Consider the following 114,965-nt stretch of genomic DNA (forward strand, 5'->3'; position numbering starts at 1 on the left):
CCCACAGGTCCAGCAGCGCCTGCTGCGCGGCGTTGACGTCCTGGTATTCGTCGACCACGAAGTGGCGGTATTGGCCGCGCACGGTCGCCGCGATGTCGTCACGCTCGGCCAGCACGCCGGCCATCAGCAGGATCACGTCCTCGAAGTCGATGACGTCGCGTGCGGACTTGACCTCCTCGTAGGTCTCCCAGAGACGCGCCATCGCGGTGAGGTCGAGCTCCGCCGGGGACCGGCCGGCCTTTGCCGCCGCGGCGCGGTAGGTCTCCGGCGTCAGCATCGAGACCTTGGCCCACTCGATCTCGGCGGCGAGGTCGCGGATCACGACGCGGTCCAGCTGCAGGCGCAGTCGCGCGCCGGCCTCGCCGACCACGGGGGCCTTGTGCTTCAGGATCTGTGGCAGCGGACCGCCGATCGCCTGCGGCCAGAAATACCGCAGCTGACGCAGCGCCGCCGCGTGGAAGGTGCGCGCCTGGACCGTCGGCAGGCCGAGGCCGCGCAGCCGGGTGCGCATCTCCCCCGCAGCCCGCGCCGTGAACGTCACGGCGAGCACCCGGTCGGGCCGGTAGGCGCCGGAGTGCGCGCCATAGGCGATGCGGTGGGTGATCGCCCGGGTCTTGCCGGTGCCGGCACCGGCGAGCACACACATGGGCCCGAGCGGGTTGCTCGCGACCTGTCGTTGCTCGGGGTCGAGGCCGTCCAGGACGTCGTCGGCGATCGTCATGACGACCGCTGCCGCAACAGGGAGCCGTCATCGGGCTGGTCGATCGGCCCGCCATACCAGTGCTCGATCAGGTGCCGTGCGATCGACAGCCGCGCAGACAGGCGCACCTCACCGCCGGCGACGGCGGCGGCCAGCTCCGGACGGGTGAACCACCGGGCGGCGGCGATCTCCTCCGGGTCGAGCGTGAGCTCGGTGCTCGTCGCGCGGCAGGTGTAACCGACCATCAGCGAGGCCGGGAACGGCCATGACTGATCGCCGAGGAACTGCGCGTCGACGACGGACACCCCGACCTCCTCCATGACTTCGCGAGCGACGGCGGTCTCGAGCGACTCGCCGGGCTCCACGAAACCAGCCAGCACCGACATACCGTTGCCGGCGAAGTTCCGGCCCCGTGCCAGCAGGAGCCGGTCGTCGGCGTCGATCACCGACATGATCACCGCCGGGTCGGTGCGCGGATAGTGGTCGCGGCCGCAGCCATCGCAGTGCCGGGCCCAACCGGCCTCGGTGACGCGCGTCGCACTGCCGCATTTGGGGCAGAAGCCGTGCACCGCGTGCCAGCGGCCGATGCCGGTGGCGGTCAACGCGATCGGTATGTCGTCCGTGTGCAGCCGCATACCGAGATGCCGCAGGCCCTCCGCCGGGACCTCGTCGTCGTCGTCCCGCAGCACGGCCAGCACCTCGCGATCGCCGATCTGGCCGAGGTAGACCACGAGTTCGTCGACGTCTGCCGGCTCCGGGGCGCGGTAGTGGAGCCGGTTGCCGTCACCGGTGTTGGGCAGCCTGTCGCCATACACATCCAGGACGGCGGTGGACGGCCGGCTCAGGAGTGAGGAGATCAGTGCGGGGTCGCGACGCCGCGCGGAGCGGCGGTCGAGGGCGGAACTGTCGAGGACCAGATCGAAACCAGTTTGCGAAGCTGCGGGCACGCCATCCAGGTTATGCGCTCGCTTCGGCTTACCGTGGGGCCGTGCTCCGCAGTCCGTTGACCCTCGCCGCCCTCGCCACCGCCGCCGTCCCACATTTCCGCCCGGTGACGGTCCAAGGGACCGCGACCGCACAGGACGATCGCTTCCAGGTCGCGTATGTGACCACTGCCGACGGCGCGGAGTGGGTCGTGCGCGCCGGGCGGAGCACCGCGGCCGGTGCCCAGATGGAGCAGTCCGACGGCCTGCTGCGCCTGTTGGCCACCCGGGTGCCCTTCGCGGTGCCACGGATCGAGGGCGTTGCCACCTCCGACGACGGCACGGTCGTGTCCGTCCAGACCCGCCTGCCCGGCAATCCGCTGGTATGGCGGGAGCTGCAACCCGGCTCGGCCATGGCACGCAGCATCGGCCAGGCGCTGGCCGCGCTCCACGACACCGATCCGCGCGCCGTGGAGGAGGCGGGGTTGCCGACATACGACGCCGATGCCTATCGCGCCCGGCGGCTGGCGACCCTCGACCGGGCCGCGGCCACCGGGTACGTGCCCTCCGGGCTGCTGTCCCGGTGGGAGCGCGCGCTCGAGGAGATCGGGCTGTGGAAGTTCGCGACATGCACAGTGCACGGACCGCTCGAGGGATCCCATGTGCTGGTCGATGACGGCAGGGTCGTGGCGATGACCGGCTGGGAGCAGGCGGGTGTGTCCGACCCCGCCGCCGATTTCGCGGTCCTGTCGGTGCTGGCCGAACCCGCCGCGTTCGACACCGTGCTCGAGGCCTACGCCGGTGCCCGGCGCGACTCGATCGATCCCCACCTCGAACGCCGCGTGCACCTGGCGGCGGAGTTGCAGCGGGTCAACGCGCTCATGGACGCCGTCACCAGCAACGACGGCGACCTGATCGCGCGGCGCACGGCCGCACTGAGCCGACTGGACGAGGCGATGCGCGATGACGACTCGCTGCTGCCGCCTGCACCCGGCCGCCGCAAGCTACCGGAGCCGGCCGCGCAGTCGCCGGTCCCCGCCGTCGACCCCGACGACATCGAGGTCGTCGAGTTCGAGGACGCCGGGTCCGACGACGAGACGGTCGAGATCCCGGTCGCCCCGCGCGAGAAGGTTGCCGAGGAGCCGGTAGCGGACGATGCAGCCGACAAACCGGCCGACGAACCGGCCGAGGTTCCGGCCGACGAGGAGCCCGAGCCGTCGAGTTATCCGATCGACGCGGATGCGGAGTCAACCACGGATGCCGCGGCCGGGGAGGATGACGGGAAGCCCTCGTCCTCCTGACCGAGCATCAGCCCGGGATCTGTTGCAGCAGAGCGGAGATCGCGTCGTCATCGGGCAGCTCCGGCCACACCGTGTCACCGGTCGCGGCGTAGTAGAACGCCGCGTCGACCTGGTCTGTCGACACGTCACGGAGTCGTGCGAACGCCAGCCGGTATGCCGCGAGCTGCAACACCCGCGCGCGCATGGCGGCCCCGGACGGCCGGGCGCCGGTCTTCCAGTCGACGATGACGTAACCGCCGCCATCACGGGCGAAGACCGCGTCGATGCGGCCGCGCACCGAGATGCCGTCGATCCACGTCTCGACGGAGACCTCGATCTCCTCCGGGGAGCGGGCCGCCCAATCCGAGGCCAGGAATCGTTCCTTGAGCACCTCCAGGTCGGCGCCGTCGTCGGCATCCTCATCGGCGGCACCGGGCAGCGCCAGGACATCGACCAGCGCCGCCTGTGCGTAGTGCTGCTCGATCCAGGCGTGGAACGCCGTGCCACGACGCGCTGCCAGTGCCGGCGGCGACGGCATCGGGCGCCGGAGCCGACGGGTGAACTCCTCGGGATCGTCGGCCAGGGACACGACGGCGGACGCCGACAGGTGCCGCGGCAGCAGGACCGCTCCGATGCCGCGTGTGCGGGAGCGGTCGCGCTCCCGCAGCAGGAGCTCGATCTCCTGCTCCCGGTCGTCCAGCGGGAGCAGTTCCTGGGTCACTCCCGCGCTCAGCGCGTCCGAGACCCGTGCCACGCCATCGGCCAGGTCCGCCCGTCTGGCGGCCATCGGGTCGGTCGGCCAGCTGAGGGCTGAGTCCGCGTCGCCGCGGGGGTCCGCGACCTTGGTCTCCCCCGGCCTCGGCTCGGGCATCGGCTCCCATGCCTGTTGCTGCACGAGCCCCGCGTCGACGAGCTCACTCAGGTAGCGCGAGGTGATCCGCGGTGTGCTTGCCGCTGCCCACACCGAGGCAGTCAGCAGCAGCTCGGAGCGGGCCCGCGTGAAGGCGACGTAGGCGAGGCGGCGTTCCTCGTCGAGGCTGTGTTCGCCTGCAGCCGCTTTGAATTCGTTGATCGCGTCCCGCAGCTCCCGCGCGTCGGTCGCCTCCGCCCAGCGCAGCTGCGGCAGGCCGTCGGCATCGCCGCGCAGGTCGAACGGCAGTCCGTCGAGCCCGCCGATCCACTCCGAGGCGTTGATGGCCCAGGTCGCCGGATCACCGGGGACACCCTTCGCGCTGATCTTCCAGCCGCCGTAGTCGGCGCTCCACCCCACCACACCCGAATGGGCCGGGAAGGTGCCCTCGACCAGGCCCGGCACCGCGACGATGTCCCACTCCAGGCCCTTGGCCGCGTGGACGGTCAGCACCTGCACCGCACGTGGCTCCGCCTCGAGGTAGGGCCGGTCGAGGCCGCGCTCCTCACGCTCGGCGGCAGCCAGCCAGGCCAGGAATCCACCCAGTGTCGGACGATCCGAGGATGCAGCGAATCCCGCTGCCACTTCTGCAAATCCGTCGAGGTGCACCCGCGCGGTGTCGGGGGTCTGACCGGGCCGTGCGAGCACTTCGATGTCGAGCGCGAGCGCTCGCTCGGCTTCCACCACCAGCTCGCTCAGCGGCAACCCGGTCATCGATCGCAACCGCCGGATCTCGTCACGCAGGCCGGCGAGCCGCTCCAGTGCGAGCAGGCTGAGCCGTTGGCCGGCGGGGCCCTGCCAGTCGGGGTCGGGCAACTCGTCGAGGGCTTCGATGATCGAGGGCCGGTCACGGGTCTCGGCGGAGATGTCCTGCCGGGTCCGTCCGTCGCCGGCGTCCTCCGCCGGTTTCGGACGGTCGCGGCGTTCCAGCGTGCGCGCCCACTCCCCCAAGCCGTCGAGATCGGCCGCACCGAGGCGCATCAAGGGACCTGTCAACAAGCGCATCAACTGGTCACCGCGCGTCGGATCCTGTACTGCCCACAGCAAACTCACGATGTCGGCGACCTCGGGTGTGGTCAGCAGGCCACCGACACCGACGACCTCGACCGGAAGGTTGCGGTCGCGCAGCGCCTCGACCACCGCGGTGAACTGCGAGCGCTTGCGACACAGCACCGCCGCCGTGCGTTTGGTCCACTCCCCGTCGGGTCGGGTGTGCCGCTCGTCGATCCACTCCGCGATGTATGCCGCCTCCGCCTCCTGGTCGATCAAGCGGGCTGCGGTGACTGCGCCGTCTCCGGCACCGGGCCGGGGTTGCAGGGTCGCCACCGGCACGGCACTGGCCTCGCGCAGGGGCGATGCGGCGCGGTTCGCAGCGGCGAGGATGCTGCTGTCGTTGCGCCAACTACGTGACAACTGAAGGACTTTCGCCGGTCCACTGGTGTCGGCGAACAGCTGCGGGAACGAACCGAGGGTCGTCGCGCTGGCACCGCGCCACCCGTAGATCGACTGGTGCGGGTCGCCGACGGCGGTCACCCGCACGTCCTCCCCGGGTGCGTCATCGATGCCGGCATACAGCGACCGGAGCAGCACCATCTGCGCCTCGCTGGTGTCCTGGAACTCGTCCAGCAACACGGCACGGAAGCGCCCGCGCTCCAGTGCGCTGAGCGCCGGGAAGGTGCGCGCCAGCTCGGCGGCGAGCGCCATCTGGTCGGCGAAGTCGAGCGCCGACCGCTGTCGTTTGAGTTGCAGGTAGCGCTGCACGATCGGCACCACCTGCCGACGGGCGGTCAGCGCGGCAGCGACCTTCTTCATGTCGCCTCCGGTCACCTTCGTGGTGCCGACGGCCGGCAATTGCGCTGTGTCGGTGAGGTATTGGTCGAGGTAGGCGATGAGGTCATCGACACCGACGAGGTGCTCCGCGAGCTCCCCGGCGAGGCTGACGACGGCCGTGGTGACGTTGCCCTCGGTGAAGGTCACCTCGTCCATCGGCCCGTCGTAACCGAGCACCGCCTCGGAGGCGAGCTGCCAGGCGGCTGCCTCGGACAGCAGGCGTGACTCCGGCTCGATGCCCAGCCGAAGTCCGTGCTCGCCGACCAACCGTCCCGCGTAGGAGTGGTAGGTCTGCACGGTCGGCAGCTCGGCCAGCGCCTGCGTGCCGTCGTCGGTGGTCGGCAGCCAAATGCCCTCGCGACGCAGTCGCCGCAGTCGCAGGCCGATGCGCTCGGCCAGCTGCCCGGCGGCCTTACGGGTGAAGGTCAGGCCGAGCACCTGATCGGGCTCGACGTGGCCGTTGGCGACCAGCCACACGACGCGCGCCGCCATCGTCTCGGTCTTGCCCGAACCCGCGCCGGCCACCACGAGCAACGGTGCGTCCGGCGGCGCCTCGGTCACCGCGACCTGCTCCTCGGTGGGCGGCGGAAGGCCCAATGACTGAGCGAGACCGATTGCGGAATAACGCTTTTCGGCGGTCACAGCCGGCCTCCCTCGGGCTGCAAGGGGCAGCTGTTCAGCACCGGACACGTCCGGCACCGCTTGTTGACCTGCGCGTTGAACGTCGCGCCCGACATCCCGTCGGCGGTCTCGGCGAGCAGGTCGTAGGCCCAGCGCGGGTCCTCCTGCTCGGCCAGCGGCGCCTGCACCTGCGTGTCCGCGCTCTTGCCGCCCGCCTTGCCGACCTGCACCAACGCGGCGCCGCCGGAGATATTGCCTTCCTTGAAGCCACCTTCGGCGACCGCCACCTGGTAGGCGCCCAACTGCGGGTTCGCCGGCAGATCGGCGGCAGACGGCTTCGATGCGCCCGTCTTGAGGTCGATGATCCGCAGCTCCCCCGCACGTCGCTCGAGCCGGTCGACCCGCCCGGCCAGGCGGGCCCGGCCGACGAGCACCGAGAAGTCGATCTCGACGCCCACCGGCTCCCAGCCCTGCGCCTTCGCCTCGTCGAGGTAGCCGACCAGTCGCTGCAGCATCTGGTGCGCCGTCACGCGCTTCTGCGCCGAGACCCAGGTGTCGCCGAGCCCGAGGCGGGCCCACCGCTCGTCGAGTGCTGCGGCCATGGCGTCAGGGTCGGAGTCGCCGAACTCCTGGGCGACCTCGTGCACCAGCGTGCCGAGCGCCGCCGCGCCGACGTCCGGGCCGTCCCCACCCGCGGTCGTCAGCAGCCAATTGAGCGAGCAGTTGCCGAAGCTCTCGACCCGTGACGGCGACACCTGCACCAGCTGGTCGGGCGCGCGCAGCGGACGGTCGTCGGTGAGCTCGCGCAACGCCCACCACTCGCGCGGGTCGGCACCGCGGACCCCGGCCCCGGCGAGCTTGGCGAGTTGCCCGGCCGCCCGGGAGCGGATGTCGTCGTCACCGACCGCGAGCTCGCGGCGCAGCTCGGCCACCACCGCCGACAGCGTCGTCGGTCGGGCGACCTCGGTGAAGTCGCGCAGCGCGTCGGGATCATCGGCGACGTCGAGCGGGTCCACGACGTCCAGGTATGCCGAGGGTTGTTCGTCCTCGTTGCGCACCGCGGTCACCAGCAGGCGCTCGCCGGCACGAGTGACCGCGACCAGGAACTGCCGGGTCTCGTCATACCGCACGGCCGTCTGGGCGGCCCGCCACGAGTCGCCGCGTGCGGCGAGCACATCGACCAGCCGCTCGGAGCCGAGCAACGATCCACGCAGTCGCAGGTCCGGCCAGACGCCCTCCTGCACGCCGGCGACCACGACGAACTGCCACTCGCGGCCCGCGGCGGCCTGCGGGGTCAGCAGCGCGACGGTCTCGTCGGTCGGCGCCGAGGCAACCAGCCGGTCACCCGGCACGTCCTGCCCGCGCACGTGCTCCAGGAAGTCCAGCGGCGCGGCGCCGGGGAGACGGTCGACATACGCGGCGGCATCGGAGAAGAGCGCGACGATCGCATCCAGGCGGCTGTCGGCCCGGCCCCCCTCGCGGCCGCCGGCGAGCGCCTTGGCCTGCCACTCGGCTGCCAGGCCGGCTGCCTCCCACATCGCCCACAGCACCGTCTCGGCGGTCGCCCCGGCAGCGACCGCCGCCTCCCGCCCCGCTCGTATGACGCCCGCGACCCGCACCGCCGGAGCCGCGACCGGACCCAGCAACTCCAGCCACGGCAACCCGACGACCGACGCCGCGAGCAATTCGTCGGACGATCGCGAACCGTCCGAGCCCAGCTCCTCGGCGCGCAGCGCGCGACGCAGCCGCCGCAGCGCGACCGCGTCCGCGCCGCCCAGCGGGGAGGTCAGCACATCGGCCGCGAGCTCCGGACTGATCGGATCGGGGTCGCCGGCCAGCAGCTTGCCGACGGTCTCCAGCAACGCCAGGAACGGTCGCACCGCGGGCTCGTCACGCAGCGGCACCACGGTCGGCGGCGAATTGACCGGCACGCCGGCGGTGCCGAGTGCCCGGCGCAGCGACCCGGCCCGGCCCTGCCCACGCACGATGACCGCCATCTGCGACCACGCCAGCCCGTCGAGCAGGTGTGCCCGGCGCAACTGTGCCGCGATGTGCGCGGCCTCCTGCGGCGCCGATCGCAGCAATGCGACATCGAGTCGTCCACCCGGTCGCGAGGTCACCCTGCGGTGCTCGGCGCCGGCGACCGCGCCGATGCGCTCGGCCACCCGCTCGGCGGCCTCCCGCAGCACGGCGGGTTGCCGATGGCCGGCCGACAGGATCGTGTGGTCGACCGTGCCGAAGTGGTCACCGAGCGCCCCGAACATCAGCGGGTCGGCGCCGCGGAAGCTCTGCACGGCGGCGTCGGGGTCGCCGATCAGGACCACCCGGGTGTCCGGTGCGACGACCAGCCGCAGCAGCCGCGCGGCGGCTCGGGTGATCTCCTGCGCGTCGTCGACCACCACCAGCCGGATGGCGCGCTGGACCCGGTCACGCGCGTCGAGGTCGGCCTCCAGCAGGTCGGCGGCGGCGCTGAGGATCCACGCCGGGTCGAAGGCACCGGGGCGCGACAGCGCGGTCACCTGGTCGTATTCGTCGAGCACCCGCGCGGCCGCCCCCCACTCGGGATGGTCGTGCCGACGGCCGAGCTCGGCCAGCTCGTCGGCGGTCAGTCCCCACTCCACGGCGCGCATCAGCAGGTCACGCAGTTCGTTGCGAAAACCCCTGGTGGGCAACGCATTATGGACGAACTCCGGCCACTGCGGCGGTATGCCGTCGCCGGCCTCGTGCCCGGCCAGCAACTCACGCAGCACGACGTCCTGCTCCGGGCCGCTGAGCAACCGCGGCGCGGGCTCACCCTGCAGCGCCGCAGCCTGGCGCAGGATGCCGAATCCGAGTGCCTGATGTGTCCTGGCCAGCGGCTCGGTGGACGTGCGCTGCAGGCGCGCGGTCACCCGGTCGCGCAGGTCAGCGGCCGCGAGCCGGGTCGGCGCCAGCAGCAGGCACGCGTCCGGGCGTATGCCGCGCTCCACCGCCGCCACGACACACTCGACCGCGAGAGTCGTCTTGCCGGTGCCGGGCGCACCCAGCACGACCTGCGCTCGCTCGGTGCTGTCGCACACCGCCTGTTGCACATCGTCCAGCACCGGCGGTCGCACCGCCAGGTCCGGCGATCGTCGTAGCTCCAGCACGCGACTCATCCCATCACGCGCGACCGACATACCGGCGACCCCACCACGATTGACCGGCACACATCCGGATCGAGCGGCACACGTGATTGACCCGTTTTCGTGTGCCTCTCAATGCGTTGGTGTGCCGCTCGATCAGGGGCGGGGTCGGTCCAGGGTGAAACGCGCGCGGCGCAGGTCGACCCGGTCCAGGAAGGTGCCCTTGAGCGGCGTGCCCTCCTCGCGGTAGCGCGCGAGCGCCTCGTCCTCGTGCCCCTGCGGTGGGCGACCGTCGGCGCGCAGCACCCGCCACCACGGGACCATCGAGCCGTACTCCGACATCACCGCACCGACCTGCCGCGGGCCGGCGCCGACGACCTTGCCGATGTCGCCATACGTGACGACCTTTCCCACCGGGATGTCGTCGACCACTTCGAGCACCGCGTCGGCGAGGTCCGGGAGTTCGTGGACGGTCATCTCAGTAGCGAGGCAGGGACGGGTCGACCTCGTCGATCCAGGCATGGAGGCCGCCGGCCAGCGAGCGTGCTCGCACACCGGTGGCAGCGGCGACCAGTCGCACGGCTTCCGCCGAGCGAATACCGCTGAGGCAGTAGAAGATCGCGTCCTCGTCAAGGTCGGCGACGGCGTCCAGCGCACTGCCGTCGCGCAGACCCTCCACCTGCACATGTATGTCGCCGCCGGGCAGCGTCACGATGTCGCGTTCGGCCGAACTACGCACGTCGACCAGCAGCGGTGCCCGGCCCGCCTCGATCAGGTCGGCCAGCTCGCGCGCACCGATCGTCGGCACCGGCTCCGGGACGGGAAGACCGCAGGACACGTCTTCGTCACGCAGCACGGTGATGCTCGGATGGTCGCCGCAGACCGCGCACTCCGGGTCACGCACGACCGGCACGGTCGCCCAGGTCCCGGCCAGTGCGTCGTGCACCTGGATCCGGCCGGCCAGCGGCTCGCCGACGCCGAGGATGAGCTTGACCGTCTCGGTGGCCTGGATCGATCCCATGACGCCGGGAAGCGACCCCACGACGCCCGCCTCGGCACACGAAGGGATCATCCCGGGCGGTGGTGCGGTGGGGAAAATGCAGCGGTAGCAAGGGGATTCGTCATACCCCCAGACGGTGACCTGCCCGTCGAACCGGTTGATCGACGACCACACCAGCGGCAGTCCGAGCAGCACGCAGGCGTCGTTGACCAGGTATCGCGTGGCGAAGTTGTCGGTCGCGTCGACGATCACGTCGTGATCGGCGAAGAGCTCGAGTGCGTTGTCCGCCGTCAACCGCTGCTCGACGCCGACGACCTCGATGTCCGGATTGAGCTCGCCGGCCGCACGAACCGCCGAGTCGACCTTGGCCACACCGACGTCCGCGGTGCGGTGGATCACCTGCCGGTGCAGGTTGCTCAGCTCGACGGTGTCGTCGTCGATGACGGTCAGCCGGCCGATGCCCGCACCGGCGAGATAGGAGACGACCGGGGCGGCCAAACCTCCTGCGCCGACCACGAGGACGCGGGCGGCGGCCAGCTTGCGCTGACCGGCCACACCGACCTCGGGCAGCAAGGTATGCCGCGAATATCGCTCGGCCTGGTTGCTGTTGCTCGGCGTACTGGCGCGTAACCTTTGTGGGCAAGTCACGTTGCCAAGCCTAGTCTCGATCTAGTATGCCGAGCGGAAGCGTCTTGGCGGGCGATGAAGTTGATTCTGAACAAGCACAGCGAGCTTGGACTGCGTTGACATGGCGGCAGCTTGCTGCCGCTCTTGCCGGCGCAGAATGAGCCTCGCTGATCAGAAAGGAACCTGGAGTGAGTGTTGCGGACGCGGGAGCCCGCGGAGGACGACTGCCACGCTCGGCTCGACGAGCACAACTGCTGGAGGCTGCGCAGTCTGTTTTCGCCGAGTCCGGCTACCACGCGGCTGCGATGGATGAGATCGCCGATCGGGCACACGTCAGCAAACCTGTTCTCTACCAACACTTTCCGGGCAAGCTCGACCTCTACCTCGCACTGATCGAGCAACACACCGCGGAGCTGCCCGAGTTGGTGCGCGCCGCGATGGCGTCGACCCAGGACAACCAGGAACGCGTCGCCGCCGCCGTGCGCACCTTCTTCTCGTTCGTCGAGCGCGAGGATGCCGCGTTCCGGCTGGTCTTCGAATCCGACCTGCTCGGCGAGCCCGAGGTCGCCGGCCGTGTCGACAGGATGAGCGCCGAGTGCGCCGATGCCGTTGCCAAGGTCATCCAGGAGGACACCGACCTGCCCCCGGAGAAGTCGCTGCTGCTCGGCGTGGCAACCGTCGGTATGTCGCAGACCGTCGCGCGCTCGTGGATGCACCAGCAGACGGTGCCGCGCGAGGAGGCCGAGGGCCTGGTCGCGAGTCTCGTATGGCGTGGCCTGGCCGGCTTCCCGCTGCACCCCGAGGCGTCCGAGGTCGACTGACACTCTGAGCTCCACGGCCCGTCGCAGTGCGGTCGGGCGTCCGACGTAGAGTGACGCCAATTGGTGAACCGCCCCACTCGATGTCTACTACAAGGAGCCTGAACGTGGAGATCCGGATCGGTGTGCAGCACGTCGCACGCGAGGTCGTCCTGGAGTCCGAGCAGACGCCGGACGAGGTCCAGAAGCTGGTGGAGACTGCTCTCGAGAAGGGCACCCCGCTGGTCCTGACCGATGAGCGTGGCCACCACGTGGTCGTGCCGGGAAATGCCCTGGGCTACATCGACATCGGCAGCGAGACGCGCGGCCGCGTCGGTTTCGGAGGCTGACGAAGCGCGCAGCGCAGGTTGGCGGCGCAGCGAGGTACGAGCGAAGTCGCCGGCCGGAGCGGAGCGCGAGGAAGCCGACAATCAAATTCGGAGGCTGAATCTTTGGTCGCACTCCTCACGGACCGGGCCTCAGCCGCCGCTCGCGAGCTCGCTGTCGGCTGAGTCCGATCCGGACGTCGTCGCGACGCGAAGCGCGCAGCGCAGAGATTGTTCGTGCAGGACGGGCCGGTCATCCACTGGGATGACCGGCCCGTTGCTTGTGCTGCAGCTCGCGAATCAGACGTCCGCGATGGCCTCCAGCGGTTTGGTGCGCGCTGCACGGACGGCCGGCCACAGGGCGGCCAGCACACCGCAGACACCGGCGGCGACCAGCGTGAACAGCACCGTGCCCCAGGGCACGACCGGCTCGATGCCGGTGAGCCATTCGCGGAAGGTCCGCACGAGGCACCAGCCGATGATCACGCCGAGCACCATGCCGAGCAGCGCCCCGAAGATCGAGATCAGCACCGACTCGAGGTAGATCGTGCGCCGGACCTGCTTGCGCAGCATCCCGACCGCACGGAGCATCCCGATCTCCCGCTTGCGTTCGACGACGGACAGCGCCAGCGTGTTGATGATGCCGAGGACGGCGATGATCAGGGCCAGGCCGAGCATGCCGTAGAGCACCACGAGCATCTGGTTGATCTGCTGCGCGGAGGAGTTGGCGAACTCTTCCTTGGTCTGCACCTTGACGGTCAGGTAGCTGCCCGTGATGTCCTCGAGCTTCTGCTGCACGGCCGAGCGGTCGGCACCGTCCTTGAGCAGGATGAGGTCGACGAAGTCGGCCCGCATGCTGGGCGGCGTCAGTTTCTTGTATGCCGCGCTGCCCATCTGCCACGGGTCCAGCAGAGCCGAACTCTTGTAGATGCCGACGACCTGCACGGTGGCGTCCTTGCCGAAGCGCCCGTTGAAGGTGACCTTGTCCCCGACGGACCAGTGGTACTTCTTGGCCGCCTTGTCGGAGGCGACCAGGCCGTTGGGCGGCAGGTTCGCGGTGCCCTTGATCATCTTGAAGTGTGCGGCCTTGGTCATGTCGCCACCGGGCGAGTTGCCGCCGACCTCCTTGCCGTTCAGGGTCGCGCTGACGCCGTGGATCGCCACGACACTCGCCACCCCGTCGACCTTGCGGATCTCGTCGCTGACCGTCGGTGGCAGGGCGCCGGTGTTGCCGGTGCCGATCGCCAGGAGCGGTGCCTTCACCTCGTCGTTGACCGCGCGGTCGATAGTGCCCTTGAACGACGCGCCGAGCGTGCCGATGATCGCCACCAGCATCAGGCCGAGGGTCAACGCGAAGGCCGTCGCGGCCGTCCGGCGCGGGTTTCGTATGGCGTTGGTGCGCGCCAGCTGTCCGAGCTTGCCGAACGGCTTCGCGAGCACCACACCGAGTGCGCCGACCACCGGCCGCGCGAGCGCGGGCGCACCGCACACGACCGCGACGATCGTCAGGACGGCACCGAGGCCGACCATCAGCGCCGCGTTGCCACCCTTGCCGCTGGCGCCGATCGCGAGTGCGACGACCGCCAGGACGGCGAGCACCGCGGCGATCAACGTGCGCACCCGCAGCGACGCGGACCCGTCGGTCTGGCTCTCCCGCATGGCCTCGACCGGCGCGACCCGTGACGCACGACGTGCCGGCGCCAACGCGCTGATCGTCGTGACGACCACGCCCACCACCAGGCAGGCGATGATCGCAGCGGGGCCGACCACGAGCGAGCCACTGGGCAGCCCGGTGCCGGTGCTGGACAACACTGCCTGCAACCCGGCTGCCAGTCCGGTCCCGACTGCGAGACCGATGACGGAACCGATGAAGCCGACCACGACCGCTTCGAGCATCACCGAACGCATCACCTGACCGCGCCCGGCACCGATCGCGCGAAGCAACGCCAGCTCGCGCACCCGCTGGGCGACGATCATCGAGAACGTGTTGTAGATGATGAACGTCCCGACGATCAGGCCGATCGCGGCGAACGCCAGCAGGATGTAGTTGAAGATCTGCAGGAACGAGTTGATCGCGTCCTTGTTCTCCTGACGGACCTCGTCACCGGTCTGCACCTTGTAACCGGGGAACGCCTTGGTGATCCGCTGTTTCAGGGTTTCGGCGGAGACCCCCTTGGCCGCGCCGAGCTGCACGGACGACGCGTGCGCACCGTCGGTGAAGAGCTTCTTGGCCGTCGCGGCGTCGAAGTCCATCTCCGTGTAGCCGGACGTGTCACCGGCCATGTCCACCAGGCCGACGATCTTCACGGTGAACGGCTTGGCGTTGCCCGCGGAGACCAGCACCCGCGTCGTGTCACCGACCTTCAGATGGCCGCGCTTGGCAGCGCTCTGGTTGAGCACCGCCTCGTGCGGACCGCGCGGCGCCCTCCCACCGGGGAGGATCGTCGCGCCGTCCGGGTCGAGCGCCTTGTCCTTCGGCACCCAGGTGGAACCCATCGACGGAGCACCACCGGTCGGCAGCGCCTTGCCGTCGGAACCGGCGATCGTCATCACCGCTTGGTAGCCGGGCACGACCTGCGAGACACCGAGCGTGTCCTTGTCGCGCTGGATCTGCTGGACGACGGAGTCCGGCACACCCAGGCTCTCGACGGCGCCATACGCGTTGGTGTCGGTGGTCTTGGGGCTGATCTGGGTGTCGACGCCGATGGCGACCTTGTCGAAGATCCCGTTGAAGGAGTTGCTCATCGTCGAGGTGAAGATGAGCGCACCGGCGATGAACGACGTGCCGAGCACGACCGACAGCACCGTGAGGGCGAGCCGCAACTTGTGCGCCGCGAGATTTCGCAAGGAGACCTTGCGCATGGTGGATGCCATCGCGCTCATTCCCCGTCCGGCAGCGCGCCCGCTGCGGACGCCGGCGACTGCTCCGCCAACCGGGCCGGGGCGTGCTCGTCGAGGTGCTTCATGTATTCGTAGATGTCGTCGGTCGACAGTCCGCGCTGGTCGTTCACGATCTGGCCGTCGGCCAGGAAGATCACCCGGTCGGCGTATGACGCAGCGCGCGGGTCGTGGGTCACGATGACCACGGTCTGACCGAAGTCGTCGACCGTCGCGCGCAGGATCGACAGCACCTCGGCCGACGAGCGGGAGTCCAGGTTGCCGGTCGGCTCGTCGCCGAAGATGATCTGCGGGCGGGCGACCAGGGCACGCGCACAGGCGACACGCTGCACCTGACCGCCGGACAACTCGCTGGGCCGGTGGCCGAGCCGATCGGCGAGCCCGAGACGTTCGACGACCGCCTGCATCCAGTCCTTGTCGACCTTCTTGCCCGCGATGTCCAGGGGCAGCGTGATGTTCTCCCGCGCGGTCAGCGTCGGCACCAGGTTGAACGACTGGAAGACGAAGCCGACCAGGTCACGACGCAGCTTGGTCATCTGCTTGTCGTTCAGGCCGTGCAGCGGGATCGGCCCGATCTGCACGTTGCCCGAACTCGCCGTGTCGAGCCCGGCGAGGCAGTGCATCAGCGTCGACTTGCCGGAGCCGGACGGCCCCATGATCGCCGTGAACTCCCCCGCTGCGAACTCGACCGAGACCTCACGCAACGCGTGCACGACGGTCTCGCCCTTGCCGTACGTCTTCGCCAGCTTGTATGCCGCCGCAGCCGGCGGCGCCTGCGCCTCGAGCGCCACCTCTGGGGCGGCTGCTGGGTTGGCCATGTGGTTCCTCCCGAGATCCTGAATGTGCTGCAGTGTGGCTGCAGTGTCGACTGCAGTGCCGGTAACGACTATTCCCCCGAGCACGATCCGACCGCTATGCGGTTCAACCCTGATCGGCCCCGGGTAGACCCTGACCGATCACGGCTCCCGGCGGCAACCGGGTTTCCACGTCACCCCACCGCCATACGAGCCTTGCACCCACCGGCGACGGCCACCAGACATTTACCGAACGGATACACGGCGCGCCCACATGAACCATTGCAGCTTCACTCAGGGTGTAGCACAGTCAACATTCAGGGTCCGTCTCCCGACAGGACCGCGACCAGAAGGAGTGAAGCACATGATCGGCGCAATCATCGGGGCCATCATCCTCGGAGCCATCATCGGCGTACTCGCCCGGCTGATCCTGCCTGGCAAGCAGAACCTGTCCATGTTGATGACGATCGGGATCGGCATCCTGTCTTCGTTCATCGCCAGCCTGATCGTCAGCTTGATCGGCTACCACAACAACGACGGCATCGCCTGGATCCCGCTGATCGTCGGCGTCATCGTGGCCTGCATCGCGATCACGATCTACGGCAACATGCAGGGCAAGAAGCAGCTCGCCCGCTGACGCTCATCCGCACCAAGGCAAGTGCCCCGCAACCTGGTCAGGTTGCGGGGCACTTCGTGTGTATGACGCCACCGCGCCCCTACGCGGACAGGCCGAGTGCTTCCATCCGCGCGGTGTGCGCGTCGGTCAGCCGGGTGAACATGTGCATCCAGTCCCCCAGGTCGAGCCCGTAACCGGAACCATCATCGACGAGCAGACCCATCAGGTCGTCGTTGTCGGCCGCGACACGCTGCGCCTGGGACAGTGCCTCGCCGATCAGCCGGCGGCCGAAAAGGGCCAGCCGCCCGGCGACCTTGTCGTCGGCGGCGATCGCCCGCCGCAACTCCCCTGCGGCGAACTCCACCTGACCGGCGTCCTCCAGAGCTTCACGCATGAGGTGCTGCGACTGCGGGTCGACCAGCTCGGACACCTCGCGGTAGAAGTCGTTCGCGATCGAGTTGCCGGCGTAGACCTTCATCAACGCCTCGACCCAGTCGGTGGGTGTCGCGCGACGGTGCCAGTCGTCGACCGCCCGGATGAACGGCGCCATCGCCTGGTGCGGGTCGGCGTCGAGCTCCTCGAGCCTCTCGGCAAGGCGCTCGTAGTGCGCGAACTCCTGGGTCGCGACCTTCGCCAGGGTCGCCTTGTCGCGCGACGACGGCGCGAAACCCGCCTCCTGGGCGATGGTGAGGAACCCGACCAGCTCGCCATACGCCAGCACCCCGAGGAGGGCGACGACACCGCGCCGGTAGGCCGGCTCCGCGAGATCCTGCTCGGCCCGCACAGGCCTCTTACGGGTGTCATCGGTCATGCCCAGATCGTAGCTGGCGGGGTATGGCGCCCCGGCAAGGTACAATTGCCCAGGACGGGCCGCACCTGCGCGCCCGTCACGTACGAGCACAACCGGTTCACCCAGGTGCCCGGTCGGTCACGAAGACACATCTGCGGGGTTCGCCCGCTACCCGAAAAATTCCGATCGGCTCCGCTACACCGCGCGATGCGATGCTCGCGCCGACGCGATCCCCTCCAGGGTCATCGTGCGGCGCTGGAGGCGACGCAAGCCGATCACAGGAAGATTCCATCACCCGTCATGACCGACGAAACCACCACCACCGAGGCCGCCGAGGCCGCCCCCACCCAGACTTTCGCCGACTTCGGCGTGCACCCCGACATCGTCGCTGCCCTCTCCGAGGCCGGCATCACCACCCCGTTCCCGATCCAGGCCATGACCCTGCCCGTGGCCATGTCCGGTCACGACATCATCGGCCAGGCCAAGACCGGGACCGGCAAGACGCTCGGCTTCGCCGTGCCGATGCTGCAGCAGACGGTCGGCCCGAACGACGACGGCTTCGACCAGCTCGCCGCGCCCGGCAAGCCGCAGGCACTGGCCGTCGCACCGACCCGCGAGCTGGCCGTCCAGGTCGCCGGTGACCTGCAGACCGCGGCCAAGCGCCGCGGCATCCGCGTCGCGACCATCTACGGCGGGCGCGCGTTCGAGCCGCAGATCGACCAGCTGAAGAAGGGCGTCGAGATCGTCGTCGGCACCCCGGGCCGGCTGATCGACCTGGCCGGCCAGGGCCACCTGGACCTCGGCTACGTGCGCAGTGTCGTCCTCGACGAGGCGGACGAGATGCTCGACCTGGGCTTCCTGCCCGACGTCGAGAAGTTGCTCGCCATGACACCCGCATCACGCCAGACGATGCTCTTCTCGGCGACCATGCCCGGCGCCGTCGTGTCGCTGGCGCGCCGCTACATGACCCAGCCGACGCACATCCGCGCGATGAGCGAGGACGGCGACGACCGCCAGACGGTCGCCGCGACCGAGCAGTTCGTCTACCGTGCGCACGCCATGGACAAGGTCGAGATGCTGGCGCGCATCCTGCAGTCCGAGGCTCGCGGCCTGACCGTCGTCTTCACCCGCACCAAGCGCACTGCCGCGAAGGTCAGCGACGAGCTGACGACCCGCGGTTTCGCCGCCGCTGCGCTGCACGGCGACCTGGGCCAGGGCGCCCGTGAGCAGGCGCTGCGTGCCTTCCGCACCGGCAAGGTCGACACCCTCGTCGCCACCGACGTGGCGGCGCGCGGCATCGATGTCGAGAACGTCACGCACGTGGTCAACTACCAGTGCCCGGAGGACGAGAAGACCTATGTCCACCGCATCGGCCGCACCGGTCGTGCGGGCAACACCGGCACCGCCGTCACCTTCGTGGACTGGGACGACCTGGGTCGCTGGGGCCTGATCAACAAGGCGCTCGACCTGGGCATCCCGGAGCCGCCGGAGACCTACTCCTCCTCCGACCACCTCTTCACCGACCTCGACATCCCGACCTCGGCGACCGGCGAGTTGCCGCGCGCGCAGCGCACCCGCGCCGGACTGCGCGCCGAGCGGGTCGAGGACCTCGGCGAGACCGGCAAGCACCACGGCGGCCACGACGGTGGCCGGGCTAGCAGCCGGTCGCGCAAGCCGTCCGGCCGCGACGCCGACGGCGAGAGCAGCCGCGCCAAGAGCTCACCGCGTCGCCGTCGTCGCACCCGTGGTGGCTCCGCCGGCCGGGCCTCCGCCGAGCAGGGCTGAGCCGGGCCCGTGGCCACGGCGCGGTTCAGTCCGCCATACGTCGATCGCCTGCGGGCGGCTGACCGGTGGCTGCGCGCGTCGGAGCGCGATGCGCATGCGGCGCGCTACGCCGTCTGCCGGACCACGATCTCGGCGCTGACCCGGGTCGACAGCTTCTACATCGGGTTCTTCCGGGAAGAGGACACCGTCTTCATTCCCTACATCTACGACCACGACCAATTTCTCCGCCCGAGCATCGGGCGCTACAGCAAATACGGCGTCTCGAACTGGATCCGCAGCAGCAAGCAGCCCTACGTCTACCGTGACGACGGCGGCCGGCGGCTCACCAACGCCATGCCGTTCGGGGACACCAGCGAAGTGTCCCTGGACGCCATGGCGGTCCCGCTGATCGACGCGGTCACCGGCGAGGTCAGCGGATTGATGAGCGCGCAGAGCCTGCACCCCCATGTGTATGACGACGAGGCCGTGCGCGCACTGGAATGGCTCGGCCGCGCCCTGATGCACTCCTTCGCGCGGGACACCGCCGCCCAGGACGAGCTCGACCTCTACACGATCTACCCCGAGTTGGACACCTCCGGTGTGCAGGACGAGACGGACCTGATCGACGCGGTGAGCGCACACGTCAACCGGCTGCACCGGCAGATCCGCGATCTCGCCCAGCTGGCGTCCCCGCTCGGCGGCGCGGTCGCCGAGGCCGCACAGGCGCTGCAGCAACTGTCCGAGGCGACCCAGGTGGAGATCGGCGACCTCTTCGGCGCGTTCGCCGACGCCGCGCAGGACGACGATGACGGGGTCGACCCGGCGGCCGAGCTGACCAGCCGCGAGCGCGAGATCGCCGAGCTGATCGCACGCGACGGCGTCAGCAACGCAGACCTCGCGCGGCAGCTGCACATCTCGGAGAAGACGGTCAAGACACACGTCGGCAACGTGCTGCGCAAGCTCGGCGTCGCCCAGCGCGCGGGCATCGAATTGGTGCTCAGCCCGCCGTCGAGGCGTAATTCCTACTCCTAGGGCCTAGGCCGGTGCGGCGCAAAGTTCATACCGAGTCGCATAGCTTGGCTTGGCTGAACCCGACATTATGGACGTAGTTCGTTCGCAGGCTGGGGGGAGCGAACGACAGTCCAGGGGAGAGATCGCCGGCACATTCGGGGATGTGCCGGCGATCTTTTACACCCCAGACCTATTTGCAGTTTGCCTGCACCTCAGGGTCGGATCGGACCACTGCCGGAGGTCGCCTGCTCGATCAGCTGCTCCAGCACGTCCGGGGACGTGGTGTTCTCGCCGAGCCGGTTCTCCTTGCCCGTGCCGTGGTAGTCGCTCGACCCGGTGACGAGCAGCCCGAGCCGGTCGGCCAGCTGCAGGCCCTGCCCGATCGCCTCGTCGGTGTGATCGCGGTGATGGACCTCGAGGCCGGCCAGGCCGGCGTCCGCCATACCCTCGATCACGTCGAACCCGACGGTGCGTCCGCGGGCGGCCGCGAACGGGTGCGCCATCACCGGCACTCCCCCGGCCCCGCGCACGAGCCGCGTCGCCACCGCCGGGTGCGGCGCGTAGTGCGACACGTGGTACTTCGACCCCGAGGCGAGGTATGACGCGAAGGCCTCGTCCCGGGATGCGACGACACCGGCGGCCACCAGCGCGTCGGCGATGTGCGGCCGGCCGATCGTGGTGTCGGCGCCGAACTGCTCCTGCACCTGCTCCCAGCGCAGGCCGGTGTCCGGCGCGAGCCGCTCGACCATGCGCTGCGCACGCGTGCGCCGCGACGAACGGGCGCGTTCCAGCTCCCCGAGCAACGGGGCGTCCAGCGGGTCGATGAAGTAGCCGAGCAGGTGGATGCTGATGCCGTCATACGCGCAGGAGATCTCGATGCCCGGCACCAGCGTCACGCCGGTGTCGGCGACCGCCCTGGCCGCCTCACCCCAGCCACGGGTCGTGTCGTGGTCGGTCAGCGCGACGACGTCGAGCCCGGCCTTCGCGGCCGACCGCATGACGTCCGCGGGGGTCTCGGTGCCGTCGCTCTGAGTGGAGTGGCTATGCAGGTCAATGCGCATCGCAGCTCACCCTGCGTTCACGTCGCGAGTCGCAAGCTCCCTGCAACGCGGCCGCATCACGAGCCTTCAATGCCTGTATCCGATGAACTTCATGCGCCGACTGTAACCGTCCGGCCGGACTCGGCGCTGGCGCGTATCCGCGACTGCGCCCCGCGACCGTGCGCCGGCTGACAAGCTGGACCCATGCCAGCTGACCGGCCCGCACCCGCCCCACCCCGCCTGGCCGCGCTGCGTCCGAAGTCGGTCGTGACCGCCACCCAGCTGATGTATGCCGGGCTGGTTCTCGCGCTGATCGGAGTGCTGGTCAACGCACTGTCGCACGGGGCGATCACCCACGCGCTAGAGCACACGAACGAGTCGCGGTCACCCGGGGACCGGCTGACCGCGACCGACCTGAAACACGCCGCCGACCTGACCTACGACGGGTTCCTGGCCATGTCGATCGCGGCAGCCGTCGTCTGGCTGGTGATGGCGATCGCCAACAGTCGCGGACTGGGCTGGGCGCGGATCGTCGCGACGGTTCTCGTCGTCATGAACCTGCTGCTCGTCATCGGTATGGCGACGCGCGGCACGACCGCCGCCACGATCGCCGAGATCCCGACCCTGCTGGTCGGTGCCGCTGCCGCCTGGCTGCTCTGGCAACCACCCAGCACGACCTTCTTCGAACGCTGCGCCGCACTGCGGGCCGCAGGGCGTGCATGACCGACGGAGCAGAGCCCGACCGCATGCCCGTGCTGCATCGTTGCTTGTTCACAGTACGATCAAGCGACGTTTTCTGACTTTTCGAAAGGATGACGTGCCGTTGGCACTCATGCAGCCCAGTTTCAGTGTGGTCGTCCCGTTGTATCGCACGGCGCGGTATCTCCCCGACCTGCTCGCCTCCTTCGAACGCCAGCGATCCGGTGATTACAGCCTGCAGTTCGTGTTCGTCGATGACGGCTCGGACGACGACTCCGCCGATATCGCCGGCCGCTGGCTGAGCTCATCGGGCGCGACGGGCGAGGTCATCCGGCAGGAGAACGCAGGAGTCTCGGCAGCGCGCAACCGAGGTATCGAGGCCGCGACCGGTGACTGGATCACCTTTCCCGACTCCGACGATTTCGTCAGCGACGAGTACTTCCACCGTGCGGCCGAGGCTCTGGCGGAGAACGCCGACGACGACATCGTCCTGCTCAGCGCCAACGTGCACCGCTTCACCGAGCAGACCGGTCGCAAGACCGACGAGCACCCGCTGCGGCACAAGTTCGTCGGCGGCCAGACCAATCACAATGTGGTGGACCTCGCCCGGCGTCCCACCTTCATCCAGACGCAGAGCGCATCGGCGTTCTTCCGGCTGGACGTCATCCGCGAGCATTCGGTCCGTTTCATCGAGGGCCTGCGCGTCGCGGAGGATGCCCTCTTCGCCTCCACCTACCTGCTGGCGGCTCCCACGACGCTCATCGTCCCGCTGAAGGAGTCCAAGTACTACTACCGTCGCCGGGCGGCGGCGGACTCCGCGGCCGACTCATACCGCACGAACCCGGACTTCTACTTCGGCAGGTTCGAGCGCGGCTACATCCCGCTGATCAGTCGGTTCTCGGCAGCCGACCCGGTGCCGGAGTGGCTGCAGAACGTCATCCTCTACGACCTCAGCTGGCTGTTCCCGCGCGAGCTCAACATCGAGCGCAAGGCCACCCACCTCAGCGACGATGAGCGCAAGCGCGTCATCGAGCTGCTCAAGGCCGTGTGCCGGGCGCTCGAGTGGCCGACCATCATCAACTACCGCATCACCAACATCTCGCCGGAGGTGCGCGCGCTGATGCTGACGCTCGGCGACAAGCCGCTCCCCGCCGGGGGCGCGGTCCGGCTCTCCAAGAACGTGCCCGGTTCGTTCGAGATGGCCTATCTGTTCCAGGGCGCGCACCACCCCGTCGAGCGCGTGGAGTCCCACGGCCACGAGGTCGAACCGCTCACGACCAAGACGCGCTGCCTCGATTACTTCGGCCAGGACCTGCTGCACGAGCGCATCATCCGACTTCCGGACCTGCCGTCGATCACCTTGAGCCTGGACGGCGAGCCCCAGATCCTGACCTACGGCAACTACTACTTCGGTTCCGGCGAAGCGCGCGCGCTGCACGCGAACCGGCCGGCGAAGACCGGCGGCAAGGCCTCGCCCATGTGGAAGCAGGTGGCCATCCGCGGCGCCGCCGAGGTGGTCTGCTGGACCAAGGCGCCGGTCGGCAAGTCGGGTGTCGCGCGCAAGGCCAATGCACTCCGCGGCACTCGATTCCGCCAGTTCATCCGCAACCTCGCGCAGACACCGCATTACAAGAAGAAGTACTCCGACGCCTGGTTGATCATGGACAAGCTGCGCGCTGCCAATGACAACGGCGAATACCTCTACGACTACGTGACCAGCGAACGCCCGGACATCAACGCCTGGTTCGTGCTGAAGAAGGGCAATCCCGAGTGGGAGCGGCTGAAGAGTCGTGGCTTCCGGCTGATCGCCTACCGCAGCCTCGAACACCTGGTGGCGCTGCAATGCGCATCCGTGGTCGCCTCCTCCCAACTCGACCTGGAGATGGAGCGCCCGGTACCCACCAACTTCTACCCGCGCTCCCGGCGTCCGTGGCGCTTCGTCTACCTGCAGCACGGAGTGCTGCAGCACAACCTCGCGCACTGGTTCAACAGCAAGGACATCGATCTCCTCACGACCGCCAGTGTCGATGAGCACGAGTCGATCGTCGACGGCTGCGCCTACAAGCTGACGTCGGATTCGGTGACGCTGACCGGGTTCCCGCGCCACGATGTCGTCGTCAAGGAAGCGGCGGGCCACCCGTTCGCGGAGCGGTCGATCATCCTCGTCGCGCCGACCTGGCGGAACAACCTCTTCCTGCCGAAGGCGGCGTTCGGCGCGCAGCGAAAGTTGCGCGCGCCTTTCCTGGAGACGGCATACGGCCAGAACTGGATGAAGTTCCTGTCGCACCCCGACCTCGCACGGTTGGCGGCCGAACACAATGCCGAAGTGGTCTACCTGCCGCATCCCAACCTGCGTGGCAATGCGGAGGGCGTCACCTACCCGGATCATGTCCGGGTCATCGAGTCCTCGCCGAACGTCCACGAGCTGATGAGCCGATCGCGGGTCACCATCACCGACTACTCGTCGATCTTCTTCGACGCCGCGCTGGCGCAGTCACGGATCGTGTTCTTCCAGTTCGACCATGACGAGTTCCTGAAGGGTGCCCACACCTACGTGCCGGGCTACTGGGACTACACGGAGCACGGGTTCGGGCCGGTGACGACCGAGGTGGACGATGCGGTGGCGCAAACCGCCCTGGCCTTCACCGGGACGGGCGCTGACTGGCCGGGCCATTACGAGGAGCGGATCCGCCGCACGCTGCCGTTGACCGATGGCCATGCGGCGCAGCGGATCACCGACGAGATCGAGCGCAAGCTGCTCAGCTGAGCAGCCGCGGGCGGCGGTCAGCCGACGGCGCGGATGGCTTTCTCGTCGTCCGCCTTCTTCTTGGCCGCCGCCTCCTCGGCCGCGCGCCGCTGCTCCCGGCGCTGGGCGGCCTTCTTCGGGTCGTGCTTCTCCTGATAGGCGTCCAGCACATCGTCGGTGGGACCGTCCATCAGGATCTGGCCCTCTTCCAGCCAGATCGCGCGGTCGCAGGTCTCGCGGACGACGCCGAGGCTGTGGCTGACCAGGAACACCGTGCCGGCTTCCTTGCGCAGCTCCTGGATCCGTCGCTCACTGCGGCGACGGAACTCGGCATCGCCGGTCGCCAGGGCCTCGTCGATCAGCAGGATGTCGTGTGACTTGCTGGACGCGATCGCGAAACGCAACCGCGCTCCCATACCGCTGGAGTAGGCGTTCATCGGCAGCGAGATGAAGTCGCCGATCCCGGAGAACTCGCAGATGTCGTCGAAACGTTCCTCGACATCCTGCGGCGTCATACCCATTGCCAGACAGCCCAGGGTGATGTTGCGCTCACCGCTCATCGTCGAGATGAGGGCGGCGTTGACGCCGAGCAGGGCTGGCTCGCCACGCGTGTAGACCGCGCCCGAGGAGGGCGTGAGCAGGCCGGCGATGCCGCGCAGCAGGGTGGACTTGCCGGAGCCGTTGGGGCCGATGAGGCCGATCGCCTCGCCCTCCCAGGCGGTGAAGCTGACGCCACGCACCGCCTTCACCTCGCGCATGCCGGGTTTCGACGCGCCGGTCACCGTGCGCGCCAATGCGAGGGCACCGCCGCGGTTGGCGTAGCGGCCGGAGATCTTGTAGGTCAGGTGGACGTCGTCTGCGACGACGGTGGGCTTGCGCTCCTCGACAGGTTCAGTCACGACCGTACGACTCCTCTGCCTTCCAGAAGTACACATATCCGACGACCAGCACGCCGACGGACCACGCCAGGGCGGTGAGCCATTGGCTCGGCGTCGTGCCCGGCCCTGACGCGAGGAACGCACCACGGTAGAGCTCGACGTAGGTGGTGACCGGGTTCGCGTTCAGGATCGCGGCCGCGGTCGGCTTGGACTTGGTGAACGAGTCGATGCTGAACATGATTCCGGAGGCGTACAACCACACCCGCAACGCGAACGGCAGCATCTGCGACACGTCCGGGATCTTGGCCCCGACCCGCGCGAAGGCGAAGGCCAGACCCGCACAGAACATCGTCTGCAGCGCCACGGCAGGGATGAGCAACAGCCACTGCACCCGCACCGGTTCGCCACTCAGCAGCACGATCGGGATCAGCACCACCAGCGAGGCCAGCAGATGCTGCAGGGCGATCGTGGTGGAGGACACCGGGAACACCGCCCGCGGGAAACGCAGCGTGCGTGCCAGCGAACGGTTCGACTGCAGGGAGCGGGCCCCGCTCGTCACCGAGCTCTGGACGAACTGGAAGACGAAGATGCCGATGACCAGGAAGCCGAGGTAGTTCGGGACACCGCGACGGGTGCCGATGAGGAGCCCGAAGATCAGGTAGTAGACGGCGGCGTTCAGCAGCGGGGTCAGCACCTGCCAGGCCTGCCCCAGGAAACTGCGGGAGTACCCGGACGCATTCGTCGCCCGGGAGAACTCGACGATGAAGTACCGGCGCTGCCACAACTCACGGGTGTATTCGGACAGCGATGCCCGGGCTCCCGCACGCTTCAGGCCATAGCGCGCCACGAGGGCCTGGGCGTCCTCACTGGACCCCGGGGCCTCTCCTGGCGGCTTCATGTATGCCTGTCCCGACTCTGTCACAACGCGCAACGATACGACATCTGCGGCACAACTCCGTGCCATCACGCTCCCGCGGGACCCGATCGATACACAGGGTTCACCCGCCATCGTTCCCTTCGTGCGCCCGGTACTGCCCGCCCGGGCGCACGAACATGAGCAACGTCACACCGAGGAGACGGTTTCCTGAACGTCGCACTCGGAATCTGTCCCTATTCTGTCGCCGATCTGACCCCGCGGCCGGCCCGAAGACCCGGCTCCCCATCCCATACGTCACGGGCTGGCCTGTAGCAACCGGCAGCCCCGCCCAGGAGGCCCTCATGCGACAGCACTCTGCCGACAGTTCCCGCCGAGGTGGTCGGCGGTGAGTCTCCTGCAGTTGCCGACCAAGCGGCTGACCGAGCCCGACCGGCGCGCGCGTCTCGGTGCAACCCTTCGCCGATGGACGATCCGGTCGGCGGTGGTCGCCGCGGTCCTGGTCGTGGCGTTCGTCCTGTTCAAGGTCGCCGTCAACATCGCGACGACCTACCTCTGGTTCGACTCGGTCCACGACGGGTCGGTCTACTCCACCGAGATCTGGGCGAAGGTCCTGCTGTTCGCCGTCTTCGGGGTGATCGGCGCCGCCGTCGGCGGGGGGACGATGTATGCCGTGAGCCACTTCCGCAGGCGGCTCTCGATCAATGAGAGCGACGATGTGTTCCGCGCAGGCTTCCGCCGCTACGAGCCGCGGTTCCGCTGGCTCATCGTGGCGGCGACCGCCGTGGCCGCCGGTGTGTCGTCCGGCAAGCACGCCGCCGCCCAGTGGCAGACCTACCTGCTGTGGAGCCACGCGACACCGTGGCACAAGACCGATCCGGTGTTCCACAAGGACATCTCGTTCTTCATCGAGATCAACCCCTTCCACGTCGCCGTCGTCACGTTGCTCTCGGGCAGCATCCGGTACGGCCTGTACATCGCCGTGATCGCCGGCTACTGGTATGGCGGGTGGCGGGTGCGCGGTGGCCGCCAGAAGGTCACGCGCGGCATGGTCGTCGTACTCTCCGCCCTGATCGGCGCGTACGCACTGCTGAAGGCGGTCGGTTACTGGCTGTCCCGCTACGCGGTGACCACGTCGGGCCAGGGCCCGGTGACCGGTGCCGGTTACACCGCCGTTCACGCACTGCTGCCCAGCAAGGACACGATGGTGGTCATCACCGCGCTGTGCGCGGCCGCTCTGCTGGTGAACGCCTTCGTGGTCGGCCGCGCCCGGATGCTGCTCGCCTCCGTCGTGGCGCTGGCCGTGGCCGCCGCCGTGGTCGGCGTCGGCTGGCCGAAGCTGGTCTATCGCCTGCGCGAGGCGCCCAGCGCCGCACAGGTCGACCTGCCGGAGATCGCGCACAACCAGAAGGCGACCCTGGCGGCATTCGGTCTCGACGGCAACGTGAAGACCATCGCCTACCACCAGGAGGCGAAGTCCAACAGCAAGGCGCTGACGAAGCTGGCCGGCCAGAACGCGCAGATCCCGGTGATCGACCCCAACAAGCTGTCCCCGACGTTCACCGTCAAGCAGCAGATCCAGCCGTACTACCAGTTCAAGTCGACCCTGGACATCGGCAACTACCGGCTGCCGGGCACCTCCAACGCCAAGAACGACGTCGCACTCGCCGTGCGCGAACTGAACCTGTCGGGTGTGCCGTCGAACAACTGGGTCAACAGTCACCTCGTCTACACCCACGGCTACGGCATCGTGGCGGCACCGACGTCGCGCATGGACACCGCCACGGAGAGTCCGGCATTCCTGGACGGCGGCATACCCCCGGCCCAGCAGATCCCGGTCAACCGGCCGCAGATCTACTTCGGCCAGTCGTTCCCGACGGGCTCCTACGCGATCGTGGGACAGCCGACCGGCAGCCACCAGCAGCTCGAGTTCGACCACCCGGGCGCGAAGGGCTCGGCGAAGTCGGCGCACACGACATACAGCGGGAAGGGCGGCATACCCGTCGGGTCGACGTTGCGTCGTCTCCTCTTCGCGGTGCAGTTGCACAGTCCGAACGTGCTGTTCAGCTCCGAGATGAACTCGGCCTCGCAACTGCTCGAGTTCCGCAACCCGCGAGCCCGGGTCGCGAAGGTGGCGCCGTGGCTGACCCTCGACGGCGACGTCTACCCCGCGGTCGTCAACGGGAAGATCAAGTGGATCGTCGACGGGTACACCACGTCCAACAAATATCCCGAGTCGCAGATGGTGAACCTGCACAACGCGACCAGCACCTCGCTGACGCAGAACGGTTCATCGGTCTCGCAGCCGGGTCAGGGCGTCAACTACATGCACAACTCGGTGAAGGCCGTCGTCGACGCCTACACCGGCAAGGTGACGCTCTACTCGTGGAACCAGAAGCAGCAACCCGACCCGTTGCTGAAGACGTGGGAGTCCGCGTTCCCCGGCCTGGTGAAGAGCCAGTCGAGCATCCCGTCGGCGCTGTTGTCCGAAATGCGTTATCCCACAGACCTTTTCAACGTTCAGCGGCAACTGCTCGCCAACTACCACGTGACGCAGCCGGCCGACTTCTACAGCGGCAACGACTTCTGGACGGTGCCGAACGATCCGACGGTCGCCGCGGCCAACAAGATCAACGCCAACGGCACGTCCTCGACGAGCTCGACGCCGTCCCAGCCGTCGGAGTACATCTCGATGTCGGCCGACGGGTTCGGTGGTCCGCGCTACGCCCTGTCCAGTCCGATGGTCACCTACAACGGACGCGACCTGTCGGCCTTCATGTCGGTCGACGCCTCACCCGGTCCCGATTACGGGAAGTTCACGGTGCTCGACTTCCCGTCGGAAGGCGCTGGTGAGTCACCGTCGCAGGTGCAGAACGACATCGAGTCCGACACCAGGATCACCGAGGCACTCACCCTGCAGCGTGGTGGCCAGTCGAAGGTCGTCCTGGGCGACCTCGAGGCGATCCCGGTCGCCGGTCGCCTGCTGTATGTCGAGCCGGTCTACACCCAGTCGACGGGCAACCAGTCCTTCCCGATCCTGCGACACGTGATCGCGTTGTACGGCAACGGCACTCCGTCGTTCGAGGACACCCTGCCCCAGGCGGTGAAGGCCGCGGTGCAGTCCTCCAGCAGCACCAACTGATCCGGACCCCGCCGGCCCGAGCGGCGGGGAAACCGACCGAGCGGCCCACGAAATGCAGGCATTTCGTGGGCCGCTCGTCAGTTGGTGGTCCCGTCGAACAGAGAGTCGTCCGTCGAACAGGCCCCGTCGCCAGAGCCCGTCGCCAGGGCCCCGGGGGTCAGGACACGCCGTACCCGAGGGCGTCCAGCTTCTTCTCCAGGTATGGCGCCAGGGTCCGTGCGTAGGTCGCGGTCATGTGCGAGGCGTCGAAGTAGACCGTGACGCCACCGATGACCGCCGGGCAGGTCTTCTCATTGCAGAAGAGGTTCGTCAGGTCGATCGTGTGCACGCCCTTCATCCCGACTGCAGCAGCCTCGTAGGGGTAGTGCCACTTCCACGAGGTGGGCGTGCCGGCGCACTTGTCGTTGTTGCCGGAGTTCTGCGCCAGGCAGTCCGGAACGTTCTGCATGGTGTTGCCCGGGTAGGGCAGGTCGTGCAGCACGATGATCGGCGTGCCGCCGGCGGTCCACTTCTTCAGGTAGGAGCGGAAGCCGGCGCGGGCGATCTTCTCGCCCTTCGTCCAGTCCGTCTGACCCTCCGGCAGGACCGACTCGCGGTTGGACGTGATGATCAGGTCGTACTGCCCGTGCGCGGTGTGGTCCAGCACCCACTTGCCGTAGTCGTGGCATCGGTCGGACACCTCCTTGGTGTCGAACTGTTGCCGGGTGTCGCTCGGCGCGCACTGCGAGATCAGGTAGGTCGTGATCGACCAGTTGTTCTTCTTGGCGAGCTCCATCAGCGCCGGCTGCCAGTGCCCCGCGTGCGAGTTGCCCACCAGGGCAACCTTTTTGGAGCCCTTGCCGTAGTGGCATACCGGCCGATTGGTGAAGGGACGATAGGCCCAGCACCCGTCGGCGTAGGCCACTTCCTTGTCGTCCTTCGCCGCATCCGGCGACGGCACCGGGGCCGCCGACGGGTCCTGCGGGCAGGCCTTGAAGCCCTTGGCCATCGAGGCGGCTCCGAAACACGGGCCGGCGTCCGCGACCGCGGCTTCGGCAGCGCGTTGCTCCGCCTGGATGTGCGCGTTGCCCGCCCACCACCAGCCGCCGGCCGCGAGCGCCAGGGCGGCCATGGCGGCCACTCCGTAGCGGTAGGTGTTGAACAGCACGCGGTGGGTACGCCGCTGGCGGAACACGTCCTCGACATACTTCTTGCACAGTCCGGCGAGTATGACGGAGACGACCAGGATCGAGACCCGGTCCAGCAGGCCGAGGTGTCCGCTGACATATGGCAGCAGCGCGATGAGTGGCCAGTGCACCAGGTAGAGCGAGTAGGAGATGTCGCCGAGGTATTGGACCGGGCGCAGTCCGAGCACCCGCCCCAGCACGGAGGAGTCCGGCGGTGTGCCCCACAGCACCAGCGCCGTGCCGACCGTCGGCAACAGCGCGGTGTAGCCGGGGAACGGCATGCTGCCGACATACCAGAACCCCGTGACGAGGATGGCGATGATGCCCAGCCAGGACACGAGGGCACGGGCTCGTCCCGTCATACTCCTGACACTGGCGGCGGGCAGTGCCGCGACCAGGCCACCTAGCGCGAGCTCCCACATCCGGGTCGGCGTGACGAAATATGCGCCGGCCGGGTTGATCGAGGTGTACCAGACCGACACCACGAGCGATGCCGCGAACACCACCCCGATCACGGTCATCAGGCGCATCGTCACCTGCGCGGTGCTCGGTGTACGACGGGTGGCGTGCCGGTAGGCCCACCAGATGGCCAGCGCCATGAGGAACGGCCAGACGACGTAGAACTGCTCCTCCACCGACAACGACCAGTAGTGCTGCAACGGACTGGGCGCGTCGTCCTCGGCGAGGTAGTTGACGCTGTTCCCGGCAAGCACCCAGTTCTGGACGTAGAACGTGCTGGCCAGGATCTGCCGGGCGGTCGTCGTCCACATCGTCGACGGAGCGACCCACCAGGTCGCCACTCCCGTCGCCAGCAGAACCACCAGTGCGGCCGGCACGAGGCGCCGGATGCGGCGGGCCCAGAAGTCGGCGAACCCCCGGGCGGAGGTGGGCCGATTCTTCAGCAGGACCGCGGTCATCAGGAAGCCGGAGATGACGAAGAAGACGTCGACGCCGGTGAATCCACCGGTCAGCCGGTTCGGCCAGATGTGGTAGATCACCACCAGCAGCACGGCGATGGTCCGCAGGCCCTGGATGTCCGCCCGGAAGCCGGTGGAGCTTCCGATGGTCGTGTTCTCGGAATCGGTTCGGCTGGTGGTGCTACGCGTTGGGGCGCTCAACTACTGGGCCTCTCAGGGGATCATGGCCGGGATGGTGTCAGCGGGTGCTGTCAGCCGACGCTCTCTTCCCGGCCGGGGAGTTCACGGCGGACATCGATGACGGCGCCGGTCAGGTCCGATGCCAGCACCGCCAGTGAGGCGTCGGCGACCTGCTCGGCCGACAGCAGGGTGCCCGGCGGTTCCTCGCCGAACGCCGCGAGCCGCATCGGCGTGGCCGCCCGCTCGGGGTTGATGACATTGACCTTGATGTCGTCGGCGGACCACTCCTCGGAGAGCGCCTGGGTCAGGTTGACCACGGCCGCCTTCGTGGAGGAGTACAACGCGTAGTTCTCCCGCCCACGCGTGTAGGACGACGAGGTGAAGTTCAGCAGGTGGCCGCCCGACTTCTTCAGGTACGGGTACGCCGCGCGGGCGACGTTGACCGGCGCGAGATAGTTGACGGCGATCACCTTGGCGACGTCGTCCTGGGTCGCCTCGGCCAGCCTGCCCATCTGCAGTACGCCGGCGGTGAGCACGACCGCGTCGATCTGGCCGTGCTGCAGCGCGGTCTCCTTGAACGCCTTGGCGATCTGGTCCTCGTCCTCCACGTGCAGACCGGTCGTGGACCGACCGTGCGCCACGACCGTGGCGCCGAATCCCCGCGCCAGCCGGTCGATCTCGGCACCGATGCCGTAGCTGCCGCCGAGGATGACGATGACCTTGTCCTTGAAGAACGCCCGCAGGTCACCCTCCGGCAGTGGAGCCTCCTGGGTGCCCAGCTGGAAGAACTTGTCGACGATGTACATGTCGAGCGGGTAGGTGACCTTCATGTTGCGGTCGGAGCCCTGGATCGTCTTGGTCTGCACGTCCGGGAGGTACTTCAGCACGACACCGCAGTCGTCGGTCGCGGAGAAGTAGGGGTCGTCCGCTGCCAGTTCGTAGGCCGACCGCAGCACGGAGAGCTTGAAACCCTGCGGCGTCTGCCCGCGCCGCAGGAAGCTGCGATCCGGGATGTGCGTGATGATCTCGTCCTCGTCCACCGAGACGATGGTGTCCGCCGAGGGTATGACGACGTCGACGGCGTTGTAGCTGTCGAGGGCCGCCGCGCAGTCCTTCAGGATCCGCCCGTCGACCAGCGGCCGCACCGCGTCGTGCAGCAGGATCTTGGCTTCGTCCTCCTCGATCGCGTTGAGCACCCGCATGGTGGTCTCGTTGCGGGTGGCGCCGCCCTCCAGGATCCGCGAGACCTTGGGGTACTTGTCCGCCAGGATCGTCGCGGTCTTCTCCGACCAGCCCGGGGTGACCATCACGATCATCTCGTCGACGACCGAGGAGTCGTGCAGCGCAGCGACCGTGTGCTCGAGGATGGTCTTGCCGGAAACCTTCACCATCTGCTTGGGCACACTGAGCCCGAGCCGAGCCCCGACCCCACCGGCCAGCACCACTCCGTACGTCTTCACGCGGTCATTCACCTTTTCCCTGTGTCGACACCCTGGCGCCGTTCGCCCGGTCGGGCCGGGCGAGTTTAACAAGGCTGCGGACTTGTTCGTCGCTTGCTGTTCACCTGGAAGACTCATCCGTTCAGCACCGACCTCGCCGCGGCCTGGAACAAGCGCACGCTGTCGCGCTCGTTGCCGAGGTAATGGGCCCGCAGGTCTCGCCGCGCCGACCTGAGCGGGTCGGCGTCGGCGTCCAGCACCGGGCGGAGCGCATCGGCGAGGTCATCGCGCACGTCGACCAGATATGCCGCTTCCAGCACGGGGTAGTCGTCGGCGCCCGGATACTGGCCGGCTCCGGTGGGGAGCACCACTGCCAGCGGCTTGCACGACGCGAGGTAGTCCGAGGCGACGCTCGAGATGTCGGAGATCATCGCGTCGGACCGGTTGAAGTTGTCGATGATCCCCTCCGAGAGCGCCTGCGAACTGGTCAGGTGTGGGCTGTCCGAACTCGCTGCGGCTTCCAGCTGTGCGTCGATCCGGGCGATGATGGCTGCCGCGCGCCGCTGGCCCCGCGACAGCGGGTGCGGTCGGAACACCACGCGAGCTCCTCCTTCCAGTAACGCTCGCACGATCTGCTCGCCATACTCCATCGAACTCAGGCTCATCTCCCGCATCCCGGACTGCCAGGTCGGCGCGTAGAGCACGGTGCGCCGGCCGGGCACCGGGTCGATGTTGTGCTCGGTGGCCGCCGCGACCTGTGGCCGGCCGACGATCACGAACTTGTCCTCGGGCACGGACACGCCGTGCCGGGCGAACCTGTCGATCGCGGCCCGACCGGCCACGAAGTCCTGGTCGAACATCGCGAACATGGGGTGATAGCTGGACGGTTTGTCGGAGTCGCCATGATTCAGCTGCACGTGTGTACGGTCGATGTACCGGATGCCGTCGGTGCACTCACTGTGGATGTTGACGTAGAACACCGCTCGCACGCTGGGCACCATGCAGGCGTCCAAACCGGTGACGCGTGGGCAGGCGATGAGCGGCGCACTCGTCAGTCGGGCCGCCCGCGGCAACATCTCGGGATTGCGCGCCAGGATCGCGAACGGCACGCCGAGCTGCTCCAGCTGCGGCAGCCACATCCGCACCTGGTAGTCGCCGTCGACCGGCCCGCTGAAGTAGACGAAGAACTCCGGGGCATACCGCTCCAGCGCGCGGGTCACCTCGCGGTCGACGCTCCCGTCCCGGCGGGCCCGCACCGCCGAACGCAGCCGTATGGCGCAGGCGGCCGCCGCGGCCAGGACGAGCACGAGCACCAGCACGCTCACGACATCCGGCACGTCCCCGCCGGAGTCGGCGAGCAGCAGCAGGGCGAGCAGCGCTGCTGCGAGCGGCACGACCGGTGTGAGGGCGCCCGGCTCGTGCGCTCGGGGGTCACTGGGGACACCGGGAAGGTTCACCGCTCGAACCCGCGGTACGACCCGTTGGTGCAACGGCTCCTGGGCCAGGCAGACGGCAGCCGCGACACCCGCGGTCAGCGCGACCCACACGGTGGCTCCGCCGTGTGCCCGCAGGCTCAGCACACAGGACAGCGCGGTCAGCAGCGGGATGGTCGCCAGCACCGGGCCGGGACGGTGCCGGCCGACGACGATCAGTGCGGCCTGTTGCGCCAGCACGAGTACGCCGATGACCCACCCGGCAACCGGCCACACCGCAAGGGCGACGGTGGCCGCCGCAAGGGCGACCAACGCCCACACGCTCATGCCGGACCGGGCGATCCGAGCCACCATGGCGATCATGCTCGACGGTCGCCGATGCTGGTCGTTCACGTGGCTCCTCCCGGTTGTTCGCCGCGGGCGATTGTCGCAGGCGACCGTACGACACCACGCTGGGACCGTCGCTGGGTGGTGCTCCGTCGATGACCGGCCTGCCGCTTGATCGATGCAGGCCCCGATCACGCATCCGAATGAGCAGGAGTAGTAGAACAGAACACGCGCCGTCACGCGCAGCCAACACGACCTTCGCCACCAACCCGTCAGGTGAACGCATGAAGACCGTCCCACTCGCACCCTACGTAGACGATGCGGGCAACCGCGTCGAATTCACCGGCCCCCCGTCCGAGTCCGTCAAGATCACCTTCCGGGGCAAGAACAACGTGGCGCGCATCCACCCCGATGCCGTCGCGCGGAAGCTGAGCGTCGACTTCAACGGCAACAACGGCACGTTCGAGCTCGGCAGCAACCCGCAGAAGCGGGGCTTCTCCGCCAGCGTGCGCGTCGGACAGGACGCCTCCGTCCGCATCGGCGACGGTGTCTCGTCGACCTCCGGAGTGCTCATCTCCGCGGTCGAGGGCGTGACGGTCAGCATCGGTGACGACACGATGTTCGCCAGCAACAACCAGGTCCGTGCCGATGACGGTCACCCGATCTTCGACGTGCAGACCGGGAAGCGGGTCAACGTCGCCGGCTCGATCTCGATCGGCGCGCACACCTGGGTCGGGATCGGCGCGATCGTGCTGGCCGGCGTCGAGATCGGCGAGGGCACCGTGATCGGCGCGAACAGCATCGTCACCCGCAGCGTGCCGAACAACGTCATCGCGGTGGGTTCACCGGCGAAGGTGACACGTACGGACATCGCGTGGGAACGCCCCCACCTCGGACTCACCGAGCCGTTCTACAAGCCGGACGCGTCGACGATCACCAAGTCGAAGTACTGGCGGCGGACGGATGCCCGCAGCGTGGCGAAGGACCCTGCGAAGGACACCGCCAAGGACACCGCTAAGGACACCGCCACGGACGCGGCGAAGGGCACTGCGGCGCGCCCGCCCCGGAAGGGCGGCAAGCTCGCGCACTCCCGCCATCGCGTCAGTCGGCTGCTCGCCCTCCGCCGCGGGCGACGAACGAGTTGAGGCCCCTTCTCAGCTGCGGCGATTCGTACCTCATTTAAGATCGCCCGACATGACTGCCTCGCCCGCTCGCCCACTCGCCCTCGCCACGGCCGCCGTGCTCGTCGCGGTGATCACCGGATGCTCGGGCTCGGGCAGCGGTGCCGCTCCGAAGCCCACCACCCATGTCTCGGTTCCCACCACGGTGCCCGCGGCCCCGACACCGACCCCGAGCACGTCGGCCGCGGCAGGCAGCATCCGCAGCAGCGATTCGTCCTTCTCGCTCGTCGCACCGACCGGCTGGAAGAAGCTCGTGCAGAAGCCCGCGACGCTGGCGGTCAAGGCACCGTCCCCGCAGGACAAGGTGACGACGAATTTCAACGTGATCGTGCAGAACCCCCAGCCGGTCCCGGCCCTCGACGATGTGGTGACACAGGCCGAGATCGCCTGGCGTCAGCAGGGCGTGCACATCAAGGACAAGCCGGACCGCACGATCGGCGGACTGCCCGCTCGCGGTTACACGTTCAACCGCAAGGCGCAGGGTGCGAGCTTCACCCAGACCCAGTACTTCGTGGTCTTTCGCAGCCACGTCTACTCGATGACGATGACCAGCGCCTCGTCGGCGGATGCCGCCGCCGGTGCCGAGCAGGCCCTCACCGGGATCTTCTCGACCTGGGCCTGGAAACAGCACTGAGACCTTCGTCGCGCTGAGCCGGCTCTCGCTGATCACGCATCCCACGGTGACGTGCGACGATGGGACGTGTGAGTGAGAAGCAGCAGAAGTCGCAGTCCCGCAGCCAGCCGTCGCCCGAGGCGTTCCGGTCCTTCATCAGCTCCGGCTGGACGCCGCGCAGCGGCGCGAAACCGGACCGCGCAGCAGTTGCCGACTTCGCCGCGAAACGCCGGGATGCCGTGTCGGCAGTGTTCCCGGGCGAGCGTCTCGTCATACCTGCCGGTGGCCTGAAGGTCCGCAGCAACGACACCGACTACGTCTTCCGGCCGCACTCGGCGTTCGCCCATCTGACCGGCCTCGGCGCGGACCGCGAGCCGGACGCCGTGCTGGTGCTCGAGCCGCGCGACGGCGGCGGGCACGACGCGGTGCTCTACTTCCGGCCGCTGGCCGGGCGGGACACCGAGGAGTTCTTCGCCGACTCGCGCTACGGCGAGTTCTGGGTCGGCAGCCGTCCCACGATCGAGGACATCGAGGCCGAGCTGGGCGTCATCGCCCGGCACATCGACGAGCTCACCGACGCGGTCGCCAAGGACGCCGGTGAGATCGGTGTGCGGGTGGTGCGCGACGCCGACGCCGAGGTCACCGAGACCGTCGACAAGGCCCGTGCCGCCGAGGCGGAGACGGAGTCGGCGTCCGAGGAGCGCGTCGAAGCCGATGCCGAGCTCGGGCGCATGTTGTCCACGCTGCGCCTGGTCAAGGACGCCTTCGAGATCGAGCAGATGCGCCAGGCGGTCGACGCGACCGCGGAAGGTTTCGAGGCGGTCATCGCCGAGTTGGCCGAAGCGGTCCGCCGGGGTCGTGGCGAGCGCTGGGTCGAGGGCATCTTCGGCCTGCACGCACGACACCGCGGCAACGGCGTCGGTTACGACTCCATCTGCGCCGCAGGCGATCACGCCAACACCCTGCACTGGATCAAGAACACCGGTGACGTCCAGGAGGAGGACCTCGTCCTGCTCGACGCCGGTGTCGAGGTCGACTCGCTCTACACCGCCGACATCACCCGCACTCTCCCGGTCGACGGCACCTACGACGAGGCTCAGCGCAAGGTCTACGAAGCGGTGTATGCCGCCCAACAGGCCGGCATCGCCGCAGTGAAGCCGGGCAACAAGTTCTCCGACATACACGCGGCGGCGATCCGGGTGATCGCCGAGCACCTGCACGAGTGGGGCCTGTTGCCCGACGGCGTCGACGTCGAGGCCACGCTCGACAAGGAGAAGGGGCAGTTCCACCGCCGCTGGATGGTGCACGGCACCAGCCACCACCTCGGCATCGACGTGCACGACTGTGCGCTGGCATTGCGCGAGGACTACATGGACGCCGAGCTACAACCCGGCATGATCCTGACCGTCGAGCCGGGTCTCTACTTCAAGGCCGACGACGAGCTGGTGCCGGCCGAACTTCGCGGCATCGGGGTGCGCATCGAGGACGACGTGCTGGTGACCGAGGACGGCCACGACGTGCTGTCCGCGGACATTCCGAGCAAGCTGGAGGACGTCGAGGCCTGGATCGCGCGCGTCCGCGGGGGCGCGCAGGCCTGACTCAGTCGGTGCGCTCGGCGAGGTCCCGGCCGAGCTCACCGGCCAGTCGTTCGGTGAGTTCCGAGAGCACCCGCAGGTCCTTCGCCGACAGCGCGTCGAGCCGGCGGTCGTCGGCCGTCCGCAGTGCCGCGGCCGCGGCCTTGAGCCGGCTGCGGCCCTCGGCGGTCAGCGTGACGATCCGCAACCGCTGATCGTCGGCGTCCTCGCGGGTGCTCGTCAGGCCGCCGTCCTGCAGCCTGCGCACCAGCCGCGCGGCGTTGCCGCGTGTGCACAGCAACACGTCCGCGAGCCGGCTGACGGTCAGCTCCCGAAGGGGGCTCTCGTCGACCGCGCGCAGCAGGGCGTACTGCGTCGGCGTCAGCCCGATCCGGCGCAGCGCGCGCCGGTCCCCGTCGTCGAGCAGCACGAAGATCTGCTGCAGCTGCCGCACCAGCTGGCTCCTGGAATTCACCGACACCCCTAGACACTAACCCGCGGCGGTGGCACGATCCGTTTGGTTACTAGTCACCAAACTAGGAGGTCCCATGCCCACCTCGTCCCCGCGACGCCGCCGGCTGCACCATCTCACCGCTGTGGCCGCCGCGCTCTCCGTGACAACAGCTGGGGCCACCTTCGTGCCGGCCGCCACCGCCCACGCCATACCTCCGGCGCACAGCCGGACCACGGCCGCCGCCGCGGCGTCCGGCGGCACGTCGGCCGATGAGACCGGCGACGTCATCTACGAGCTGATGACGGACCGCTTCTACGACGGCGACACGGGCAACGACGACCCGGCGAGCAGCTCCGGTCTGTATGACGGCAGCCACCAGAACTGGCAGCTGTACTGGGGCGGCGACTTCGCCGGAGTCACCGCGAAGATGCAGTACCTGAAGGACCTCGGCATCGGTGCCATCTGGATCTCCCCACCGGTCCAGAACGTCAACGTGCCGGTCGGCAGCGGAAGCGCGAAATCCTCCGGATACCACGGGTATTGGGGCATGGACTACTACGTTCCCGAGCCGCACTTCGGCGACTGGTCGGCCTTCGACGCCATGGTCTCGGCGGCCCACGCGCAGGGCATCAAGGTCGTCATGGACTGGGCACCGAACCACACCAGCCCGGAGGACACCAACGACCCGGGTTACGCCGCGGACGGCGCCCTGAAGAAGAACGGCGTCACCCAGTCGGAGTACGACAACGACCCGCAGGGCTGGTTCCACCACAACGGCGGTGTGCAGGACTACCAGGACCCCTACCAGGCGGAATACAAGAACCTGTTCAATCTGGCCGACCTCGCTCAGGAGAACCCGTCGGTCACGAACTACCTGCAGGGCGCCGTGGACACCTGGCTCGGGCACGGTGTCGACGGCATCCGGATGGACGCGGTCAAGCACATGCCCGGCGGCTGGCTGAAGGGGTATGTCGACCACATCGACAGCACCCGCAGCGTCTTCACCTTCGGCGAATGGGCAGACCCCTCCTCCGCCCCGATGTGGCCGGACGAGGTGAAGTTCGCCAACACCGACGGGATGTCCCTGGAGAACATCGATCTGAACGCCGCGGAACGCAGCGCCTTCTCCGGCAGCGGCTCGATGAAGGACATCGACGCAGCCCTCACCCGGCAGCAGAGCCAGTTCGCGCACCCGAACCAGCTGGTGAACCTGGTCGACGACCAGGACGAGTCACGGCTGTTGTCCGTGTACGACAACACCACACGCCTGGACCAGGCCGAAGTCGTGAACCTGACGGTGCCCGGCATACCTTCCGTCTATTACGGCGACGAGCAGTACCTGCACAACGACACCACGAACGGCTCCGGCCAGGTCGGTGGCGATCCCTACAACCGGCCGATGATGACCTCGTTCTCGGAGTCCACCCGCGGGTTCACGATCATCCACGACCTGTCCGCGTTGCGCCGGGCGAACCCCGCGCTGCGCTTCGGCGCCTCGGGGCAGCGCTGGATGAACGACGACGTCTATGTCTACGAGCGCACGTTCGCCGGCAACGTCGTGCTCGTCGCGGTCAACAAGAGCACCACGAACAGTTACGCACTGTCCGGCCTGCAGACCGCGTTGCCGGCCGGTCAGTATGCCGACTCGCTCGGCGGCGCGCTCGGCGGCGGCACCCTGACCGTCGGCTCCGGCACCGGCGGCAGCAACCCCGCCGGGCCGTACACCCTGCAGCCCGGACAGGCCGCGGTCTGGTCGTATGTCGCCCCGACCACCAGCACCCCGACGGCTGGTACGACGACACCGACCATGGGGCACGCGGGTGACGCCATCACCGTCGCCGGCACGGGCTTCGGCGACACGACGGGCACCGCGACCGTCGGCGGCGTCGCTGCGACCGTGCAGTCCTGGTCCCCTACCGAGGTCCAGCTGTCCGTGCCCGCGGGCGCGCCGGCCGGCGACGACAAGGTCGTCCTGACCTCCGCCACCGGACACGTCGGCAGCGGCGTGACCTACCACGTCGAGTCCGGCCCGCAGGTGCCCGTGACCTTCACCGTCACCGGGACGTCGACCTCGCCCGGTGACGAGATCTACCTGACCGGCAACGACGACGAGCTCGGCAACTGGAGCACCGACACGAGCAAGGCGATCGGACCGCTGCTGGACCCGGCATACCCGAGCTGGTTCTCGATGGCGAGTGTCCCGGGCGGGGCGACGGTGCAGTACAAGTTCTTCATCAAGAAGGCAGACGGCAGCATCGTCTGGGAGGGCGGGTCCAACCACAGCTACACCGCTCCGACATCCGGCACCGGGTCCACCACGGTCGCCTGGCAGAACTGACCGCAACGGCGAGCGCCCCGGCCGCCCGCAGCATCAACGCTGTGGGCGACCGGGGCGCTTGTGCGTGCGACGATCAGTCGTGGCGAGCGGTCCCGCCGACCCGCCACATCCGCAGCAATGCACCGTCGGTCGCGGGCAACCGCACCCGGCCGGCGTCGGCATCGATCGCGCTGGCCTGGTGGACGGGCACGAGATCGGCGTCCAGGCTCAGCTCGATCGACGGTGCGGCGTCCCGGCCGGCCGCCACGAGGATCGCCTCGGTGGCGGTCTCGCGCAGGAACACCAGGGTGTCGTCGTCGACATACAGCCAGCGCAGGCCGCCGTGCCGCAACGCCGGCTCCCGCCGGCGCGTGCCGAACAACTCCAGGTGCGCGTCCCAGGTCGGCTGGTCGCGATCGCCGGGGCGATTCCACGGCATCGGCGTCCGCGCGTCCTCGCCCCAGCCGCCCTCGAGCCCGAACTCCGAACCCGCGCAGATCATCGGGGTGCCGGGCAGCGTCGCCTGCAACCCGACGGCCACCAGGTGCGCCTCCCGCGAGCCGGTCACGGTGCGCATCCGGGCCACGTCGAAGGAGTCCAGCAGCTGCCAGGAGTGCACCAGCGAGCGCCACGACATCCCCGCCGCGGACTGCCGTATGGCGCGCACGACGTCGACGCCGCCGCGGCGCGGCACTCCGCCGGGCTCCCCCATGAAGTCGGCGGATTCGAGCTCGGGACCGCGCAACCAGGTCCACAGCGGCCGGGTGAAACCGGCGTAGTTCATGGCGCCCTGCCAGCCGCCCCGGTCCAGGTCCGGACCGGCGTCGTGATTGTGCTCGCCGATCAGCATCGCGTCCGGGCGCTCGGCCCGGATCTGCTCCGCCAGGTGACGCGCCACGTCATGGTTGACATCCACGGCGCCGCACCGGCCGGTCATGTTCGCGACGTCCACCCGCCAGCCGTCGTAGTACTGCAGCCAGCGGCGGACCGTCGCGGTCATCCGGTCGACAACCAACGGGCTCCGCCAGTCCAGCTTCGGCAGGGTCGGCACGCCATACCAGCTCTCGTAGCTGCCGTCGTCGTCGAAATAGAACATCTCGCGCTCAGGCGCGGCCGGGTCCTGCTGGGCGGTGCGGAACCACTCGTGCCGGTCGCCGCAGTGGTTGGTGGTGATGTCACCGATCAGCCGCATCCCGCGCTCGTGCACCGCCTTGGCGAGCCGTTCCAGCGCGATGTCGCCGCCGAGGATGTCGTCGACCCGGTCGAAGCCGGCTGCGTCATACCGATGGCAGGACCCGGCCGGGAAGACCGGGCGCACGTAGATGGTGTCGGCCCCGAGCGCGGCGATGTGGTCGAGGTGTTCGGCGATGCCGTCGAGATCGCCACCGAAGATCTGTCCCGGAGTGCGCTCACCACGGCCGATCACCTCGTCGGTGTCCCACTCGCAGGCCGTCGCCCACTCGGGCAGTTCGTCCGCCTCGAGCGGTCCGGCGGTGACGGACCGGGCGAACCGGTCGGGGAAGATCTCGTAGACGATCGCCTCGTCGGTCCACGCCGGCGGCGCCTGCTCGGCCACCAGCCGGAAATCCGTGGTGTCGGGCAGGTCCGCGGTGCTCACGCCGGTCGCCGTCACCCAGAACTTCTCGGCCGCGTCGCTCTCGACCAGGAAGCGGTAATGGGTGATCGGGTTGCGTACGACGACCTGCGCACGCCACCACTGATCACCGGCGCCATACCCGGCGATCGCCCGGCCGGTCCGCTCGCGATCGAGCTGTGCCGAGGCGAAGACCGGCTCGCCGTCCGGCGCGCTGCGGACGTGTACGGCGGTCGCCCGCACCTCCTTCGGTATCCGCAGCCAGACGTCGACCGCCTCGCCCAGCTGCGGCGCGGGCGTCGAGACGTAGAGCGACGATCCGTCGTGATGCGGTTGTTCGGAAAGCTGTGGAGACAGAGCCATGGAGGGTCCTCGCGCGGTGCGGGCGCCTCGACGCGGCCAGTGCTGCGTGGGGCGCGGCGGTGAAAAAATTGGTGACTAGTCACCAATTATGGTGTCGCGAAGATACCGCTTCGGACAGTGAGGGTCAATGGTCCGCCGAGACAGCCGACCTAACGGCGGTGGCATGCGAACGGCTGGTGCCGGCACTCCCCGATAGTGGCCGGCACCAGCCGTTTTCCTCCCCATTGGCTCCGGCCGTGTCCGGCCGGAGGCGAGTCCCCCGCGGTGCTGATATCGAGTAGACGACGCTGGAGCTGAATCCGTTGCGTCACCTCCCAGGACGTGTCCCTTTCGTGATCTTCGCCGCACGAGAAGCCGGCCAAGGCGACAGGCAAGGACCACCCGACCGAACGACGAGCGGACGCCCGCGGAGACGACGACCGGGTTGGGTGGAGCGACACGCGAGCGTGCGAGCCGTCGCTCCACCCAACCCGCGAGGAGTCGAACCAGAGGATTCAGTACACGTAGATCTGCCGGGCGTTCTTGACGTACCCACCCCTGATCAGCATGTCCTGCGCGGCGATCGACAGGCGGCAGCAACCGTGCGAGGCGTTGTATGTCGGCACGCTGGTCGAGCCGTGCAACGCGATCCCGCCGTTGAAGTAGTACGGCTTGTACATCGATCCGAGTGCGCCGGTCTGCCAGCCGTTCGCGTGGCTGTAGACGCTGAATTTCCCGCTCGGGGTCCGGCCGTCATACCACCGGCCCCAGGCGTAGAACGGCTTGTTGGCCCCGGTGCTGGTGTTGAGCGTGTAGCGAACGGTCGACCCCCACACGACCAGCGCGAGCTGCCGTGTCTTGTCGATCTCGATGCGATACCCCCAGCCATAGCGGGCCGGCCGTCGGGTGTTGGACGCGACTTTGGACCAGGTGAGCGGACCGACGACTCCGTCCCTGGCCAGGCCCCACGCCTTCTGCAGTGCGAAGACCGCCTGCTGGGTCTGCCCGCCGAAGACGCCGTCGGCGGTGCCGCACCAGTAGCCGACGTAGTTGAGCCGCTGCTGCAGATAGGTGACCGTCGAGCCGCGGCTGCCGTATTGCACGGTCGGTCGGGTTGCCGCTTCGGCACTGCCGGCCCGGGCGATGCCGACGACTCCGATGGCGCCGACTGCCGCCGCCCCGCCCAGCGCCTGCCGCCGTGTGATCGATGTATTCATTTCTCCCCCACTTTTCCCCGGTCGCCCGGACGAGCGACTCCGTCGAATCCCCCTCGACAACACGATTGTCGTCGCAGTGTGTCGGGTATGACGTGCGAACCGACAAAAAGGTTGGCCACTCGTCCGGACAATTTCTCCGGCCCGGCCCGGGATACGCTCTCGTCGTGTCGGAAGTGACTACCGCCCTGGCCAAATCGAAGGTCGCGTGGCTGCTGTTGCCACCCGACCGCACCGTCCCCTGCTGGTATGCCGCCTCGGGTGAGACGGCATACATCGTCGGCGGTGACGGCGAGCAGCCGATCCCCGAGTTGCCGGCCGAGCTGCGAATCACCTTGCGGGACAAGGAGACCCGCCGGGCCATCGGCCCGGTGCCGGCCAGCGCGACACGGATCGGACCCGACTCGCAGGACTGGGCAGCGGCCACGACCGCCCTGCTCGGCGCTCGGCAGAGCAACCCGCCCGAGGGGCTCCGGGAACACTGGGCGGAGCACTGCACGGTGTGGGCCCTGCGTGTCCACGAGGAACTGCCCGCACACCACGCCGATCCGCCGCAACCCTCACCGGTCACACCTGACTAACCTTTCACGGGTGAGCAGCCGAGTCTTCGTAGCCCGGATCGCCGGACTCACCGTGCTGGACCCCCTCGGGGACCGCGTGGGGAGGGTCCGGGACGTCGTCATGAGTTTCGGAGGCACCGAGCCACGTGCGATCGGCCTGGTCACCGAGGTGCCGGGCAAGCGCCGGGTATTCGTGCCGATGACCCGCGTCACCAGCGTCGATGCGGGCGCGGTCATCACCACCGGTCTGGTCAACATGCGCCGTTTCGAGCAGCGCACCGGTGAAACCCTCGTGTTGGCAGAGCTTTTCGACCGTCGAGTGCAGGTCCGGCACGACGGCGAGACCGTCACGGGACTGGTCGAGGACATCGCGATCGAGCAGAACCTGCGGCGGGACTGGGTCCTGGTCAAGGTGTTCGTCCGGCAGGTCGACGGTGTCTCCTCGGCCTCGAAGGCCATGTCGCGGCTCACTCGCCGTCGCAGCGGCAAGACCATGCTGGTCGATGCGCGCGATGTCACCGGGCTGCATCAGCAGGCCAGCGCCCAGAGCGCCGAGCGGTTGCTCGAGGAGTACGAGGATCTGCGCGTGGCCGACCTGGCCGAGGTCATCCACGACCTCAATCCCAAGCGCCGCGCCGAGGTCGCCGCCGCGATGGACGACCACAAGCTGGCCGACGTCCTCGAGGAGTTGCCCGAGGACGACCAGATCGAGATCATCGCCGGGCTGGACACCGAGCGGGCCGCCGACGTGCTGGAGGCGATGGAGCCCGACGACGCGGCCGATCTGCTGTCGGATCTGCCGTCGGAGCAGGCCGAGCAACTGCTGCAACTGATGGAGCCGGACGAGGCGGCGCCACTGCGGCGCCTGCTGTCGTATGACGAGAACACCGCCGGCGGCCTGATGACCACCGAACCCGTGGTGCTGGGGCCGGAGGCCACCATCGCCGAGGCGCTCGCGGTGGTGCGCCGCGAGGAGCTGGCACCCGCGCTGGCGTCCGCGGTCTTCGTCAGTCGTCCGCCACTGGAGACCCCGACCGGCCGCTTCATCGGGCTCGTGCACACCCAGAAGCTGCTGCGCGAGCCACCGCAGACCGCGCTCGGCACGATCGTGGACGTGACGATCGAGCCGGTGGGCGTCGAGGCGCCCCTGGGCGAGGTGACGCGGCAGCTCGCGACATACAACCTGGTGAGCATGCCGGTGGTGGACGAGGCCGGGCGGCTGCTCGGCGCGGTCACGGTCGACGACGTGCTCGACCACATCCTGCCCGACGACTGGCGCGAGGCGCGCCATGAGCCGCGGCCGTCCGACGCACCCGCCACCGACGAGGAGGTCGTCTGATGGCGGACCGCGACACCGAGCGCCGTGGCGGTGGCCGGCGGCGCCACGAGACCGCACGCCTCGACCAGCCGCGGGAGGCCGTGCGCCGGTGGCTGCCACGCCCGACCGTCGACAAGGAGACCTTCGGGGTCCTGAGCGAAGCGTTCGCCCGCTGGATGGGCACCGCCCAGTTCCTCGTGCTGATGACGGTTTTCGTCGGCCTCTGGCTGGCCTGGAACACCTTCCTGCCGCCGAGCGCGCAGTTCGACCCGCGCGCCCAGAACTACACGCTGCTGACCCTCATCCTCAGCCTGCAGGCGTCGTATGCCGCGCCGCTGATCCTGCTCGCCCAGAACCGGCAGGACAACCGCGACCGGGTGGCGATCGAGTCCGACCGCGCCCGCGACGAGCGCAACCTCGCCGACACCGAGTTCCTGACCCGCGAGGTGGCGTCGCTGCGACTGGCGACCCGGGACAACGCCACCCGCGACTTCGTGCGCTCGGAGTTGCGCTCGCTGCTGGAGGAGATGGAGGAGCGCGGCTACCTGCGCACCCCGGAGCCGACCGACGACACCGATGACGAGGCGTCCTCGGCCTAGTGCGCGCCGGGTATGGCGCGGGTCACACCGCCTTGGCCGCCCCGTGCCCCGCTGGGAGCACGACCTACCATGGATGACATGCCCACCCCCTCGCTGGACGCCATTCGCGCTGCACTGGCTGATGTGCAGGACCCGGAGATCCACCGGCCCATCACCGAACTCAACATGGTCGAGTCCGTCGACATCGCCGACGACGGCAAGGTCACCGTGACGATTCTGTTGACCATCGCCGGCTGTCCGATGAAGACGCGCCTCCAGACCGACACCACCGCAGCGGTGAGCAAGGTCGAGGGCGTCACCGCCGTCGACGTCCGTCTCGGTGTCATGTCCGACGAGCAGCGCGCGGCCCTGAAGGACCAGTTGCGCGGCGGTCAGGCCGAGAAGGAGATCCCCTTCGCCAAGCCGGGCTCGCTGACGCGCGTCTACGCGGTCGCCTCCGGCAAGGGCGGCGTCGGCAAGTCGTCCGTCACCGTCAATCTCGCTGCGGCGCTTGCCGATTCGGGTCTTCGCGTCGGTGTCGTCGACGCCGACATCTACGGCTTCTCGGTGCCTCGCATGCTCGGCGTCGAGAACCGCCCGACGCAGGTCGACGACATGATCCTGCCCCCCGACAGCAACGGCGTGAAGGTCATCTCGATCGGCATGTTCGTGCCCGGCAACCAGCCCGTCGTATGGCGCGGCCCGATGCTGCACCGTGCGCTCCAGCAGTTCCTGGGCGATGTCTTCTGGGGTGACCTCGACGTGCTGCTGCTCGACCTGCCGCCCGGCACCGGCGACATCGCCATCTCGGTCGCCCAGTTGATCCCGAACGCCGAGGTCCTGGTCGTCACCACCCCGCAGCAGGCAGCCGCCGAGGTCGCCGAGCGCGCCGGTGCGATCGCGTTGCAGACCAAGCAGCGGGTCGCCGGCGTCATCGAGAACATGTCCTGGATGGAGCTGCCCGATGGCACCCGCCAGGAGATCTTCGGCAGCGGCGGCGGCCAGCAGGTCGCCGAGTCGCTGACCCGGTCGATCGGGGCTCCGGTCGAGCTGCTCGGCCAGATCCCCCTGGACGTCACCCTGCGCGAGGGCGCCGATCAGGGCACGCCCGTCGTGCTCGGCAACCCGGACTCCCCCGCAGCCGTCGCCCTGCGCGGCATCGCCAAGGGTCTGGCCACTCGCTCCCGCGGTCTCGCCGGCCGCTCGCTGGGCCTCACTCCCACCGGCCGCTGAGGCGTACCGGAAGTAGCGATCGTCGCTGGCACGCAGTCGCTGGCACGCAACAGCCCGGAACCGGCGAGCGAACGACGGGCCGACGGCCGCGGACGCGACAACCGAAATGATGGGTGGGGTGCAGCGAACTTGTTCGCTGCACCCCACCCATCATTTCGCGAGGAGCGGCAGCAAGAAGGGCTAGGTCGCGTCGTAGTCGAACGGCGTGGCGCGGTCGGGGTCGAACTTGTGCGGGTCGTATGACGGGCCGGTGGCCAGCTGCGGCACGTCGTCCGCGGCGGCATCGTCGGCAGCCGGGTCCGGGTCGGGGTCGAAGAGCGCGTCCCGGACGATCTTGCGCGGGTCGTACTGGCGGGGGTCGTACGCGCGCCAGTTGATGTCGTCGAACTCCGGACCCATCTGGTCCCTCAGCTGGGACTTGGCACCATCAGCCATGTCGCGCAGCTGGCGGATGTAGCCGCGCAGCTTGCCGACATACTCCGGCAGCCGGTCGGGGCCGATCAGGGCAGCGGCGAGCGCGATGAGAATCAGGAACTCCCATCCGCTGATGCCAAACATGTCGCCTCAATACCTTTCCCGCTGCAGCCATGGAGGCTTGTTCAGAATAAACTTCAGGGCCGGATGATTCTTGCACCCGAGCTGAATGCGGGTTGCGGCGACCGGTGGATGGGCTCTGCCGGCCGACCGGTCAGGGAGTCTGACGGGCTGCGACCTGGGCGAACATCGGCATCTCGTGGGTGAGGGTTCCGCTGACCTTCGACCGCGATCCCGAAGCATCGGTGGTCGCCTCGGTGGTCTTGGGCACCGACACGTTGCGCACGAGGGCCGCCCGCCCCGGGGACGCCGGTCGCGGGTTGTCGGGTCCCTGCGCGACGCCGGTCGCGGTCGACGCCACGAGCGCGACACCCACACAGCCGGCCACGGCGAAGAGCGCGAAGGCCATCGACTTGCGCGCGGATTGGTACTGCGGTGGCGCACTGCACGTCACCACGGCGGGTGAGGGACGCCGAGCGGCAGCAGGACCGGGCGCCGGCCGCCCGAGCGGCGTCTCCGGGTTCGTGGTGGCGAGCGACAGCAGCCCGGCCATGAGTTGCTGGTGGCCGCCGGAGTCGAAGCTGACCGTGCGCAGCTGCTCGATGATCGCGCGCTCCTGCTGCACGGCGTAGCGGCAGTGCTGGCACACCGTCAGGTGTATGTCGGCGCGGTACTCGTCCTGCGGGGAGAGCATGCCGTCGACGTAGTCGGCCACCCGCTCTCCCAAGTGGTCCTGCTCGGCACGCGCGAACTGATCGCGCGCGAACAGCATCACCGTGCTGCTCCGGCCGGGGCCAGGGTCGGCAGGCTCGGCCGGGTGCGGCCGGCCGGGCGGTTCTCCGGTGCGCGGTGGGCCAGGGCCTCGCGCAATTGCGCTCGCCCGCGGTGGATGCGCGAACGCACGGTGCCCAGCTTGATGCCGAGCGTTGCGGCGATCTCCTCGTAGGACAGGCCCTCGATGTCGCAGAGCACCACGGCAGCGCGGAAGTCCGGCGCCAGCGCGTCGAGCGCGTGCTGGACGTCGTCGTCGAAATGCGCATCGGCATACAGCTGCTCGGGACTGCCGTCCCGGCTGGGCAGGCGCGCAGCGGCGTCGTCCGCGAGCGCGTCGAAGCGGATGCGCTGCTTGCGTCGCATCTTGTCCAGGAAGACGTTGGTGGTGATGCGGTGCAGCCACCCCTCGAACGTGCCCGGACGGTAGGAGTGCAACGAGCGGAAGACACGCACGAAGACGTCGTGCGTCAGGTCCTCGGCGTCGTGCACATTGCCGGTCAGCCGGTAGGACAGGCGGTAGACGCGCGCCGAGTGCTCGGTGACGATCTCCTCCCAGGTCGGCGGCTCCCATCCCGGTGGCGCCACGTCGGGCACCTCGGTCTTGACTGCACCCCGCAGCAGTTGGTCGGTCATCGCTCTCGGCATTCCATCTCGTGTCATCGACTGTGCTTCTGGTGGTCCATCCTGCCGGATGAACCTGTGGCCCTGCTGTGGCATTTCTGTCATGCGGGACACTGCACCGTCTCGTGAATTCCTCAACGACCGGCGGCCCGGATTCGTTACCGCCACACCGGACTAACTGATATCCGGTGCGTTCGACTAGGTTCGGAGCATGTCTTCACAGCGTGCGGCCAGCTGGGGGTATGCCGAGGAATTCGTGCCCGAGCCCGAGGTCGTCGAACGAGCCCGGGTGCGCGGCGAGCAGCTCGGCTGCACCCCCATCGGCGCGGGCACCGGACCGGCGCTGCGGCTGCTCACCGCTGCGACGCATGCCAAGGCGGTCGTCGAGGTCGGCACCGGCGCGGGTTCGTCCGGCCTGTGGTTGCTGGCCGGTATGCCGGCCGACGGCGTGCTCACCACCATCGACATCAAGGCCGAGCACCAGAGCGCCGCTCGGCGGGCCTTCGCCGACGCAGGCATCGCCTCGGCGCGCACGCGCATCATCACCGGCAACGCGCTGCAGGTCATGAGCCGGCTGGCCGACCGCAGCTACGACATCGTCTTCGTCGACGCGCACAAGCCCGACTACCCCGCCTACGTCGAGGCGGCGGCCCGGCTGCTGCGCGCCGGCGGTCTGCTGCTCATCGACAACATGCTGTGGCACGACCGGGTCGCCGACCCCGCGGTCCGTGACGAGACGACCGTGCTGCTTCGCAATCTGGGCAAGCAACTGCGGGACGACCCGGACTGGACGACCACGATGCTTCCGGTCGGCGATGGGCTGTTCGGCGCCGTGAAGCATTGAGCCGACCTCGTCCGGACGACGCCATACGAGCAAGGCCGTACGAACAACGCTCCACTGCACGAGAACGGCCGCCCACAACTCGTGTGGGCGGCCGTTCTCGTGCAGTGGAGCAGTAGGGCGTGGTGTCAGCCGATGCAGCCGTCGATGGCCTCACCGAGGGCCGCGGCCTCCTCGGCGTTCATCTCGACGACCAGGCGGCCACCACCCTCGAGCGGCATACGCAGGAGAATGCTGCGGCCTTCCTTGGTGACCTCGAGAGGCCCGTCTCCGGTCCTCGGCTTCATTGCCGCCATCGGCTTTCCCCTTCCGTCCGCGTGGCTCAAATCCTCGGCCGCACCAATGCCACGCGGTGCTTGCGACGCCGGTCTTCCGGCGGGTGCGACCAACAGTCCTGCGCATTATTTCAGTTTCCGCGGCGCAGAGGGAAATCCTCGCCCCCGGATACCCTGCAGGCAGTCCCCCGGCGCGCCGATCGTGACCGGGCGACGCGCCCGTCAGCATCTCGAAGGAGACCACCCACATGAGCGATTCCGCAGTTGCCGCACCCGTCGTCACCGACCGGACGGGTGGTGTCGCCACGGTGCGCCTGGACCGACCCGAGGCGATGAACTCCTTGGACATCGCGACCAAGGAGGCACTGCTGGCCGCGTTGCAGGACGTCGCGGCCGACGACTCGGTGCGCTGCGTGGTGCTGACCGGCACGGGCCGCGCGTTCTGCGTCGGGCAGGACCTGAAGGAGCACGTCGGGTTGCTCGCCGACGGCGCCGACGCGTTGTTCACCACGGTGCCCGAGCACTACAACCCGATCGTCACGCTGCTGTCCACGATGGACAAGCCGGTCATCGCGGCGGTCAACGGCGTCGCTGCCGGGGCGGGCGCGGCGTTCGCGTTCGCGGCCGACCTGCGCATCGTCGCGGACACGGCCGGTTTCAACCTGGCCTTCACCGGCATCGCCCTGTCCAGCGACTCCGGGTCCTCGTTCTGGTTGCCGCGGCTGGTCGGCGTCGCCAAGGCCAAGGAACTGCTGCTGATGCCGCGGACGGTGCGCGCCGACGAGGCGATGGAGCTCGGGCTGGCCACCCAGGTGGTGCCGGCCGACGGTTTCGAGGCCGCGGTGCAGGAGATCGCCACCCGGCTGGCCGCCGGCCCCACCAAGGCGTATGGCGCCATCCGACGCGCCGTGGAGTTCTCGGCGACGCACACGCTGGCCGAGTCGCTCGCACACGAGGCCGAGCTGATGACCTCGACCGGCTCGACGCAGGACCACCGCGCCGCGGTCGACGCGTTCCTCGCCAAGGAGAAGCCGATCTTCGAGGGCCGCTGACCGGCCCTCCCATCACGAACGCGCAACCTTGTGAGAGTGGTCACGCGTGGCCGCGCCATACATGAAAGACTGCCGCCATGGCGGCGTTGATCTGGTTCGCGGGAGGGGTGTTGCTGGCCGCCGCCGAGGCGCTCAGCGGCGACTTCGTGCTGCTGATGATCGGTGGTGGGGCGCTGGCCGCCGCACTCGCGTCGTTCCTGGGCGCACCACTGTGGCTGGCGACGATCGTCTTCGCAGTGGTCTCGATCGGGCTGGTGTTCGGGCTGCGCCCGGTGCTCAAGCGGCACCTGCTCAGCACACCGGAGACACCCACCGGCATCGACGCACTGCGCGGCCAGGAGGCCACGGTGCTGCAGGCCTTCGGCAACGACGGGGGCCGGGTACGCATCGGCGGCGAGGTCTGGACGGCTCGGCCGGCCGACGAGAACGACACGTTCCGCACCGGCGAGAGCGTGATCGTCCAAGACATCGACGGCGCAACGGCCGTCGTGAAACGGGGAGATGACTCATGGCAGTCCTGATAGTTGTTGCAGTGATCGTGATCCTGGTGATCGCGATCGTCGCGAAGTCGGTGGCGCTGATACCGCAGGCGGAAGCCGCGGTCATCGAGCGCCTGGGTCGATACACCAAGACGGTGTCGGGCCAGCTGACCTTGTTGGCGCCGTTCGTGGACCGCGTCCGCGCCCGGGTCGATCTGCGTGAGCGGGTCGTGTCGTTCCCGCCGCAGCCGGTGATCACCGAGGACAACCTGACGGTCAACATCGACACCGTCGTCTACTTCCAGGTGACCGAGCCGCGCGCCGCCGTCTACGAGATCAACGACTACATCGTCGGTGTCGAGCAACTGACCACGACCACCCTGCGCAACGTCGTCGGCGGTATGACGCTGGAGGAGACACTGACCTCCCGCGAGACCATCAACGCGCAGTTGCGCGGGGTGCTGGATGAGGCCACCGGCCGCTGGGGCCTGCGTGTCGCGCGGGTGGAGTTGAAGTCGATCTTCCCGCCGCCGTCGATCCAGGAGTCGATGGAGAAGCAGATGAAGGCCGACCGTGAGAAGCGGGCGACCATCCTGGCGGCCGAGGGTCACCGGGAGGCTGCGATCAAGTCGGCCGAGGGTGACAAGCAGGGTCAGATCCTGGCCGCCGAGGGTGCCAAGCAGGCCGCGATCCTGGCCGCCGAGGGTGACCGGAAATCGCAGGTGCTCCGTGCCGAGGGTGAGCGGGCCGCCCGCTACCTGCACGCACAGGGCGAGGCCAAGGCGATCGAGAAGACCTTCAACGCCATCAAGTCCAGTCAGCCCACGCCCGAACTCCTCGCCTACGAATACCTGCGCATGCTGCCGGAGATGGCCAAGGGCGAGGCGAGCAAGGTCTGGGTCGTGCCCAGCGACTTCGGTTCCGCACTGCAGGGATTCGCCAAGTCGTTCGGTGCGCAGGGCGACGACGGCACGTTCCGTTACGAGGCACCGGCCGCCGAGGAGCGCGCACCCGTCGAGGACGACGACGTCGCCGAGTGGTTCACCTTGGAGCGCGACCCCGCCGTGGCCCAGGCGGTCGCCGACGCGGAAGCGGTCGCCCGGCAGACCACGGACATGGATGCTGCCCGGCTCGGACGGTCCAGCCTCTCGTCGACGCCGACTCCCCCGACGCCCCCGACGCCCGCACCGTCCACCTCGGTGCCGGAGCCGGACGATGCCGAGCCGGCGCCCGACGCGGGCGCGACGCAGGCCCACCCGCAGGTGCCGGGCCAGAGCGAGCACCAGCAGATCTCCGGCCCGCCGCCGGGCTACCCGCCGCAGGGTGTGCAGTTGCCCGGCCACCAGCCGCAGGCCGCTCCGCAGCCCCCGCCGCCCGGCCAGCCGGGACCGCAGGGCCCGAACCACCCGCAGCAGTAGGCAGTGACCTGAAGAGGGCGTGGATCCACCGGATCCACGCCCTCTTCGTCATACCCGCGTCAGATGGGGTCGCCGCTCGAATGCCGCAACACCAGCAAGGTCCAGCACCACCAGACCTGCCAGCCGAGACCCAGCCCGACCCAGATGAACGTCCGCCAGCCGACGAGCAGCCGCATCGCACGGTCCTTCCAGCCGGCCCCGACGAAGACGATCAGGATCGGGAACATGAAGAGCAGATAGCGGTAGGTGCTGGTCCAGGCGTCCAGCACGGCGAGCAGGTAGAACGCGTAGGCGAGCAGCCAGGTCCGCATGATCGGGCCCATCGCGTCGGCCCACGGGCCGACGGTGATCAGCAGGAAGCCCAGGATCAGGGTCATCAGCAACAGCACCGCCATGAGGCCGTTGCCGAGGAGCTGGTCGAAGTTGGCGACCCACGGCTGGAAGTAGACGATGTTGCCGTCGCTGCGCCAGGTCGCCATCGTGTCGGTGTATGCCGAGGGAACGCCGGTCCGCCACGCTGCGATCGCCGGCCACAGGCCGCCCGCGATACCGCAGGCCGCCAGGGTGGCGGCCATCGCGATCCACTCAGGCCGCCCGATCGGCCGGTCCTCACGCGCCCTCCACCGCAACCAGACCGCGACCAGTGCAACCACCCCCAGCGGCACTGCCACCGGGCGGGCGAGCCCCGTCGCCACCGCCGCGAGCGCCGCCAGCCACCACTGCTCGCGCTGCAGAGCGAGCAGCGCACCGATCAGCAACACGAGCGCGAGCGACTCGGTGTAGGTCATCTGCAACACCGGAGACGGCGGTGACGCGGCGAAGACACAGACCACGCAGAACGCGACCACCGGACCGACCTTGTCGCGCACCAGTACGGCCATCATCCCGACCGCGAGCGCGCCCAGCGCCAGTGACAGCAACGACCCGACCACCGCGAACGAACCGCCGGTGAGCGTCATCAGCAGCCGGACCATGCCGGGGTACATCGGGTAGAACGCCCACTGGTTCTGCTGGACCACGCCGCCGTCCTCGGGCAGCTTCGAGGGGTAACCCTCCTCGACGATCGTTTGGTACCAGCGGCCGTCCCACACGTGGGTCATCTGCCAGTAGTCCCGATGCCCGTCGGAGTAGAAGATGAAGCCCGGATCCTGCTGTGAGGAGACGAGCTGCATGACGACCGCCGAGAACAACCGCAGCACCAGGTATGCCGCAACGACGCAGACCAGGAGCCGGCGATCCAGCAGGTCCAGCCCGCGCGACCGCCATACCTGCAGGCGACCTGCGACGCCGACGGGTTGCCGATTCTGTGTCGTACCAGTCGAATTCGTGAGTGTCGTCATGATGTTCCCCGGAAACAACCGACGACGTGATCGTCGACCAGACCGCACGCCTGCATTGCGGCATACATGGTCGTGGGGCCGACGTGCGCGAAGCCGGCCTTCTTCAAAGCCTTTGCCAACGCTACGGATTCGGGGGTCTGCGCCGGGGTGTCACCGAGGCTGGCCGGTCGCCGGTGATCGACCGGCACGTGCGACCAGACGAGCTCGTCGAGTCCGCCCGCCTCGCGCAACCGCAGCACGGCCTGCGCGTTGGTGATCGCCGCGTCGATCTTGCGGCGGTTGCGGACGATCGCGGCGTCCTGCATCAGCCGGGCCACGTCGTCCGGCCCGTATGACGCAACGACCTCCGCGTCGAAGTCGGCGAAGGCCGCGCGGAACGCCGGACGCTTGCGCAGGATGGTGATCCATGCGAGACCGGACTGGAACGCCTCGAGTGTGATGCGTTCGTAGAGCGCCCGCTCGCCGCGCACCGGCACACCCCACTCCGTGTCGTGATAGGTCCGGTAGTCGTCGCTGCCGTCGGCCCAGCCGCAGCGCGCCATACCGTCCGGCCCGATGGCCAGGTCACCGCGCTCAGCCATGCTCGGCCTCCCGGACCATGCCGCGCACCACACGCCGATACAGGGGTATGGCGCTCAGCTTCGCCACCGGCGCGACCAGCCGTCGCAGCCGGTCGGATGCGGGACCGACGTCCGTGGTCCAGCGCAGCCGCGACCCGGTGCCGGCCGGTTCGACCTCGAGCAGGGCCCGGCCGCCGAGCAACCGGCCGAACTTGCGCAGCTCGCAGGAGCCGCGCTCCCCCGGTGGCTCCCAGCGCGTGACGACCATGCCATCGTGCAACCGCAGTGGGCCGAATCGTGTTGTGGCGCAAAGGCGTTGGCCGACCCCGGGGTCCCCTGACTCGACGCGCACGGTCGTCAGCGGGAAGAACCGGCCGTGACCGGACCAGTCGGTCGCCACCTGCCAGAGCCGGGCGACCGGCACGGTCGACTCCTGCGAGACCACTACGTCGAACACGCGGAGTCAGTCGCGCACGGGCCGCGCGTCGCCACGCAGCATCGCGATCTCGTCGTCGCGCGCCTGGAGCTCGGCGCGCAGTCGGTCGAGCACCTCGTCGACCTGGCCCATGCGGTAGCCGCGCAGCGTCTGGTCGAAGCGCACCTGCTCGACATCCTCCGCCGTGACCAGGCCGCGCGGCAGCGACTCGAAGGGCGACGTCCCCGTCGGATCCTCCAGGTGCGTGCCGAAGTGGCCGAGGATCGCGAAGACGACCAGGCCGATCACGACGACCAGGAGGGCTATGAGGAAGACCAGCACCCGCTCAGGGTAACCCGCAGCACCGTCAGGTCACCGCTCGTCCCGGACGCACGCCACGAGGCGTCACTCGGGTCGAGCTGCGCCGAGGTTCTCGCCGTCGGAGGTGATGATCCGCACCGCCTCCGCCGGATCGTCCACGATCTGCAGCCGGTGCAGGTCCTGCTCACCGACCATGCCCTCGGCATACAGGGTGTCGCGGATGAAGCCCAGCATCGGCTCCCAGAACTTCGTGCCCAGCAGCACGATCGGGAAGCTGGTGACCTTCTGGGTCTGCACCAGCGTGACGGCCTCGAAGAGCTCGTCGAGCGTGCCGAAACCACCGGGCAGCACGACATACCCCTGCGCGTATTTCACGAACATCGTCTTGCGCGCGAAGAAGTAGCGGAAGTTGACGCCGAGGTCGACATACGGGTTGAGCCCGGCCTCGAAGGGCAGTTCGATGCCGAGCCCGACGCTGGTGCCGCCCGCCTCGTGCGCGCCCTTGTTGGCCGCCTCCATGGCGCCCGGGCCGCCACCGGTGATGACCGCGTACCCGGCGTCGGCCAGCAGCCGCCCGAGCTCGACGCCCTTGGCGTAATGGTCACTGTCCGGCTTGATCCGTGCCGAGCCGAAGACGCTGACGGCAGGGCCGACCTCCGCGAGCGTGCCGAAACCCTCGACGAACTCGGCCTGGATACGCATCACCCGCCACGGGTCGGTGTGCACCCAGTTGGTGTCCTGCGACTGGTCGAGCAGTCGCTGGTCGGTCGTGGTCGACGGGACGTGGCGGCCGCGCAATGTGGTCGCACCCTTCCGGTATGCCTCTGGCTCGTTGGTCACGAGCCCAATCTCTCACGGTGACTCCCGCGGCGAATGACGGCTTCGTCGGCGAGTGACGGTCCGATCCGACCGTCACTCGCCGAAGAAGCCGTCATTCGCAAAAAAGGAGCACTCGATCAGCGGGTCAGGACAACCACCGGCGAAGTGCAGCGAAGGCGTCGGTGACCTGCTGCTCGGGGCAACGCTCGTCGTCGGTGTGCGCGAGGTTCGGATCGCCGGGGCCGAAGTTGACCGCTGGCACGCCCAGGGCCGAGAAGCGCGCCACATCGGTCCAGCCCTCCTTGGCCGTGACGGGCAGGCCGAGCGCGGCCACGAACGACGCCGCCGCCGCCGTGTCCAGGCCGGGCCGGGCGCCCGCCGCACAGTCGCCGAGCGTGACGTCATACCCGCTGAAGATCGCGCGCACGTGGGCCACGGCCTCCTCCGCGGACTTGTCCGGGGCGAAGCGGTAGTTGACCGTCACCGTGCACCGGTCGGGTATGACGTTGCCGGCGATGCCTCCACTGATGCCGACCGCGTTGAGCGCCTCGTGGTAGTCGAGGCCGTCGACGTTCACGGTCGCCGGTTCGTATGCCGCCAGCCGCGCCAGCACTTCCCCGGCGTCGTGGATCGCATTGTGGCCGTTCCACGGCCGCGCGGAGTGCGCGCTGATGCCCTTGGTGGCGACGTCGACCCGCAGCGTGCCCTTGCAGCCGCCCTCGATGCCGCCGTTGGTCGGCTCGAGCAGCACGGCGAAGTCGGCCGCCAGCCACTCGGGGTGCTGCGCGGCGATCCGGCGCAGGCCGTTGAACTCCTCCTCGATCTCCTCGCAGTCGTAGAAGACGAAGGTCACGTCGCGGGTCGGCTCGGTGATCGCCTGCGCGACCGCGAGCTGGACGGCGACGCCGCCCTTCATGTCGGTGGTGCCGCGACCGACCAGCAGACCGTCGACCCGCCGGGTCGGCAGGTTGGGCGGGTCGGTCAGCGGCACGGTGTCCAGGTGACCGGCGAGCACGACGCGCTCGTCGCGCCCGAGGTCGGTCCGCGCGACGATCGTGTTGCCGTCGCGGTCGACCCGCAGGTGGGGCAGCTTGCGCAGCGCCCGCTCGACCGCATCGGCGATCTCCTGCTCGTCACGACTCACCGACGGTATGTCGACCAGGTCCGCTGTGAGGTCGACGACATCTCGGGTCAGATCCAGTTCCGCCATACCGGCAATCCTCCCGTATGTCGCCCCGCCGGTGCGATGCCCATCCACCGACCGGGTCACGAAACCATCACGCCCCGTCACCTACGCTTGGCCCATGACTGAATCCCCGCGCGCCGCTTGGGGCTATGGCCTCGTCACCGAGACTTTCGACGGAGACATCCTCGACACCTGGTTCCCGCAACCCCGACTCGGCCAGGCACCCGCCGACGACCCGTATGCCGAACCCACCGAGCTGGCCTCCCTCGCGCGCGACTACCCGCGCCGGGGCGTGCGCACCCGCGTCGCGCGGGTCGTGATCGACCTCGACACACCGCCGGCGGACGCCTCCGACGCCTACCTGCGGCTGCACCTGCTCAGCCACCGGCTGGTGCTGCCCAACTCGATCAACCTCGACGGTCTCTTCGGGGTCCTGAACAACGTGGTGTGGACCAACCACGGCCCGTGTGCGGTCGCCGATTTCGAGCGCGTGCGGATCAAGCTCCGCCTCGACGGGCCGGTGCAGGTGTACGGCGTCGACAAGTTCCCGCGGATGACCGACTACGTCGTCCCGTCCGGAGTCCGCATCGCCGACGCCGACCGGGTGCGCCTGGGCGCCCACCTCGCCGAGGGCACCACCGTCATGCATGAGGGCTTCTGCAACTACAACGCCGGCACGCTGGGCACCTCGATGGTCGAGGGCCGCATCGTGCAGGGCGTCGTCGTCGGCGACGGCTCCGACATCGGCGGTGGCGCGTCGATCATGGGCACGCTCTCCGGTGGCGGCACGACTCGCGTGTCGATCGGCAAGCGCTGCCTGATCGGTGCCGAGGCGGGCATCGGCATCGCGCTCGGTGACGACTGCGTGGTCGAGGCCGGCCTCTACGTCACCGCGGGCACGAAGGTGACGCTCCCGGACGGCACGGTCGTCAAGGCGCTGGAGCTGTCCGGTCAGGACGGGTTGCTGTTCATCCGCAACTCCACGACCGGCGTGGTGGAGTGCCGCCCGCGCAAGGGGCACGGCATCGTCCTCAACGACGCGCTGCACGCCAACTGATCACCCTCGACAGAAGCAGCGCACCCTATGCCCCTACGCCGCAATCGCGCCAACAATCCCGGTGACCGCGAGGTCCATCGGTTGTATGGCGCATCCGCCGACGCGGGCGGCGGGATCCGGGACGACCTCCAGGACGAGTACGAGGAGGACGCGCGGCCGGCGCGCTACGCCCAGCACAGCGAGCGGCTGGCGCACGACCCGGAGGAGTACGACGAAGGACCGGTCGACGGCCTCGACCATGACCCCGAGGACGAGTCGGACTGGGCCGCTTTCGGTGAGGACGGCTTCTTCGAGGAGGAGCACCGACCGCGCGGTCCGATCCGTCGCACGCTGGGCTGCCTGATCCCGATCGCGCTGGTCGCGGGCATCGCCGGCGGCGGCTACCTCGCCTATCAGCACCTGGTCGACAACTTCGGTTCGCCGTCATGCAAGCTGGTCGCGAAAAGCTATGACTACCAGTGGGATCCGGACCAAACGCAGTCCGCGTCCACGATCGTCGCGGTCGGCGTCTACAAGAAGGGCGTGCCGACGCGTGCGGCGATCGTGGCGACCACGACCGCCATACAGGAGTCGAAGCTGCGCAACCTCGCGTATGGCGACCTGGACTCCCTCGGCCTCTTCCAGCAGCGCAAGAGCCAGGGCTGGGGCAGCGCCGAGCAGATCCAGGACCCGGTCTTCTCCAGCGGCTCGTTCTACAACGCGCTGCTGAAGGTCCCGAACTGGGAGACCATGCCGATCGGGGAGGCCGCCCAGGCCGTTCAGCACAGTGGCTTCCCGGACGCCTACGCGCAGCACGAGTCCCAGGGCGACGTGATCACTTCGGTGATGACCGGAGCGGTCCACGAAGGCATCGGCTGTCGCCTCGATCCGCCGAAGAAGAACGGCTCCGCCGCCCAGATCGCCCAGCAACTGTCCACCGAGAGCGGCCTGCGCGCGACAGCGAACGCGAAATCCGTTGACTACCAGGCGAAGTCGGTCGACGGCGCCTTCGCGGTCGCCTCCTGGGCCATCGCCCACGCCGACGCCGACAACATCACTGCGGTCACCGTCGGCGACCGTGCGTGGGAGCGCCACCGTGGGCGGGACGGCTGGAGCTGGCATCCCGCCAAGCAGTCGGCGGGCGGCCCCACGGCGGTGCGCATCGATGTGGAGACCGGCAAGTAGCGCTCGGGCAACCCATCCTGGCCCGAAAGTTCCCATTACCTACCGTTCAGTAGATACGCTGGTGTGACTCACCTCACTCCCTCGGAGGATCACCCATGCGTCTCTCCCGCACGACGTCGCTGTCCCTCGCCTGCGCCGGCACCGCGGCGGTTCTGTTCGCCACCGCGGCGGCACCCTCCGCGCGTGCGGAATCGGCCCTGCCCATCGGCGGGCTGGGCGACGCGGCCATCGGCTACACGTTCCACCCGGACTCATCCCCCGGCATGAACGACTGGACCTGCACGCCGAGCGCCGCCCACCCCAACCCCGTCGTGTTGCTGCCGGGCACCTTCGCCAACATCGGCGCCAACTTCGTCGCGCTGGCACCCATGCTGAAGAACGCCGGCTACTGCGTCTACGGCACCAACTTCGGTATGACGTGGCTCTCCATGGACGGGCGGGTCGGCGGGCTCGACACCGAAACCACCTCGGGCAACCAGGTCTCGGCGTTCATCAACAAGGTGCTGTCCTCCACCGGTGCGCAGAAGGTCGACATCGTCGGGCACAGCCAGGGCGGTTCGATGGGCATCAACTACCTGAAGCTGCACGACGGCGGCAACAAGGTCGGCACGTATGTCGGCTGGGGGCAGAGCTCGAACGGCACGACGCTGTCCGGCATCGTGACCGGTGGCCAGGCCCTCGGCGTCCTCGGCATCTTCAACGTCGGTTTCGCAGCACTCGGCGCGCCCGGCCTGCGCGATCAGCAGGTCGGCTCGGCATACAACAAGCAGACGGCGGCCATCCCGCTTCCGCAGGGTCCGAAGTACGTCACCATCCAGACCACGCGCGACGAAGTGGTGACGCCGTACGCCACCCAGTCGCTGCCGGGAGCGCAGAACATCGTGCTGCAGAACCTGTGCCCGAGCGATCAGGTCGGCCACGTCGGCCTGTTCCTCGACAGCCCGACGCTGCAGCTGACGATGAATGCCCTCGGCGGCGGACCGGCCGACTTCAAGCCCTCCTGCACCGACTACGGCCCGGCGGTCTAGACCACCGGTGACGGGCACCGCTGAGGCCAGGGCACGACCAGCGGACGCCCGCGAGACGACGACCACGGCAAAGGCCGGGCTGCGACGAACTTGTTCGTGCAGCCCGGCCTTCGCCGTGCGAGGAGTCGAAGCAGAAAGCTCAGCTCTGCGGGTAGTCGCGTGCGCCCTCACCGGTGTAGATCTGCCGCGGGCGGCCGATCTTGGTGGCCGGGTCCTCCATCATCTCGCGCCACTGGGCGATCCAGCCCGGCAGGCGACCGATGGCGAAGAGCACGGTGAACATCTCGGTCGGGAAGCCCATGGCCTTGTAGATCAGGCCGGTGTAGAAGTCGACGTTCGGGTAGAGCTTGCGCGAGACGAAGTAGTCGTCCTTGAGCGCGATCTCCTCCAGGCGCATCGCCATCTCGAGCTGCGGGTCGTTGACGCCCATCTTCGTGAGGATCTCGTCGGCCGACTTCTTGACGATGGCGGCGCGCGGGTCGTAGTTCTTGTAGACGCGGTGCCCGAAGCCCATCAGCTTCACACCGGTTTCCTTGTTCTTGACCTTCTCGACGAACTTGTCGACGTCGCCGCCGAATTCGCTCTCGATGCTGTCCAGCATCTCGAGCACGGCCGCGTTGGCGCCACCGTGCAGCGGGCCGGACAGTGCGTGGATGCCGGCCGAGATCGAGCCGAACAGGTTGGCGTGGCCGGAGCCCACCAGGCGCACCGTGGAGGTCGAGCAGTTCTGCTCGTGGTCCGCGTGCAGGATGAACAGCTGGTCCAACGCCCGCGCGACGACCGGGTCGATGTCGTAGTCCTCGGACGGGAACCCGAACGTCATCCGCAGGAAGTTCTCGACGAGGCTCAGCTTGTTGTCCGGGTAGAGCGTGGGCTGGCCCTGGCTCTTCTTGTGGGCGTAGGCCGCGATCGTCGGCAGCTTGGCCAGCAGACGCACGGTCGACAGCTCGATCTGGTCGCGATCGGTGATCGACAACGAGTCCTGGTAGAAGGTGCCGAGTGCGGACACGGCGGCGGAGAGCACCGACATCGGGTGCGCGTCGCGCGGGAATGCGGCGAGCAGGTCCTTCAGGTCCTCGTGCAGCATCGTGTGGCGACGAATGCGCTCGGTGAACTCCTCCAACTGGCTCGGAGTCGGCAGCTCACCGTAGATCAGCAGGTAGGAGACCTCGATGAAGGTCGACTTCTCCGCCAGCTGCTCGATCGGGTACCCGCGGTAACGCAGGATGCCGGCGCCGCCGTCGATGTAGGTGATCGCCGACTTGCAGGAGGCGGTATTGACGAAGCCGACGTCGAGGGTGACGTTGCCGGTTTCCCCCAACAGCTTCGAGATGTCGTAACCGTCGTTGCCCTCGGTTGCGGGGACGACCCCGAACTCGAGGGTCTTGTCCCCCGCCTGGAATGTGGCGGGTGCCTGGTCAGTCATATTTGCTTTCCGTCCTTATGCGTCAACCGGCGGCAATGCCGGGAAAGTCAGCGAAATCGACGGTACCTCAGGGTCTGGGCGCAGCCACCTGCGACCCCGTGTCAAGAAATCAGTCTCTTTGCCGCAGCGGAAATTCGCTCATCGGTTGCGGTGAGTGCAATGCGCACGTGCTGCGCTCCGGCCGCTCCGTAGAAGTCGCCGGGTGCGGCCAGGATGCCTCGGCCCGCGAGATCGTCGATGCTCTCGCGACAGGGCTTGCCCTGCGTGGCCCAGAGGTAGAGCCCCGCGTCGGAGTAGTCGATCTGCCAATTTGCTTGCAGCAGAGCGGCTTTCAGCTCTTCGCGTCGCGCGGCGTAGATCTGTTTCTGGACGGCGACGTGCTCGTCGTCCTGCACCGCAGCGTGTATGACGCGCTGCACCGGCCACGGCACGATCATCCCGGCGTGCTTGCGCACCTGCACCAGGCGCTGGACCAGCTGCGGGTCGCCGGCGACGAAACCGGCGCGATAACCGGCCAGGTTGCTCTGCTTCGACAGCGAATAGACCGACAAAAGGCCTTCGTGACTTCCGCCACAGACCCGGTCGTCCAGGATGCTCGGGGTCGTCAGGCCGTCCGGTTCGTCCCTCCAGTCGAGCTCCGCGTAGCACTCGTCGCTGGCCACGATCACGCCGCGCTGGCGCGCCCAGGCGACCACCTTCTTCAGGTGATCGACCGGCAGCACCTGCCCGTGCGGGTTGGCAGGGGTGTTGATCCACAACAGTTTCGGCGCCGTCGGGCCGAACTGCAGCAGGCTTGCCGCGGCACGCGGGGTCGCGCCGGCGAGGCGGGCGCCCACGTCATACGTCGGGTAGGCGATCTCGGGTATGCCGACCGTCGTGCCCGCGCCGAGACCGATCAGGGTCGGCAGCCACGCGACGAGCTCCTTGGTGCCGATGACCGGCATGACCGAGTTGGGATCGACGCCCGAGGCGTTGCGGCGGCGGGCGAACCAGCCGGCGATGGCTTCACGCAGGTCGGGCGTGCCCCACACCTGCGGATATCCGGGTGCGTCGGCGGCCGCCACGAGGGCGTCCTGCAGCACGCGCGGGGTCGGGTCGACGGGCGTGCCGACCGACAGGTCGACGATGCCGTCCGGATGGGCCGCGGCCCTCTTCTTGGCTTCCGCCAGCGAGTCCCAGGGGAAGTCGGGCAGGTCAGCGACGGGCATGGGAGTTCGCGGCGCCGATCACTCGTCGTGCTCTTGCGGCGGCAGCGCGGCGATCAGCGGGTGGTCGTAGTCGATGACGCCCATCTTCGCGGCGCCACCCGGGCTGCCGATCTCGTCGAAGAACTCGACGTTGGCCTTGTAGTAGTCGGCCCACTGCTCAGGAGTGTCGTCCTCGTAGTAGATGGCCTCGACCGGGCAGACCGGCTCGCATGCACCGCAGTCGACGCACTCGTCGGGCTGGATGTAGAGACTGCGCTTGCCCTCGTAGATGCAGTCGACCGGGCATTCCTCGATGCAGGCCTTGTCCTTGAGGTCGACGCACGGCTGTGCAATGACGTAGGTCATACGAAAAGGTCCTCCTGCTGGAAAGCATGCGCGGCCGTACGTCGACGGCCGTTGGGTCAATGGTTGAGTCGATATCCGACATCTATTATGCCGACGTGCCTTCCGAGTCGGTCAGTCAGTCTCACCTCACCGATCTCCTGGTCGTCGGGAGGCGCGTCGTGCTGCGTTCCCGCCTGGCTCCGGGCGACTCGGTGCCAGGCGGCCCGACCCTCACCGACACGCTCGGCGATGTGGTGTCGGTCACCGACTCCGAGGTCGTCGTCGACACCCGCAACGGTCCGGTGACCGTCGACCGCTCGAGCATCGTGCTGGCCAAGCGCGTCCCGCCCCCACCGCCCCGCCGCGCACCCCGCCGGCCCACCCCATCCCGAGTGACGGCTTCCTCGGCGGGTGACGGTCCGATCTCGCCGTCGGTCGGCGAAGAAGCCGTCACTCGGGAAGAACTTGAGGCATTGATGGTCGGCGGCATGCCGCCGCTGGAGTCCGTGCGCATCGGCGACTGGCTGCTGCGTGCGGCGAACGGCTACACGGGGCGGGCGAACTCCGTTCTGCCGCTTGGCGATCCGGGTATGCCACTCGAGTCCGCCGTCGATCAGGTCATCGCCTGGTATGCCGAACGCGACCAGCCCGCGCTCGTGCAACTGCCGCACGAGACCGGTGCGGACCCACGCACCTCTGATCTGGGAGCGCTTCTGGCTCAACGCGATTGGCGCTTCTTCCAGTCCACCCTCGTCATGACACTTCCTCCGCGAGTGACGGCTTCTTCGCCGAGTGACGGTCCTATCTCGCCGTCGCTCGGCGAAGAAGCCGTCACTCGGGACCGGGTGCGGGTCGAAGTGGCGACCGCGCCGACGGACGACTGGTGGACGACTGGTTCACCGCGCGCGCTCGAGCACCGGTCGACGCTCGCGGATCTGCTGACACATGTGCAACACCCGGCATACCTCACGGCATACCTCGATGACCGCCCGGTCGGGCACGCGCGACTGGCGTTCACCGATGGTTGGAGCGGCATTTTCGACATACACACCGATCCGGCGGTGCGCCGTCGCGGCATCGCGACCGCGCTCATGGCTGCGGCGACCCAAGCAGCCGACGAACAGCGAATCTCCTTGCAATACCTGCAAGTCAGCGCCGACAACGTGGCCGCGGTCGGGCTCTACCGGTCGCTCGGCTGGCAGGTCCACCACGAGTACCACTACGCGACACCCCATGCCGAGTGACGGCTTTCTCGGCGAATGACGGCCAGATAGCGCCGTCGCTCGCCGACGAAGCCGTCAGTCGCGAGGGTATGGCGACCAGGGTGACCCTTGCGGAGACAGTCCGACTGCCTGCAGCGCCGCAACCATGCCCTCCGCACCTGGTGGGAGCGCGTCGGACCAACACCACCGCGCAACCTGCACCCGGGTGCGCCGAATCCGGTCCTCCCGCTTCTTCTCCTTGATCACGACGTCCTCGCTCGCCGTGTCACCGGCGTCGCCGGTGGCCCGGTACTTCCGCTCGCCGTCGAACTCCCCGATCACACCCGGCCAGCCGAAGTCAGCGGCACCGAACTCTCCGCGGCCGTCCTCCAGCGGGACCTGCAGCGACGGTTGCGCGAAGCCGAGTTCGTACATCCGTGCCCTGCTCAGGGACTCACCGGGCGACTGTGAGCGCGGATCCACCAGCAACTGCAGCGCCTGCGCCCCCACTCGCCCACGCCGGCCCGGCTCGATCGCGTCGACCTCGCAATCGATCTCGGCCAGTGTGCACAGACGGTTTCGGACAGTCCAGTCCGCCGCGGTCAACGCACTGGCCAGGCAGGACGTCCGCGCGATGTCGACCACCGTTCGAGCCGGTGACGTCACCACGATCCCGTGCCGCTCGACGCCCTCCGGCATCCGACTGATCCGATGTCGACTGATGAGCGCACTCGAACCCGCCGCGAGTGCATCCATGGTGACGTGAACCCGAGCGGGCCACGCGCCGATGATCGGCATCTGCCAGACCGCAGCCGCCGACAGATGGGACACGATCTGGTCCGCGCCGCGCATGCGTCGGACGGTTGCCAGCACCAGCGCACGATGACGCTCCCCCGCCGACAATTCCGCCCACCGGTGCGTCTCGACGTATTCACCCATGCGCACCCGTATAAGCCGGGGCGGAGAACCGCAGATCTCGCGAGTCGGGTCGGTGCCCGTGCGCAGGAGGAGTCCCGCCGAAAAGATCTCCTCCGGATCCAGCTTCACTTCTGACATCGCCGCATCGTGGCACGACCGAGTCGGCGGACTCAGGAGTTATCCACAGCCGCCGAGCAGACCGTGCCACACACCCGGCGAATGACGGCTTCTTCGGCGAGCGACGCCCCGATCAGACCGTCACTCGCCGAAGAAGCCGTCATTCGGCAAAGAGTGGGTGGGTGAGTGAGTGAGTGAGTGAGTGGAGGGGTCAGTCGCAGGTGATGCGCACGGCGGGTATGTAGTGGGTGGTCAGGCTCTCGTTCTTGACGACCTTGCCGGCGAGGTCCTTCACGACCCGCGTGACCGTGACCTTGAAGCCGTCCTGCGGATCCTGCGGGATGCACTTGTCACCCTTGAGATGCTTGGCCGGGCCGGGCTTCTCGATGTCGAACTTGCCGCTCGTGGTGGTCGACACCGAGAACGTCTTCACGCCATACAGGCGTATGACGGAGGCGTTGCCCTCGATGCCCGCCTGGATCCGGATCGGGTGACCGGTGTCATTGGTCCACTTGTTGTCGATGCTCGGGTCCCACATGGTGGCTTCGCGGCCCATGGGATAACGCGGGATCCAATAGGAGTGCGCGGTGTGCTCGACCAGCTTGACGCCCGCGAAGAACGTGGCGTTGTAGAGCGTCGTGGACACCTGCGAGATGCCCCCGCCCATGCCGGGGACGTCCCGGCCGCCGACGAGGACGGGTGCGTTGACGTAGCCGTGGGCCGCGTCGAACGGGCGCAGCGTGTTGAGCAGCGAGAAGGTCTCGCCGGGTTGCACGACCAGGCCGTTGAGCTTGGACAGCCCGACGCGGATGTTCCGGGTGCGGGCGGCATTCTCCGGCCCGGTCGGGAACACGGAGACGAACTCCGAGATCTTCTGGTCCCCGACCTTGGTCTTCTTCAGCTGTGCGGCCGTGACCGTCGGCTTGACCGGCTTGGTCGGCAGCGACATCGTGTGATCGGGCGCGGTCAGCGCGGCGATGAGCAGCTTGCCGGCCCCCTTGGTGTCCGGTGCGGTGCCGTCCTTGGCGGGCACCACGCTGTTCGTGTCGCCCGTGACCCGCAGCTTCGCGTTGACCGCAGGGGTCGTCAGGTCGGCCGCCCGCTTGTCCAGCAGCGCAGCGAGCGCCGCCTCGTCGACCTTCGGTTTCAGGCTGGTGCCGTCGAAGGTGGTGCTCAGGACGCCGGAGATGTCCGTGGGTTCGAGCTCCGCCTTCTTGCTGCCGACCTGCACGGTGACCGGCTCGGACATCGCCGGGTCGGCGAACTCCTTGACGTAGCGCGCGACCTCGGCGTCGGTCAGCGACGCGGGCTGCTTCGAGATGGGCGCCGTGTAGTGCTTGTTCTTCGGCCAGCCCGCGGCGATCTTCCGGGCGATCGCCCTCGCGTCGACCCCCTTGCCGGGGATCGACCTGGCGGTGACCACCTTGCCGTCGACGAACTTGACCGAGCCGTTCTTCGGGGACCCCTCCAGCGTCTGGGAGACCGTGTCGACGGCGTGCTGCAACTTCTTGTGATCCACCCGCGGGGTGACGTTGCGGTGCGGGCCGTCACCGGTCAGGCGGTGCCACATGGTCGAGGGGTTGAGCGAGAAGCCGCTCAGCCCGTCGACGGTGCCGTCGGTGTCGATCGACAGGCCCGACGAGGCCGGCTGCAGGGTCAGCTTCCTGCCCTCGGACGTGATCAGGACCGGTTGCTTGACCTGCTTGTTCGCGGCCGCCTCGATCTCGGCCTTCGCGTCGGACGGGCTCATGCCGCCGACGTCCTGGCCGGCGACTGTCGTGCCGTCCTGGATCTTCCCCGCCTGCCAGGCGGCCAGCCCGACATACGCGCCCGCGAGGACCACCACGGCCGTCGGGCCGCCGATCAGCAGGCCCTTGCGCAGGCGCCCCGACTTCTCATCGCCGCTCTCGCGGCCCCCGTCCGATGTGTCTGTGCTCAACGTTGTACTCCGAACGCGCCCCGGTAATAGATCAGGGCATCCCCTGGCCTGTCAGTGATCGAGACAGAGCGTACGTCGCCGATGACGAGAGTATGGTCACCCGCTCGCACCGTGTCGTAGGTGTGACATTCCAGCGTGCCCAGCGCGTTGTCCAGCAGCGCCATACCGGTGTGCTCGCCGCGGTGGAACTTCACCCGCTCGAGCTGGCCGTGCAGTGGACGCCCGCGAGTCGACAGCCAGGCAGCGGTCGCCCGCTCGGACTCCGGCAACAGACTCACGCCCCAGGCGCCGGCCTCGATGACCGCGTCGTGGAAGCGTGCCTCGCGCTCCACACTGATCACCATCAGCACCGGCTCCAGCGACACCGACATGATCGCGTTGGCGGTCATCGCGTGGTCGATGTCGCCGATCCGCGTCGTCACCACCGACACGCCGGTCGCGAAGCGCCCCATCACCTGGCGATAGGCGTCGGGGTCGACCTCGGAGGGCCCCACGTCCTCGCGGCGCTGTTCACTCATTCGGGACCAGTCCCGTATGGCGCAGCCCCTCGGTCAGCGCCGGCAACGCGCGTCCGGTGGCCGGATCCAGCCGCTGGAACGCTTCGCGCGCCGCCAGCCGGGTCGCGACGTCGTTGGACAGCGTGTAGTAGCCGTCGTGGACGGTGACCTGGGTGCGATGCCGCTGCAGGGCGGCGATCTGTGCCTCCAGCGCCGCCTCGTCGACAACGGTGTGCGTGACGGATTTGTCGTCGACCACGCTCGGCAGGAACGTCTCGTCCGGGGCCGGCACGATCACGCCGTCGCGGGTCACGTGTTCGGCGAGCCACTCGCGGTCCTCGACCGCCCAGCTGCGTGGGGTGACCACCGTGTAGAACGCCGGCTGCTCCGACAGGCTCGCCACCGCGGCCCGCGTCGCCTCGTGCGTGCGAATGTGGTCCGGGTGGCCATAGCCGCCGTGCGCGTCATACGTCACGACGATGTCCGGGCGCACCTCCCGCAGGTATGACGCGACGCTGCCGCTGGTCGCGGCCAGGTCCGCACCTGTGAAGGCCCGCGGGTGTGCCGCGGACGGCGTGCCCGCCATACCGGAGTCGCGGTAGGCACCGTCGGCCAGCACGGTGACCGTGCTGGCGCCGAGTTCCTTGACCGCAGAATGCAATTCGTCCCGGCGAAGATCTGCCAGCGGGTCAGCGGCATCCGCGGCGCGGGGCCGGTCAGCCGGCAGCTGCAGGTGGCGCAGCCCCTCCGGGATGACCTCGCCCTCCTCGCCGAGGGTGCAGGTGAGCACGTGCACGTCATCGCCGCGCGCCGCGTGGTGCGCGATCGCGAGCCCGGTCCACAACGACTCGTCGTCGGGGTGGGCGTGAACGAAGACCAGCCGCATGATTACTGCTTCGCGGCGCTCCGTGCTCGCGACGCAGCGCGCGCACGCTCACCGGCGTTGAGGACCAGCTTGCGGATCCGCACGGTTTCCGGTGTCACCTCGACGCATTCGTCCTCGCGGCAGAACTCCAGGCTCTGCTCGAGCGACAGCTTGCGCGGCGGGAAGATCTTCTCGAAGTTGTCCGCGCTGGATGCGCGAACGTTCGTGAGCTTCTTCTCCTTGGTGATGTTGACGTCCATGTCGTCGGCGCGGGAGTTCTCGCCGACGATCATGCCCTCGTAGACCTCGGTGGTGGGCTCGACGAAGAGCACGCCGCGCTCCTGCAGGTTGACCATGGCGTATGACGTCACCGCGCCCGAGCGGTCCGAGACCAGCGAGCCGGACAGGCGTGTCGTGATCGTCCCGTGCCAGGGCTCGTAGCCGGAGAAGACGTGGTTGGCGATGCCGGTTCCGCGCGTCTCGGTGAGGAACTCGGTGCGGAAGCCGATAAGGCCACGCGACGGAACGACGAATTCCATACGGACCCAACCGGTTCCGTGGTTGGTCATCTGCTCCATGCGTGCCTTGCGGGCGGCCATGATCTGGGTGATCGTGCCGAGGTATTCCTCGGGGGTGTCGATCGTCAGGTGCTCGACCGGCTCGTGCAGCTTGCCGTCGACCTCCTTGGTGACGACCTGCGGCTTGCCCACGGTCAGCTCGTAGCCCTCGCGGCGCATCTGCTCCACGAGGATCGCCAGCGCCAGCTCGCCGCGGCCCTGCACCTCCCAGGCGTCGGGACGCTCGGTCGGCAACACGCGCAGCGACACGTTGCCGATCAGCTCGCGGTCGAGACGGTCCTTGACCATGCGTGCGGTGACCTTGGAACCGCGGACCTTGCCCACGAGCGGAGAAGTGTTGGTGCCGATCGTCATCGAGATCGCCGGCTCGTCAACGGTGATGAGCGGCAACGGGATCGGGTTCTCCGGGTCCGCGAGGGTCTCACCGATGGTGATCTCGGGGATGCCCGCGACGGCGATGATGTCGCCGGGGCCGGCGCTCTCGGCCGGCTCACGGTCCAGGCCCTTGGTCATCAGCAGCTCGGTGATCTTCACCGTCTGCTGCGAACCGTCGTGACGGCACCAGGCGACCTGCTGGCCCTTCTTGATCTGGCCGTTGCGCACGCGCAGCAGCGCGAGCCGGCCCAGGAAGTTGCTGGAGTCGAGGTTGGTGACGTGTGCCTGCAGCGGCGCCTCGTCGTCGTAGACCGGCGCGGGGATGGTGTCCAGGATCGTCTTGAAGAGCGGCTCCAGGTCGCTGCCCTCGGGCAGTCCACCGTCGCCCGGACGGGTGGTGGAGGCGATGCCCGCCTTGGCGGAGGCGTAGACGACCGGGAAGTCGAGCTGGTCGGCATCGGCGTCGGCGTCCTCGAGCAGGTCCATGAACAGCTCGTAGGTCTCCTCCTCCACCGCCTCGATCCGGGAGTCGGGGCGGTCGACCTTGTTGATGCACAGGATGACCGGCATCTTGGCCGCGAGCGCCTTGCGCAGCACGAAACGGGTCTGCGGCAGCGGTCCCTCACTGGCGTCCACCAACAGGACGACGCCGTCGACCATCGACAGGCCGCGCTCGACCTCGCCGCCGAAGTCGGCGTGACCGGGGGTGTCGATGATGTTGATGGTGACCGATTCACCGTTCGAGGAGGGCCCGTCATACGAGATGGCCGTGTTCTTGGCCAGGATCGTGATGCCCTTCTCGCGCTCCAGGTCGCCGGTGTCCATGACCCGCTCGCCGGTGGATTCAACGGTCGAACGTTCGCTGAAGGCGCCCGTCTGCCAGAGCATCTTGTCGACGAGAGTGGTCTTCCCGTGGTCGACGTGGGCAACGATGGCGACGTTGCGAACGTCGCTGCGTGACTTCATGGGCATGGAGTTGTCAAAGCTGCGTGCACCCGCTGCGCCGCGAGGGCGTGGGGCACCGACAGGCTTCGTCCTTTCTGACGACGTGTATCGGATCCCTACCAGTGTCTCAGGGTTTTGTCGTGGTTCTGACCACGCCCCTGCTACGGCAACAACAACGCGGAATCGCCGAATTCGTGCCAGCGGTATCGCTCGCGCACTGCGGCGTCGTATGCCGCCTGGGTCAACTCCTCGCCCGCGACGGCCTCGACCAGCAGCAGGTGCGACGCGTGCGGGTCGTGCCAACCGGTGATCAGCCCGTCGACGACGCGGGGCGGCTCGTCACGGGTGATGACCCGGTCGGTCCACCCGGCCGCCCCGGTCACGAAGCCCTCGCACGTGACCGCCGATTCCAGCGCCCGGGCCACCGTGGTGCCGACGGCGACGATGCGCCCACCCGCCTGTCGGGTGGCGTTGACCTGTCGCGCGGTGACGTCGGGCACCTCGAACCGCTCGACCTGCGGCCCCTCTCCCGCCTCCTGCGAGGAGACCCCGGTGTGCAGCGTGATCGGAGCGACGCCGACCCCGGCGGCGACCAGCTGGGTGACCACTTCAGCGGTGAACGGCCGTGCGGCAGAAGGCATCTCGGCACTTCCGGGCACCGTCGCGAAGACCGTCTGATAGTCCGCGAGGGGGTAGGCCCGGTCGAGGTAGCCGTAACTGATCGGGCGCCCGTGGTGCCACAACTGCTCGCCCAGATCGCCGTCGACCTCGGCCCGCCAGAGCCGGTTGCCGGACCCGGTCGGCGAGGAGGTGAAGGGGTATGGCGCCTGCAGCCGCAGCACCAGCGAGCCGACCTCGAGGTGCTCCCCCACCTGTGCATCGAGGATGGCGCGGGCCGCGTCGGGCGCGGATCGCAGCTCCACGACCCAGGTCCCGTCATCCAGTGGAGTGGCGGCGTGCAGGACGATCGAGCTGCCGTCGGCGCGCCGGGCGTCGATCTGACCGGCGACGGTGGCCGAGTTGTTGACGACGACCAGGTCACCGGCGTTCAGGTAGTCCGGCAGCGAGCGGAACCGGGTGTGTTCGATGCCGTCCCGGGAGGCGACGAGCAGCCGCACCTGGTCCCGCTCGAGACCCCGGCGTTCGGCCGGCGACGGTGCGGTGCGCTCGGCGGGCGCCTCGAACGTGGTGCGCGGGTGCACCGCGAGGGCGGTCATGAGCGTGCTCCTGCGGTCTCGGGGAGCGGCAGATCGGCGGCCCTGTACCGGCCGGACTCGGGACGCTGCTCCCACAGGTGCCGCAGGTGAGGTATGACGGAGGCCGGTTCCGGCCGGTCCGAGATGTCCTCCCCTGGGAAGGCCGCCTGGTGCATCGGCGTGCGCATGTCCCCCGGATCGACGGCATAGGCGTGCAGTCCCGGGTTCTCCGCCGCATAGGTGAGCGTCACGTGGTCGAGGCCCGCCTTCGAGGCGCCATACAGGCCCCAGCCCTCGTAGTGCTCGATCGCCGCATCGGAGGAGATGGACAGCAGCACGCCGTCGCTCGCGAGCAGGTCGGGCAGCAGGGCCCCGGTGAGGACGAGTGGCGCGCCGACGTTGGTACGCCATACGTCCTTCAGGTCGGCGACCGTGACAGTGGCAAGGGCAGGAAGCGGTGTGGGGCCGAGCGTGCTCGCGTTGTGCACGAGCAGGTCGAGCCGCCCGTGGCGACGCACGGCGGCAACCAGGGCTTCCTTGTGGTCGGCGTCGGTGACGTCCCCCGTTATCGCCTCGACGCCGTACAGACCGCGTGTCTCCCGGGCCAGGGCGTCGCCGTTGCGGGCATCGGTGATCACGTGCCAGCCGTCGCCGGACAGCGCTCGAACCAGTTCCCTGCCGAGTCCGGACGAACCCCCGGTGATCAATGCAACTTTCGTGTCGGACATCGAATCTCCTTGTTGATCAGGTTGATTGATGCCATCCTTTAAGTTCAAGTTAACTTGAAGTCAAGACCTGAACCCGAAAGGTTTCCATGGACACCCACGACCTCCTGCCGGTGGGCACCGTCGCCAAGCGCAGCGGCTTCGCGGCATCCGCGTTGCGCTACTACGAGACACAGGGGCTGATCCACGCCCACCGCAACTCCGGCGGCCAGCGCCGCTTCGAGCGCAGCGTGCTGCGCCGGCTCGCGTTCATCCGCGCCGCGTCCAACGTCGGCCTGACCCTGGAGGAGATCCGCGACGAGCTCGACCGCCTACCCGATGGCCGCACCCCCAACAAGTCCGACTGGCAACGCATCACCACCCACTGGAAGGGACGCCTCGACGAGCAGATCGCAGCCCTGGAACGGCTGCGGGACGGGCTCGACTCGTGCATCGGCTGCGGCTGCCTGTCGTTGCGGCGCTGCGCGATCTCCAACCCGTATGACGCAGCCGCCGACGGGCCGACCGCTCCCGGCGCCGCGTTCCTGCCCCCTCTGCTGCGGCGGCCGCACAAGCCGGCCTGAGCCACGAACCCGGGAAAAATCCGGGGCCAACCGGGGATAACACCGTGTCATATATCGAGATGATGACGGTGTGCCCGAAATCGCGCAGGAGGTCCGGCGACTGGGTAACGTTCGCAGAACCGTCTTCTCCACCGGAAGGTCCCATCACCATGGCCGTCACCAAGACCACAGCCGCGATCGCGCTGTTGGCCGCGTCCACCCTGGCGCTCAGCTCGTGCGCCAGTTCCAAGCGCGATGACTCCTCCAAGAAGTCCGGCAGCGGCGCGAGCAACAGCAACGCAACCCTGAACTTCGGCGCGGCCGGCGCGCCCGCCACCTTCGATCCCTATTACGCCAGCGACGGCGAGACCTTCCGGGTCAGCCGGCAGATCTTCGAAGGTCTGGTCGGCTTCAAGCCCGGCACCGCCGAGGTCGCTCCGCGCCTGGCCACGAGCTGGAAGCCGTCGGCCGACGGCAAGACCTGGACCTTCAAGCTGAAGACCGGCGTGAAGTTCACCGACGGGACACCGTTCAACGCCGACGCCGTCTGCAAGAACTTCAAGCGGATGGACAGCCAGAACAAGGCCGGCCAGACCGCCTCCGAGTACTGGCTGACGAACATGGGTGCCTACAACGGCGCCGCGGGCGACCTCTACCAGGGCTGCACCGCCAAGGACGCCTCGACCGTCGTCATCAAGATCGCCCGGGCCACCTCGAAGTTCCCGGCGTTGCTGGGCCTGCCGGCGTTCTCGATGCAGTCCCCGACCGCAATGGACAAGTACAAGGCGAACGACATCAAGGCGCAGGGCCAGGGTTTCGTCTATCCGGCATACGCCAACGCCCACCCGGTGGGCACCGGCCCGATGAAGTTCCAGAAGTACGACAAGACCAACAAGACGGTCACTCTGGTCCGCAACGACAACTACGCCGGCGACGACAAGGCGACCGTCAAGAAGATCGTCTTCTCGATCATCCCCGACGAGACTGCGCGCAAGCAGGCGCTCGCCTCCGGACAGATCGACGGTTACGACCTGCCGAACCCGGTCGACTGGCCGTCGCTGAAGAAGGACGACAACCTCGAGATCCGTCCGGCCTTCAACATCCTCTACCTGGGCCTCAACGCCAAGGTCGACCCCGACCTGAAGGACATCCGCGTCCGTCAGGCGCTCTACTACGCCATCAACCGCGATCAGCTGGTCAAGTCCCAGTTGCCGGCCGGCGCCTCGGTCGCGACGCAGTTCATGCCCAACACCGTCGCGGGCTACAACAAGTCACTGAAGCCGTACAAGTACGACCCGGCCAAGGCCAAGTCACTGCTCAAGGCCGCCGGCAAGAGCAACCTGAAGATCACTCTCTGGTACCCCACCGAGGTCACCCGTCCCTACATGCCGGCGCCGGACAAGATCTTCAACGCGATCAAGTCCGACTGGGCCGCGGTCGGCGTCAAGGTCACCCCGAAGCCGATGCCCTGGGCCGGCGGCTACGTGACCGGCACCCAGAACGGCAACGCGGCGGCATACCTGATGGGTTGGACGGGTGACTACAACACCCCGGACAACTTCCTGGGCAGCTTCTTCTCCGACCCGAAGGGTCAGATGACCGTCGGTGCCTACCCGTGGGGCAGCGCGTTCCACAAGGCCCTGGCGAACGACGACTCGATCGTCGACGAGTCGCAGCGCGCCGCCGCCTACGAGAAGCTGAACAAGCAGATCATGGAGGACTACCTCCCGGGCCTGCCGATCTCGAGCTCGCCGCCCGCGATCGTCTTCAGCAAGAAGGTCACCGGGGTCACCCCGAGCCCGCTGACCGACGAGCACCTGTGGACCGCCAAGGTCAGCAAGTAGCACTCGTCCGCCCGGTGGCCGGTGCCGTGGTTCGTCCGCGGCACCGGCCACCGGCGCACGTTACTTCTTCGTAGGAGCCTTCCCTCGTGCTCAGATTCATCGTGCGACGACTGTTACAGGCCGTACTGGTCATGTTCATCGTCTCCGTCCTGCTCTTCGCCTGGCTGCGGTCCCTGCCCGGCGGCCCGGTCGACTCGATCCTCGGCGAACGCGCGACACCCGCGACCCGTGCGGCGCTGAGCAAGACGCTCGGCCTCGACCAGCCGCTGCCCGTGCAGTACGGGCACTTCCTCAACAACATCCTGCACGGCAACTTCGGCACCTCCACCCAGGTGCAGTCGGGCACCGACGCGATGCACCTCTTCCTGCAGCGGCTTCCCGCAACCGTCGAGCTGTCGTTCTTCGCGATCATCCTCGCGCTGGTGACCGCCATACCCCTGGGTTACTTCGCCGCCAAGCGGCACGGTGGACTGCTGGACACCGGCTCGGTCGTGCTCTCACTGGTCGGCGTTGCGGTCCCCGTCTTCTTCCTGGCCTTCGTGCTGAAGTACGTCTTCGCGATCGAGCTGAACTGGCTGCCGGTCGCCGGTCGCCAGAGTCCCGACCTGGATGCCACCCGCATCACCAACTTCTACGTGCTCGACGGCCTGCTGACCCGCGAGTTCGACGCCTCATGGGACGCCATCAAGCACCTGATCCTGCCGGCGATCGCGCTGGCGTCCATCCCGTTCGCGGTGATCTTCCGGATCACCCGCGCCTCGGTGCTGGAGGTGCTCAACGAGGACTACGTGCGCACCGCCGAGTCGAAGGGCCTGTCGGCACGGATCATCCGCGGCCGGCACGTGCTGCGCAACGCGTTGCTACCGGTGGTCACGACCATCGGTCTCCAGGTGGGTGGCCTGCTCACCGGCGCGGTGCTCACCGAGACGGTCTTCGCCTATCCCGGTGTCGGTGACGCCCTGGCCCAGGCGTTCAGCCAGCGGGACTACGCCGTGCTGCAAGTGCTGATCACGATGGCGGCGATCGGCTATGTGCTGGTCAACCTGCTCGTCGACATCGCGTATGCCGTCATCGATCCCCGGATTCGGACGAGGTGAATGCGATGAGTCCCATGCAACGCAAGAAGGACCGCATCGACGCGCTCGCCGCCACTGCCGGCACCGCGGCCGACATACCCGATGCCGGCCACGTCAGCGAGTCCGGCGGGTTGAGCCTGATCGGCAGCGCGTGGCTGCGGCTGCGCCGCAACCCCGTCTTCCTGGTCGGCGCCGCCGTCACGGTGCTGTTCATCCTGCTCGCGATCTTCGCGCCGCTGATCGCTCCGCACAACGGCACCACGAAGTACCTCATCAACCAGGTCACGCCGTCCACGCCCATCCCGCCGTCACAGAACGGCTTCCCGCTGGGCGGCGACGATCAGGGCCGCGACTTCCTGTCCCGGCTCATCCTCGGCTCCCGGCAGACGCTGATCGTCGGTGTGCTGGCGACCCTGGCCGGGCTCACCGGCGGTCTGGTGCTCGGCACCATCGCCGGATCACTCGGCGGGTGGATCGATTCGGTGGTCATGCGCATCGTCGACGTCATGCTCTCGCTGCCGTCGCTGGTCCTCGCGCTCGCCGTCGCCACACTGTTCGGCAAGCCATCCCAGTGGACGCTGATCATCGCGATCTCGATCGTGCAGGTGCCGATCTTCGCCCGGCTGCTGCGTGGCTCGATGCTGACGCAACGCTCCAGTGATCACGTCCTTGCGGCGCGCGCGCTCGGCGTCAAGCCCTCGGCGATCACCTTCCGCCACATGCTGCCCAACTCGCTCGGACCGGTCCTGGTGCAGGCCACGCTGGTGCTGGCAACCGCGATCATCGAGGCGGCCGCACTGAGCTTCCTCGGCCTGGGCAACCCGGACGACTCCTCCCCCGAGTGGGGGCAGATGCTCGGCAAGGCACAGCAGCTCTTCGACATCTCCCCGCACGTGGCCTTCTGGCCGGCCGGCTGCATCGTCGTGGTGGCCTTCGGCTTCACCCTGATGGGCGAGTCGTTGCGAGAAGCCCTCGACCCCAGAAACCGGAGGTGACCGGCATGACCGCCGCAGCACCCGCTCCAAGCAAGACCGACACGCTGCTGTCGGTGCGTGACCTGACCGTCGAGTTCGGCATCAAGGGACAGCAGCGGTTCCGCGCCGTCGATGGGGTCTCCTTCGACGTCCGCCCCGGACAGACCATCGGCCTGGTCGGCGAGTCCGGTTGCGGCAAGTCGGTGACGTCGCTGGCGATCATGGGCCTGTTGCCGAAGCGCGGCAACAAGGTTGCCGGGTCGGCGACCTATGACGGCACCGACCTGCTGACGCTCGACGATCGCGAGATGCGCGACCGGCGTGGCCGGGACATCGCGATGATCTTCCAGGACCCGCTGTCCTCGCTGAACCCCGTCATCTCGATCGGCGTCCAGGTGGCCGAGGTGTTGCAACGGCACCGCGGGATGAAGAAGGCCGCCGCCATGGCCGAGTCGCGGGACCTGTTGGACAAGGTCGGCATCCCCGACCCGAACCGGCGGCTCAAGGAATACGCGCACCAGCTGTCCGGCGGCATGCGCCAACGGGCGCTGATCGCCATGGCGCTGGCCTGCAAGCCGCGCCTGCTGATCGCCGACGAGCCGACCACCGCACTCGACGTCACCATCCAGGCGCAGATCCTCAACCTGCTCAAGGAGTTGGTCGTCGACTCGGGGACGTCGCTGATCATGATCACGCACGACCTGGGTGTCGTCGCCGGACTGTGCGACGAGGTCAACGTCCTGTATGGCGGCCGGATCGTCGAAACCGCCTCTCGGCACGAGACATTCGCCCGTCCACGGCACCCCTACACCAACGGGCTGCTCGGCTCGATCCCGCGGTTGGACGGATCGCGCAGCGAACAACTGGCCGCCATACCCGGGTCCGTCGCGGACAACATCCCGTGGACGTCCGGCTGCGCCTTCGCGCCGCGGTGCTCCCGGGCGATCGACGTGTGCCGCGCCGAGACACCGGCCCTGGAACAGGACGAGCAGTCCATCGAGGACCACGCGCTGCGGTGTCACAACCCGTGGCCGACGGGAGATGAAGCATGAGCGAGACAACGTCCATCCTCGACAAGAAGGACCCGGCGGCCGAGCACGAGGTGCTGCTGGACGCGCGTGACGTGGAGGTCCACTTCCCCATCAAGCGCGGGGTGATCTTCGACAAGACGGTCGGCTACGTCTACGCCGTCGACGGTATGACGCTGCAGATCCGCAAGGGCGAGACCTACGGCCTGGTCGGCGAATCCGGTTGCGGCAAGTCGACATTCGGCCGCGCCCTGCTCCGGCTCGAGGAGCCGACGAACGGCACGGTGACGTTCGCCGGCACCGACCTGTCGACGCTCAAGGGCGAGGCCCTGCGCACCAAGCGCCGCGACATGCAGATGGTCTTCCAGGACCCGCTGTCCAGCCTCGACCCGCGCCAGACTGTCGAGGCGCTGCTGCTGGAGGGCATGCACGCGCACGGGCTGACCAAGGACAAGGAGGCTGCCGGCGCACGGCTGCGCGAGTTGCTCCAGGCGGTCGGACTGCCCGCTGCCGCATTGCGTAAGTACCCCCACGAGTTCTCCGGTGGCCAGCGCCAGCGGATCGGCATCGCCCGGGCGCTGTCGGTCGACCCGCAACTGATCGTGGCCGACGAGCCGGTGAGTGCCCTCGACGTGTCGGTGCAGGCGCAGGTGATCAACCTGCTGGAGGACGTGCAGGAACAGTTCGGCCTCACCTACCTGGTGATCGCGCACGACCTGGCGGTTGTCCGGCACATCAGCGACCGGGTCGGTGTGATGTATCTCGGTTCGCTGGTCGAGGAGGCCGACGCCGACGGGCTCTACGCCACGCCACTGCACCCCTACACCCGCGCGTTGATGTCGGCCGTGCCGATCCCCGACCCGCTGGTCGAGGACCGACGCGAGCAGATCATCCTGGCCGGCGACCTGCCCTCCCCCGCCAATCCGCCGACCGGCTGCCGTTTCCACACCCGCTGCCCGTGGCGGCAGGAGGAGCGCTGCGACACCGAGCGGCCGCAGCTGCGCGTCGTGGAGATCGACGGCGTGCCAGCTGACCACCGAGTGGCATGCCATTACGCCGAGCAGATCCAGTCCGGCGAGATCGAGCGCCACGAGGTCGACGCCATGGCTGTCGACCCTGCCGCAGTCGAGGGCGGACCGGCGGTCAACACCCAGGAGAACGTCGGCGGGCAACCCTTCTCCACCCCCTGAGCACCCACGCAGAAGCCGCCGCCGGATCCCCCGAGGGTCCGACGGCGGCTCTGTGTTGTGGGGACTCGGTCAGCCCATCCCGACCGGCTCACGGACGCTGTATGGCGCAGGGTCGACCGGGCGCGCAGCCGAGCCCTTTCGTCCACGTGACGGCCACCAGGCCCACCGGCCCAGCAACGCCAGGGCCGACGGCAACAGCACGAGCCGAACAACGGTGGCATCCAACAGGATTGCGATGGACAGGCCGACTCCGATCTCCTTCATCTCGACCATCGACAACGTCGCGAAGAGGGCGAAGACCGAGATCATGACCACGGCCGCGCTGGTGACCACACCGGCGGTCTCCTGCACGCCCTCGCGCACCGCGAGCTTCGGCGGCAGTCCCGCGTCGACCTTCTCCTTGATCCGGCTGAGGACGAAGACGTGATAGTCCATCGACAACCCGACCAGCACCGCGAAGAGGAAGATCGGGATCCACGAGATCAGCCCACCGGTGGAGTGGAAGTTCAGCATCGACTCCGCCCAGGTGTGCTGGAATACCGCTGTCAGCACACCGAATGCGGCACCGACCGACAGCAGGTTGAGCGCCATCGTGAGCAGCGCCACCACGATGCTGCGGAAGGTCACCATCATCATCACCAGGGTCAGGCCGAGCACGACGATGAGTACCTTCGGCAGGCCCGCCGACTGGTGTTCCATCTGGTCGTAGCCCTCGGCGACACCGCCGCCCACCGCCCACGTCGTGTCGGATGACGACAGCGCCTGCGGGATCACCGTGGCGCGCAGGTCACGCACTGCGTCACCGGCGGCGAAGGATCCCTCACCGGCCTTGCTGCCCAGCGTGAGCACTGCGGTGTGACCGTCCGAGGAGACCTTGACCGGATCAGCCACGGCCTTCCAGTCACCGGTCGAAATCGCATTGTTCGCAACGATCTTCGCGTCATGCTTCAACTCTGCCGCGTTGTCCCCCTGCAGCACCACGGCAGCGGTCGGACCGTCACCGGGGAACGCCTCACCGATCTGCTGCAACGCACGCACCGCGGGAATGTCGCGCGGCAGCGAGTCCAGGCTGCTGGTCTGCTGCTTCATCCCGAGCGCTGGTATGGCGATCGCTCCGAGGATGACCAGGCCGGTGATCAGCGAAGCCACCGGGCGACGCAGCACCGGACCGAGGACCCGCTTGCTGACCGTGCCCGGCTGCATCCGAGAGGACACCCGCCACAGCAGCGGGATCCGCGGACGGTCCACCTTCGGACCTAGCAGGGACAGCAGGGCAGGAAGCACGGTCAGGGAGCCGAAGACCGCGAAGGCAACCACGATGAGCGAACCGGTCGCGATGGACGAGAAGGTCACGTCGCCGACGGCATACAGGCCGCCCATGCTGACGATGACGGCGATGCCCGACACCACGATCGAGTGCCCGGAGGTCTCGGCGGCGATCTCGACGGCGTCCGCCGCGCTCGCACCGCGTTGCCTCTCCTGGCGCTCACGCTTGAGGTAGAACAGTGAGTAGTCGACACCGACCGCCATACCGATCAACAGGATGACGCTGGTGACGGAGTCCTCCATCGGCAGCAGCAGGGACACCGGCCCCATCAGGCCCATGGTCGCGAAAACGCTTGCAATTGCGAGCAGTACGGGTATGCCGGCCGCGATGAGCGCGGCGAAGACGAGCAGCATCAGCACGATCGTGATCGGCATGCTCTTGGACTCGGCGGACCCGAGGTCGTTCCCGACGCGGGTGTTGATCGCTTCGTTCATGGAGGTGTCACCGGTCTGCACGATCCGCAACCCGGGCGCCCGCGGTTGGGCGTCGTTGACGGCGCGGGTGATGCCGCTGATATCCGGATCCTTGTCATCCGCAACGGTTTTCATCGTGATCGGAACGATCATCAGCTTCTTGTCCGGTGAGACCGCCGGCGGCGCGACCTGCTGGACGTGACTGTCAGTGCGGATGTCCGCAGCGATCCGGTTCGCGGCGACACGGGCGCCGGCCCCGACCTCGCCACCGGATGCACGGGACAGCACGATGAACTCGGAGTCCGGCGCATCGAGCCCGGCCTTCTCGATCTGTGCGGCGGCGGTGCCGGACTGGCCGATGCGGTAGTCGGCAGCGGTGGTGGTGTTCATGGAGACTGCGGCGCCGCACGCGACGGCCGCGACCACCAGAAGCATCCAGGTGCCGACGGCACGCCACGGGTGGCGCACGCTCCAGCGAGCAATTCTGAGTGTGAACCCGGCCTTCTTCACGGCTGTGGTCCCCCTTCTTCGATGAGCAGCGGCCGGGCGAATCCCGACCGTGGTCAACACTTGTCGGCTCACGCGCTGAAGTCAGTGACGGCAGCACCACACTTGGGGTAGGGCTAGCACCACCATCGGAAGTGGGACTGGGACGCCTGTGCCAGGGCCCGTGACAGGTCAGGATGGGGGCGTGCAATCAACCGCCGGCCGCCCGCAGCTCATGCTGGCCCACTTCGTCGCCATACTTCTCGCCGCTCCGACGCTCGCGATGATGGTGCTGACCCTGGTCGGCACGGTCACCGCGCCGCTGGGGGTCGGCCTCCTGCTGCTGTCCGTCGCGGTCCCCACGACCCGACTGCTCGCGACCGGCCAACGCGGCATCGCCGAGGTGGCACTGCAGGAACCCATCACGAGGGAGTACCGCGACACCAGTGGCCTCGGGCTGATCAATCGGATCCAGCAGTGGGCACGTGACCCGGCCCGGTGGCGGGATCTCCTCTGGGAGCTGGCGTCGGTGACGATCGGCTTCACGTTGTCGGTGCTGAGCATCGCGCTGTTCCTCTACCCGATCTGGTCGATCGTGTGGTTCGGGCTGTGGAAGGGGCTTCCGGACGTCTTCGACCAGCCGTACGGCATGCAGATCACGACGACGCCGCAAGCGGTCGGTGTCTCAGCCGGCGGCGTCGTGATCGGTGCACTGCTGTGGTGGTTCACCGCAAAGCCGATCGCCCGGTGGCGTTTCGGCCTGGACGCGTACCTGCTCGGGTTGTCCCGAAAGGAGGTGCTCGCTCGTCGCGTCCAGGAGGTCACCACGTCCCGTGCGCAGGGCGCGGACGCGGCTGCCGCCGAGTTGCGCCGTGTCGAGCGTGACCTGCACGACGGCGCCCAGGCGCGGTTGGTCGCGCTCGGGATGAACCTCGGGCTCGCCGCCGAACTCATCGAGAAGGACCCGGACGCCGCGCGTCAACTGCTGCTGGAGGCGCGGGACAACTCCGGGGTCGCGTTGCAGGACATCCGGTCGGTGGTGCGCGGAATCCACCCGCCGGTGCTGGCCGACCGTGGGCTGGCCGACGCCATACGCGCTGTTGCCGTCGACCTGCCGATCGATTTCGATCTCGACCTGCGGCCGCCACCGCTGTCCCTGCCGCTGGAGTCGGCCGTCTACTTCGGCATCGCCGAGTGCCTGGCCAACATGGGCAAGCACGCGCGCGCCACCGCCGGCTGGGTCCGTATGGCGCCCCGCGCCGGTCTGCTGTACGTCGAGATCGGCGACAACGGCGTCGGCGGTGCCGACCCGCGCGGCAGCGGCATACAGGGGGTTGCCGGACGGCTCGCGGTGTTCGACGGCACGATGGTGGTGTCGAGCCCGCCCGGTGGGCCGACCATCGTGACCATGGAGGTGCCGTGCGCGCAGTGATCGGGGAGGACCACGCGCTGCTGCGTGACGGCCTGGAGCGCATCCTGAGCGCCCACGACATCGAAGTCGTGGCCACTGCCGACAACGCGCCGAGCCTGGTCCGGGCGCTGCGCGAGCACTCCCCCGACATCGCCATCGTCGACGTGCGTATGCCGCCGACGCTCACCGACGAAGGACTGCGCGTCGCGATCGAGGCGCGCCAGGAACAACCCGGCCTGCCCGTCCTCGTGTTGTCGCAGTATGTCGAGAACCTTTACGCCCGAGAGCTTCTCGAGGATGGGGACGGTGGCGTCGGCTACCTGTTGAAGGACCGCGTCTCGGACGTCGGCGCCTTCATCGAGGCGGTGCATCAGGTCGCCGGCGGCGGGACCGTGCTGGACCCGACCGTCGTACGCCAGCTGATCGCGCGACGCCCGCAGGGCAGCAAGATGGACCGGCTCACCGACCGCGAACGCGAGGTGCTCGGCCAGATGGCGGAAGGGCGCTCCAATGCTGCGATCGCCGGCGCGCTCTTCGTCACCGAGAAGGCCATCAGCAAGCACACCAACGCGATCTTCACCAAGCTCGACCTGCCGGTCTCCAGCGACGACAACCGCCGCGTACTGGCCGTCCTCGCTTACCTCAACGGCTGACTAATCACAGCCTTTCCTGCGTGGACAGGAGCAGCAGATCGGGGCAGAGTCGTCTGTATGAGCAGACTATTGACCGACGAGGAGATCACGCGACAGCTGGCTGAACTCGACGGCTGGTCGCGTGACGGTGACACGATCCGGTCCGTGTACAAAGCAACGTCATTCGCTCGTGCGATCGAGTTCGTGCACCTGGTTGCGGCGGACGCCGATCACATGGACCACCACCCGGACATCGAGATCTCATACACCACCGTTCGCTGGGCATTGTCCACACACAGCGAGGGGGGCATCACGCAGCTCGACATCGAGTTGGCGCATCGGATCATCGAGGCGGCGCAGCAGACCGGCGCGCAGGTGGCCGAGTGACGTCATCGGTCGAACCGCACGAGGGCGAGTTGCAGGACGAGGGGCTCAACAGCCGCCTCAACTGGCTGCGTGCCGGTGTCCTCGGTGCCAATGACGGCATCGTCAGTGTGGCGGGGATCGTCGCCGGTGTCGCCGGTGCCACGACCAGTCGCAACAACATCGCGATCGCGGGTATCGCCGGTCTCGTTGCGGGCGCATTGTCAATGGCGGCAGGCGAATACGTCTCGGTGAGCACTCAGCGCGACAGCGAGCGCGCGATGCTGCGCAAGGAGAAGCAGGAGCTGCACGAACTCCCCGAGGAGGAGCTCGAGGAGTTGACGCAGATCTACCAGGCGAAGGGCTTGCGGCGCGAGCTCGCAGCGCAGGTCGCCGAGGAACTCACGGCGCACGACGCACTGGGTGCGCATGCCGAGGCCGAGTTGGGCATCGACCCCGACGACCTGACCAATCCGTGGCACGCCGCGGGGGCGTCATTCCTCGCGTTCACCGTCGGTGCGCTGATCCCGTTGATCGCGATCCTCCTGCCGGGCCCCGCCCTGCGCGTGCCGATCTGTTTTGTGGCCGTGGCGATAGCGCTCGTGATCACCGGTGCCGTGAGCGCCCGGCTGGGTGAGGCGCCGACACGCCCCGCCGTCATACGCAACGTGCTCGGCGGCATGCTCGCCATGGCGATCACGTATGGCGTCGGAAGTCTTGTCGGCACCGCGGTCTGATTACCGGTTGGTCGGGCCTCCCTGACCGTGTCAGTTGAGTTGTCGATGCGTGCGCGCACGCGCCGAGGTTCGGCCGAATGTCGCTCCACACTGATCGACCATGCTGTACCTCTAGGGCATGATTAACGAGGAAGCTCGCGTGCGTCGATGGGAGGCATGGGCCGACTGGCCGCTGACCGGGATCGCGCTGCTGTTCCTGGTCGCATATGCCATGCCGATCCTGAACACTCACCTGTCGCATCGCTGGAATCGTTTCTACGACGTCGTCACGTGGGCGTCGTGGACGGCTTTTGCCATGGACTACGTCGTCCGACTGGGTCTGGCTCGTCGACGCTTCGCGTTTGTCAAAGGCAACCTGATTGATCTCGTGGCGGTGGTATTGCCAATGTTGAGACCGCTTCGTCTACTGCGGGTGCTCCACACTGGTCAATATTCTCAGCCGCCGAACCGGAAGCTCGTTGCGCGGTCGGGTCGGCTTCTATGTCACGGGCTCGATGACCCTGCTCTTGTTCGTCGGCGCGCTTGCGGTATTGGATGCCGAACGAACGGCGCCCGGCTCCAGCATCCAGTCCTTCGGCGAAGCTCTGTGGTGGTCGCTCGTCACCGTCAGCACCGTCGGGTACGGCGACTTCTACCCGGTCACCACCACCGGCCGGTTGGTCGGTGCGGGGTTAATGGTCGCCGGCATAGCGCTTCTCGGTGTCGTGACGGCTTCCGTAGCAACGTGGTTCATCGACAAAGTGCGTGAGATTGACACAGACGCCGATGCCGCGACCCGCCGAGATATCGCCGAACTCAACGCGAAGATCGACGCGCTGCACGCGCTACTGAACCAACGCGACAGCACTTCCAAGTGACAACGAGCCCGCGGCTGCCCGCCGGGACCCATCGGGTGCATCCGCATTGCATCTAACGGGCGGCCCGTGTGCATTGCGCGCTACACCAACGCTATGAAGAATGCATAAATTTGTTCGATTACCCCTGTACGACAGCAGATGCTTTTGGTATCCTTTAGGTACGCGAAAACGCAAGTGGGGGAAGGGAATTCGGCGATGAACATCAATTCGATGATGCGCGATCCTGTCCCTGCTTGCGGTGCTGGTGACCCGGAGGAGTTCCCGGCCGCGGAGCCGGGTCGCGGGCCAGAGGTGCTGGCCATCCTGCGAGCTGCCGCGCGGGTGGTGGACGAGGTCCCAGGTGCGATGCACCAGCTGGGCGAGGACCAGGAGAACGAACTGGTGTCGCTCCTGTTGCGGTTACACGGCCGGTCCGCGCAGGTCGCCACCATCGTCACCTCCGATGCGGTGGGGCGGGGCACGGTCGAGAAGGCTCCTGCTGCGACGACGAGCCAGTGGCTGATGGGGCACTTGGCTGGTGGTGTGCCGGTCGAACCGAAAACGGTGCGGGCGATGGCCTCGGTGGCCGATGCGTGCCGGGTCCGGAAGAACTCGGTGATCGCACGGGCGTTGCGGGACGGTGCGTGTTCGGTGGAATCCGCACGCACCGCCCTGACCCAGGCGGACAAGGTCGCACCTGTGATCCCGACCGCGGACCGGGACGAGATCCTCGGGTGGTTCCTGCAACTCGACCCCGCACTCGGTGCCGCCGGCCTGACCCAGCTGACCCGGCGGATCATCGCCAAATTCGCCCCCGACGAACTCTCGAACAAGGACGAGAAACTCGAGAACACCGAATCGTTGACCTGGTCCACCACCGCCACCGGCATGACCCGACTCGTGGCGGAGTTGTCCCCGGCGAACGCCGCGATCCTGAAAGAAGCGATCACCGCCAAATCCGCACCCAGACCTGCCAGGTCGACCGAGAAGGCCGCGCCCGCGGACGCGGACGGAACCGACAAGACCGATCACGGCGACGGTGTGTCTCCGGCTGGTCGGACCGGCGGGACCGGTGCCGCGTTCGGGCTCCGCCCCGACGGCACGGAGCAGGGTTCCGACGATGCTCCCAAAGCTAACGGTGAGTCGGTGCGTGACGAGCGGTCGCCCGGTAAGCGCCGGGCCGACGCGCTCATGGAACTGGTCGGTGCCGGCGCCCGGGCCGCGACCGGTGAAGGCACCCAAGCCAGCGCCGCCACCATCCTCTTGACGATGAGCCTGCAGGACCTGCTGAACGGCCACGGCGCCACCACCGCCACCGGCGACCTGATCGACGCCGGCGCCGCACGCCGATTCGCGTGCACCGCCGACCTCATCCCCGCCGTCCTCGGCGGACCCAGCCAACCCCTCGACGTCGGCCGGCGAGAACGCCTGGCCACCAAAGCCATTAGGGCCGCGGTGATCCTGCGCGACGGCGGCTGCACCTTCCCAGGCTGCGACCGACCACCAGGATTCTGCGAAATCCACCACATCACACCCTGGTGGGCCGGCGGCGACACCTCCCTCGCCGATTCCGCACTCCTATGCGGCCGCCACCATCACACCGTGCACCGGCAGGGCTACACCGCCCAAGTTCTCCCCGACCGGGTCGAATGGGACCTGACCCCCGGCCGCATGCCCGGCCACCACAACACCGCAGCCTGAGCACGATCCACGGGCGGGACCTCAAGATGCGGGGCCTCGAAACGGGCTTCCCCCGCTTCGCTCCTCCGCCCTCCTCGGCCACCTCTGAAACGCCTGCGCGGCTGCGCCCTTCCGGGCCTCGGCCACCGCGGCCTTGACAGCGAACCCGAACAGGCGACGCCCAACGGGCGTCGGGTGCGTCGTCGGGCCGGGCCAATGCAGACAGCGGAGCGCCAGCGCGCGAGGCGACGACCTTGACTGACGAGACGACCGAGCGAGCTTGCGAGCCGGTCGAATCGACAGTCAGGCGAGGAGCCAAGTCAAGGGCACAGCGAACGGAGTGAGACCGGCACGGCGGCGTAGCCGGCGCCATCAAGGTGAGCACACGAAGCGGAACCTCGAGACGCCTCCCCCCGCTTCGCTCGTCCGACTCCTCGATCACCCCGGAAACGCCTGCGTTTAACCGCCGACCCGATCACGATCGACAGCCGACCCGGCCCGCTTGAGGATCCGAGTGACCGGCTCCGCCTGCACCTGCGCCACTCCGTCCAGCCGACCGACATCCTCGGAAATGAAGCGATACAGGCCGTCGCTGTCGGCGAACGCAACCGTGGCGATGAGGCTGGTGGCACCGGTCGTGGCGCCGCAGAACCGAACCGCCGGATGCGCTCCCAGCGCCTCACCGACTGAGTGCAACTGAGCCGGCGCGACCGTGAGCATGATGCGGGTCGACAACGGCATACCGAAGGCGACCTCGTCGATATCGACGTCGAAGTAGAGCACACTCGCTTCGCGCAATTCGTTGACCCGCCTACGAATCCGAGCCTCTGTCCAGTCGCCGCCCACGGCGGCGCGCAGCTCGGCATACGTCGCTCGCCCGTCGGCCATCAGGACACTCAACAGTGACTCGTCAGCCGAGGTCAGCTCGACCCTGCGATCGGTGCGCGCCGGCGCTGCTCCGAGCCGCGCTTCGTCAGCCGCGGTCAGAAAGGTCTCACCGATCCGCCAGTCACGCGTCGTGGAACCTCGGAACACATGCAGCACCATGGCCGCTTCGATCCCGGTGACCGGCACTGTCCGGGGCAGTTGCCGCAGCAGCAGCTGATCCTGATCGCCCAAAGTCCGCGGCCGCAGCACGCAGTAGACCTCGGTCCCACCGCCCATCACGGCGACCCACTGCGTGTCATCGCGTGCCGCGAGCGCTCGACCCACGTTGACGGCGGCATCCGGGCGACAGAAGAGTCGCAGCATCCAATTCTGCCGGCCGAACGGGGTCGGGTCGGCGAAACCGATCACCCGCACGGCACCCGCGGCACGCAACCGCCGGTAGCGACGCGCCACCGTCTGCTCCGAGACGTCGAGCACCGATCCGATCACCGCGAAGGAAGCGCGCGGCGCGACCTGCAGACAATGCGTGATCTTCACGTCCAACGCATCCGCAGTGACGGATTTCGATGTTGGCTCGCGTTTCATGTCGGAAATCTACGCCAACGTCATCCTGGCTGGCATACCCCTCGACGGTGCCGGAGTCTGGTCCTCGACGGCTCGTGTCGATCTCCGGGCCGCTCGCCCGTCATCTCCCCAGAACGCACCATGCCCAACCGACAGGACCGATACCTCATGCGCAAATGGCTACCGCTCACCACGATCTGCATCGGCACACTGATGCTGCTGGTCGACGTGACCATCGTCAACGTCGCCCTCCCCGACATGGCTGTCAACCTGCACACGAGCTTCAGCTCGTTGCAGTGGGTCGTCGACATCTACGCCCTCGTGCTCGCCGCGTTCCTGCTCGGCATCGGCTCCTTCGCCGACCGGGTCGGCCATCGATCGATGTATGTCGCGGGTCTATCCCTGTTCGCAATCGCCTCAGCCGCATCAGGATTCGCGAACGACGCCACCGTGCTGATCGTCGCGCGCGGCGTGCAGGGCCTGGGCGGCGCTGCCATGTTCGCGACGACCTTCGCACTGCTCAACAGCAGCTACACCGGCCGCGATCGCGGCACGGCATACGGCGTGTGGGGCGCCGTGTCGGGCGCTGCCGCCGCGATCGGTCCGATCGCCGGCGGACTGCTCACCGAGCACCTGTCCTGGCGGTGGATCTTCTTCGTCAACCTGCCCTTCGCCATCGCCGCCATCGCACTCTGCTTCCTCGTCCTCGGCACCGGCAGCCGCCATCGCGCCCCGCTGGACCCGGTCGGCATGGTCACCTTCACCGTGTTCGCGGCAGCCCTCACCTACGGCCTGATCCGGTCCAACGAAGCCGGCTGGGGTGACGGCGTCGTCCTGGCGTCCTTCGCCGGCTCGCTGGTCATGCTCGTCGCGTTCCTGGCATGCGAGTCGCGGGTCGAGCACCCAATGTTCGACCTGGCCCTGCTGCGCAACCGGGTTTTCGCGGGATGTTTGATCGCCGGATTCGTCCTTTCTGCAGCGGCTTTCGCGTATCTGACGTACGCCTCGATCTGGCTGCAGTCGGTACGGGACATGTCGCCGGTGGAGGCCGGACTCGTGACGCTGCCGTTGGCAGTTGCCGCCTTCGTGACCAGTGCCACGGTTGGCCGACTGTTGCACGGCGACCGCAGTTGGCTGGCCATCGGTCTCGGCATCGGACTGACCGGTCTCGGCGGTCTGGTGGTCGCTGCACAGCTGAGCGGTGCGGATGTCACCTGGACCGCATTGATCGCGGGCCTGACCGTGACCGGCGTCGGAACCGGGCTCGCCGCGCCGACCCTGAGCTCGACCGCAATGTCCGTCGTACCCCTCGAGCGCGGCGGTATGGCGGCAGGTGCGGTGAACACCGCACGCCAGTTGGGCTTCGCTCTCGGGATCGCCGCACTGGGAACGCTTTTCGCAGCCCGCATCCAGTCGTCGCTGACCGCGCACTCATTCCCGCGCGCATCCGATGCCTCCAACGAGATCGCCGGCGGACAGGCGCACGCCGTGCTGGCGCAGGCCCCGATCGACGCCCGGGCAACGACGGAGCACCTCATCCACCTGACCTCCGTCGACGGCCTCCAGCTGACCGCTCTGGTCGCCGGGGTGCTCGGAGTAGTCGGAGGTCTGGTTGCGGGAGCGCTCATCCGGCCTGCTGCACGTCCCTCCGCTCAGGAGGTCGCGGACGACGTGTCGCCGACCCGGCATACGCTTCCTGTATGACGATTCTCGACGCGACCATCGCCCGCCTCGACGGCACCGCCGGCACCCTTGCCGACCTCACCGGGAAGCGTCCCGCACTGCTGGTGAACGTCGCCAGCAAGTGCGGGCTCACCCCGCAGTACACCGCGCTGGAACAACTCCAGAAGGATTACGAATCACAGCAATTCACCGTGATCGGCTTCCCGTGCAACCAGTTCGCGGGCCAGGAGCCCGGATCGGCCGAGGAGATCCAGGAGTTCTGCAGCGCGACGTACGGCGTGACGTTCCCGTTGACCGAGAAGGTCGAAGTGAACGGCGAGGGCCGGCACCCCATCTACCAGGAGCTGATCCAGGCCGCCGACGAGGACGGTCGCAACGGCGACATCCAGTGGAACTTCGAGAAGTTCGTGATCGACGCCGACGGTGCGGTGGTCCAGCGATTCAGCCCGCAGGTCACCCCGGACGACCCGCGCGTGCTCGAAGCGATCAAGTCCGCGCTCGGGTGACCCCAGGCGTGTCCACTCCCGGTCCGTGAGGCGCCCCGACCCATCCGGGTCACTGAGCGCGCCGAACCACCTGCATGACGGATGCGCTCTTCGCACGAGTCCGGGCCGCGCTGTCCGGATTGATCTCGGTCGCTGTCGGACTCGCCGCCGGCCAGTTGGTTGCCGCAGCTCGTGACCCGGCCACCTCACCGGTCCTGGCCGTAGGCTCCGCGGTCATCGACCGCACGCCGACTTCGTTGAAGGACTGGGTGATTCGCCAGTTCGGCACCCACGACAAGCTCGTGTTGCTGTCCTCGGTCGTTGCCGCCGTACTGATCGGCGCGCTGGTTTCCGGGGTGGTTGCACGCAGAAGGGTTGTCGGCGGTGCCGCCATACAGGTCGCGATGTTGGTGGTTGCGGGCTACGCCGTGTTGGACCGGCCGTTCACCCAGCTCTCGGACCTCCTGCCGACCATCGTCGCCGGGCTCGTATCCCTGATGGTCCTGCTGGTGCTGCTCTGGTTGGACCAGCATCCGACCCTGCGCAGGCTGATCGGCCCAACGCCGCGCACGTCCGGCACGAACACCATCGGCGCCAGTCGACGCGCGTTCGTCGTCGCGACGGGAGTCGGCACCACGGCGGCTGTTGTCGGATTTCTCGGCGCCAAGGGACTCGCCGACTCCCGATCGGGCGTCAACGTGCACATTCCTGCACCCGCCGAACGCGCTCCGTCGTTACCCCGCGGCCTGGACAGCACGGTCCCCGGCGTGACTCCACTGCGCACGCCCAACACGAAGTTCTACCGCGTCGACACGGAGCTGTCCGTGCCGACCCTGGACCCTGAGCACTGGTCACTCCAGATCGATGGAGATGTCGAAAACCCCTATGAAATAAGCTATTCGGAACTCCTGAGACGGCCCCTCGTCGAGCGAAACATCACCATCACCTGCGTGAGCAACCCGGTCGGTGGCGGGTATGCCGGAGGCGCAACCTGGCGCGGCGTGCTGACACGCGACCTGCTGAAAGAAGCCCGGATCAAGAACCCGGACCGACCCGATCTGCAGGTCCTCAGCACCTCGTTCAACGGTTTCACCATCAGCACCCCGCTCGGCGCGCTGACCGATGATCGCGACGCCATGCTCGCGGTGGCCATGAATGGCGCACCGCTCCCCCGCACACACGGCTTTCCGGCGCGGCTCGTGACACCGGGCCTCTACGGGATGCTCGGCTGCACCAAATGGGTCACGCGGCTGACGGTGACGACCTACGCGGACAAGAAGGCGTATTGGACCGAACGCGGCTGGACGACCAGCGGTGAGATCAAGCCCACCGCACGCATCGACGTCCCCCAGTCGTTCGCCTCCGTGAAGGCGGGGCGCGTCATGGTCGGCGGCACGGCCTGGGCCCAGCGTCGCGGCGTGGCACGAGTGCAGGTCAGCATCGACGCTGGCGCGTGGCATGAAGCGACGATGGGTCCGGACGTCAATGTCGACTACTGGCGCCAGTGGTACTTCGCATGGAACACCTCGCAGAAGGGCACCCACAGTGTCCGCGCCCGGGTCGTCTACGGCGACGGCCAGGTGCAGACCGCCAAGCGTGCAGGGGTATTCCCGAACGGCTCCAGCGGCATCGAGGAGAGAAGTTTCGTCGTCCACTGAAGCTTCACGGAGGTTCTTGCGCAGCGACCCATCCAACCGACCATCGACTCCGAATCACCAGTGTTCTCAGGCACACACACCACTCGTAGGAGTTGAATTCCCATGAAGTCCCGTCTCACCCTCTCGCTGGGCACCGCCGCCGTACTGGCCGCTTCCCTCAGCGCATGTGGCTCGTCCGGTTCGAGCGGCGCCGGTGGCAGCAGCGCCGCCGGCAGCTCGATGGCGAGTTCGATGGCGAGCTCATCGGCCATGAAGTCGAGCGGAGGAGACTCGAGCATGGGCGGCGGCGCCGCCAACGCGTCGAAGCCGTTCGGCCCCGCGTGCTCGACGGTTCCCAAGAGCGGCAAGGGCTCATTCAGCGGTATGGCGCAGGACCCGGTGGCGACTGCAGCGTCGAACAACCCGGCCCTGTCGACGCTCGTCACTGCGGTCAAGAAGGCGGGCCTGGTCGACACCCTCAACAGTGCACCGGCCCTGACGGTCTTCGCACCGGCCAACTCGGCGTTCGCCAAACTGCCCAAGGCGCAGCTGAACGCGGTCCTCGCCGACAAGGCGAAGCTGTCCACGCTGCTCACCGGTCACGTCGTCAAGGGCCGGCTGACACCGAAGCAGCTGTCCGGCGACCACAAGTCGCTCGCCGGCACCACCATCAAGGTGTCCGGCTCCGGTGACAAGTTCACCGTCGACGGCAACTCCAAGGTCGTGTGCGGCAACGTGCAGACGTCCAATGCCACGGTGTACATCGTCGACACCGTGTTGATGGGCAAGTAGGACCGATCGTGCGGACTTGAGCCATGTCGATACTCGTCGCGGAGGACCTGCAGGTAAGAATGGGCGACGTGGCCGTCCGCAATGTTCCTGCGCTGGCCGACCTGCTGCTGCAGGTCGGCCAGGGCGACGATGTGGCCTTCGCGCAGTTGTATGACGCAACGGCCGCCCGGGTCCATGGTCTCGTCGTGCGCATCCTGGTCGATCGCGCGATGAGCGAAGAGGTCACCCAGGAGGTCTTCCTCGAGATCTGGCGGACCAGCCCGCGGTTCGACCCGACCCGCGGTTCCGCGTTGTCGTGGTTGTTCACGATCGCGCACCGCAAGGCGGTCGATCGGGTCCGATCGAGCGAGGCGGCACGTCACCGCGACACGGCATACGTCGTCACGCAGAACGAACCCGAATACGATTCAACGGCCGAGTTCGTCGATGGATCACTGCAAGCGGGCGAGGTCCGTGCCGCGATCGCACAATTGTCTCCGGTGCAGCGCGAGGCGGTCGAGCTCGCGTACTTCCAGGGCATGTCACAGGCTGAGGTCGCGCAGCGGCTGGGCATCCCCCTCGGGACCGCCAAGTCGCGCATCCGCGACGGATTACTCAGACTACGAGCGACACTGGGAGGTGAATCATGACCGACGATCACATCGACACGATCGACTACGCGATGGACGCGCTCGACGAGATGAGCCGCCGCCGCGCCGACCAGCACCTTGCGCACTGCGCACAGTGCCGCGCAGAGGTCGCCGAATGGCGAGAGGCCACAGCGGGATTCGGCGCATCCGTCGAGCCGGTCAGCCCACCACCCACGCTCCGTGACGCGGTGCTGTCCGGCGCCAAGCGCGTGCCGCAGGACGACATCGCCCCCGCATCCGGCGGCCAGGCGAAGTCGTCCGCACCGAGCCGACGTCGGACCGGCCGCTGGCTGCTCGCGGCAGCTGCTGCGGTGGTCGTGGTCGGTGGCGGCGTCACGGTGGCCACCCACCCATGGAGCAACAGCCCGACAACGGTCTCAGCCGTCGAGCGGGTCGAACGCGCCCCGGACGCCCAGCACGCCACGGCACCCGCCCGCCAGGGATCACTGGTCATGGTCATGTCCGCGAAACAGGGCAAGGCCGTCGCGACCCTCCGCGATGTGCCGGCAGCGGCGAGCGGCAAGGTCTACCAGGCGTGGTTCCTCACGCCCAACGGTCCGGTCAGCGCCGGGCTCCTCCAGCCGGGCAAGCCCACGGTGCTCAAGGGGACCATCACCGGCGCGCAGGCAGCGGCCGTCACGGTCGAGCCCGCCGGCGGCTCCCGCCAGCCGACGACGAAGCCGATCGTGTCCGTCTCGTTGACCTGACCGGCCGACCCATCCGTTCGTCGCACGACGACGAACCACCACCGCAAGGACAATCCCGTCGAAAGGGAACGCGGTGGTCGAACACTTCGCCGTCATCGGCAGTGGCGTCGCTGGGCTGATGGCCGCACACGTGCTGGCCGGCTCCGGCACGGTGACGCTCTTCGAGGCCGACAACAGGCCCGGCGGGCATGCGCACACCCACGAGGTCGCGCTGCACGACGGCAGCACGACGCGAGTGGACAGCGGCTTCATCGTCCACAACGACCGCACCTACCCCACCCTGTGCCGGTTGTTCGACGAGCTCGACATCCCGACCAGGCCGACCGACATGAGTATGTCGGTCTACTCCGAACGGACTCGTTGGCAGTATGCCGGCGGCAAGGGCATCGGCGGAATACTCGCGGACCCGCGCACCGTGGCACGACCCGCGTTCGTGCGCATGATTTGGGAAGTACGCCGATTCCACTCCATGGCAAGGGATTTCCTCGACGGGGCGGATGTCGCCACGCTGACCACCATCGGTGACTGGTTGACGGACCGCGGCTTCTCGGCGGCGTTCCTGGAGCATTTCGCCAGGCCCCTCGTCGCTGCCGTCTGGTCCTGCTCGCCGACGGATGCCATGTCGTACCCGGCACGCAGCCTGCTCACCTTCCTGGACCACCACGGCATGTTGTCGGTCTCCGGGTCACCGTCGTGGCGCACCGTGGTCGGCGGATCCCGCACGTATGTCGACAGGCTTCTCGCGAACCCGCGGATCGAACTGCGTTGCGAGACACCGGTTCGCGCCGTCGTCGCCCGAAAGAATGCCGTGACCGTGCGGACCGACCACGACGAGCACGACTTCGCGGGGGTCGTGATCGCGGCCCATCCGCGTGCAGCGCTCGACATGCTGAAGTCGCCTACGTCCGCCCAGGCGGACGTGCTCGCAGCGCTGCACTACTCGCCCAATCCGGCTCAACTGCATACAGATTCGTCGTTGCTACCGCCATTCCGTCGAGCACGCGCATCGTGGAACTACCGCCTGCCGATCGACCCACACGAAGGCGTCCTGGTCTCCTACGACATGACGCGCTTGATGCGCCTGCCGATGACCGACGGCCGGCGTTTCATCGTCACCCTCGGCGGTGCCGACCGGGTCGCCCCGGACTCGGTCGTGGCGGACATGACCTACGAACACCCGCTCTACACAGCGACGTTCCTGCGTGCCCAAGCGCGCCTTCCGGAGATCAATGAGAGCCGCATCGCGTTCGCGGGCGCCTACCACGGATGGGGATTCCATGAGGACGGTGCGCTCTCGGGCCGGCGTGCTGCGGAGGCTCTCGGAGGCCACTGGTGAGGCCCACGGCATACCTCGCGACCGTCCGACACGTTCGGACGACTCCGCTGCGGCACGACTTCACCTACCGCACCAGTACGTGGGTCGTTCCGCTCGACGGCACCGACCCCAATCACGAGCTGCACTGGTGGCAGCGGGCATTCGTCCGATTTCGCGCCTCGGACCATCTCGGCGACTCCGGCAGCTGGCGCGACAACATCGTCGGGTTCGTCGGCACGTACGGCCTCGACGCATCGTCCTGGCGCATCGTCGCGTTGAGCGGAGCGGCGACCGCCGGCTACGCGTTCGACCCGCTCACCCTCTACTGGTGCACCGAGCCCACTGGAGAACCGGCCGCTGTCATCGCCGAGGTCCGCAACACGTATGGCGAGCGACACGCCTACCTCGTTCAGCCGGACGAGCGTGCGGTCGCACGGGCCGAAAAGCGGCTCTACGTCTCGCCCTTCAACGATGTCAGCGGCAGCTACACCATGTCGGTTCCCCCTCCGGATGAGTCGGGTTTCGACGTCCGGGTCATCCTGCACCGACCCGGCGAGCGGCCGTTCGTGGCCACCTGGAGCGGTGCACGACCGCAATCCGCCGGCGAGCGGCTTCGGCTCGCGCTGCACACGCCGTTCGCAGCACAGGTCGTCACGGTCCGGATCCGCCTGCAGGGCATCCGACTGTGGGCCCGCCGACTGCCGATACAACCCCGACCCGAACAGCCCGAGGAGCTGAGATGACCTTCTACCGCACAGCGCCCCGAGCCGCCACGCCTCGGATGCGTCCGCTGCATTCCCGGACGGCGCGGCGCGACGGCTCGTCGCCATCGATCGACCCGACACGCTGGCCGGACGTCGCGCGGACCCCGCGCGGCCGCCTCGCCGTCGCCTCCGGCGCGATCGCCGCCCGCGTCTTCCGGTATGCCGTCTCCCGCCTGCAGATCCGGGTGCTGCTCCCCGACGGGCGCGTGCTCGGTGGTGACCGACGAGCCTGCGCACCGACGATGACGATCCACGATCCGACGGCGATGATGCGCCGCATCGGCACCGCGGGAATGATCGGCTTCGGGGAGTCCTACCTCGCCGGCGAGTGGGACAGTGACGAACTTGCCCTGTTGATCGAGCAGTTCGCGCGCGGTGTCGAGATCCTGGTGCCGCGACCGCTGCACGCGCTCCGAGGCCTCGTGCTGCAACGGCAACCGTCCGCCGATCGGCCCGACCGCGCACACTCGCGCAGCAACGTTGAACGGCACTACGACCTCTCCAACGAACTCTTCGCCTCCTTCCTCGACGAGACCATGTCCTACTCGAGTGCCCTGTTCGGCCCGGGTGACGACCTGGTCACCGCACAACGCCGCAAAATGGACCGTCTGCTCGACGAGGCCGGTGTGACGAGCGGCACCGCGCTGCTCGAGATCGGTTCTGGTTGGGGCGGATCCGCTCTTCGCGCGGCCCGGCGCGGAGCCACGGTGCGCAGCATCACGCTCTCCGAACAGCAGCAGGAGTGGGCCAACGCGATGCTCGCCACAGAGGGCGCCTCCTCCACTGCGCACGTCGACCTGCGCGATTACCGGGACGTCGAGGGCAGGTATGACGCGGTCGTGTCGGTCGAGATGATCGAGGCCGTCGGTCTCGACTTCCTGGACACCTACTTCGCGAAGATCGCGGACGCTCTGCGTCCCGGTGGACGCGCTGCCATCCAGGCCATCGTGATCCCCCACCACCGTGCGCTGACTACTCAACACACGTACACCTGGATCCACAAGTACATCTTCCCGGGCGGCGCTCTCCCGTCGGTGCGACTCATCACGGAGTCGGCCGCAAAGGCAGGACTTCGTGTCACGGGCGACCTCGCCCTCGGGGAGTCCTACGTTCGCACGCTCGACACCTGGGCTGATCGCTTCGCCGAACAGGCCTCGCATGTGGACGATCTCGGCTTCGATGAGACGTTCCGTCGGATGTGGGACTTCTACCTGCGGTACTCCGAGGGCGGCTTCCGCGCCGGCTACCTCGATGTGCACCAGATCACTCTTGTGCGAGACGGAGAGACCGCATGAAACCAGTGCGCGTGACGAGCGTCGCCGAGTCCATCCAAGACGCCCTGCGTCCGGTACTCAGGGGTCCACTACCGGTGCAGCTGAGCGCGTGGGACGGCAGCGTCGCGGGTGACCCCGACGCCCCGCAGGTGCGGTTGAACGGTCCGGACGCGCTGCGCCGATTGCTTTGGCATCCGGGCGAACTCGGTGCCGCGCAAGCGTATGTCGCAGGTGATCTCGAGCTCTCCGCACCGCTCGCGGAGGTCCTGCAGCACGTTCGTAGGGTCGGTACGGACCGCGGCCTGGCCGACAGAGGGCCGCGTGTGCGCGATGTCGCCGCGGCACTGCGCGGAGTCCTCACCGTCGGCGGCATCCTCGGTCGTCGACCGACGGACCCGGCGGCGCAGATCAAGGTCGCCGGCAAGCTGCACTCCCGTTCGCGCGACCGCGACGTCATACACGGCCACTACGACGTCGACAGTGACTTCTACGAACTGATCCTCGACGACCGGATGGCCTACTCGTGCGCGTATGTCACGAGCGGAGACCTCGCCGGAACGGAGACCGCCGACTACTCGCTCGAGGACGCCCAGCGCGACAAGCTCGACCTGGTGTGCCGGAAGGTCGGGCTGGACCAGCGGTCCGGGATGCGGCTGCTCGACGTCGGTTGCGGCTGGGGTTCGCTCAGCCTCCATGCGGCCGAGCACTACGGGGCGACGGTCACCGGCGTCACCATCTCGACCGAACAGAAAGCGTTCATCGACAAGCGAATTCACGCTCGCGGACTGCGGGACCGGGTCACCATCGAGCTGCGGGACTATCGCGACGTGACCGGCCGGTATGACGCGGTCGCCTCGTTGGAGATGGGCGAGCACGCCGGCGACAAGGGATATCCCGACTACGCCCGCGTACTGCATGACGCAGCCACGGATGACGCGCGCATTCTCGTCCAGCAGATGAGTCGTCGCGGTCGCCACCCCGGCGGTGGCCCGTTCATCGAGGCGTTCATCGCTCCCGACATGACGATGCGCCCCGTCGGCGAGACGATCGGGTTGCTGGAGCAGGCCGACCTGGAGGTGCGCGATGTCCACGCCCTCCGGGAGCACTATGTATGGACAGTGCGTGCCTGGCAACGACGGTTCGACCAGCACCGCCACGAGATCGAGCGACTCGTGCCGCCGGAAACGTTGCGGGTCTGGGAGCTCTATCTGGCCGGTGGCCTGCTCGCCTTCGAGGAGGGCCGGATGGGCGTCGATCAGATCGTCGCGGTCCGACGCCGGAGGGGGCCGAGCGCGCTACCCCCGGTTCGTCCGACGACGTGGAGCGACCCACGTGGGTGACTTCGCCCGGATGGCACTCGCGAGTGCCGTGCTGTTGGCGTTCATCCAATGCGCTGCCGCGCGATGGTCCCGGCGCGCGAGCCGGTGGGCGGTTGCGGACGTGGTGTGGGGCCCGGGCCTTGCTGCCGTTGCCCTGCTCGGTCTGCTGACCGGCCACGGCGGCATCGCCCGCGGGTTCGTGCTGGCCGTGCTCGTCTGCGCCTGGGGCGCCCGGCTCGGCTTCCACGTATGGCGCAGACTGCGCGCCCACGACGAGGACGACCCACGGTATGTGCGGATGGCCGACGGCCGGTCCACCGCGACGATGATGCTGCGTGTCTTCGGCATACAGGCTGTGACCCAGTGGATCGTGTCACTGCCGCTCCAAGTGGCGGCCGTGAGCGCGGATCCCCACGGAATCACCTGGCCCCTCACGATTCTCGGCGCTGTCGTCACAGCTGGCGGGCTGGTGTTCGAGGCCGTGGCCGACCGCCAGCTCGAGCAGTACAAGCAACTCGACCCGCGTCCGCGGATCATGGATCGCGGTCTGTGGGGTTGGTCGCGACACCCGAACTATTTCGGCGACGCGTGCGTCTGGATCGGTGTCTACGTGATCGCGTGTTCGACCTGGCCCGGACCACTGACCTTCGCTTCACCGGTGCTCATGACCGGTCTGCTGGTCTGGGGCAGCGGTGCACGGCTGACGGAGCGAGCAATGGACGGCAGACCAGGAGTTGACGAATACCGGTCAAGGACAAGCATGTTCGTCCCCTGGCCACCACGCACGCGATAACCCGGGTGGATCACCGGTGTCTCACTCCGAGGCGAGCGGGCCTTCCAGCTCGGCGCTTTCGGTGTCGGACATGACGACCCGGCCGGCGGCGATGTTCTCCTCCAGGTGTGCGACCGATGAGGTCCCCGGAATGAGCAGGACGGCATCCGACTGGCGCAGCAGCCAGGCGAGGCCGATCTGTGACGGGGTGGCTCCGAGTTGTTCGGCCAGCGAATGGACTCGCGCGTCGTCGGTCACCTTCGGCATCCCTGGGAATGCCGAGCCGAGTGGGAAGAACGGCACGTAGGCAACACCACGCTCGGCACACAACCGCAGCGTCGCCTCGTCGTCGCGCTGCAGGAGGTTGTAGGCGTTCTGCACGCACACGGCACCGGCGTCGATCGCTGTCCGGGCCTGTGCCTGCGACACATTGCTCACGCCGAAGGCTTCGAGCAGGCCGTCCGAGACGAGTTCCTGCATGGCGCCGAGCTGCTCCTCGAACGGGTGGTGGTTCTCCTCACCGATCTCGTCCTTGGGCATCACCCGGAGGTTGACCACCGGCAGCCGGTCCACACCGAGCTGGTCCAGGTTGGTCCGCACGTCCTCCTTCAGCTGCTCCGGTCGCTGCGCCGGCAGCCAACCACCGGCGTCATCGCGGTGGGCGCCGACCTTCGACACCAGCACGAGGTCGTCGGTATAGGGGTGCAGGGCTTCACGGATCAGCTCGTTCGAGACGTTGGGGCCGTAGAACGCAGCAGTATCAATGTGATTCACACCCAACTCGACCGCGCGGCGCAGCACTGCGATGGCCTCGTCGTGGTCGCGGGGCGGACCCATCACACCCGGTCCGGGGAGCTGCATCGCACCGAAGCCGACGCGATGCACGTCGTGCCCGGCAAGGGAGAAGGTCTGGTTCGTCATACCCCCACTTCAGCACATCGGCCGGCCGAGAGGACGGCAAGGACCGTGCGCATCCCTGCCACACGACGGGCTCCACTGGCTCGCAGAACACTGTTGTGATCCACGCCACGCTCTGCCATAGTTCAGTTAATCGATTTAAGCAGGAGTCCAGATGGTGGTCCGACTGCGCGACGTCGCCGCAGCGGCGGGCGTCAGCGATGCGACGGTCTCGCTGGCGCTGGCCGGCAACCCGCGCATCTCCGCAGCGACGGCGCAGCGCGTCATCGCCGTCGCCAACGAACTCGGCTACCGGCCCAATTCGGCCGCACGCGCGTTACGCACCGAATCCACGCGCAGCCTCGGCCTCATCGTGAGCGATGTCGCCAACCCCTTCTTCGGGGAACTCGCCGGCGCCGTTGAACGCCAGGCCGCGCGCGAGGGGTACTCGGTCATCCTCTGCAATTCCGACGAGGACGCCGCCCGCCAGGACGACTACCTGCTCAACATGCTGGCCGGCAGCCAGGTCGACGGAGTGCTGCTCGTGCCGACGTCGTCCACCACTCCCGGGCTGCGCGCCGTGGCGGCGTCCGGCGCCAAGGTCGTCCTGCTCGACCGTCCGATCACCGTGTCCGGCAAGGGATCCGCGGCCGACAGCTTGCGTGCACTACCTTCCGTGAGCAGCGACTCCAGGCGAGCACTCGCGGAGGCCGCCGAGTTGCTCACGACTCTCGGGCACCGGCGGATCGGTGTCGTCGCACCCCCGTTGGACACGCCACTCGGTCGGGCACGCCGCAAGCAGATCCGGGACGCGCTGGTCGACGCCGGGGTGCGCAGCCGCGACATCGTCGTGGAGGAGGGTGACTTCCGGCTGGACAGCGGCTACCGAGCAACCAACAGGCTCCTCGAACGGCGACGACAGACCGCGATCATCGCGGCCGACGGGCCGATGGGGGTGGGTGCTCTCAAGGCGCTGCGAGCGCGCGGCCTGCGGGTGCCGCACGACATGTCGCTCATCTGCTTCGACGACGCACCGTGGTTCGACCTGTTCGACCCACCGCTGACCACGATCGCCCAGCCGATCGAAGAACTCGCGAAATCGGCTGTCGCGACGATCCTCGCAATCCTGCGTGGCGCGTCGACGGCGGGCCTGCCCGCGGCCCATCCCGAATCCAGATTCATCCGGCGGTCGTCCTGCGGCGTCCCCACCGAATAGCGCGTCGGGCGCGCACCGAGCACGGCATACATAACCGAAACAACCACGGAGAGAGTCGAAATGCGAACACAACTGAAGTCCACCGTCGTCGCCGTCGCCATCGGCGGGCTGACCCTGACGAGCGTCGCAGCGTGCGGCCGAGGCGGCTCCGACGGCGGTAAATCGTCTAACTCCGGCGCCGCGGCGAAGATCGCCATCGTGACCCGCGACTTCTCGAACCCGTACTGGGCGGCCCTGCGCGATGGTGCGATCGCCGAGGGCAAGGCACAGGGCGTCAAGGTGACCGTGAAAGCGGGCTCCAACGAAACGGATTCGCAGGGTGAGAACGCCGAGATCCAGACATTGGCAGGACAGGACTACAACTGCTTCGGAGTGGTCCCGGTCAACGCGACCAATGTCATCACGCCGTTGGTACCCGTCGCCCGCAAGAAGATCCCGATCCTCAACCTCGACACCCAGATCGACCCCGCAGCCTCCAAGAAGGCCGGAGTTTCGTATGCGTCGTTCATCGGCTCGGACAATCTGTCGGCCGGGGAGCAGGCCGGCAAGCAGTTGCTGAAGGCGCTCGGCGGCAAGAGCGACGTCGGCATCCTGCAGGGCATTGCCGGCGAGAAGAACGGCATCAACCGGGAGACCGGCTTCAAGAAGGTCACGAAGGGCAAGCTCAAGGTCGTCTCGTCCCAGCCGGCCGACTACGACCAGAACAAGGGCCTGACCGTCGCCACGGCCATGTTGCAGGCCCATCCGTCGATCACCGGCATCTTCGCGGCCAACGACACCATGGGTCTCGGTGCCGCTCAGGCGGTCAAGAACGCCGGCAAGGAGGGCAAGGTCAAGATCATCTCGGTCGACGGCATCAAGGCGATGCTGAAGTCCGTCAAGACCGGCAAGAACACCGGCACGATCACCCAATACCCGTATGCCGAGGGCCAGATGGCGGTCCAGGCGTGCATCGCCAAGGTCCAGGGCAAGAAGATCCCGAGCCGCGTCGTCGCGCCGATCGCGTACATCGATTCCTCGAACGTCGCCAAGGCGACCAGCAGCTTCCCCAAGCCGTTCGGGCCCTTCGACGACCCGTTCGGGACGCCGAAGTCGAGCAAGTGAGTGCGCGCCTTCTTCCACCCGAATCGAGAGATGCAGTCATGACCGCAGACCGTGCAGCCGCGCCCGTCGAGGAGACGCCTCGGTCGGGGCGCAACACGGGCGAGCTGATCGCCCGGTATGCCGCCCCGATCGCGCTCGTCGCGCTGTTCATCATCTTCTTCATCGCGACGCCGAAGTTCCTGACGTCGAGCAACATGACGGCGCTCTTCGTGTCGGCCGCGATCCTGGTGGTCCTGTCGATGGGCCAGCAACTCGTCATCACCGTCGCCGGGATCGACCTGTCCGTGGGCTCCAACCTGCCGTGGGCGGCGACAGTCCTCGCCTGGACGTCATCGCACGGATGGGGCACTCCGGCCGCCATCGTCGCCGGCATCCTGGCCGGCACGATCGTCGGCATCGTCAACGGACTGCTGGTCGCCCGGCTCAAGATGGCCGATTTCATCGTGACGCTCGGCTCGCTCTCCGTCGTCAGCGGCCTGACGCTGCTGCTCACCAGCGGAAATCAGATCGCGGTGTCCTCGGGTTTCCTGCAGGGCCTGGCGCTCAACGGCCTGGGGCCGATCCGGTGGTTCTGGCTGGCCGGTGTGATCGTCGCGCTGCTCACCGCGTTCGTGCTCTTCTGGACCCGAACCGGCACCTACCTGCTCAGCACGGGCGGCAACCTGGATGCGGCGCGGGATGTCGGCATCCCGGTCAACCGGGTCCGACTGCTCGCGTACGCAGCGTCCGGCCTCGCCTGCGGCGTCGCGGGTGTGCTCTTCGTGTCGAACAACGGCGGGTCGGATCCGAGCATGCAGACGAACCTGCTGCTGAGCTCCATCGCCGCGGTGGTGCTCGGCGGTTCGAGCCTGAGCGGTGGCCGCGCGTCCGTGCTGGGCGCCGCGGCAGGTGCCGTCCTGCTGCAGACGCTGCTCAACGGTTTCACCCTGTTGGACATCTCCCAGTACTACCAACCCATCGCGGTCGGTGTCGTCGTACTCGGCGCCGCCTTCATCTCCCGCTTCCAGCGTTAGGACCGAGACCGTGAACACCCAAGTTTCTCTTCACAAGCCGGTCACCGGCGATGTGTTGCTCCGGGCCACGAACCTCAGCAAGGCGTTCGACGCCGTCCAGGCTCTTCGGCACGCGGACCTCGTGCTCGAGCGCGGCAAGGTCACTGCGCTGCTCGGTGACAACGGCGCGGGGAAATCGACGCTGGTCCGCTGTCTCACCGGCGTCCACCCGCCCGACACCGGGACCGTCACCATCAATGGCACCGAGGTGACCTTCGCGACGCCTGACGAGAGTCGCCGTGCCGGCATCGAGACCGTCTATCAGAACCTGTCCCTCATCGACGATCTCCCGGTCTGGCAGAACCTCTACCTACGACGCGAACTCACCCGCGGTTTCGGACCGCTCCGCGTGCTGGACAAGTCGGCGATGCGGGCCAATGCGACCGAGATCCTCACTGAGCTGGATGTCAACATCCCCAGTGTTTCCAGCACTGTTCGCCGGATGTCCGGCGGCCAGCGGCAGAGCATCGCCATCGCCCGTGCCGCGCACTGGGGCAAGCAACTCGTCGTGATGGACGAGCCGACCGCGGCTCTCGGGGTGCGGGAGACGGCAGCCGTCGAAGCCCTCGTGCGCGGATTGCGGCAGCGTGGTGTGACGGTCCTGCTGATCAGCCACGACATGTCGCAGGTCAAGCGCCTCGCGGACACCGCCGTGGTCCTGCGCCGTGGTGCGACGGTCGCGCGCCGCGAGGTCGCCTCGGTGTCGCCCGACGACCTGGTCTCATTGATCACGGGCGCACAGCCAGGAGACGGCCGTGAATGATCGGGTCGTCGTCGTCGGGTCGGTCAACGTCGACCACACCGTCGAGGTGGAGCGCTTTCCCCGCCCCGGCGAAACCCTGCTCGCCTCCTCGCTCCGCAGCTCGATGGGCGGCAAGGGCGCCAATCAGGCTGTCGCCGCGGCGAATTCCGGTGCCCGCACCTCCATGATCGCGCGGATCGGCACGGACTCCGAGGGATCCCGAGCATTGGAGACGTTGCAGCGTGCTGGCGTGGACGTCGACGCTGCGGAGCGGGTCGCCGACGCTCCGACCGGGACCGCGTGGATCACGGTCTCTGCGACCGAGAACACGATCCTCGTGGTTCCCGGCGCGAATTCGGTGTGGCCGGAACGAGTTCCGCGGTTCGACGCGTCGGCAGTGGTGCTGTGCCAGCTCGAGATACCCCTGTCCGTCGTCGAATCCGTCGCCGCCACGACCGTGGGCACCTTCATTCTGAACGCAGCCCCGGCGCGGCCGCTCAGCGACGACGTGCTGCGCAGGTGTGACGTGTTGATCGTCAACGAGCACGAGCTCGCCGAAGTGAGCGGCCACACCGACATCGACGCTTCCGACACGGGCGGACAGATCGCCGCCAGCAGGTCACTCATCGAGCGCGGAACCACCGCGGTGGCAACCACACTCGGCTCGAGGGGCGCCATCCTGTGCACCAACGAGTCGACCCTGGTCGCGACGGCGCCTCCGACGCCTGACGTCGTTGACAGCACCGGAGCGGGAGACGCGTTCTGCGGGGTCTTCGCCGGCCGGATCGCCCTCGGCGAGTCGCTGGGCGCAGCACTGCGCGCCGGGGTCACCGCGGGCTCACTCGCCGTACGCCATCCAGGTGCACAGGGCGGTTATGACGGATTCGCGACCCTGGCAACCCTCATCCACGACACACCCGAGATCACCACGAGGCCGAACAGATGATCACCCGCGGCATCATCCATACAGAGCTGGCGCGGCATCTCGCTGGACTGCGGCACACCGAACGGTTCGTCGTTTGCGACAGCGGGCTGCCGTTGGGTGACGTGCCGACTGTGGACCTCGGATACCGTTACGGTGCAGCGAGTTTCGAGGATGTCGTGCGGACCGTGGTCCCCCAGCTCACTCTCGAACGGAGCTGGATCTCGCGGGACATGGTGGACACCAACCCCACTTGCCTGGGCGCCCTGACTGCGGTCGGCCTCTCCCCCGAACCGATCGACCATGAGCAGTTCAAGCGACTGGCGTTGGACGCGAAGTTCGCCATACGGACCGGCGAGGCGACGTTCTACGCGAATGTCATCTGCCAGGGTGGCGTGCCGTTCAGCACACCGGCGTAGCCGGTCGGACCGAGCGCCCACCCGGACCAGCTGACCGAGCATCGGGCCAGTCACACCGGCCGAGTCTGCGTCCTTGACCCAGGGGCGACGTGGCCGATTTTTCACAACACTCTATTGTGACAAATATGGCGAACCTCGGGCACGGCCTCCTGGTGACGGTCCTCGTCCTCAGCACCAGCATCTGGATGGGCGGGTACGTCGCGATCGGCGTTGTCGCGCGCAGCACCACCGCGACTCTTGCACCTGCCCAGCGCGTGGCCTTCTTCCGTGCCCTCGGCCGCGCCTACCTCTGGGTCGGCACTCCTGCGCTGGTCATCGCACTGGCGAGCGGTGCCCTGCTCGCCCGCGACCACGCGTGGGACGCGGCGCTGATCACCAGCGCGACCGTCGCAGCGCTGCTCGTCATACTCCTCGCCGTCGCGGTCCGGCAGGCGAGGCGGATGACCCGATTGCGCCACAACGCGCTGGAGTCCGGCGAGGACCCGGCGACGCTTCCCGCGATCCGAAACGGGCGGCGTTCGGCCGCCGGCCTGCGCGCCGTCCTCGGCGTGCTGAGCCTGATCCTGGTCGTGCTCGGCTGCTTCATGGCCGGCTGACCACCGACTCGAGGAGTTCCCATGTCCGACGCAGACGGCCTTGCCGCCGCACTGACCAGAGAGCACCGCGAAATCGACTCCGGCATCGAGGAATTCGTCGCTGGCGCGGATGTCGGCGACGTGCGGGATGAACCCTTGCGCACCGCCATGTCGGCACTGCGGCGACACATCTATCTCGAGGAGACGTTCCTCTTCCCACCGCTGCGTGCCGCCGGCCTGATGATGCCGATAATGGTCATGCTGCGCGAGCACGGAGCGCTCTGGAACGCGATGGACGGCATCGACGCAGCCCTCGACACCACGACGGCCGATCGCACAGCGGTGCTCGACCAATGCCGTGCGTTGCTGACACTGCTCGACCAGCACAACAGCAAGGAGGAGCCGGTGATCTACCCGCGGGCCGACCTCGATCTGGGCGAGGACGTCCACGACGACCTGGCGGACTTCCTGCACGCGGGCCGTATGCCGGAGGGGTGGGCGTGTGCGACCGCCGGTCACTGACGACGCGGCGCCCAGGGCGCGCCGCCGACACGGGCTACCTACACTCGGGGCATGCCGACCCCTGAGTACGTGATCGGACTTCGCGAGAAGATCGGGACCGACCTGCTGTGGATGCCGGGTGCGTCGGCATACATCCTGCGCGACGGTGCGAACGGACCGCAGGTACTGCTCGTTCGCCGCTCGGACAACGGCCGATGGACGCCGATCACCGGTGTCTGCGACCCGGGCGAGGAGCCGGACATCACGGCACAGCGCGAGGCACTCGAGGAGGCTCTCGTCGAGATCACGGTGGATCGCCTCCTCGCCGTCACGGCGCTCCGGCCGATCGCCTACGACAACGGCGACCGTTGCCAATACCTCGACCACGCGTTCCGCTGCAGCTGGGTCTCCGGTGAGGCGCGCGTCGGCGACGAGGAGTCCTCGGACGTTCGCTGGTTCGATGTCGACGACCTGCCACCTCTCCTGCCGCGCTTCGAGAAGCAGCTGGCCATGGCTCTCGCCGACGACGCACCCGTGCTCTTCGGCGCCACCAACAGGCAACGCTGACGCCTACCTGTTATCCGCCAGATCCTTTTCCAGCAGGGTGAATTCGAGGTCGTCACGCTGTGGTATGCCGAACCGCTCGTCGCCATACGGGAACGGCGACCGGATGCCGGTGTCGCGGTAGCCGCGGCGCTCGTAGAAGGCGATCAGGTCCGCGCGCTGCCGGATGACGGTCATCTCCATGTGCCTGCTCGACCACGTCGTTGCGGCATACCTCTCGGCATACGCGATGACCTGCTTGCCGAGCCCGCTGCCCTGTGCCTGCGGAGACACCGCGAAGAGCCCGAAATACGCTCTCGGACCACGGTTCTGGAGCTGACAGCACGCGATGACCTCATCGCCACGCACCGCGACGAAGAGCACGTCGTCCGGCGCGTCCAGCAGCGCAGTGATCTGCTCGGGGTCGGTGCGCTGACCGTGCAGCAGGTCCGCCTCGGTCGTCCAGCCGGTACGGCTGGAGTCGCCGCGGTATGCCGACTCCACCAGGGCGACGATCGCCGGTATGTCGGCGGCCTCCGCCATCCGGAAGCGCAGGCCGCCGTGCTCTGCCAGCGGCCGTGTTCGGCCGACCTCGCTCATGGTTCACCTCGTTCTCGTCAAGCTGGTCCAGCAGCACCTTAGGCTTTCCAGTGGCTCCCGCTCCGCGACCACCTTGGAGGCATCATGTCCCGCACGCGAGTTCACAACCTCTTCGTGTCACTGGACGGCTATGCCGCCGGCGAGCACGTGACGTTCGACGAGCCGATCGGTGGTGCCGGGCGCCTCTTCGGCCGATTCGACGGACGCGCCATACATGGCGTCGACGGAGTCGATGCTCCGATCACCGTCGACCGCGCGCTCACCACGCTGTGGGGGCAGGGCATCGGGGCCGAGATCATGGGCCGCCGGAAATTCGGGCCGCAGACCGGCGAGTGGGCGGACGACGGCTGGCAGGGCTGGTGGGACGACGAGCCTCCTTTCCGCACACCGGTTTTCGTGCTGACGCACCACCGCCGGGACACGATCGAATTCGCCAACGGCACCAGCTTCCACTTCGTCGAGGGATCGCCGGCAGAGGTGCTGCAGCTCGCCCGGGACGCGGCTGCGGGCCAGGACGTCCGGATCGGCGGCGGCCCGACGACCGTCCGGCAATTCCTCGAAGCCGACCTCATCGACTTCATGCACCTCGCCATCGTGCCGATCACGCTCGGGCGCGGCACCAGCCTCTTCGGTGAACTGGACGGGATCGAGGACCGTTTCGAGATCGAGTCGGTCAGCTCGTCCAGCGGTCTCACTCACCAGCTCTGGAACAAGAAGGGTTGAGGAAGTCGGTTCTGAACAAGCACAGCAAGGCTCGGCTGCGTTGGTATGGCGGCAGCTTGCTGACGCTCTGCTCGGCACCGAACAAGCCGCAGCGTTACGGTGGCTGCAATGACTGATGAGCAAGCCGCCGGAACCCGAACGGCCCCGATCCTCAGCGGGGCGGACGCCGAACGAGTACGCACCCGCGTGCGGCTCCTGGTCGAGATCACGTCGCGCGCCGGAGATTTCCGCGATGGTCTCGCGCTTGCCGGAGACCGGCTCACTCGTTCGGAAGCGACCATCATCGCCGACCTGGAACGACACGGGCTCGACGTGCCACAGCTGCGGGAAGTCCTGTGGGGCGGCCACGTGCTCGTGGACGACCCGGAGCTCTACGAACGCTGGCGCTTCGAGAAGACCCACCAGCGGATGTCGAGCCACCACCCGGATATCGACAAGGAGCGCTACCCGGATCTGGGGCTCAGGGGTCCGCTGGTCCGCGAGAAGCTCCACGGGCGCACCGCGAACGGAACCTGGGTGCAATTGGAGAAGACTCCCGCCGCCATGGGGCCGGGTTTCCACCTGCCGACGATGAACGACATACGGCACCTGTGGGACTACGTCGTCTACCGGTTCACCAAGAGCAATGTCGGCCCGTGGGGCCTGTCCAAGCAGACCGAGCGCCGTCCGGTCTATCTCTCCCCTGCGCTGAGCGCCACCGCGTCGATGCCCGCGGCCGCTGCCACCGAGCTGACGAGGAACCTCGAGCGGATCGAGGACCAGGACGACATCACCTCGGCATCACCGGACCTGGCGCGGCGGTTCCCGCCTCCCGACCGGACGAACACCCTCGCCGAACTCGTCTACCACCCGAGATCACGCAACGGACGCGGGCTGTTCGGTGCATCCGACGTGTATGTCGATGCGGCACCGGCCGACTCGGCCCGTGCCGTGCTGGATGAAGCCGGGAAGTTCACGCCCAGCTGGTCGCTGCCTCGGGTGGAACAATCCGCTCCCACGACGCTGCGTGGTGGCGACCGCGAGATCCGCAGCGCGGCACGCCGCGCACCCGTCAGCAACGAGAAGGTGACCCTATGAGCGCGCAGCCGAAAGAGGCTGGCATCCCACAAGATTCGCTGAACGCCCTGGTGCAGGTGGTCGAGACCGGACCGGTGCCGTTGGGCGGCTACACTCTCGCCGAGATCTACGCCGTGGGCGGGATCGCGCATCTGCAGGAGGAGGAGCCGGCACCGGAGATCGTCGCCGAGGCGGTGCGTTCGCTCGCAGCGCGCAATCTGATCACGACCGAGGCCGGCTCGGACGAGTTGGAGATCCGCGGCGACCTGGGCATTGCCACGGCCCTGCAGCATCGGGCACGCACCGTGATCGACGCCCGCGTCACCGGCACGGAGCCGGACCACCCCTGGCGGTTCATCCTGATGCCGCAGCCGGAGGACGTGACGCTCGAGGTGCTGATCGACGCCCTCGGGATCCACTTCTACTCATTGCGCAAGAGCGACGACGCGCGCGACCGGTTGTGGGAACGGCTGCCCTCCGGTGACCCCGGCCCCGAGGACGCCGATGCCGACACGGTGCTGGCGGCCAGCCCGCAGACGGCGCTGGTGAGCGTCAGCACCTGGGACGACGCGGGCAACCGCGAGACACACGACATCGTGCTCGCGCAGGACGGCGATCGTTGTCACGCCTTCGTGCGGTCCCCCGACGATCCGGCCAAGCTGGTTCCGGCTGCGATGGACAACGACGAGTGGCGTGACATGGTCACCCGCCTTGCCACTGTCAGCTGAGCGTTCGCTCCAGCAGTTGCGGTGAGGGCGGCCGTCAGGACAGGGCGGCGAGAAACGCCTTCGTGCGCTCCAGGACGAGGCCGGCCGCCTCGGCGTCATACGCCTTCAGGGACGAATCCGCGAAGAGGTGCGCCACGCCGGGGTAGAGGAAGAGTTCGGCCGTCGGCACCGAGTCCGCGAGCTCCCGAGCGAACTCCAGGTCCTCGGCGAACCACTCGTCGTCCGGACCGCCGTGGATCTGGGCCGGCAGACCGTCGGGCCACGAGCCGAACTCCGAGACCGGCAGGCAGGAATCGAAAAAGAGCCCACCGAGGGCCTCCGAACGGGTCTGTGCGAGCTTCTGGGCGGGCATCACACCCATCGAAAACCCTGCATACACAACGTTATTCGGCAGCGCGTCGGCCGCTGCGACGCCTCGCGCGAGCACATTGTCGAACCCGATCGTCCGAGCGTGGTCGACGCCGGACTCGACGTCCTCGAACGTGCGACCGTCGAAGAGGTCCGGCGTGTGCACGGTGTGCCCTGCGGCGCGCAACTCGTCGGCAAATGCGTGCACTCCGTCGGTGAGCCCTTGCGCATGGTGGAACAGGATGACCTCGGACATGAGCTTCTCCGTCTAATGATCCATAAATATCGAACGTTCGAAAACGCTAGTATGTTCTGCCATGGAAGGCAAGCCCCCCGACTACGAGCTCGCGGACCGGCTGGCGCTGACCAGCCCCGCCCAGGTCCGCGCACTCGGCAACCCCCTGCGCAACACCATCCTCGGTCTCCTGCACGAACGCGCCGCGACCGTGACCGAGCTCAGCACCGCGGTCGACCGGCCGAAGAGCACCGTCGCCCACCACGTCAAGGTGCTCACCGAGGCCGGGCTGGTGCAGGTGGTCAGGACCCGTCGAGTGCGGGCGATCGAGGAGGCGTTCTACGGCCGGACGGCACGGCTCTTCTTCGTGTCGCTCGAGGGGTCGGATGACGGCGCCGAACAGCCGCTGGACTTCAACGACTTCGAGGTCGCTGCGCGCGAGTCGGGGCCGGCATACGCCGAAGGGAAACTGTGGGGGTTCATCCGGCACGCCAGGATCGACGAGCAGCAGAAGGAGGAGTTCTGGCGGCGTATGGCGGCACTCGTGGAGGAGTTCGACGCGCTCCCCCGCAGCGGTGACGTCGTGCACGGCTTCGCGATCGGCGTCTACCCGATCCCGGACTATCCCCAGCTTCCGCGCTCAACGGACTGACGGCGCCCCATGACAATCCGACCTCCGAATTGCCTGCTCAAGCCGCCCACGGATCTATGACCTGCACCCCAGTCCCATTGAAATCCTTGACGTTTCGCGTCGCGCACGTCGCGCCATACGCCCGACAGATGGCGGCGATCTGAGCATCGGCGGTGTGGATCGGCAAGCCGGCCTTCTCGCGCGCGACGAGGACATCGGCGTAGTGTTCGGCGGCCTTGACATCGAACGGCAGGATCGAGCTGGTCTCGCGGTAGGGCTCCAGCGCAGCATCGATCTTCACGGCCAACGCCGAGCTGCGCTTGCCGTCCGGCAGGCGTCGCACGCCCGCCAGCAACTCGGCGAGGGTGACTGCAGTGATGGCCACGTCGCCAGTAATGCCCTCCAACCACGCGACAACGCGAGTGTTCGGCCGCGGTCGGAAGATCTCGGAGATCACGTTCGTGTCGAGGACGATCACCCGAGGTCCGCCACTCGCGCCACATCGGTGCGTTCCGGCAGTGGAAGGTCCTCGACGCCGCCTGTTTCCTGAGCCGCCCGGAGGAGCGCTAGTCCGATATGTGGCCGACGAGTGGCCTTCGTCAGGATGTCGCGCACCTCGGCTTCCATCGACCGCCCGTGCTCCTCCGCCTGCGCGACAAGTTGCTGCTTCACGGAGTCATCGAGTCCACGGACAACGATTGACGCCATCGGAACCACCTCCCTCAAGTGATATCAACTACGATATCACCCATGACGCAGCACATGGACTCTCCGGCCGACTGGTACTTCGAGGACTTCGCCGTCGGCCAGGTCTTCCACACGCAGGGCCGGACCATCACCGAAGCGGACATCGTGTCCTTCGCCGGTTGGAGCTGGGACACCAACCCGGTCCACACCGACGCGGTGCACAGTGCCGCCGGCCGCTTCGGACAGCCGATCGCGCACGGACTGCTCGGCCTGTCGGTGACCCTGGGGCTCGCCTCGCGTCTCGGCGTTTTCGAGAGTTGCTCGATCGCACTCCTGGGTATCGACGGCTGGCGCTTCGAGCACCCGGTCCTGGCCGGTGACACCGTCCGCTGCGCGATCCGCATCACCGGCGCCCGCGCCACGAGCAACGGCAAAGCCGGCATCCTCGAGCGCGAATTCACCCTCACCAACCAGGACGGCACCGTCGTCCAGCACGGCAACATCGGGCTGATGGTTTCGCGCCGACCGTCCTGAAACCTGTTGCTACCGAACGCGATCCGCTGGCATCCCGGCGGCGCCGAGGACGATCTCGCTCACCTCGTCGGGTCT

Annotated in this window: 108 protein-coding genes (2 of these 108 cut by a window edge); 62 read left to right on the plus strand and 46 right to left on the minus strand. The window is 68.2% G+C overall.

Features of this window, described 5'->3' with window-relative positions; genetic code table 11:
- Both VG502_RS03900 and nudC read right to left on the minus strand, forming a co-directional pair.
- On the minus strand, positions 1–721 hold the 5' portion of the coding sequence (locus VG502_RS03900) for an ATP-dependent DNA helicase UvrD2 (RefSeq protein WP_325548713.1). Its footprint begins 1,397 nt before the window's first position; only the first 721 of its 2,118 coding nucleotides appear in the window; it begins with the start codon at positions 719–721; the stop codon falls past the left edge of the window.
- Positions 718–1,647: an NAD(+) diphosphatase gene (nudC, locus tag VG502_RS03905; RefSeq protein WP_325548714.1), complete on the minus strand. Its 930-nt coding sequence runs from the start codon at positions 1,645–1,647 to the stop codon at positions 718–720. Before nudC ends, VG502_RS03900 begins: the two co-directional genes overlap by 4 nt.
- Before the next feature lie 41 nt (positions 1,648–1,688).
- On the opposite strand from nudC, the gene VG502_RS03910 reads away from it, so the two are divergent.
- The gene (locus VG502_RS03910; RefSeq protein ID WP_325548715.1) at positions 1,689–2,924 is read left to right on the plus strand and encodes a phosphotransferase; all 1,236 of its coding nucleotides are present in this window, start codon (positions 1,689–1,691) and stop codon (positions 2,922–2,924) included.
- 7 nt (positions 2,925–2,931) lie between these two features.
- Here the strand turns inward: VG502_RS03910 and VG502_RS03915 are convergent, their stop codons facing one another.
- The 4 genes from VG502_RS03915 to moeB form a co-directional block, all read right to left on the minus strand.
- Complete coding sequence (locus VG502_RS03915; protein ID WP_325548716.1) at positions 2,932–6,285, minus strand: ATP-dependent helicase; 3,354 nt, start codon at positions 6,283–6,285, stop codon at positions 2,932–2,934.
- Positions 6,282–9,452 (minus strand): ATP-dependent helicase, encoded by a 3,171-nt coding sequence (locus VG502_RS03920; protein WP_325548717.1) that lies wholly within the window; start codon positions 9,450–9,452, stop codon positions 6,282–6,284. Before VG502_RS03920 ends, VG502_RS03915 begins: the two co-directional genes overlap by 4 nt.
- 72 nt (positions 9,453–9,524) lie before the next feature.
- A complete protein-coding gene (locus VG502_RS03925; RefSeq protein ID WP_325548718.1) occupies positions 9,525–9,845 on the minus strand; it encodes an MGMT family protein in 321 nt (106 codons plus the stop codon).
- 1 nt (position 9,846) lies between these two features.
- Positions 9,847–11,016 carry a molybdopterin-synthase adenylyltransferase MoeB gene (moeB, locus tag VG502_RS03930; RefSeq protein WP_325548719.1) on the minus strand — a complete coding sequence of 390 codons (1,170 nt, stop codon included), beginning with the start codon at positions 11,014–11,016 and terminating at the stop codon, positions 9,847–9,849.
- 167 nt (positions 11,017–11,183) lie between these two features.
- Between moeB and VG502_RS03935 the strand changes: the two genes are divergently transcribed.
- Both VG502_RS03935 and VG502_RS03940 read left to right on the plus strand, forming a co-directional pair.
- On the plus strand, positions 11,184–11,816 hold the full coding sequence (locus tag VG502_RS03935; protein ID WP_325548720.1) for a TetR/AcrR family transcriptional regulator: 633 nt from the start codon (positions 11,184–11,186) through the stop codon (positions 11,814–11,816).
- Between the two features lie 104 nt (positions 11,817–11,920).
- Positions 11,921–12,142, plus strand: coding sequence for a DUF3107 domain-containing protein (locus VG502_RS03940; RefSeq protein ID WP_325548721.1), 222 nt, complete (start codon positions 11,921–11,923; stop codon positions 12,140–12,142).
- 276 nt (positions 12,143–12,418) lie between these two features.
- Here VG502_RS03940 and VG502_RS03945 read toward each other — a convergent pair whose 3' ends face one another.
- Positions 12,419–14,992, minus strand: a complete 2,574-nt coding sequence (locus VG502_RS03945) for an ABC transporter permease (protein WP_325548722.1) — start codon at positions 14,990–14,992, stop codon at positions 12,419–12,421.
- A 5-nt stretch (positions 14,993–14,997) separates the two neighbouring features.
- Complete coding sequence (locus VG502_RS03950) at positions 14,998–15,834, minus strand: ABC transporter ATP-binding protein (protein WP_325548723.1); 837 nt, start codon at positions 15,832–15,834, stop codon at positions 14,998–15,000.
- 340 nt (positions 15,835–16,174) lie between these two features.
- Between VG502_RS03950 and VG502_RS03955 the strand changes: the two genes are divergently transcribed.
- Positions 16,175–16,447, plus strand: coding sequence for a GlsB/YeaQ/YmgE family stress response membrane protein (locus VG502_RS03955; RefSeq protein ID WP_325548724.1), 273 nt, complete (start codon positions 16,175–16,177; stop codon positions 16,445–16,447).
- A gap of 79 nt (positions 16,448–16,526) precedes the next feature.
- Here the strand turns inward: VG502_RS03955 and VG502_RS03960 are convergent, their stop codons facing one another.
- Entirely contained in the window at positions 16,527–17,237 is a 711-nt protein-coding gene (locus tag VG502_RS03960) for a ferritin-like fold-containing protein (protein WP_325548725.1), read from the minus strand.
- Between the two features lie 279 nt (positions 17,238–17,516).
- Between VG502_RS03960 and VG502_RS03965 the strand changes: the two genes are divergently transcribed.
- Positions 17,517–19,001, plus strand: a complete 1,485-nt coding sequence (locus VG502_RS03965; RefSeq protein WP_325548726.1) for a DEAD/DEAH box helicase — start codon at positions 17,517–17,519, stop codon at positions 18,999–19,001.
- 9 nt (positions 19,002–19,010) lie between these two features.
- Positions 19,011–20,012, plus strand: coding sequence for a LuxR C-terminal-related transcriptional regulator (locus VG502_RS03970; protein WP_325548727.1), 1,002 nt, complete (start codon positions 19,011–19,013; stop codon positions 20,010–20,012).
- A gap of 191 nt (positions 20,013–20,203) precedes the next feature.
- Here the strand turns inward: VG502_RS03970 and VG502_RS03975 are convergent, their stop codons facing one another.
- Positions 20,204–21,052 (minus strand): PHP domain-containing protein, encoded by an 849-nt coding sequence (locus VG502_RS03975; RefSeq protein ID WP_325548728.1) that lies wholly within the window; start codon positions 21,050–21,052, stop codon positions 20,204–20,206.
- Positions 21,053–21,235: 183 nt separating this feature from the next.
- Here VG502_RS03975 and VG502_RS03980 point away from each other — a divergent pair, with 183 nt between their 5' ends.
- Together VG502_RS03980 and VG502_RS03985 are read left to right on the plus strand one after the other, a co-directional pair.
- Positions 21,236–21,754 (plus strand): hypothetical protein, encoded by a 519-nt coding sequence (locus tag VG502_RS03980; RefSeq protein ID WP_325548729.1) that lies wholly within the window; start codon positions 21,236–21,238, stop codon positions 21,752–21,754.
- Between the two features lie 94 nt (positions 21,755–21,848).
- Entirely contained in the window at positions 21,849–24,497 is a 2,649-nt protein-coding gene (locus VG502_RS03985) for a CDP-glycerol glycerophosphotransferase family protein (RefSeq protein ID WP_325548730.1), read from the plus strand.
- Positions 24,498–24,514: 17 nt separating this feature from the next.
- Here the strand turns inward: VG502_RS03985 and VG502_RS03990 are convergent, their stop codons facing one another.
- Together VG502_RS03990 and VG502_RS03995 are read right to left on the minus strand one after the other, a co-directional pair.
- Positions 24,515–25,375 (minus strand): ABC transporter ATP-binding protein, encoded by an 861-nt coding sequence (locus VG502_RS03990; protein ID WP_325548731.1) that lies wholly within the window; start codon positions 25,373–25,375, stop codon positions 24,515–24,517.
- Complete coding sequence (locus VG502_RS03995; RefSeq protein WP_325548732.1) at positions 25,368–26,276, minus strand: ABC transporter permease; 909 nt, start codon at positions 26,274–26,276, stop codon at positions 25,368–25,370. Before VG502_RS03995 ends, VG502_RS03990 begins: the two co-directional genes overlap by 8 nt.
- Before the next feature lie 340 nt (positions 26,277–26,616).
- Here VG502_RS03995 and VG502_RS04000 point away from each other — a divergent pair, with 340 nt between their 5' ends.
- Positions 26,617–29,370, plus strand: coding sequence for a UPF0182 family protein (locus VG502_RS04000; protein WP_325548733.1), 2,754 nt, complete (start codon positions 26,617–26,619; stop codon positions 29,368–29,370).
- A gap of 157 nt (positions 29,371–29,527) precedes the next feature.
- On the opposite strand, the gene VG502_RS04005 is transcribed toward VG502_RS04000, so the two are convergent.
- The 3 genes from VG502_RS04005 to VG502_RS04015 form a co-directional block, all read right to left on the minus strand.
- On the minus strand, positions 29,528–31,654 hold the full coding sequence (locus tag VG502_RS04005) for an acyltransferase family protein (RefSeq protein WP_325548734.1): 2,127 nt from the start codon (positions 31,652–31,654) through the stop codon (positions 29,528–29,530).
- 50 nt (positions 31,655–31,704) lie between these two features.
- Positions 31,705–33,093: a bifunctional cytidylyltransferase/SDR family oxidoreductase gene (locus VG502_RS04010; RefSeq protein ID WP_325548735.1), complete on the minus strand. Its 1,389-nt coding sequence runs from the start codon at positions 33,091–33,093 to the stop codon at positions 31,705–31,707.
- A 113-nt stretch (positions 33,094–33,206) separates the two neighbouring features.
- On the minus strand, positions 33,207–34,898 hold the full coding sequence (locus VG502_RS04015) for a CDP-glycerol glycerophosphotransferase family protein (protein ID WP_325548736.1): 1,692 nt from the start codon (positions 34,896–34,898) through the stop codon (positions 33,207–33,209).
- A 218-nt stretch (positions 34,899–35,116) separates the two neighbouring features.
- Here VG502_RS04015 and VG502_RS04020 point away from each other — a divergent pair, with 218 nt between their 5' ends.
- Genes VG502_RS04020 through VG502_RS04030 form a run of 3 tightly spaced genes read left to right on the plus strand, consistent with a single transcriptional unit; the run spans position 35,117 to position 38,224 of the window.
- The gene (locus VG502_RS04020; RefSeq protein ID WP_325548737.1) at positions 35,117–35,977 is read left to right on the plus strand and encodes an acyltransferase; all 861 of its coding nucleotides are present in this window, start codon (positions 35,117–35,119) and stop codon (positions 35,975–35,977) included.
- Between the two features lie 49 nt (positions 35,978–36,026).
- On the plus strand, positions 36,027–36,647 hold the full coding sequence (locus VG502_RS04025) for a hypothetical protein (protein WP_325548738.1): 621 nt from the start codon (positions 36,027–36,029) through the stop codon (positions 36,645–36,647).
- Positions 36,648–36,706: 59 nt separating this feature from the next.
- Positions 36,707–38,224: an aminopeptidase P family protein gene (locus VG502_RS04030; RefSeq protein WP_414655697.1), complete on the plus strand. Its 1,518-nt coding sequence runs from the start codon at positions 36,707–36,709 to the stop codon at positions 38,222–38,224.
- 1 nt (position 38,225) lies between these two features.
- Here the strand turns inward: VG502_RS04030 and VG502_RS04035 are convergent, their stop codons facing one another.
- A complete protein-coding gene (locus VG502_RS04035) occupies positions 38,226–38,675 on the minus strand; it encodes a MarR family winged helix-turn-helix transcriptional regulator (RefSeq protein ID WP_325548740.1) in 450 nt (149 codons plus the stop codon).
- Between the two features lie 73 nt (positions 38,676–38,748).
- Here VG502_RS04035 and VG502_RS04040 point away from each other — a divergent pair, with 73 nt between their 5' ends.
- On the plus strand, positions 38,749–40,992 hold the full coding sequence (locus VG502_RS04040) for an alpha-amylase family glycosyl hydrolase (protein ID WP_325548741.1): 2,244 nt from the start codon (positions 38,749–38,751) through the stop codon (positions 40,990–40,992).
- 73 nt (positions 40,993–41,065) lie between these two features.
- On the opposite strand, the gene VG502_RS04045 is transcribed toward VG502_RS04040, so the two are convergent.
- On the minus strand, positions 41,066–42,928 hold the full coding sequence (locus tag VG502_RS04045; protein ID WP_325548742.1) for a glycoside hydrolase family 13 protein: 1,863 nt from the start codon (positions 42,926–42,928) through the stop codon (positions 41,066–41,068).
- 494 nt (positions 42,929–43,422) lie between these two features.
- Positions 43,423–44,124, minus strand: coding sequence for a L,D-transpeptidase family protein (locus VG502_RS04050; protein WP_325548743.1), 702 nt, complete (start codon positions 44,122–44,124; stop codon positions 43,423–43,425).
- Between the two features lie 164 nt (positions 44,125–44,288).
- Here VG502_RS04050 and VG502_RS04055 point away from each other — a divergent pair, with 164 nt between their 5' ends.
- The 4 genes from VG502_RS04055 (at position 44,289) to VG502_RS04070 (ending at position 47,810) form a co-directional block, all read left to right on the plus strand.
- Complete coding sequence (locus VG502_RS04055; RefSeq protein WP_325548744.1) at positions 44,289–44,702, plus strand: hypothetical protein; 414 nt, start codon at positions 44,289–44,291, stop codon at positions 44,700–44,702.
- Between the two features lie 10 nt (positions 44,703–44,712).
- Entirely contained in the window at positions 44,713–46,020 is a 1,308-nt protein-coding gene (locus VG502_RS04060) for a magnesium transporter MgtE N-terminal domain-containing protein (protein WP_325548745.1), read from the plus strand.
- Entirely contained in the window at positions 46,020–46,598 is a 579-nt protein-coding gene (locus VG502_RS04065) for a DUF1003 domain-containing protein (RefSeq protein ID WP_325548746.1), read from the plus strand. Before VG502_RS04060 ends, VG502_RS04065 begins: the two co-directional genes overlap by 1 nt.
- Before the next feature lie 78 nt (positions 46,599–46,676).
- Positions 46,677–47,810, plus strand: coding sequence for an Mrp/NBP35 family ATP-binding protein (locus VG502_RS04070; RefSeq protein WP_325548747.1), 1,134 nt, complete (start codon positions 46,677–46,679; stop codon positions 47,808–47,810).
- 180 nt (positions 47,811–47,990) lie between these two features.
- On the opposite strand, the gene VG502_RS04075 is transcribed toward VG502_RS04070, so the two are convergent.
- The 3 genes from VG502_RS04075 to sigE all read right to left on the minus strand — a co-directional run bounded on the left by VG502_RS04075 (position 47,991) and on the right by sigE (position 49,751).
- Complete coding sequence (locus VG502_RS04075) at positions 47,991–48,368, minus strand: twin-arginine translocase TatA/TatE family subunit (RefSeq protein WP_325548748.1); 378 nt, start codon at positions 48,366–48,368, stop codon at positions 47,991–47,993.
- A 130-nt stretch (positions 48,369–48,498) separates the two neighbouring features.
- Positions 48,499–49,116: a zf-HC2 domain-containing protein gene (locus VG502_RS04080; RefSeq protein WP_325548749.1), complete on the minus strand. Its 618-nt coding sequence runs from the start codon at positions 49,114–49,116 to the stop codon at positions 48,499–48,501.
- A complete protein-coding gene (gene sigE, locus VG502_RS04085; RefSeq protein WP_325548750.1) occupies positions 49,116–49,751 on the minus strand; it encodes an RNA polymerase sigma factor SigE in 636 nt (211 codons plus the stop codon). The genes VG502_RS04080 and sigE overlap by 1 nt, the downstream gene beginning before the upstream one ends.
- Positions 49,752–49,950: 199 nt before the next feature.
- On the opposite strand from sigE, the gene VG502_RS04090 reads away from it, so the two are divergent.
- Positions 49,951–50,583: an O-methyltransferase gene (locus VG502_RS04090; protein ID WP_325548751.1), complete on the plus strand. Its 633-nt coding sequence runs from the start codon at positions 49,951–49,953 to the stop codon at positions 50,581–50,583.
- 125 nt (positions 50,584–50,708) lie between these two features.
- Here VG502_RS04090 and VG502_RS04095 read toward each other — a convergent pair whose 3' ends face one another.
- Positions 50,709–50,876, minus strand: a complete 168-nt coding sequence (locus tag VG502_RS04095; RefSeq protein ID WP_325548752.1) for a DUF3117 domain-containing protein — start codon at positions 50,874–50,876, stop codon at positions 50,709–50,711.
- 227 nt (positions 50,877–51,103) lie between these two features.
- Between VG502_RS04095 and VG502_RS04100 the strand changes: the two genes are divergently transcribed.
- The 3 genes from VG502_RS04100 (at position 51,104) to VG502_RS04110 (ending at position 53,804) form a co-directional block, all read left to right on the plus strand.
- Positions 51,104–51,907, plus strand: a complete 804-nt coding sequence (locus VG502_RS04100; RefSeq protein ID WP_325548753.1) for an enoyl-CoA hydratase/isomerase family protein — start codon at positions 51,104–51,106, stop codon at positions 51,905–51,907.
- A 77-nt stretch (positions 51,908–51,984) separates the two neighbouring features.
- Positions 51,985–52,428, plus strand: coding sequence for an NfeD family protein (locus tag VG502_RS04105; RefSeq protein ID WP_325548754.1), 444 nt, complete (start codon positions 51,985–51,987; stop codon positions 52,426–52,428).
- Entirely contained in the window at positions 52,416–53,804 is a 1,389-nt protein-coding gene (locus VG502_RS04110) for an SPFH domain-containing protein (protein WP_325548755.1), read from the plus strand. Before VG502_RS04105 ends, VG502_RS04110 begins: the two co-directional genes overlap by 13 nt.
- A gap of 59 nt (positions 53,805–53,863) precedes the next feature.
- Here VG502_RS04110 and VG502_RS04115 read toward each other — a convergent pair whose 3' ends face one another.
- The 6 genes from VG502_RS04115 to dapE all read right to left on the minus strand — a co-directional run bounded on the left by VG502_RS04115 (position 53,864) and on the right by dapE (position 58,469).
- Entirely contained in the window at positions 53,864–55,144 is a 1,281-nt protein-coding gene (locus VG502_RS04115; RefSeq protein ID WP_325548756.1) for a hypothetical protein, read from the minus strand.
- Positions 55,141–55,725: a DNA-3-methyladenine glycosylase I gene (locus VG502_RS04120; protein WP_325548757.1), complete on the minus strand. Its 585-nt coding sequence runs from the start codon at positions 55,723–55,725 to the stop codon at positions 55,141–55,143. Before VG502_RS04120 ends, VG502_RS04115 begins: the two co-directional genes overlap by 4 nt.
- Positions 55,718–56,161 (minus strand): SRPBCC family protein, encoded by a 444-nt coding sequence (locus tag VG502_RS04125; RefSeq protein WP_325548758.1) that lies wholly within the window; start codon positions 56,159–56,161, stop codon positions 55,718–55,720. The genes VG502_RS04120 and VG502_RS04125 overlap by 8 nt, the downstream gene beginning before the upstream one ends.
- 6 nt (positions 56,162–56,167) lie before the next feature.
- Positions 56,168–56,461: a DivIVA domain-containing protein gene (locus tag VG502_RS04130; RefSeq protein WP_325548759.1), complete on the minus strand. Its 294-nt coding sequence runs from the start codon at positions 56,459–56,461 to the stop codon at positions 56,168–56,170.
- 63 nt (positions 56,462–56,524) lie between these two features.
- Positions 56,525–57,280: an LOG family protein gene (locus VG502_RS04135; RefSeq protein WP_325548760.1), complete on the minus strand. Its 756-nt coding sequence runs from the start codon at positions 57,278–57,280 to the stop codon at positions 56,525–56,527.
- 124 nt (positions 57,281–57,404) lie between these two features.
- The gene (dapE, locus tag VG502_RS04140; RefSeq protein ID WP_325548761.1) at positions 57,405–58,469 is read right to left on the minus strand and encodes a succinyl-diaminopimelate desuccinylase; all 1,065 of its coding nucleotides are present in this window, start codon (positions 58,467–58,469) and stop codon (positions 57,405–57,407) included.
- A 94-nt stretch (positions 58,470–58,563) separates the two neighbouring features.
- Here dapE and dapD point away from each other — a divergent pair, with 94 nt between their 5' ends.
- The 3 genes from dapD (at position 58,564) to VG502_RS04155 (ending at position 61,694) form a co-directional block, all read left to right on the plus strand.
- Positions 58,564–59,502 carry a 2,3,4,5-tetrahydropyridine-2,6-dicarboxylate N-succinyltransferase gene (gene dapD, locus VG502_RS04145; protein ID WP_325548762.1) on the plus strand — a complete coding sequence of 313 codons (939 nt, stop codon included), beginning with the start codon at positions 58,564–58,566 and terminating at the stop codon, positions 59,500–59,502.
- A gap of 27 nt (positions 59,503–59,529) precedes the next feature.
- Positions 59,530–60,666: a hypothetical protein gene (locus VG502_RS04150; RefSeq protein WP_325548763.1), complete on the plus strand. Its 1,137-nt coding sequence runs from the start codon at positions 59,530–59,532 to the stop codon at positions 60,664–60,666.
- A gap of 95 nt (positions 60,667–60,761) precedes the next feature.
- Positions 60,762–61,694 (plus strand): lipase family alpha/beta hydrolase, encoded by a 933-nt coding sequence (locus tag VG502_RS04155; protein WP_325548764.1) that lies wholly within the window; start codon positions 60,762–60,764, stop codon positions 61,692–61,694.
- Between the two features lie 139 nt (positions 61,695–61,833).
- On the opposite strand, the gene VG502_RS04160 is transcribed toward VG502_RS04155, so the two are convergent.
- The 3 genes from VG502_RS04160 to fdxA form a co-directional block, all read right to left on the minus strand.
- On the minus strand, positions 61,834–63,120 hold the full coding sequence (locus VG502_RS04160; protein WP_325548765.1) for a citrate synthase: 1,287 nt from the start codon (positions 63,118–63,120) through the stop codon (positions 61,834–61,836).
- A gap of 101 nt (positions 63,121–63,221) precedes the next feature.
- Positions 63,222–64,328: a succinyldiaminopimelate transaminase gene (gene dapC / locus VG502_RS04165; protein ID WP_325548766.1), complete on the minus strand. Its 1,107-nt coding sequence runs from the start codon at positions 64,326–64,328 to the stop codon at positions 63,222–63,224.
- 18 nt (positions 64,329–64,346) lie between these two features.
- Positions 64,347–64,673, minus strand: a complete 327-nt coding sequence (fdxA, locus tag VG502_RS04170; RefSeq protein WP_325548767.1) for a ferredoxin — start codon at positions 64,671–64,673, stop codon at positions 64,347–64,349.
- Positions 64,674–64,768: 95 nt separating this feature from the next.
- Between fdxA and VG502_RS04175 the strand changes: the two genes are divergently transcribed.
- On the plus strand, positions 64,769–65,896 hold the full coding sequence (locus VG502_RS04175; protein ID WP_325548768.1) for a GNAT family N-acetyltransferase: 1,128 nt from the start codon (positions 64,769–64,771) through the stop codon (positions 65,894–65,896).
- Positions 65,897–65,950: 54 nt separating this feature from the next.
- Here VG502_RS04175 and VG502_RS04180 read toward each other — a convergent pair whose 3' ends face one another.
- The 7 genes from VG502_RS04180 to VG502_RS04210 form a co-directional block, all read right to left on the minus strand.
- Entirely contained in the window at positions 65,951–66,910 is a 960-nt protein-coding gene (locus VG502_RS04180) for a hypothetical protein (protein ID WP_325548769.1), read from the minus strand.
- A 190-nt stretch (positions 66,911–67,100) separates the two neighbouring features.
- Complete coding sequence (locus VG502_RS04185; protein ID WP_325548770.1) at positions 67,101–68,828, minus strand: VanW family protein; 1,728 nt, start codon at positions 68,826–68,828, stop codon at positions 67,101–67,103.
- Positions 68,825–69,346 (minus strand): flavin reductase family protein, encoded by a 522-nt coding sequence (locus VG502_RS04190; RefSeq protein WP_325548771.1) that lies wholly within the window; start codon positions 69,344–69,346, stop codon positions 68,825–68,827. Before VG502_RS04190 ends, VG502_RS04185 begins: the two co-directional genes overlap by 4 nt.
- Positions 69,339–70,211, minus strand: a complete 873-nt coding sequence (gene mshB / locus VG502_RS04195) for an N-acetyl-1-D-myo-inositol-2-amino-2-deoxy-alpha-D-glucopyranoside deacetylase (RefSeq protein ID WP_325548772.1) — start codon at positions 70,209–70,211, stop codon at positions 69,339–69,341. The genes VG502_RS04190 and mshB overlap by 8 nt, the downstream gene beginning before the upstream one ends.
- Positions 70,212–70,213: 2 nt before the next feature.
- On the minus strand, positions 70,214–72,115 hold the full coding sequence (gene typA / locus VG502_RS04200) for a translational GTPase TypA (RefSeq protein ID WP_325548773.1): 1,902 nt from the start codon (positions 72,113–72,115) through the stop codon (positions 70,214–70,216).
- Positions 72,116–72,249: 134 nt separating this feature from the next.
- Positions 72,250–73,305: an S-adenosylmethionine:tRNA ribosyltransferase-isomerase gene (locus tag VG502_RS04205; RefSeq protein WP_325548774.1), complete on the minus strand. Its 1,056-nt coding sequence runs from the start codon at positions 73,303–73,305 to the stop codon at positions 72,250–72,252.
- Entirely contained in the window at positions 73,302–74,012 is a 711-nt protein-coding gene (locus tag VG502_RS04210) for an SDR family oxidoreductase (RefSeq protein WP_325548775.1), read from the minus strand. The genes VG502_RS04205 and VG502_RS04210 overlap by 4 nt, the downstream gene beginning before the upstream one ends.
- A gap of 86 nt (positions 74,013–74,098) precedes the next feature.
- Between VG502_RS04210 and soxR the strand changes: the two genes are divergently transcribed.
- The 6 genes from soxR (at position 74,099) to VG502_RS04240 (ending at position 80,663) form a co-directional block, all read left to right on the plus strand.
- A complete protein-coding gene (gene soxR / locus VG502_RS04215; RefSeq protein ID WP_325548776.1) occupies positions 74,099–74,572 on the plus strand; it encodes a redox-sensitive transcriptional activator SoxR in 474 nt (157 codons plus the stop codon).
- A 149-nt stretch (positions 74,573–74,721) separates the two neighbouring features.
- Positions 74,722–76,395: an ABC transporter substrate-binding protein gene (locus tag VG502_RS04220; RefSeq protein ID WP_325548777.1), complete on the plus strand. Its 1,674-nt coding sequence runs from the start codon at positions 74,722–74,724 to the stop codon at positions 76,393–76,395.
- An 86-nt stretch (positions 76,396–76,481) separates the two neighbouring features.
- The gene (locus tag VG502_RS04225; RefSeq protein ID WP_325548778.1) at positions 76,482–77,492 is read left to right on the plus strand and encodes an ABC transporter permease; all 1,011 of its coding nucleotides are present in this window, start codon (positions 76,482–76,484) and stop codon (positions 77,490–77,492) included.
- 14 nt (positions 77,493–77,506) lie between these two features.
- Positions 77,507–78,466, plus strand: a complete 960-nt coding sequence (locus VG502_RS04230; protein ID WP_414655698.1) for an ABC transporter permease — start codon at positions 77,507–77,509, stop codon at positions 78,464–78,466.
- Positions 78,467–78,471: 5 nt separating this feature from the next.
- Positions 78,472–79,497 carry an ABC transporter ATP-binding protein gene (locus tag VG502_RS04235; RefSeq protein WP_325548780.1) on the plus strand — a complete coding sequence of 342 codons (1,026 nt, stop codon included), beginning with the start codon at positions 78,472–78,474 and terminating at the stop codon, positions 79,495–79,497.
- Entirely contained in the window at positions 79,494–80,663 is a 1,170-nt protein-coding gene (locus VG502_RS04240) for an ABC transporter ATP-binding protein (protein WP_325548781.1), read from the plus strand. The genes VG502_RS04235 and VG502_RS04240 overlap by 4 nt, the downstream gene beginning before the upstream one ends.
- Positions 80,664–80,732: 69 nt before the next feature.
- Here VG502_RS04240 and VG502_RS04245 read toward each other — a convergent pair whose 3' ends face one another.
- On the minus strand, positions 80,733–82,793 hold the full coding sequence (locus VG502_RS04245) for an MMPL family transporter (RefSeq protein WP_325548782.1): 2,061 nt from the start codon (positions 82,791–82,793) through the stop codon (positions 80,733–80,735).
- A gap of 301 nt (positions 82,794–83,094) precedes the next feature.
- Here VG502_RS04245 and VG502_RS04250 point away from each other — a divergent pair, with 301 nt between their 5' ends.
- The 6 genes from VG502_RS04250 to VG502_RS04275 all read left to right on the plus strand — a co-directional run bounded on the left by VG502_RS04250 (position 83,095) and on the right by VG502_RS04275 (position 88,569).
- The gene (locus VG502_RS04250) at positions 83,095–84,321 is read left to right on the plus strand and encodes a sensor histidine kinase (protein WP_325548783.1); all 1,227 of its coding nucleotides are present in this window, start codon (positions 83,095–83,097) and stop codon (positions 84,319–84,321) included.
- A complete protein-coding gene (locus tag VG502_RS04255; RefSeq protein WP_325548784.1) occupies positions 84,309–84,953 on the plus strand; it encodes a response regulator transcription factor in 645 nt (214 codons plus the stop codon). The genes VG502_RS04250 and VG502_RS04255 overlap by 13 nt, the downstream gene beginning before the upstream one ends.
- 57 nt (positions 84,954–85,010) lie before the next feature.
- Positions 85,011–85,319 (plus strand): 4a-hydroxytetrahydrobiopterin dehydratase, encoded by a 309-nt coding sequence (locus VG502_RS04260; protein WP_325548785.1) that lies wholly within the window; start codon positions 85,011–85,013, stop codon positions 85,317–85,319.
- Positions 85,316–86,032, plus strand: a complete 717-nt coding sequence (locus tag VG502_RS04265; protein WP_325548786.1) for a VIT1/CCC1 transporter family protein — start codon at positions 85,316–85,318, stop codon at positions 86,030–86,032. Before VG502_RS04260 ends, VG502_RS04265 begins: the two co-directional genes overlap by 4 nt.
- Positions 86,033–86,526: 494 nt before the next feature.
- On the plus strand, positions 86,527–86,889 hold the full coding sequence (locus tag VG502_RS04270; protein ID WP_325548787.1) for a potassium channel family protein: 363 nt from the start codon (positions 86,527–86,529) through the stop codon (positions 86,887–86,889).
- A gap of 195 nt (positions 86,890–87,084) precedes the next feature.
- On the plus strand, positions 87,085–88,569 hold the full coding sequence (locus VG502_RS04275; protein ID WP_325548788.1) for an HNH endonuclease signature motif containing protein: 1,485 nt from the start codon (positions 87,085–87,087) through the stop codon (positions 88,567–88,569).
- Between the two features lie 438 nt (positions 88,570–89,007).
- On the opposite strand, the gene VG502_RS04280 is transcribed toward VG502_RS04275, so the two are convergent.
- Positions 89,008–90,021 (minus strand): AsnC family transcriptional regulator, encoded by a 1,014-nt coding sequence (locus VG502_RS04280; RefSeq protein ID WP_325548789.1) that lies wholly within the window; start codon positions 90,019–90,021, stop codon positions 89,008–89,010.
- Positions 90,022–90,168: 147 nt separating this feature from the next.
- Between VG502_RS04280 and VG502_RS04285 the strand changes: the two genes are divergently transcribed.
- From VG502_RS04285 to VG502_RS04335, 11 genes are all read left to right on the plus strand, one after another.
- Complete coding sequence (locus VG502_RS04285) at positions 90,169–91,704, plus strand: MFS transporter (RefSeq protein ID WP_325548790.1); 1,536 nt, start codon at positions 90,169–90,171, stop codon at positions 91,702–91,704.
- On the plus strand, positions 91,701–92,189 hold the full coding sequence (locus tag VG502_RS04290; RefSeq protein WP_325548791.1) for a glutathione peroxidase: 489 nt from the start codon (positions 91,701–91,703) through the stop codon (positions 92,187–92,189). The genes VG502_RS04285 and VG502_RS04290 overlap by 4 nt, the downstream gene beginning before the upstream one ends.
- Positions 92,190–92,263: 74 nt before the next feature.
- The gene (locus tag VG502_RS04295; RefSeq protein ID WP_325548792.1) at positions 92,264–93,826 is read left to right on the plus strand and encodes a molybdopterin-dependent oxidoreductase; all 1,563 of its coding nucleotides are present in this window, start codon (positions 92,264–92,266) and stop codon (positions 93,824–93,826) included.
- Between the two features lie 102 nt (positions 93,827–93,928).
- Complete coding sequence (locus VG502_RS04300; RefSeq protein ID WP_325548793.1) at positions 93,929–94,597, plus strand: fasciclin domain-containing protein; 669 nt, start codon at positions 93,929–93,931, stop codon at positions 94,595–94,597.
- A gap of 23 nt (positions 94,598–94,620) precedes the next feature.
- Complete coding sequence (sigK, locus tag VG502_RS04305; protein ID WP_325548794.1) at positions 94,621–95,226, plus strand: ECF RNA polymerase sigma factor SigK; 606 nt, start codon at positions 94,621–94,623, stop codon at positions 95,224–95,226.
- Complete coding sequence (locus VG502_RS04310; RefSeq protein ID WP_325548795.1) at positions 95,223–95,933, plus strand: anti-sigma factor; 711 nt, start codon at positions 95,223–95,225, stop codon at positions 95,931–95,933. The genes sigK and VG502_RS04310 overlap by 4 nt, the downstream gene beginning before the upstream one ends.
- A gap of 73 nt (positions 95,934–96,006) precedes the next feature.
- A complete protein-coding gene (locus VG502_RS04315) occupies positions 96,007–97,269 on the plus strand; it encodes an NAD(P)/FAD-dependent oxidoreductase (protein WP_325548796.1) in 1,263 nt (420 codons plus the stop codon).
- Positions 97,266–97,991 (plus strand): DUF1365 domain-containing protein, encoded by a 726-nt coding sequence (locus VG502_RS04320; RefSeq protein WP_325548797.1) that lies wholly within the window; start codon positions 97,266–97,268, stop codon positions 97,989–97,991. Before VG502_RS04315 ends, VG502_RS04320 begins: the two co-directional genes overlap by 4 nt.
- On the plus strand, positions 97,988–99,307 hold the full coding sequence (locus VG502_RS04325; RefSeq protein WP_325548798.1) for a cyclopropane-fatty-acyl-phospholipid synthase family protein: 1,320 nt from the start codon (positions 97,988–97,990) through the stop codon (positions 99,305–99,307). The genes VG502_RS04320 and VG502_RS04325 overlap by 4 nt, the downstream gene beginning before the upstream one ends.
- Positions 99,304–100,626: a cyclopropane-fatty-acyl-phospholipid synthase family protein gene (locus VG502_RS04330; RefSeq protein WP_325548799.1), complete on the plus strand. Its 1,323-nt coding sequence runs from the start codon at positions 99,304–99,306 to the stop codon at positions 100,624–100,626. The genes VG502_RS04325 and VG502_RS04330 overlap by 4 nt, the downstream gene beginning before the upstream one ends.
- Positions 100,619–101,398, plus strand: a complete 780-nt coding sequence (locus VG502_RS04335; RefSeq protein WP_325548800.1) for a DUF1295 domain-containing protein — start codon at positions 100,619–100,621, stop codon at positions 101,396–101,398. The genes VG502_RS04330 and VG502_RS04335 overlap by 8 nt, the downstream gene beginning before the upstream one ends.
- Before the next feature lie 21 nt (positions 101,399–101,419).
- On the opposite strand, the gene VG502_RS04340 is transcribed toward VG502_RS04335, so the two are convergent.
- Positions 101,420–102,298 carry an oxidoreductase gene (locus tag VG502_RS04340; RefSeq protein ID WP_325548801.1) on the minus strand — a complete coding sequence of 293 codons (879 nt, stop codon included), beginning with the start codon at positions 102,296–102,298 and terminating at the stop codon, positions 101,420–101,422.
- Positions 102,299–102,449: 151 nt separating this feature from the next.
- Here VG502_RS04340 and VG502_RS04345 point away from each other — a divergent pair, with 151 nt between their 5' ends.
- From VG502_RS04345 to VG502_RS04385, 9 genes are all read left to right on the plus strand, one after another.
- Positions 102,450–103,490 carry a LacI family DNA-binding transcriptional regulator gene (locus tag VG502_RS04345; RefSeq protein WP_325548802.1) on the plus strand — a complete coding sequence of 347 codons (1,041 nt, stop codon included), beginning with the start codon at positions 102,450–102,452 and terminating at the stop codon, positions 103,488–103,490.
- 60 nt (positions 103,491–103,550) lie between these two features.
- Entirely contained in the window at positions 103,551–104,594 is a 1,044-nt protein-coding gene (locus tag VG502_RS04350; protein ID WP_325548803.1) for a sugar ABC transporter substrate-binding protein, read from the plus strand.
- Between the two features lie 38 nt (positions 104,595–104,632).
- Entirely contained in the window at positions 104,633–105,607 is a 975-nt protein-coding gene (locus VG502_RS04355; protein ID WP_325548804.1) for an ABC transporter permease, read from the plus strand.
- A 10-nt stretch (positions 105,608–105,617) separates the two neighbouring features.
- A complete protein-coding gene (locus tag VG502_RS04360; RefSeq protein WP_325548805.1) occupies positions 105,618–106,409 on the plus strand; it encodes an ATP-binding cassette domain-containing protein in 792 nt (263 codons plus the stop codon).
- Entirely contained in the window at positions 106,402–107,334 is a 933-nt protein-coding gene (locus VG502_RS04365; RefSeq protein ID WP_325548806.1) for a ribokinase, read from the plus strand. The genes VG502_RS04360 and VG502_RS04365 overlap by 8 nt, the downstream gene beginning before the upstream one ends.
- Entirely contained in the window at positions 107,331–107,729 is a 399-nt protein-coding gene (locus VG502_RS04370) for an RbsD/FucU family protein (protein WP_325548807.1), read from the plus strand. The genes VG502_RS04365 and VG502_RS04370 overlap by 4 nt, the downstream gene beginning before the upstream one ends.
- Positions 107,730–107,854: 125 nt before the next feature.
- Positions 107,855–108,325: a hypothetical protein gene (locus VG502_RS04375; RefSeq protein ID WP_325548808.1), complete on the plus strand. Its 471-nt coding sequence runs from the start codon at positions 107,855–107,857 to the stop codon at positions 108,323–108,325.
- A 21-nt stretch (positions 108,326–108,346) separates the two neighbouring features.
- Positions 108,347–108,826, plus strand: coding sequence for a hemerythrin domain-containing protein (locus VG502_RS04380; RefSeq protein ID WP_325548809.1), 480 nt, complete (start codon positions 108,347–108,349; stop codon positions 108,824–108,826).
- Positions 108,827–108,877: 51 nt separating this feature from the next.
- The gene (locus VG502_RS04385) at positions 108,878–109,372 is read left to right on the plus strand and encodes an NUDIX hydrolase (protein ID WP_325548810.1); all 495 of its coding nucleotides are present in this window, start codon (positions 108,878–108,880) and stop codon (positions 109,370–109,372) included.
- A 3-nt stretch (positions 109,373–109,375) separates the two neighbouring features.
- On the opposite strand, the gene VG502_RS04390 is transcribed toward VG502_RS04385, so the two are convergent.
- Positions 109,376–109,948: a GNAT family N-acetyltransferase gene (locus VG502_RS04390; RefSeq protein ID WP_325548811.1), complete on the minus strand. Its 573-nt coding sequence runs from the start codon at positions 109,946–109,948 to the stop codon at positions 109,376–109,378.
- A gap of 84 nt (positions 109,949–110,032) precedes the next feature.
- Here VG502_RS04390 and VG502_RS04395 point away from each other — a divergent pair, with 84 nt between their 5' ends.
- From VG502_RS04395 to VG502_RS04405, 3 genes are all read left to right on the plus strand, one after another.
- Positions 110,033–110,671, plus strand: coding sequence for a dihydrofolate reductase family protein (locus VG502_RS04395; protein ID WP_325548812.1), 639 nt, complete (start codon positions 110,033–110,035; stop codon positions 110,669–110,671).
- A gap of 108 nt (positions 110,672–110,779) precedes the next feature.
- Entirely contained in the window at positions 110,780–111,748 is a 969-nt protein-coding gene (locus VG502_RS04400) for a hypothetical protein (protein WP_325548813.1), read from the plus strand.
- Positions 111,745–112,455, plus strand: coding sequence for a hypothetical protein (locus VG502_RS04405; RefSeq protein ID WP_325548814.1), 711 nt, complete (start codon positions 111,745–111,747; stop codon positions 112,453–112,455). The genes VG502_RS04400 and VG502_RS04405 overlap by 4 nt, the downstream gene beginning before the upstream one ends.
- Before the next feature lie 34 nt (positions 112,456–112,489).
- On the opposite strand, the gene VG502_RS04410 is transcribed toward VG502_RS04405, so the two are convergent.
- A complete protein-coding gene (locus VG502_RS04410; RefSeq protein WP_325548815.1) occupies positions 112,490–113,059 on the minus strand; it encodes a dienelactone hydrolase family protein in 570 nt (189 codons plus the stop codon).
- A gap of 61 nt (positions 113,060–113,120) precedes the next feature.
- On the opposite strand from VG502_RS04410, the gene VG502_RS04415 reads away from it, so the two are divergent.
- Entirely contained in the window at positions 113,121–113,690 is a 570-nt protein-coding gene (locus VG502_RS04415; protein ID WP_325548816.1) for an ArsR/SmtB family transcription factor, read from the plus strand.
- 37 nt (positions 113,691–113,727) lie between these two features.
- Here VG502_RS04415 and VG502_RS04420 read toward each other — a convergent pair whose 3' ends face one another.
- Positions 113,728–114,147 (minus strand): type II toxin-antitoxin system VapC family toxin, encoded by a 420-nt coding sequence (locus VG502_RS04420; protein ID WP_325548817.1) that lies wholly within the window; start codon positions 114,145–114,147, stop codon positions 113,728–113,730.
- Positions 114,144–114,377: a FitA-like ribbon-helix-helix domain-containing protein gene (locus tag VG502_RS04425; RefSeq protein WP_325548818.1), complete on the minus strand. Its 234-nt coding sequence runs from the start codon at positions 114,375–114,377 to the stop codon at positions 114,144–114,146. The genes VG502_RS04420 and VG502_RS04425 overlap by 4 nt, the downstream gene beginning before the upstream one ends.
- Positions 114,378–114,419: 42 nt before the next feature.
- Here VG502_RS04425 and VG502_RS04430 point away from each other — a divergent pair, with 42 nt between their 5' ends.
- Positions 114,420–114,890: a MaoC/PaaZ C-terminal domain-containing protein gene (locus VG502_RS04430; protein WP_325548819.1), complete on the plus strand. Its 471-nt coding sequence runs from the start codon at positions 114,420–114,422 to the stop codon at positions 114,888–114,890.
- Between the two features lie 9 nt (positions 114,891–114,899).
- On the opposite strand, the gene VG502_RS04435 is transcribed toward VG502_RS04430, so the two are convergent.
- Positions 114,900–114,965, minus strand: the 3' portion of a protein-coding gene (locus tag VG502_RS04435; protein WP_325548820.1) for an alpha/beta fold hydrolase. It continues 657 nt past the right edge of the window; only the last 66 of its 723 coding nucleotides appear in the window; its start codon lies beyond the right edge, outside the window; it ends in the stop codon at positions 114,900–114,902.

Source organism: Flexivirga sp. (assembly GCF_035551235.1).
Classification (GTDB): domain Bacteria; phylum Actinomycetota; class Actinomycetes; order Actinomycetales; family Dermatophilaceae; genus Flexivirga.

Excerpts from the sequence above, each read along its gene's own strand:
- VG502_RS03925 (WP_325548718.1), bottom strand. The coding sequence starts at position 9,845 with ATGACCGTCCACGAACTCCCGGACCTCGCCGACGCGGTGCTCGAAGTG.
- VG502_RS03945 (WP_325548722.1), bottom strand. The coding sequence starts at position 14,992 with ATGGCATCCACCATGCGCAAGGTCTCCTTGCGAAATCTCGCGGCGCAC.
- VG502_RS03950 (WP_325548723.1), bottom strand. The coding sequence starts at position 15,834 with ATGGCCAACCCAGCAGCCGCCCCAGAGGTGGCGCTCGAGGCGCAGGCG.
- VG502_RS03955 (WP_325548724.1), top strand. The coding sequence starts at position 16,175 with ATGATCGGCGCAATCATCGGGGCCATCATCCTCGGAGCCATCATCGGC.
- VG502_RS03960 (WP_325548725.1), bottom strand. The coding sequence starts at position 17,237 with ATGACCGATGACACCCGTAAGAGGCCTGTGCGGGCCGAGCAGGATCTC.
- VG502_RS03965 (WP_325548726.1), top strand. The coding sequence starts at position 17,517 with ATGACCGACGAAACCACCACCACCGAGGCCGCCGAGGCCGCCCCCACC.
- VG502_RS03975 (WP_325548728.1), bottom strand. The coding sequence starts at position 21,052 with ATGCGCATTGACCTGCATAGCCACTCCACTCAGAGCGACGGCACCGAG.
- VG502_RS03980 (WP_325548729.1), top strand. The coding sequence starts at position 21,236 with ATGCCAGCTGACCGGCCCGCACCCGCCCCACCCCGCCTGGCCGCGCTG.
- VG502_RS04020 (WP_325548737.1), top strand. The coding sequence starts at position 35,117 with ATGAAGACCGTCCCACTCGCACCCTACGTAGACGATGCGGGCAACCGC.
- VG502_RS04025 (WP_325548738.1), top strand. The coding sequence starts at position 36,027 with ATGACTGCCTCGCCCGCTCGCCCACTCGCCCTCGCCACGGCCGCCGTG.
- VG502_RS04030 (WP_414655697.1), top strand. The coding sequence starts at position 36,707 with ATGGGACGTGTGAGTGAGAAGCAGCAGAAGTCGCAGTCCCGCAGCCAG.
- VG502_RS04040 (WP_325548741.1), top strand. The coding sequence starts at position 38,749 with ATGCCCACCTCGTCCCCGCGACGCCGCCGGCTGCACCATCTCACCGCT.
- VG502_RS04045 (WP_325548742.1), bottom strand. The coding sequence starts at position 42,928 with ATGGCTCTGTCTCCACAGCTTTCCGAACAACCGCATCACGACGGATCG.
- VG502_RS04050 (WP_325548743.1), bottom strand. The coding sequence starts at position 44,124 with ATGAATACATCGATCACACGGCGGCAGGCGCTGGGCGGGGCGGCGGCA.
- VG502_RS04065 (WP_325548746.1), top strand. The coding sequence starts at position 46,020 with ATGGCGGACCGCGACACCGAGCGCCGTGGCGGTGGCCGGCGGCGCCAC.
- VG502_RS04070 (WP_325548747.1), top strand. The coding sequence starts at position 46,677 with ATGCCCACCCCCTCGCTGGACGCCATTCGCGCTGCACTGGCTGATGTG.
- VG502_RS04075 (WP_325548748.1), bottom strand. The coding sequence starts at position 48,368 with ATGTTTGGCATCAGCGGATGGGAGTTCCTGATTCTCATCGCGCTCGCC.
- VG502_RS04080 (WP_325548749.1), bottom strand. The coding sequence starts at position 49,116 with ATGCTGTTCGCGCGCGATCAGTTCGCGCGTGCCGAGCAGGACCACTTG.
- sigE (WP_325548750.1), bottom strand. The coding sequence starts at position 49,751 with ATGACCGACCAACTGCTGCGGGGTGCAGTCAAGACCGAGGTGCCCGAC.
- VG502_RS04090 (WP_325548751.1), top strand. The coding sequence starts at position 49,951 with ATGTCTTCACAGCGTGCGGCCAGCTGGGGGTATGCCGAGGAATTCGTG.
- VG502_RS04095 (WP_325548752.1), bottom strand. The coding sequence starts at position 50,876 with ATGGCGGCAATGAAGCCGAGGACCGGAGACGGGCCTCTCGAGGTCACC.
- VG502_RS04100 (WP_325548753.1), top strand. The coding sequence starts at position 51,104 with ATGAGCGATTCCGCAGTTGCCGCACCCGTCGTCACCGACCGGACGGGT.
- VG502_RS04105 (WP_325548754.1), top strand. The coding sequence starts at position 51,985 with ATGGCGGCGTTGATCTGGTTCGCGGGAGGGGTGTTGCTGGCCGCCGCC.
- VG502_RS04110 (WP_325548755.1), top strand. The coding sequence starts at position 52,416 with ATGGCAGTCCTGATAGTTGTTGCAGTGATCGTGATCCTGGTGATCGCG.
- VG502_RS04115 (WP_325548756.1), bottom strand. The coding sequence starts at position 55,144 with ATGACGACACTCACGAATTCGACTGGTACGACACAGAATCGGCAACCC.
- VG502_RS04120 (WP_325548757.1), bottom strand. The coding sequence starts at position 55,725 with ATGGCTGAGCGCGGTGACCTGGCCATCGGGCCGGACGGTATGGCGCGC.
- dapE (WP_325548761.1), bottom strand. The coding sequence starts at position 58,469 with ATGGCGGAACTGGATCTGACCCGAGATGTCGTCGACCTCACAGCGGAC.
- dapD (WP_325548762.1), top strand. The coding sequence starts at position 58,564 with ATGACTGAATCCCCGCGCGCCGCTTGGGGCTATGGCCTCGTCACCGAG.
- VG502_RS04150 (WP_325548763.1), top strand. The coding sequence starts at position 59,530 with ATGCCCCTACGCCGCAATCGCGCCAACAATCCCGGTGACCGCGAGGTC.
- VG502_RS04155 (WP_325548764.1), top strand. The coding sequence starts at position 60,762 with ATGCGTCTCTCCCGCACGACGTCGCTGTCCCTCGCCTGCGCCGGCACC.
- VG502_RS04160 (WP_325548765.1), bottom strand. The coding sequence starts at position 63,120 with ATGACTGACCAGGCACCCGCCACATTCCAGGCGGGGGACAAGACCCTC.
- dapC (WP_325548766.1), bottom strand. The coding sequence starts at position 64,328 with ATGCCCGTCGCTGACCTGCCCGACTTCCCCTGGGACTCGCTGGCGGAA.
- fdxA (WP_325548767.1), bottom strand. The coding sequence starts at position 64,673 with ATGACCTACGTCATTGCACAGCCGTGCGTCGACCTCAAGGACAAGGCC.
- VG502_RS04180 (WP_325548769.1), bottom strand. The coding sequence starts at position 66,910 with ATGTCAGAAGTGAAGCTGGATCCGGAGGAGATCTTTTCGGCGGGACTC.
- VG502_RS04190 (WP_325548771.1), bottom strand. The coding sequence starts at position 69,346 with ATGAGTGAACAGCGCCGCGAGGACGTGGGGCCCTCCGAGGTCGACCCC.
- mshB (WP_325548772.1), bottom strand. The coding sequence starts at position 70,211 with ATGCGGCTGGTCTTCGTTCACGCCCACCCCGACGACGAGTCGTTGTGG.
- typA (WP_325548773.1), bottom strand. The coding sequence starts at position 72,115 with ATGCCCATGAAGTCACGCAGCGACGTTCGCAACGTCGCCATCGTTGCC.
- VG502_RS04205 (WP_325548774.1), bottom strand. The coding sequence starts at position 73,305 with ATGACCGCCCTCGCGGTGCACCCGCGCACCACGTTCGAGGCGCCCGCC.
- VG502_RS04210 (WP_325548775.1), bottom strand. The coding sequence starts at position 74,012 with ATGTCCGACACGAAAGTTGCATTGATCACCGGGGGTTCGTCCGGACTC.
- soxR (WP_325548776.1), top strand. The coding sequence starts at position 74,099 with ATGGACACCCACGACCTCCTGCCGGTGGGCACCGTCGCCAAGCGCAGC.
- VG502_RS04220 (WP_325548777.1), top strand. The coding sequence starts at position 74,722 with ATGGCCGTCACCAAGACCACAGCCGCGATCGCGCTGTTGGCCGCGTCC.
- VG502_RS04230 (WP_414655698.1), top strand. The coding sequence starts at position 77,507 with ATGCAACGCAAGAAGGACCGCATCGACGCGCTCGCCGCCACTGCCGGC.
- VG502_RS04235 (WP_325548780.1), top strand. The coding sequence starts at position 78,472 with ATGACCGCCGCAGCACCCGCTCCAAGCAAGACCGACACGCTGCTGTCG.
- VG502_RS04240 (WP_325548781.1), top strand. The coding sequence starts at position 79,494 with ATGAGCGAGACAACGTCCATCCTCGACAAGAAGGACCCGGCGGCCGAG.
- VG502_RS04245 (WP_325548782.1), bottom strand. The coding sequence starts at position 82,793 with ATGAACACCACCACCGCTGCCGACTACCGCATCGGCCAGTCCGGCACC.
- VG502_RS04260 (WP_325548785.1), top strand. The coding sequence starts at position 85,011 with ATGAGCAGACTATTGACCGACGAGGAGATCACGCGACAGCTGGCTGAA.
- VG502_RS04270 (WP_325548787.1), top strand. The coding sequence starts at position 86,527 with ATGACCCTGCTCTTGTTCGTCGGCGCGCTTGCGGTATTGGATGCCGAA.
- VG502_RS04275 (WP_325548788.1), top strand. The coding sequence starts at position 87,085 with ATGAACATCAATTCGATGATGCGCGATCCTGTCCCTGCTTGCGGTGCT.
- VG502_RS04280 (WP_325548789.1), bottom strand. The coding sequence starts at position 90,021 with ATGAAACGCGAGCCAACATCGAAATCCGTCACTGCGGATGCGTTGGAC.
- VG502_RS04285 (WP_325548790.1), top strand. The coding sequence starts at position 90,169 with ATGCGCAAATGGCTACCGCTCACCACGATCTGCATCGGCACACTGATG.
- VG502_RS04290 (WP_325548791.1), top strand. The coding sequence starts at position 91,701 with ATGACGATTCTCGACGCGACCATCGCCCGCCTCGACGGCACCGCCGGC.
- VG502_RS04295 (WP_325548792.1), top strand. The coding sequence starts at position 92,264 with ATGACGGATGCGCTCTTCGCACGAGTCCGGGCCGCGCTGTCCGGATTG.
- VG502_RS04300 (WP_325548793.1), top strand. The coding sequence starts at position 93,929 with ATGAAGTCCCGTCTCACCCTCTCGCTGGGCACCGCCGCCGTACTGGCC.
- sigK (WP_325548794.1), top strand. The coding sequence starts at position 94,621 with ATGTCGATACTCGTCGCGGAGGACCTGCAGGTAAGAATGGGCGACGTG.
- VG502_RS04310 (WP_325548795.1), top strand. The coding sequence starts at position 95,223 with ATGACCGACGATCACATCGACACGATCGACTACGCGATGGACGCGCTC.
- VG502_RS04325 (WP_325548798.1), top strand. The coding sequence starts at position 97,988 with ATGACCTTCTACCGCACAGCGCCCCGAGCCGCCACGCCTCGGATGCGT.
- VG502_RS04330 (WP_325548799.1), top strand. The coding sequence starts at position 99,304 with ATGAAACCAGTGCGCGTGACGAGCGTCGCCGAGTCCATCCAAGACGCC.
- VG502_RS04340 (WP_325548801.1), bottom strand. The coding sequence starts at position 102,298 with ATGACGAACCAGACCTTCTCCCTTGCCGGGCACGACGTGCATCGCGTC.
- VG502_RS04345 (WP_325548802.1), top strand. The coding sequence starts at position 102,450 with ATGGTGGTCCGACTGCGCGACGTCGCCGCAGCGGCGGGCGTCAGCGAT.
- VG502_RS04350 (WP_325548803.1), top strand. The coding sequence starts at position 103,551 with ATGCGAACACAACTGAAGTCCACCGTCGTCGCCGTCGCCATCGGCGGG.
- VG502_RS04355 (WP_325548804.1), top strand. The coding sequence starts at position 104,633 with ATGACCGCAGACCGTGCAGCCGCGCCCGTCGAGGAGACGCCTCGGTCG.
- VG502_RS04370 (WP_325548807.1), top strand. The coding sequence starts at position 107,331 with ATGATCACCCGCGGCATCATCCATACAGAGCTGGCGCGGCATCTCGCT.
- VG502_RS04375 (WP_325548808.1), top strand. The coding sequence starts at position 107,855 with ATGGCGAACCTCGGGCACGGCCTCCTGGTGACGGTCCTCGTCCTCAGC.
- VG502_RS04380 (WP_325548809.1), top strand. The coding sequence starts at position 108,347 with ATGTCCGACGCAGACGGCCTTGCCGCCGCACTGACCAGAGAGCACCGC.
- VG502_RS04385 (WP_325548810.1), top strand. The coding sequence starts at position 108,878 with ATGCCGACCCCTGAGTACGTGATCGGACTTCGCGAGAAGATCGGGACC.
- VG502_RS04390 (WP_325548811.1), bottom strand. The coding sequence starts at position 109,948 with ATGAGCGAGGTCGGCCGAACACGGCCGCTGGCAGAGCACGGCGGCCTG.
- VG502_RS04395 (WP_325548812.1), top strand. The coding sequence starts at position 110,033 with ATGTCCCGCACGCGAGTTCACAACCTCTTCGTGTCACTGGACGGCTAT.
- VG502_RS04400 (WP_325548813.1), top strand. The coding sequence starts at position 110,780 with ATGACTGATGAGCAAGCCGCCGGAACCCGAACGGCCCCGATCCTCAGC.
- VG502_RS04405 (WP_325548814.1), top strand. The coding sequence starts at position 111,745 with ATGAGCGCGCAGCCGAAAGAGGCTGGCATCCCACAAGATTCGCTGAAC.
- VG502_RS04410 (WP_325548815.1), bottom strand. The coding sequence starts at position 113,059 with ATGTCCGAGGTCATCCTGTTCCACCATGCGCAAGGGCTCACCGACGGA.
- VG502_RS04415 (WP_325548816.1), top strand. The coding sequence starts at position 113,121 with ATGGAAGGCAAGCCCCCCGACTACGAGCTCGCGGACCGGCTGGCGCTG.
- VG502_RS04425 (WP_325548818.1), bottom strand. The coding sequence starts at position 114,377 with ATGGCGTCAATCGTTGTCCGTGGACTCGATGACTCCGTGAAGCAGCAA.
- VG502_RS04430 (WP_325548819.1), top strand. The coding sequence starts at position 114,420 with ATGACGCAGCACATGGACTCTCCGGCCGACTGGTACTTCGAGGACTTC.